Origin of the sequence: Methylobacterium sp. (assembly GCF_019745455.1) — a bacterium.
Lineage (GTDB): Bacteria > Pseudomonadota > Alphaproteobacteria > Rhizobiales > Beijerinckiaceae > Methylobacterium.
Window position 1 is genome coordinate 1 of record NZ_JAIETD010000102.1, and the last position, 86,357, is coordinate 86,357.

Annotated in this window: 81 protein-coding genes and 3 pseudogenes; 31 read left to right on the plus strand and 53 right to left on the minus strand. The window is 66.4% G+C overall.

What is annotated here, in order from left to right:
- Positions 1-259 precede the first annotated feature (259 nt).
- A complete protein-coding gene (locus tag K2Y56_RS18745) occupies positions 260-1,363 on the plus strand; it encodes a tyrosine-type recombinase/integrase (protein WP_292510982.1) in 1,104 nt (367 codons plus the stop codon).
- A 138-nt stretch (positions 1,364-1,501) separates the two neighbouring features.
- Entirely contained in the window at positions 1,502-2,224 is a 723-nt protein-coding gene (locus K2Y56_RS18750) for a recombinase family protein (RefSeq protein WP_292510985.1), read from the plus strand.
- 185 nt (positions 2,225-2,409) lie between these two features.
- Here K2Y56_RS18750 and K2Y56_RS18755 read toward each other — a convergent pair whose 3' ends face one another.
- The 3 genes from K2Y56_RS18755 to K2Y56_RS18765 form a co-directional block, all read right to left on the minus strand.
- The gene (locus K2Y56_RS18755) at positions 2,410-2,976 is read right to left on the minus strand and encodes a type II toxin-antitoxin system VapC family toxin (protein WP_292510987.1); all 567 of its coding nucleotides are present in this window, start codon (positions 2,974-2,976) and stop codon (positions 2,410-2,412) included.
- Complete coding sequence (locus K2Y56_RS18760) at positions 2,966-3,223, minus strand: hypothetical protein (RefSeq protein WP_238240333.1); 258 nt, start codon at positions 3,221-3,223, stop codon at positions 2,966-2,968. The genes K2Y56_RS18755 and K2Y56_RS18760 overlap by 11 nt, the downstream gene beginning before the upstream one ends.
- 513 nt (positions 3,224-3,736) lie before the next feature.
- Positions 3,737-4,045 (minus strand): hypothetical protein, encoded by a 309-nt coding sequence (locus tag K2Y56_RS18765; RefSeq protein ID WP_292510993.1) that lies wholly within the window; start codon positions 4,043-4,045, stop codon positions 3,737-3,739.
- A gap of 12 nt (positions 4,046-4,057) precedes the next feature.
- On the opposite strand from K2Y56_RS18765, the gene K2Y56_RS18770 reads away from it, so the two are divergent.
- From K2Y56_RS18770 to K2Y56_RS18795, 6 genes are all read left to right on the plus strand, one after another.
- The gene (locus K2Y56_RS18770) at positions 4,058-4,357 is read left to right on the plus strand and encodes a DUF736 domain-containing protein (protein WP_238240334.1); all 300 of its coding nucleotides are present in this window, start codon (positions 4,058-4,060) and stop codon (positions 4,355-4,357) included.
- Between the two features lie 588 nt (positions 4,358-4,945).
- Positions 4,946-6,172 carry a plasmid partitioning protein RepA gene (gene repA, locus K2Y56_RS18775; protein ID WP_238240335.1) on the plus strand — a complete coding sequence of 409 codons (1,227 nt, stop codon included), beginning with the start codon at positions 4,946-4,948 and terminating at the stop codon, positions 6,170-6,172.
- Between the two features lie 23 nt (positions 6,173-6,195).
- A complete protein-coding gene (gene repB, locus K2Y56_RS18780; RefSeq protein WP_292510998.1) occupies positions 6,196-7,155 on the plus strand; it encodes a plasmid partitioning protein RepB in 960 nt (319 codons plus the stop codon).
- A 357-nt stretch (positions 7,156-7,512) separates the two neighbouring features.
- Positions 7,513-8,718 (plus strand): plasmid replication protein RepC, encoded by a 1,206-nt coding sequence (repC, locus tag K2Y56_RS18785; RefSeq protein WP_238240337.1) that lies wholly within the window; start codon positions 7,513-7,515, stop codon positions 8,716-8,718.
- Positions 8,719-8,788: 70 nt separating this feature from the next.
- On the plus strand, positions 8,789-9,019 hold the full coding sequence (locus K2Y56_RS18790; RefSeq protein ID WP_238240339.1) for a hypothetical protein: 231 nt from the start codon (positions 8,789-8,791) through the stop codon (positions 9,017-9,019).
- A 55-nt stretch (positions 9,020-9,074) separates the two neighbouring features.
- On the plus strand, positions 9,075-9,320 hold the full coding sequence (locus tag K2Y56_RS18795) for a type II toxin-antitoxin system prevent-host-death family antitoxin (protein WP_283206067.1): 246 nt from the start codon (positions 9,075-9,077) through the stop codon (positions 9,318-9,320).
- 212 nt (positions 9,321-9,532) lie between these two features.
- On the opposite strand, the gene K2Y56_RS18800 is transcribed toward K2Y56_RS18795, so the two are convergent.
- The 4 genes and pseudogenes from K2Y56_RS18800 to K2Y56_RS18815 form a co-directional block, all read right to left on the minus strand.
- Positions 9,533-9,952 carry a type II toxin-antitoxin system VapC family toxin gene (locus K2Y56_RS18800; protein WP_238241903.1) on the minus strand — a complete coding sequence of 140 codons (420 nt, stop codon included), beginning with the start codon at positions 9,950-9,952 and terminating at the stop codon, positions 9,533-9,535.
- Positions 9,949-10,200 (minus strand): hypothetical protein, encoded by a 252-nt coding sequence (locus K2Y56_RS18805; RefSeq protein WP_238241901.1) that lies wholly within the window; start codon positions 10,198-10,200, stop codon positions 9,949-9,951. Before K2Y56_RS18805 ends, K2Y56_RS18800 begins: the two co-directional genes overlap by 4 nt.
- Positions 10,201-10,528: 328 nt before the next feature.
- Positions 10,529-10,960 (minus strand): annotated as a pseudogene (locus K2Y56_RS18810) (GNAT family N-acetyltransferase); the annotation flags it as partial.
- Between the two features lie 346 nt (positions 10,961-11,306).
- Positions 11,307-11,741: a hypothetical protein gene (locus K2Y56_RS18815; RefSeq protein ID WP_238241899.1), complete on the minus strand. Its 435-nt coding sequence runs from the start codon at positions 11,739-11,741 to the stop codon at positions 11,307-11,309.
- Positions 11,742-11,963: 222 nt separating this feature from the next.
- Here K2Y56_RS18815 and K2Y56_RS18820 point away from each other — a divergent pair.
- Together K2Y56_RS18820 and K2Y56_RS18825 are read left to right on the plus strand one after the other, a co-directional pair.
- Positions 11,964-12,512: pseudogene (locus K2Y56_RS18820) on the plus strand (RES domain-containing protein).
- 441 nt (positions 12,513-12,953) lie between these two features.
- Positions 12,954-13,262: a hypothetical protein gene (locus tag K2Y56_RS18825; protein ID WP_292511012.1), complete on the plus strand. Its 309-nt coding sequence runs from the start codon at positions 12,954-12,956 to the stop codon at positions 13,260-13,262.
- Between the two features lie 57 nt (positions 13,263-13,319).
- On the opposite strand, the gene K2Y56_RS18830 is transcribed toward K2Y56_RS18825, so the two are convergent.
- From K2Y56_RS18830 to K2Y56_RS18840, 3 genes are read right to left on the minus strand one after another with little or no spacing between them, the layout of a single operon-like run.
- Entirely contained in the window at positions 13,320-15,284 is a 1,965-nt protein-coding gene (locus K2Y56_RS18830) for a type IV secretory system conjugative DNA transfer family protein (RefSeq protein WP_292511015.1), read from the minus strand.
- On the minus strand, positions 15,253-15,456 hold the full coding sequence (locus tag K2Y56_RS18835) for a conjugal transfer protein TraD (protein ID WP_238241895.1): 204 nt from the start codon (positions 15,454-15,456) through the stop codon (positions 15,253-15,255). The genes K2Y56_RS18830 and K2Y56_RS18835 overlap by 32 nt, the downstream gene beginning before the upstream one ends.
- On the minus strand, positions 15,437-15,730 hold the full coding sequence (locus tag K2Y56_RS18840) for a TraC family protein (RefSeq protein WP_292511019.1): 294 nt from the start codon (positions 15,728-15,730) through the stop codon (positions 15,437-15,439). The genes K2Y56_RS18835 and K2Y56_RS18840 overlap by 20 nt, the downstream gene beginning before the upstream one ends.
- Before the next feature lie 260 nt (positions 15,731-15,990).
- On the opposite strand from K2Y56_RS18840, the gene traA reads away from it, so the two are divergent.
- From traA to traF, 4 genes are all read left to right on the plus strand, one after another.
- Positions 15,991-20,109, plus strand: coding sequence for a Ti-type conjugative transfer relaxase TraA (gene traA, locus K2Y56_RS18845; protein WP_292511021.1), 4,119 nt, complete (start codon positions 15,991-15,993; stop codon positions 20,107-20,109).
- A gap of 193 nt (positions 20,110-20,302) precedes the next feature.
- On the plus strand, positions 20,303-20,584 hold the full coding sequence (locus K2Y56_RS18850) for a hypothetical protein (protein WP_292511025.1): 282 nt from the start codon (positions 20,303-20,305) through the stop codon (positions 20,582-20,584).
- Entirely contained in the window at positions 20,581-22,134 is a 1,554-nt protein-coding gene (locus tag K2Y56_RS18855) for a Fic family protein (RefSeq protein WP_292511028.1), read from the plus strand. The genes K2Y56_RS18850 and K2Y56_RS18855 overlap by 4 nt, the downstream gene beginning before the upstream one ends.
- 20 nt (positions 22,135-22,154) lie before the next feature.
- Positions 22,155-22,670 carry a conjugative transfer signal peptidase TraF gene (traF, locus tag K2Y56_RS18860; protein WP_292511190.1) on the plus strand — a complete coding sequence of 172 codons (516 nt, stop codon included), beginning with the start codon at positions 22,155-22,157 and terminating at the stop codon, positions 22,668-22,670.
- Positions 22,671-22,763: 93 nt separating this feature from the next.
- Here traF and K2Y56_RS18865 read toward each other — a convergent pair whose 3' ends face one another.
- From K2Y56_RS18865 to K2Y56_RS18930, 14 genes and pseudogenes are all read right to left on the minus strand, one after another.
- Positions 22,764-23,450, minus strand: coding sequence for a hypothetical protein (locus tag K2Y56_RS18865; RefSeq protein ID WP_292511031.1), 687 nt, complete (start codon positions 23,448-23,450; stop codon positions 22,764-22,766).
- A 73-nt stretch (positions 23,451-23,523) separates the two neighbouring features.
- Positions 23,524-25,122: a TrbI/VirB10 family protein gene (locus K2Y56_RS18870; protein ID WP_292511035.1), complete on the minus strand. Its 1,599-nt coding sequence runs from the start codon at positions 25,120-25,122 to the stop codon at positions 23,524-23,526.
- Positions 25,123-25,192: 70 nt separating this feature from the next.
- Entirely contained in the window at positions 25,193-26,086 is an 894-nt protein-coding gene (gene trbG / locus K2Y56_RS18875) for a P-type conjugative transfer protein TrbG (RefSeq protein WP_292511037.1), read from the minus strand.
- Positions 26,087-26,138: 52 nt separating this feature from the next.
- A complete protein-coding gene (locus K2Y56_RS18880) occupies positions 26,139-26,831 on the minus strand; it encodes a VirB8/TrbF family protein (RefSeq protein ID WP_292511040.1) in 693 nt (230 codons plus the stop codon).
- A 26-nt stretch (positions 26,832-26,857) separates the two neighbouring features.
- On the minus strand, positions 26,858-28,723 hold the full coding sequence (gene trbL / locus K2Y56_RS18885) for a P-type conjugative transfer protein TrbL (protein ID WP_292511043.1): 1,866 nt from the start codon (positions 28,721-28,723) through the stop codon (positions 26,858-26,860).
- A gap of 35 nt (positions 28,724-28,758) precedes the next feature.
- Positions 28,759-28,914 carry a hypothetical protein gene (locus tag K2Y56_RS18890; RefSeq protein ID WP_292511046.1) on the minus strand — a complete coding sequence of 52 codons (156 nt, stop codon included), beginning with the start codon at positions 28,912-28,914 and terminating at the stop codon, positions 28,759-28,761.
- Positions 28,914-29,708, minus strand: coding sequence for a P-type conjugative transfer protein TrbJ (gene trbJ / locus K2Y56_RS18895; protein WP_292511049.1), 795 nt, complete (start codon positions 29,706-29,708; stop codon positions 28,914-28,916). The genes K2Y56_RS18890 and trbJ overlap by 1 nt, the downstream gene beginning before the upstream one ends.
- A 28-nt stretch (positions 29,709-29,736) precedes the next feature.
- The gene (locus K2Y56_RS18900; protein WP_292511052.1) at positions 29,737-32,154 is read right to left on the minus strand and encodes a conjugal transfer protein TrbE; all 2,418 of its coding nucleotides are present in this window, start codon (positions 32,152-32,154) and stop codon (positions 29,737-29,739) included.
- Between the two features lie 3 nt (positions 32,155-32,157).
- Positions 32,158-32,445 (minus strand): conjugal transfer protein TrbD, encoded by a 288-nt coding sequence (gene trbD / locus K2Y56_RS18905; RefSeq protein ID WP_292511054.1) that lies wholly within the window; start codon positions 32,443-32,445, stop codon positions 32,158-32,160.
- A complete protein-coding gene (locus tag K2Y56_RS18910; protein ID WP_292511057.1) occupies positions 32,438-32,803 on the minus strand; it encodes a TrbC/VirB2 family protein in 366 nt (121 codons plus the stop codon). Before K2Y56_RS18910 ends, trbD begins: the two co-directional genes overlap by 8 nt.
- Positions 32,793-33,764, minus strand: coding sequence for a P-type conjugative transfer ATPase TrbB (trbB, locus tag K2Y56_RS18915; protein ID WP_292511060.1), 972 nt, complete (start codon positions 33,762-33,764; stop codon positions 32,793-32,795). Before trbB ends, K2Y56_RS18910 begins: the two co-directional genes overlap by 11 nt.
- A gap of 590 nt (positions 33,765-34,354) precedes the next feature.
- Positions 34,355-34,825, minus strand: a complete 471-nt coding sequence (locus K2Y56_RS18920; protein WP_292511063.1) for an Lrp/AsnC family transcriptional regulator — start codon at positions 34,823-34,825, stop codon at positions 34,355-34,357.
- Positions 34,826-36,129: 1,304 nt separating this feature from the next.
- A complete protein-coding gene (locus K2Y56_RS18925; RefSeq protein ID WP_292511066.1) occupies positions 36,130-36,411 on the minus strand; it encodes an XRE family transcriptional regulator in 282 nt (93 codons plus the stop codon).
- A 5-nt stretch (positions 36,412-36,416) separates the two neighbouring features.
- Positions 36,417-36,735, minus strand: a pseudogene (locus K2Y56_RS18930) (type II toxin-antitoxin system RelE/ParE family toxin).
- Between K2Y56_RS18930 and K2Y56_RS18935 the strand changes: the two are divergent.
- Both K2Y56_RS18935 and K2Y56_RS18940 read left to right on the plus strand, forming a co-directional pair.
- Positions 36,707-36,937 (plus strand): hypothetical protein, encoded by a 231-nt coding sequence (locus K2Y56_RS18935; protein WP_292511069.1) that lies wholly within the window; start codon positions 36,707-36,709, stop codon positions 36,935-36,937. The pseudogene K2Y56_RS18930 and the gene K2Y56_RS18935 sit on opposite strands and share 29 nt — an antisense overlap.
- Positions 36,938-36,940: 3 nt before the next feature.
- Positions 36,941-37,312 (plus strand): hypothetical protein, encoded by a 372-nt coding sequence (locus tag K2Y56_RS18940; RefSeq protein ID WP_292511072.1) that lies wholly within the window; start codon positions 36,941-36,943, stop codon positions 37,310-37,312.
- Positions 37,313-37,407: 95 nt separating this feature from the next.
- Here the strand turns inward: K2Y56_RS18940 and K2Y56_RS18945 are convergent, their stop codons facing one another.
- On the minus strand, positions 37,408-38,532 hold the full coding sequence (locus tag K2Y56_RS18945) for a histidine kinase dimerization/phosphoacceptor domain -containing protein (protein WP_292511075.1): 1,125 nt from the start codon (positions 38,530-38,532) through the stop codon (positions 37,408-37,410).
- A 1,363-nt stretch (positions 38,533-39,895) separates the two neighbouring features.
- On the opposite strand from K2Y56_RS18945, the gene K2Y56_RS26565 reads away from it, so the two are divergent.
- The 5 genes from K2Y56_RS26565 (at position 39,896) to K2Y56_RS18965 (ending at position 43,264) form a co-directional block, all read left to right on the plus strand.
- The gene (locus K2Y56_RS26565; RefSeq protein WP_366849119.1) at positions 39,896-40,288 is read left to right on the plus strand and encodes a sigma factor; all 393 of its coding nucleotides are present in this window, start codon (positions 39,896-39,898) and stop codon (positions 40,286-40,288) included.
- Entirely contained in the window at positions 40,206-40,460 is a 255-nt protein-coding gene (locus K2Y56_RS18950) for a sigma factor-like helix-turn-helix DNA-binding protein (protein WP_292511078.1), read from the plus strand. The genes K2Y56_RS26565 and K2Y56_RS18950 overlap by 83 nt, the downstream gene beginning before the upstream one ends.
- A gap of 116 nt (positions 40,461-40,576) precedes the next feature.
- Positions 40,577-41,122: a VTT domain-containing protein gene (locus K2Y56_RS18955; protein WP_292511081.1), complete on the plus strand. Its 546-nt coding sequence runs from the start codon at positions 40,577-40,579 to the stop codon at positions 41,120-41,122.
- 72 nt (positions 41,123-41,194) lie between these two features.
- Positions 41,195-42,439, plus strand: a complete 1,245-nt coding sequence (locus K2Y56_RS18960; protein WP_292511084.1) for a YeeE/YedE family protein — start codon at positions 41,195-41,197, stop codon at positions 42,437-42,439.
- Positions 42,440-42,844: 405 nt separating this feature from the next.
- On the plus strand, positions 42,845-43,264 hold the full coding sequence (locus tag K2Y56_RS18965; RefSeq protein WP_292511087.1) for a cytochrome c: 420 nt from the start codon (positions 42,845-42,847) through the stop codon (positions 43,262-43,264).
- Positions 43,265-43,423: 159 nt separating this feature from the next.
- Here the strand turns inward: K2Y56_RS18965 and K2Y56_RS18970 are convergent, their stop codons facing one another.
- From K2Y56_RS18970 to tkt, 10 genes are all read right to left on the minus strand, one after another.
- Complete coding sequence (locus K2Y56_RS18970) at positions 43,424-44,665, minus strand: multidrug ABC transporter ATPase (RefSeq protein ID WP_292511090.1); 1,242 nt, start codon at positions 44,663-44,665, stop codon at positions 43,424-43,426.
- A gap of 300 nt (positions 44,666-44,965) precedes the next feature.
- Complete coding sequence (locus K2Y56_RS18975; protein ID WP_292511093.1) at positions 44,966-47,389, minus strand: phosphoketolase; 2,424 nt, start codon at positions 47,387-47,389, stop codon at positions 44,966-44,968.
- Between the two features lie 2 nt (positions 47,390-47,391).
- Positions 47,392-48,201 carry a Cof-type HAD-IIB family hydrolase gene (locus tag K2Y56_RS18980; protein ID WP_292511097.1) on the minus strand — a complete coding sequence of 270 codons (810 nt, stop codon included), beginning with the start codon at positions 48,199-48,201 and terminating at the stop codon, positions 47,392-47,394.
- Positions 48,198-48,752 (minus strand): gluconokinase, encoded by a 555-nt coding sequence (locus tag K2Y56_RS18985; protein ID WP_292511193.1) that lies wholly within the window; start codon positions 48,750-48,752, stop codon positions 48,198-48,200. The genes K2Y56_RS18980 and K2Y56_RS18985 overlap by 4 nt, the downstream gene beginning before the upstream one ends.
- A gap of 59 nt (positions 48,753-48,811) precedes the next feature.
- A complete protein-coding gene (pgl, locus tag K2Y56_RS18990) occupies positions 48,812-49,555 on the minus strand; it encodes a 6-phosphogluconolactonase (protein WP_292511197.1) in 744 nt (247 codons plus the stop codon).
- Positions 49,555-50,406, minus strand: coding sequence for a Cof-type HAD-IIB family hydrolase (locus K2Y56_RS18995; protein WP_292511100.1), 852 nt, complete (start codon positions 50,404-50,406; stop codon positions 49,555-49,557). The genes pgl and K2Y56_RS18995 overlap by 1 nt, the downstream gene beginning before the upstream one ends.
- 34 nt (positions 50,407-50,440) lie before the next feature.
- Positions 50,441-51,988, minus strand: a complete 1,548-nt coding sequence (gene zwf, locus K2Y56_RS19000; RefSeq protein WP_292511103.1) for a glucose-6-phosphate dehydrogenase — start codon at positions 51,986-51,988, stop codon at positions 50,441-50,443.
- Positions 51,989-52,018: 30 nt separating this feature from the next.
- Positions 52,019-52,999 (minus strand): phosphogluconate dehydrogenase (NAD(+)-dependent, decarboxylating), encoded by a 981-nt coding sequence (gnd, locus tag K2Y56_RS19005; protein WP_292511106.1) that lies wholly within the window; start codon positions 52,997-52,999, stop codon positions 52,019-52,021.
- Between the two features lie 13 nt (positions 53,000-53,012).
- Entirely contained in the window at positions 53,013-55,865 is a 2,853-nt protein-coding gene (locus K2Y56_RS19010; RefSeq protein ID WP_292511109.1) for a bifunctional transaldolase/phosoglucose isomerase, read from the minus strand.
- Positions 55,865-57,919 (minus strand): transketolase, encoded by a 2,055-nt coding sequence (gene tkt / locus K2Y56_RS19015; protein WP_292511112.1) that lies wholly within the window; start codon positions 57,917-57,919, stop codon positions 55,865-55,867. Before tkt ends, K2Y56_RS19010 begins: the two co-directional genes overlap by 1 nt.
- Positions 57,920-58,407: 488 nt before the next feature.
- Between tkt and K2Y56_RS19020 the strand changes: the two genes are divergently transcribed.
- From K2Y56_RS19020 to K2Y56_RS19035, 4 genes are all read left to right on the plus strand, one after another.
- Positions 58,408-58,632, plus strand: a complete 225-nt coding sequence (locus K2Y56_RS19020; protein ID WP_292511116.1) for a hypothetical protein — start codon at positions 58,408-58,410, stop codon at positions 58,630-58,632.
- 179 nt (positions 58,633-58,811) lie between these two features.
- On the plus strand, positions 58,812-59,384 hold the full coding sequence (locus K2Y56_RS19025) for a DUF2231 domain-containing protein (protein WP_292511118.1): 573 nt from the start codon (positions 58,812-58,814) through the stop codon (positions 59,382-59,384).
- Between the two features lie 379 nt (positions 59,385-59,763).
- On the plus strand, positions 59,764-62,256 hold the full coding sequence (locus K2Y56_RS19030; RefSeq protein ID WP_292511121.1) for a glycoside hydrolase family 15 protein: 2,493 nt from the start codon (positions 59,764-59,766) through the stop codon (positions 62,254-62,256).
- A 135-nt stretch (positions 62,257-62,391) separates the two neighbouring features.
- Positions 62,392-62,844 carry a DUF305 domain-containing protein gene (locus tag K2Y56_RS19035; protein WP_292511124.1) on the plus strand — a complete coding sequence of 151 codons (453 nt, stop codon included), beginning with the start codon at positions 62,392-62,394 and terminating at the stop codon, positions 62,842-62,844.
- A 215-nt stretch (positions 62,845-63,059) separates the two neighbouring features.
- Here K2Y56_RS19035 and K2Y56_RS19040 read toward each other — a convergent pair whose 3' ends face one another.
- From K2Y56_RS19040 to K2Y56_RS19080, 10 genes are all read right to left on the minus strand, one after another.
- Positions 63,060-63,638: an SgcJ/EcaC family oxidoreductase gene (locus K2Y56_RS19040; RefSeq protein WP_292511127.1), complete on the minus strand. Its 579-nt coding sequence runs from the start codon at positions 63,636-63,638 to the stop codon at positions 63,060-63,062.
- A gap of 15 nt (positions 63,639-63,653) precedes the next feature.
- Positions 63,654-65,237 (minus strand): multicopper oxidase domain-containing protein, encoded by a 1,584-nt coding sequence (locus K2Y56_RS19045; RefSeq protein ID WP_292511130.1) that lies wholly within the window; start codon positions 65,235-65,237, stop codon positions 63,654-63,656.
- Positions 65,238-65,576: 339 nt separating this feature from the next.
- A complete protein-coding gene (locus tag K2Y56_RS26570) occupies positions 65,577-65,687 on the minus strand; it encodes a hypothetical protein (RefSeq protein WP_366849125.1) in 111 nt (36 codons plus the stop codon).
- Position 65,688: 1 nt separating this feature from the next.
- Positions 65,689-66,423, minus strand: coding sequence for a copper resistance protein B (locus K2Y56_RS19050; protein WP_292511132.1), 735 nt, complete (start codon positions 66,421-66,423; stop codon positions 65,689-65,691).
- A gap of 11 nt (positions 66,424-66,434) precedes the next feature.
- A complete protein-coding gene (locus tag K2Y56_RS19055) occupies positions 66,435-68,525 on the minus strand; it encodes a multicopper oxidase domain-containing protein (protein ID WP_292511135.1) in 2,091 nt (696 codons plus the stop codon).
- Between the two features lie 406 nt (positions 68,526-68,931).
- The gene (locus K2Y56_RS19060) at positions 68,932-69,348 is read right to left on the minus strand and encodes a DUF1622 domain-containing protein (RefSeq protein ID WP_292511137.1); all 417 of its coding nucleotides are present in this window, start codon (positions 69,346-69,348) and stop codon (positions 68,932-68,934) included.
- A 289-nt stretch (positions 69,349-69,637) separates the two neighbouring features.
- The gene (locus K2Y56_RS19065) at positions 69,638-69,982 is read right to left on the minus strand and encodes a hypothetical protein (protein WP_292511140.1); all 345 of its coding nucleotides are present in this window, start codon (positions 69,980-69,982) and stop codon (positions 69,638-69,640) included.
- A 185-nt stretch (positions 69,983-70,167) separates the two neighbouring features.
- A complete protein-coding gene (gene glgA / locus K2Y56_RS19070; RefSeq protein WP_292511143.1) occupies positions 70,168-71,754 on the minus strand; it encodes a glycogen synthase GlgA in 1,587 nt (528 codons plus the stop codon).
- Positions 71,755-72,141: 387 nt separating this feature from the next.
- A complete protein-coding gene (locus K2Y56_RS19075; protein ID WP_292511146.1) occupies positions 72,142-73,032 on the minus strand; it encodes a Spy/CpxP family protein refolding chaperone in 891 nt (296 codons plus the stop codon).
- A 309-nt stretch (positions 73,033-73,341) separates the two neighbouring features.
- Positions 73,342-73,635, minus strand: coding sequence for a hypothetical protein (locus K2Y56_RS19080; protein ID WP_292511149.1), 294 nt, complete (start codon positions 73,633-73,635; stop codon positions 73,342-73,344).
- Between the two features lie 172 nt (positions 73,636-73,807).
- Here K2Y56_RS19080 and K2Y56_RS19085 point away from each other — a divergent pair, with 172 nt between their 5' ends.
- Entirely contained in the window at positions 73,808-74,389 is a 582-nt protein-coding gene (locus K2Y56_RS19085) for a hypothetical protein (RefSeq protein ID WP_292511152.1), read from the plus strand.
- Positions 74,390-75,453: 1,064 nt separating this feature from the next.
- Entirely contained in the window at positions 75,454-75,639 is a 186-nt protein-coding gene (locus K2Y56_RS19090) for a hypothetical protein (RefSeq protein WP_292511155.1), read from the plus strand.
- 319 nt (positions 75,640-75,958) lie between these two features.
- Here the strand turns inward: K2Y56_RS19090 and K2Y56_RS19095 are convergent, their stop codons facing one another.
- The 6 genes from K2Y56_RS19095 to K2Y56_RS19120 form a co-directional block, all read right to left on the minus strand.
- Positions 75,959-76,462: a MucR family transcriptional regulator gene (locus tag K2Y56_RS19095; RefSeq protein WP_292511158.1), complete on the minus strand. Its 504-nt coding sequence runs from the start codon at positions 76,460-76,462 to the stop codon at positions 75,959-75,961.
- Between the two features lie 255 nt (positions 76,463-76,717).
- Complete coding sequence (locus K2Y56_RS19100; RefSeq protein ID WP_292511161.1) at positions 76,718-77,494, minus strand: cytochrome c3 family protein; 777 nt, start codon at positions 77,492-77,494, stop codon at positions 76,718-76,720.
- On the minus strand, positions 77,491-78,198 hold the full coding sequence (locus K2Y56_RS19105; RefSeq protein WP_292511164.1) for an iron reductase: 708 nt from the start codon (positions 78,196-78,198) through the stop codon (positions 77,491-77,493). The genes K2Y56_RS19100 and K2Y56_RS19105 overlap by 4 nt, the downstream gene beginning before the upstream one ends.
- A gap of 1 nt (position 78,199) precedes the next feature.
- Positions 78,200-80,317 carry a 2Fe-2S iron-sulfur cluster-binding protein gene (locus K2Y56_RS19110; protein WP_292511167.1) on the minus strand — a complete coding sequence of 706 codons (2,118 nt, stop codon included), beginning with the start codon at positions 80,315-80,317 and terminating at the stop codon, positions 78,200-78,202.
- Positions 80,318-80,433: 116 nt separating this feature from the next.
- Positions 80,434-81,219 (minus strand): 3-hydroxybutyrate dehydrogenase, encoded by a 786-nt coding sequence (locus K2Y56_RS19115; protein ID WP_292511169.1) that lies wholly within the window; start codon positions 81,217-81,219, stop codon positions 80,434-80,436.
- Positions 81,216-81,983 carry an acetoacetate decarboxylase gene (locus K2Y56_RS19120; protein ID WP_292511171.1) on the minus strand — a complete coding sequence of 256 codons (768 nt, stop codon included), beginning with the start codon at positions 81,981-81,983 and terminating at the stop codon, positions 81,216-81,218. The genes K2Y56_RS19115 and K2Y56_RS19120 overlap by 4 nt, the downstream gene beginning before the upstream one ends.
- Before the next feature lie 155 nt (positions 81,984-82,138).
- Here K2Y56_RS19120 and K2Y56_RS19125 point away from each other — a divergent pair, with 155 nt between their 5' ends.
- Positions 82,139-83,293: a patatin-like phospholipase family protein gene (locus K2Y56_RS19125; protein WP_292511174.1), complete on the plus strand. Its 1,155-nt coding sequence runs from the start codon at positions 82,139-82,141 to the stop codon at positions 83,291-83,293.
- Between the two features lie 61 nt (positions 83,294-83,354).
- Here K2Y56_RS19125 and K2Y56_RS19130 read toward each other — a convergent pair whose 3' ends face one another.
- Together K2Y56_RS19130 and K2Y56_RS19135 are read right to left on the minus strand one after the other, a co-directional pair.
- Entirely contained in the window at positions 83,355-83,585 is a 231-nt protein-coding gene (locus K2Y56_RS19130) for a hypothetical protein (RefSeq protein ID WP_292511177.1), read from the minus strand.
- Between the two features lie 223 nt (positions 83,586-83,808).
- A complete protein-coding gene (locus K2Y56_RS19135) occupies positions 83,809-84,096 on the minus strand; it encodes a four-helix bundle copper-binding protein (RefSeq protein ID WP_292511180.1) in 288 nt (95 codons plus the stop codon).
- 555 nt (positions 84,097-84,651) lie between these two features.
- On the opposite strand from K2Y56_RS19135, the gene petA reads away from it, so the two are divergent.
- From petA to K2Y56_RS19150, 3 genes are all read left to right on the plus strand, one after another.
- The gene (gene petA, locus K2Y56_RS19140; RefSeq protein WP_292511200.1) at positions 84,652-85,197 is read left to right on the plus strand and encodes a ubiquinol-cytochrome c reductase iron-sulfur subunit; all 546 of its coding nucleotides are present in this window, start codon (positions 84,652-84,654) and stop codon (positions 85,195-85,197) included.
- A 137-nt stretch (positions 85,198-85,334) separates the two neighbouring features.
- Positions 85,335-86,003 carry a sigma-70 family RNA polymerase sigma factor gene (locus K2Y56_RS19145; RefSeq protein ID WP_292511183.1) on the plus strand — a complete coding sequence of 223 codons (669 nt, stop codon included), beginning with the start codon at positions 85,335-85,337 and terminating at the stop codon, positions 86,001-86,003.
- Positions 86,000-86,251: a DUF2933 domain-containing protein gene (locus K2Y56_RS19150; protein ID WP_292511187.1), complete on the plus strand. Its 252-nt coding sequence runs from the start codon at positions 86,000-86,002 to the stop codon at positions 86,249-86,251. The genes K2Y56_RS19145 and K2Y56_RS19150 overlap by 4 nt, the downstream gene beginning before the upstream one ends.
- The last annotated feature ends 106 nt before the right edge of the window (positions 86,252-86,357 follow it).

Sequence of the window (86,357 nt, forward strand, 5' to 3'; positions counted from 1 at the left end):
TCACCCTGAATCCGGGTCCAGCGCGGCAACGGCTGTAAATGCAAGGGCTTACGGGCTATGATCTCGGCTTCAGGCGATCTGCCTTCAGCAGCCCAGTCTCGGTCGAGGGTGCGGGCGGAGGCGGCGCGAATCATGTCGCCAGCATAGCCCATGACGGCGCTTATGACCCCCATGACGGGCTGAAGCGCCGTGCTTGTCGACAGCTTTTGACGTCCGATAACGTTCTCTTATCGGACGCACTCGGCTAGGCTCCGGAACCATGGCCGATTCGGAGCTCCTCCCCAGCAAAACCGCCCCTCCCGCGCCCGCCGAGACGCTGCCGGCCGTGCTGCCAACCTCAGAAAAGGTGTCGGGGTGGCCCGAGTCGCAGGACGGAACGGCCCCCCTCCCCTCCTCGCTGCGGGACCTGGCGCGCGCCGCCCGCGCCTACGCGGCCCGGAAGGACAGCGCCAATACGCGACGGGCTTATGACTCCGACTGGCGGCAGTTCGCGCGCTGGTGCCGGCGCCAAGGCTTCGCCCCCGACGTGCCGGACCCGCAGACGCTCGGGCTCTACCTCACCGCGGCCGCCGACGGACACGGCCTGGCGAAGGCGGCCGTGTCGACGCTCGAGCGCCGGCTCTCGGCCATCACGACCCGCTACCGCTCGGCCGGCACGCCGTTCGACCGCGGCGATCGCCACATCGTCGACGTCATGGCCGGCATCCGCCGCACCCACGGCCGCCCGCCGCGGCAGAAGGAGGCGGTGCTCGGCGACGACGTCCTCGCCATGGTCGCGACCCTCTCGAACGACCTCAGGGGCTGGCGCGACCGGGCCATCCTGTTGCTTGGCTTCGCCGGCGGCCTCCGCCGCTCCGAGATCGTTGGCCTCGACTGCGGGCCAGGCCAGACCGAGGATAGCGGCGGCTGGGCCGAGATCTTGGACGCGGGCGCCTTGCTAACGATCCGCGGCAAGACCGGCTGGCGGACGGTCGAGGTGGCCCGGGGCTCGTCCGAGCGGACCTGCCCCGTTGCCGCGCTCGAAACGTGGCTCAAGCTCGCCCGCATCGCCCACGGCCCGATCTTCCGGCGCATGCACGAGCGGAACGGCGCCGTTGCGGCCGAGCGCCTGTCCGACAAGCACGTGGCACGCCTCGTGAAGCGGACGGCCCTCGCCGCCGGGATACGTGGCGACCTGGCCGAGGGCGAACGCCGCCTCGCCTTCGCGGGGCACTCGTTGCGTGCGGGCCTCGCCACCGCGGCCGACGTGGAGGAGGCGCTCGTGCAGCGCCAGCTCGGCCATGCCTCCGCCGACACCACGCGCGGCTACAAGCGGCGGCGGGAACGGTTCCGGGTCAACCTGACCAAGGCGTCCGGGCTGTGAGGAAAAAGGCGAAGAACGTCAGAAAGTTGGGGCCGGTTGCGTTGAAATCGGCAGGTGAAAGGACGGCTCAGGGCTGGCCTTAAGCACTTCAAATTGAAATCGGGAAGTGAAAGCGACAGACGCGGAGACGTGCTCGTCGTGGCGCGGCTCGATCGCTTGGCGCGGTCGCTCTCTCATCTCCTCGCCGTGATCGAGGACCTGACCGGGCGCGGCGCGGGCTTCCGGTCGCTCGCGGACACGATCGACACCACAAGCCCGCATGGCATGCTCACCCTGCAGATCCTTGGCGCCGTCGCGGAGTTCGAGCGCCAGCTCATCCGGGAACGCACCATGGTCGGGATCGAGGTGGCGCGCGCGAAGGGCAAGAAGCCCGGAAACCCCCAGCTGCGCGCCGGCAACCCGGACGCGAAGCGGAAGATCGCCAAGGCCCGGGAGCAGGCCTACTTCGACAAGCTGAACGCCACCGCGAGCACCTGGCTCCCGATCGTCCGCCAGATGCGGCCGCACCAGCGCTGGGAGGACGTCGTGAGCGTGCTCAACGCTCGAGCCGCGGACGGCGACAGGTGGACCGTGGAGCGGCTTCGTCGTGCCGTCGATCGCTTCATCGCCGACGGGCTCGCCGAGCCGGAGCTGCTCGGCAAGGCCCCTCCCCGGTCGGCGGACGATCGCCTGATGACCCTTGTCGCCGGAATGACCCGGGCCAATCCGGATATGACGCTCGCCGGCATCGGAGCGCAGCTCGAGGCTATGTACGAACGTACGCCCTCTGGCGGCCGCCGGTGGGCTCCGGGTTCAGTGAAGAGCTTGCTCGACCGGGCTCGGAAACATGGGTTGATCCCAGCCTCGCCCGACCGGGCGTGACCTCATTCGGTTCGCGCCACGCTCCTGTGCTTGACCTCGCGCAGCACGGCCGGTCGGAACACCGCAGCAACTGATCGGCTGCGTTCTGCGCGGGCGTCTGCTATCGCCTCGACCTTCCAGTCTGCGCCTTGGTCGCACCAGGCGATGACGGCTCGCTGTCCGCCAATCCCCCGTCGAACGACCTCTCAGGCGTGTCCGTACACGATAACCCGACCAGCCGGGTGCAGCTGGTTCAAGAGGTCGAAATCGCCCGCGTTGCGGGTGAGGACGGGCACGCCCGCCTTCGCGGCGGAGAGATAGATGAGCGCATCGGCCAGCAACTCCTTGCGCTGATGCGACTGATAACCTTGCGTGCGGGTCAGCGATCCTGTGAGTATCCCCGCTCGGATCCAGACCTCGTCGTCCGGCGTCAACACTCGGTTCGCCGGAATGCGCCGCACGAGTTCCACATAGTGGCCTCGCATCGCACGATAGCGGGTCGCCTTCGGATCATGCAGGCTGAGCCCTTGCGCAAGCTCGCTCAGGCACACGACGCTGTGCAGCTGAGTCGCCTCACGGACCAGTTCGAATGCGGCCGAGGGCATCCGACCGGCGGCCATATCGACGTAAACCGTCGTATCGGGCAACAGCACCAATGGGCCTGGCCTCAGTTGCTCCGCGTGCAGCAGCTCCCTTGAGGTGCGATGCCGGAGCGCGCCGATCCGTTTCTCGGGCTTGGTCTGGCGGAGCAGCGCCTCGAGATCAAACGTCAAGCTGGTGGTCCGGTCCGAGCGTGCCGTAGGTCTCGATCATGTAGCGGCTCACCGGGTCCGGAAGGGCAAGCGTTGCCAGCGCAAGCTCGACGAGTTCTGTCGTGGACTCGATGCCGGTGCGTTCCTTGGCGGCCGCGATGAGAGCGCCCGTCGTCCGGATGCTGACATGGGCTGTCTTGTCTCCCGCGAGCAGGCCGGAGCTCTTGGCCTCTTCGAGTAGGCGGGTGTGGGGCAGCTGGGCGGACATGGCTTTCTCCGGATTGTGTGTAGAATAGGCGATCTTGTCACACAGAGCAAGGACGACATGGGCGCCTCCCTGCAGGACCGCGCTCTACTCGCGGCTACAGCCGCTCCCAGAGCCCGCAAGCGGTCTCCGCCCTCTGGGGTGACGATCGCTGGCGGGGTAGCGCGAGGGGCGAATCGCTCCTCCAACCCTTCCACCTCACCTGTGCCGCCTGGGAATGTGCTGACGACCGCTCGGCCTGAGGTCCCAGCACCTCCGTGCCACTCGGGCCCATGGCCGCTGCGCTGTTTCGGCTCTGCCACTGGGGCGTAAGCTTCGGCCGGGACTGGAGCGGACAGGGCTTGAGCTGGCGGGCGGCTCTTCTCGGTTCTGGGCGGCCCTCGTGCCGAGTGGTGGCAGCAATTTGGCCGTGGGGACCGGTGGGCCTCTCGCCGGGGTCATGGAGCCAGTGCGAGGCGGGTTCGGGCCTACCCGAGCGGGGTCCGCTGCGTTTTTTCTCCGGGGTTGCCGCCGGGGTCACTGCGTCTCTCCTGGGAGCGGTTCAGGGGTCGGCACGCCCCTGTCGCGGGCCTTGATTGGTGGGATCTGGCCGAGGTCCGGCTTCGCCTCGACCACCTCCGCAACGGCGTCGTCGACTATTTTCCCCTGCCAGACCACCCCACGCGACAGGTCGCGCGAGGGCCCCGGATCGGGCATTCCCCGCGGAGCAAAATAGCCGCCTTGGCCGTCCTCCGCTCTGCTGCGGCCCTTCGGGTGCGGGTCGCTCGCCCCCGGCCTCTTCGATCCCATCAAGGCCGCGACGGGCGCGGCCGAGATGAACCTCACGGAGAGACAGTCATGGCGATCATCGGCACCTTCACCCAGAACGGCAACGGCCTCACCGGCTCGGTCAAGACCCTCACCCTCAACGCCAAGGTGCGCTTCGTCCCGGTCGAGAAGGACAACGACAAGAGCCCCGACTTCCGCATCATCGCCGGCACCACCAACGTCGAGCTCGGCGCCGCCTGGAAGAAGACCTCGAAGGAGGGCCGACCCTACACCTCGGTCAAGCTGGACGATCCGAGCTTCCCAGCCCCGATCTACGCCTCCCTGGTCGAGGGCGAGGACGGCGCCAGCAACCTGATCTGGTCCCGCTGAACCGGACGGGGGGCGCCAAGCCCCCCTCCCCTCCCCTCTCATGCGCTCGGAGCCGGTCTCCCATCGCGACGTTCGCGGATCACAGCCGCTCGCTGACGGCGGCTCCGCGGCGGGGACCGTCAAAATACCAGCCCGGGGGTAAGCGGCACCAGTCACGCTCCAGCTATCCGAGACTCCTTCGCGAGTCCGATCGTCGCTTACTATGACGGCGCGCGGCTTTGTTTGGCTAAAGACACTCGCGTACTCCGACCACCTCGATGGACGAATCGATTTGCCTTCCCCGAATCCCGTTCCCACCGACCATTGCCGGGTTTCAGCCCCCCAGTCCCTCGCTCACAAATGCTCGGCAGGTCTCCCGGGCCGTTGAGAGCGACTCCGAATGGCTCCCAGGTCAAAAGACGAGACGCACCAATGAGATCCCAAGTTGACAGCTGTCAACTTGGGCCGATGACCACCGGGGTCTCGCGACATGGGAGAACGGCTCGCCACTGCGCAAGGTGCACCGTTTCACAGCCTTCCTTGACTCTCATCCCAAGACTCACGGATACCATTTACGCCGAAGGACGCGAATCGCTGAGGAGACCGTGAATGGGGAGATCGTCCGTCGAGACCGCTCGGCGCTTGGCGGCCGAAGCCCCGGCCGCGATGGACCAGCTCATCGCAAATGATGCTCGTGCCCTCAGTACCCAACTCCAGGCACTCCGCGCAAAGCTTTTTCCACCGGAGGCCCGCAAGCGGCTCCGGCGATTTACAAGTGGCGAGGCTGCTAAACTGATCGGCGTCACAGACAGCTACCTCCGGCACCTGTCGCTTGGTGGGGACGGCCCGGAGCCGGAGAAGACTTCGGCCGGGCGCCGCCTTTATAGCCTAGAACAGATTCATGAGCTTCGTCTGCTCCTTGCGAAGGCGAAGGCATCCTATGTGCCCGCACGGACTGGCACCGAGCATCTGCAAATCATTGCCGTCACGAACTTCAAAGGCGGATCAGGCAAGACGACCACCGCAGCCCACCTTGCCCAGTTTTTCGCCCTGCACGGATATCGCGTTCTCGCAGTCGACCTCGACCCGCAAGCCTCGCTGTCAGCTCTCTTCGGATATCAACCCGAGTTTGACGTTGGCGAGGGCGAGACGCTCTATGGCGCGATCCGATACGATGGCAACCAGCGCCCGCTCGCGGACATTGTCCGGCCAACTTACTTCGCCGGCTTGGATCTCGTGCCAGGTAATCTCGAGCTCCAGGAGTTCGAGCACGACACGCCGAAGATGCTAGCTGACCGGCGGCACGACAGCGAGGGCATGTTCTTCGCACGGGTCGAATCCGCCCTCGCCACAGTTAACGCGAGCTACGACGTCGCGGTGATCGATTGCCCGCCTCAACTCGGCTTCTTGACTATGAGTGCACTCTGCGCGGCGACCTCCGTGCTGATCACCGTTCATCCGCAGATGCTCGATGTCGCCTCAATGAACCAGTTCCTCGCCATGACGGCCGATATGCTCGCGGTCGTCCGAAAAGCAGGCGGAAACTTGCAGTACGACTGGCTCCGTTATCTCGTAACCCGTTACGAGCCAAATGACGGCCCACAGACCCAAATCGTCGCGTTTCTACGCTCGCTCTTCGATGAGCGGGTGCTCACCAACATGATGGTCAAGAGCACCGCGGTGTCAGACGCCGGCCTCTCCAAACAGACGATCTACGAAGCGGGCCGCGAGACGATGAACCGGCAGACCTACGATCGGGCGGTCGAGTCAATGGATGCCGTAAACCGCGAAATTGAAAGTCTAATCAAGAAAGCCTGGGGGAGGGTAACCGCATGAAGGGACGTGACGCTCTTCGGGAGATGGTCGCTGGCGGCAAGCCCCGCCAGGAGGTCGCCTCAGAGCAGACGCCCAATCGGGTGGTCTCCGGTCCCGTGCGGGCGATGAACCTCGGGCTGCAGCGCCTCTCCGAAGATGCCGGGGAGGCGCGTGCATTGCGTGCCCAGCTTGAGAGCGGCGACCGCGTCGTCGAACTCGACCCAAATCTGCTCGATGGTTCCTTCATCGCCGACCGCATCAGCGGTGCCGGGGACCCCGACTTTGAAGCGCTGAAGGAGGGCATAGCAGCTCACGGGCAGCAGGTTCCGATACTGGCGCGTCCGCATCCCGACGCGCCCGGCCGCTATCAGGTCGCCTACGGCCATCGGCGACTGCGGGCCGCATCGGAACTCGGACGGACGGTCAAGGCGATTGTCCGCAATCTTTCCGATGCCGAACTCGTAATTGCGCAAGGAAAGGAAAACAACGAGAGACGCGACCTCAGCTTCATCGAGCGCGCCTTGTTCGCTGCGCACCTCGTCGAGCGGAAGTTCGATCGCCCGACAATCATGGCGGCCCTGGGCGTGGAGAAGGGGGAGCTCTCACGATTGATTACCGTGGCCACAACGATTTCAGCCGAGGTCATCTTGGCCGTCGGTCCCGCGCCGAAGATCGGCCGTCCGCGATGGATGCAACTTGCGGAGCTAATCGGCGAACCGGCCGGTGTGCGCAAGGTCAGAGCAACACTGGCATCCGAAGAGTTCAAGGCGGCGGATACCGATCGCCGGTTCGAGTTCTTGTTCGCCGCACTCCAACCGAAGCGGATCCGATCAGGGAACGTGACGCTTCTCAAGCTCGGAACGGGCCGTACGGTTGCGCGCCTCCAGCACTCTCCCAAGGGGCTGCGCGTGTCTGCAGAAGAGCCCGCCTTCAGTGCCTTCCTCGAGGCCCGCCTACCTCAGCTCATAAGGGAGTTTGAGGACGGGTCCCGGGGCAATCACTAGCATTCAACAAAGGAGGCGCCGCTACAGAACCACAAGAAGCTTAACGTCCACAGCCTTCCCCGGTTGACAGCTGTCAACTCGGCCAGGCTTGGCCAGTCCTGAAACCAGCAGCGAGGCGGCGCGCTCACGCTTTGGGCGCGAACGGTGAGCTGTACCCCGAAGCTGAGGAGCTATGAATGGCAAAGTAAATGAGCCGGTTTCCGACCGGCATCGGCGATAGGGACGAGCCCCAACACGACACCAATAGAAACCGGCTCGATAGGTCTGAACAGCCAAACCCTACTCGCCTCCGAATCACCCGTCAAGAGTTTCGGCGTCAGGTCGGCGAACGGCTCTCCTTTGCCCGAAGGAGAGATCATGGATCACATTGCAACGACGCCCTTTGGGCGGCGGCCGCTGTCGCTTGCCATGGTGGCAAGCCAGGTGGCGGCCAAGGCGCGCCCACCGAACACGACAGTCCACAAGTGGCAGATCTTCCGCGCCATCTGCGAAGGGAAAGCTGCGATCGGCGTCTCCGATCGGAGCCTTGCGGTGCTGAACGCCTTGCTCACCTTCCACCCCGAGACCGCCCTGACGAGCGATGACGACCTCATCGTCTTCCCGTCGAACGCCCAGCTCGCCCTACGGGCTCACGGCATGCCACCAACGACGCTGCGGCGACATCTGGCGGCGCTCGTGGACTGCGGCCTAGTGATCCGCCGCGACAGCCCGAACGGCAAGCGCTACGCCCGGAAAGGGCAGGGGGGCGCCATCGAGACGGCCTTCGGTTTCGATCTCACGCCGCTTGTGGCGCGGGCGGCCGAGTTCGAGCGCCTGGCCGAGGAGGTGCAGGCCGAACGACGAGCGCTCGCCCTCGCTCGGGAGCGGATCACGCTCTACCGCCGCGATGTCGCCAAGATGATCGCGGTCGGGCTCGAGGAGGACGTGCCGGCGGATTGGCGGGGCTATCACGCCGCCTACCTGGGGCTCGTAAGCCGCATTCCGCGCACTGCCACGCGTCTTGAGCTGGAGCCCTTGGCCGAGAAGCTCGGCTGCCTTGTCGACGAAATCCGTAAGGTGCTAGAAAACCACGTGGAAACACAGAATCCGGACGCCAATGAGTCCCAAAGTGGATGCCACATACAAAATTCAAATCCAAACCCCCTAGAATCTGAACCAGGCTTCCCAGGAAGCCAGGGGGCGGCCGTTGAGCCACAACCGGAAACGCCGAGGACGCCGCAACGATCGTTCCCGTTGGGGATGGTTCTCGAGGCCTGCCCGGACATCGTCGATTATGCGCGCCATGGCATCAGCTCGTGGCGGGACTTCATGGCGACAGCGGGGTTAGTCCGCTCGGCACTCGGGATCAGTCCCAGCGCGTGGGACGATGCTCGAAGTGTTCTGGGGGAGGAAGACGCCGCGGTGATGGTCGCCGCGATCCTGCAGCGAGGGGAGGCGATCAAGAGCCCGGGCGGCTACCTGCGAAGCTTAACCGAGAAGGCAAGGGGAGGGGCGTTTTCCCTTGGGCCGGTGCTCATGGCGCTCCTACGGTCGAAACTCGGTTCCGAACGGAAACGAGCGTAGCGGTGGCTGACGGTCATCCTCTGGTCACGCGCCTGGCCCAGACGGTCTGCCGTGAACAGGGACAATGATCATGGTCGAGGGCGAGCCTTCGCTCGACGAGCTCGTTGCGGAGCCGATCGTGCGCATGATGATGGCGAGCGACGGCGTCGACATTGCTGCGTTCAAGCGGTTGCTGGAGGACGTGCGGCGGGTGCTGGAGTCGCGGCGGCGCGCTCTGCTGGATCCGCTAGACGGGGACGCTTCTTGCCAGCACGCCGACCAGGAGCATATTCGTCACGGTGACCAGGGGAGTGGTGCATGACCACGCCGGAATCTCACACCCGCAAAAAGGGCCGGGACCCATCTGAGGGGTGCTTGTGCGCCTTCAAGATGCGAAAGCTTTGTTCAGCGAGGTCGTGAACCGTGCGCGTGATGACGGCCCGCAGCTCGTGGTGCTGCCCGGCGAGGACGCTGTCGTGATCGTGTCGGCCGAAGCTTTCGACCGGGACCGAGAACGCCACACTGGCCGTCGCCTGGTCGAGGCTCTGGCGATCTCGCCATTGCGCGACCTCGAGCTCGAGCGCCCGCTCGTGATCGGCCGGGTCCGGGACGTGGATTTGTAGAGGGTTACTCCTCGACACCCAACGTGCTCTCAGAGCTTCGCAAAAGAGAGCTTTTAAGAGCCCCGGCGGCTACCTCAGCAGCCTGACCGGAGGCGAGGGGAGGGGAGTTTTCGTTCGGGCGGATCGAACCGGACCAAGCTCCGCAATCGAATGCGCGCATGACGGGGTTCAAGCAGGGTGTCGAAACCTCGGGCTCAAGGGTCGTCCGACGCTCACGCCTTCCATGGGTCGACGATCTCGATTCCAAGATCATCGAAATGCCGCAGGTTCCGTGTCGCGATCGTGGCGTGGCGAGCCAAAGCGATGCCACCGATCATACTGTCGCGTAGGTCGCGCGGCTCGCCCCGGCGTTGACGCGCCCCCATCAACACGGCCGTCTCCTGTGCGGCAGCCGCATCGAAAGGTGCAACGCGACGCTCGAGCTTCTCGGCGATGAGGCTATCGAACGCCTCGCGGCGCGCGAGCAGGCGTCGTCCGTCCGGCATGATCTCGAGCCCGAACCTGACCTCGAGCACTGTGATTGCTGTGGTCCATACCGAGGCCCGCGGCTGCTCGTCGAGCCAGCGCAGCACCGCGGTATCGGGCGCATGGTGCATAAGGGCGGAGATGATATTGGTGTCGAGGATGATCATTCCTCGAACGGACTCTTGACGGTATAGCCACGCAGCTCGGGGATCTCCTCCCCTTCCTGTAGGCCAATGCCGCTGAACAGCGCCGCGATCTCAGTTCCGAGCCCGCCGCCGGGACGTTCCTCTTCCTTGACGACGTCGCGAAGGATGTCGCGGACCTCGGCCTCCATACTGCGGCCATGCCGGGCTGCGCGCCGTTGCAGACGCTTCTTAACGTCATCTTCGATGTCGCGAACTAGGATCTGGGCCATCTTCCGTTCCTTTGTGCTATCATGATAGCATGTCTTTCCAGCGAGGGAAAGAGGGCGACCTCCGAGCGGAGGCCGAACCAGACGGCTTGGCGAGGTCGCCAGGGTTGAGCCCTGACGGCCTACTAATCGGCCTTGCTCTCATGCATGGAATATAGAGCACATCTGATGCACGGAGCCGATCGCGCTGAGCGCGCAGCCGGTAAAGCGCCAAAGCCGCCAGGCGGCAACGCCGATATATCGAGGAGGAACCCGATCGGGACGACGGCGAGCGCGGCCGCGATGACGGCGCCGTAGACACGCCCGAACAGGCTATTGGTCGCTCCTCGGATCACGACAGGGCGCCTCCCGGCGTCCGCTCGGCCAGCACCAGCTCGCGCCAGTGACGGTGCTGGGCGGCGGGGTTGGGGTCTGGCACAAACCCGGCGCTCCGGGCGAGCGCGAGGGCTGCGTCATGCGTGGCCTCGACCATGGCGCCGATCGGGCCTGCATAGCCCAACCGCCGCGCCTCTTGGACGAGAAGCGCGATCGTCTCCCGGGCGATGCCGCGGCGGCGGTGGGCCGGGTGGGTGATCACGTTGAGGAAGCAGCCCTGGCCGGTATCGCGGTTAATGACTCCGAAGCCGAGGACTGCCTGGGTGGCGGCGTCACACGCGACGTAGGGATCGTGCCCGGCCCGGGCTTGAGCGTAGCTGGACGTGTCGAGCCGTCGCGCGGTCTCGGGGTCGAGCCGGAACCAGGGCCGCGATGAGCGGGCGGTGGTGGGCGCCGAAGCGCTCGAGAATGAGGGGCGGTGTCGTCATTCGGATCCCTTCGATTGGACCGGTCGGAGTGTGAAGTGGGAGGTCACGACGGGATCGCTCATTCGGCAGCCGCCTGCGCACCGCCGCTGCCCACGTAAAATCGGGACGGGTCAAGGAGCGCGAGAGCGCGGCCGCCTTCCGCTTCCCACTTGGCGACCTAGTCCTTGTCGGCAACGCTCGCCCAAGGACAGCAGCGCCCCCTAGAGCGCCTTCGGTTCGAGCGCGAGAAGCCCGGCTTTTTCGACAGGCAGCCTGCCTCGATCAGGCGGCGGGTTTGGGTCTTGCGTTCCGCCTCGCGAACACGCCTCAGTGGCGAGCAATGTCCTTGATGACCTCCGAGCGGGCTTCCTCCACCTCTCGACCGACCAACCCGACAACGTCGGCGACATGGCGCTCCATGATCGCGATGCGCTCGGCCTGTGGGTGATCGGGCGGGTAGTCGTACAGCTCGAGCTTGATGGAAACGAGGGTATAGCCGAGAAACGCGGCTTCCTGACCGTTGGCGCGAAGCGTGGCTCCGAAATCGGCGAGCATAGCGGCGACGGCGGCTCGCGAAAGGCCACCCGGCGCCTCCGACAGCAGAGCATGCTGCATGCCGAAGCCGCGCTCGAACCCCGCGATGAGCTCGGCCCGCAAAGCTGGATCGTGCGCCGCCCGGCGCACGGCATCTTCGATGCCGTTCAGGAGCGACTCAGTCGTGTCGAGTGGGTCTTCGTCGGCGGGTAGATCCGAGATCTGCACTTGCTTACGTCGCGGTTTTCATTTGCGACCTCGGTATCGCCGAAATGTGCAGGCACTATGGCCGGTGGTGCCGTTTGGCCTGCAGTGGACGGCCACCGGCGGGGCTGGGCTCTGCAACGAGACGAGCCTTAGCAAGGAAATTCGGGATTGGATCGAAGTGGAGATAATCCAGGTCGTGAGCAACTGGCGCAGGGAGGAGCTGGACGCTGGCGCCACTGGCGCATGCTCAGCCCGCGCTGGTCACATCGGCCGCTGAGCGGGGAGAGGGCGGCCAGGCGTGGCGGCCGTTGGAACGCACCTGGGATCTCCGCCCTCTACATGTCGGAAGCGTTCGCGACGGCCGTTGCCCAGTATGAACAGGACCTCGGCATTCGACTAGGCACCTTGTGCGCCTACGATGTCGACGCGGACGGCATCGCGGATTTGAACGACCTCGTGACCGTGCGCGCTATCGGCGTCGAACCGGCCGACTTGGAATGTCCATGGAAGCAGATCGCGCTCGTCGACAAGAAGTGACCGCGGACCTGGTATTTGGCAGATCGCCTCATCGCGGATGGCGCCCCCGGGGTCCGGGTTCCGTCCGCCCGCGGACGCGGGATCAATCTCGTCCTCTGGCAGTGGAAGGTCGGTCCGGCTTCACCGCGAGTCGTGGCCCTTGATCCGCTGGCCGACTTGCCGCGAGACCAAAGTTCCTGGTCGACCTGTCGAGGCCGCAGAGCCGGCCTCGAGGGCCATCCGGCCGCAGCCTATGTAGCGATCGGGCGGACGTGAGACCCGTCGCGCGGGTCGGTGGGCCCGCGCTCCTTTCACTTTCCTAGCAGGGAGGCGACTTTTCCACCCGCCGGGCGGAGCGGGACGCGGAGCAGCCGGAGGCCGAACGCGCTGACCAGAGAGCGCCGTAGAGAGGCCGGAGGGTGTGGTAAAGTCGCTCATGCGGGCATTCGCCCGCACACCGCATCGACCTTTCAACCGGACCGGTTCTCTGCGACCAAACTTGACGCGTTCCTGCCCCGCATAGGATAGCCGGGCCGGCTGGTGGGCGGAGAGGAGAGGCTTGCCGTGACGTGGATACGCTTGGAGTCGGAACGCCGCCCTCCGCCCGCGCTGGCCGAGCACGATCGTCCAATCATCGACGCCGAATACACTGTGGTCATCGAACCGCCGGAGTCCCGGTGCCAGCGCCAGCGCGCGTCAGAGCCAAACCCCGCGTCGATGCTCGAGCCCCTTTGGGCTTTCCGCGTGATCCTGCGCGTCCTGCTCTGGCCGATCCGCTACCTGGTGCGGATGGCGGTCGTGACGCTGGCGTTGGTCATGATCCTTGTGCGCCCGTTCATCCTGTTCTTCTACGCAGCGTCGTTCGTCGCGTTCTGCGGCATGGGCATCAAGCTCTATGCGGGCCAGTTCGAGCTCGCCGGCAAGCTCGCTTTCTGGTCGGTCGCGCTCGGGGCAATCCCGGCGATCTGGGACTACATCCTCGAGATCGTGGCACCCGACATGGAGTGGAAGCGCCTTCAGATGTAACGCGGCGTGCGGCGGCTCTCAGCCTGCCGTGCGCTCCGGTCCTTCCGGATCGTGCCGCTACTCGGCCGGTCCAGGAGCTGGCGCGAGGCCGGCGCCACTCGGGCCTGAGCCGGCCTGAGACAGAGCGGCCTTGCTCTGAAACCGGCTCTCCCCGACGAGCCCTTTCATGTCCTCCCGACGGAAGAAGATGGCGCGCCCGCAGCGAATTGGGGGTGCGTTCTGGATGAACACGATCTGCTCGTCGGCCCGCATGGTCTGGGTGACTTCCTGCGGCAGGATCAGCCGTCGTTCGCCCAAGGTCCGTGTCCGCGACCCGCGCCCATTCGAGGCAACAGTTCGGGCCGTCGTCTCTACGGTGTAGGTGCCGCAATTCGTGGAGATGAATTCGGCCGTGTCGGGATGACCGACCGCGGCGAAGGAGACCCAGGACACGTTGTCGAGCCACTTGGAACGGGCGTGCCTGCCCCAAATCTCATCGAGCTGACCGAGTGACTGATAGACCAGCACCAGGGTGATCTCGTATTTGCGGAACGCGTCGCGGATCACCTCGAGCTGGCTCATCGTGCCGAGCATCCGCGCCTCGTCGATCATGAACAGCACGCGATCGGGGGTCGCGGCATAGCCGTTGGCGGCCGTGTTCAGAAGTGCGCCGATAGTAACGCGGCCGAGCGCCGGATGGGCCTTGAGGGTGGCGAGGTCGATGGAGATGAACACGTCGATCTCGCCCGAGACCAATAGCTTCGGGTCGAAGGTGTTGCCGGACACCAGGGCGGCGTACCGATCATAGGCCAGCCACTCGATCTCCGAACTCGCGCCCTTCAGGACGCCCGAAAAGGTCGCCTCTGTGAGGTTGATGAAGGGCCCGAGCGCGTCCTGGACGAACTTTTTGGGAGACTGCTGATGGATTTGGGCCAGGCGCTCACGGAACGATTTCTCCGGCTGCGCCATGAACTCGTGGAGCGCCTTAAGGGTCCGGCGGCCGCGGTATTCGTCCGAGAAGACGATGTGGGCGAGAACGCCGGTGAGGAGGTGCCGCGCCGAGACCTCGAAGAACCGCGTGTTGCCGGACGAATCCACGCTCTCGGTCATGAGCCAGGTGACGACGGTGGCTACATCCTCTTCGGCCGAGGTTTCGCCCGTTCCGATCCAGTCGAGGACATTGAACCCCACCTTCGGTCTGCGGGGGTCGAGGATACGAACCTTCCGCTTGGAGGTGCTGCGAACACGGTACACCATGTCGCCCACCTCGCCCGTCGGGTCCAAACAAACGATCGGGCCCCTCCACCGCAGGCAGGTCGGAACGACCACTGACGAGGTTTTGTAGCCGCCTGAGCCCGCGAACACCAACCCGTGTGTCGACCCGAACGAGCAGTCGAAGGCCAGCAAAGGAGCCTTGCCGCCTTTGCCCCAGGTGTCAGGATCGCGGGGGTCGAAGCGAAGGTCGGCAACGGCATCCTGGTCCACACGGTAGCGCTCGCCGATCACGATCCCGCCAGTTTCCGGGAGGAGCTCGGCGGCTTCCCTCATCGGCATCCAGTCCGCATTGCCATACAGCGTCGACGACGAACGCCGCGGCGATCGGAGCCGCCTGCGGATCGTCAGGCCGGCTCCAAAACCCATCAACCCGGCGAAGGCGGCGCCGTACCAGACGAACTTGTCGGACTGCCGGAGAGCCTCGCCGATGGCGATGTCGCCGCGCAGACGATCAACCCGTTGATACTCGAGCAAGATGGCCAGCGTCGCGCACGCGAAGGAGGCGAGAGCGACCGCGAGGGCAACCTGCCGCCGCCTATGGAGGGCGATGAAGGGCAGGCAGAGAACGCCCACGAGCGCGGGAACGGCACAGCGCAGCGCGTACCAGGAACGCTCCACGGTGAGCTGATGCTGAGCCGGGAACAGGTCGACCAAAAAGGGCCAAGCGAGATAGAGGACCGATACGCTCGCCGCCATCGCCAGCAGGCAGACCCCGACGAGAATGCTCGTCGGGGTCTCAGCTATCGGCTGACTGGCTGAACTCGGCATCACCCCTCGCCTTCAATTTCTTGTATCGTTCGCTGGCCGGATCGAGCGCGGCGAGCTCCAGCAGCGCCCCGAGGAGCACGGCCTTATCCGCCGTCCTCAAGCCTGCCTTCACCACGAGGCCACCGAGCTGGATCTTCTCGCGGGCATCGACCTTACGCGCGCGCGCCGTCATCGAGCTGCGATCCCTTTGAACCCGCACCAGCCTCTGACGCAGCCGCCGGAGGGTCGACCACGGCCGGCGCTTTGTGGCGGCCCTTGCGAAATCGCGCGGCCAGCTCGGTCAGGGCCTTTGTGAGATCCTCGTCGCTGATTTCGAGATCGAGCAGGCCTGCCTTGTTGGCGATCTTTCCGATTCGTCGCTCCTCTCGCTCCTCGCTCTCGGCCAACTGTTTCTTGAGATCCTCGATCTCGGCGAGGATGTCCGCCCGGTTCCTGCGGCGTGCCATGCCGTCCTCATCAAGAGTTGTTCGTTCTGACGGTGATGGGCCTAAGCGACCCGGATATACGGGTCAAGCTGGAGTTCTTCGACGTTCAGCTTTCCCTTGCGCGGTAGCGCACGAAGAAGGCTCGCGGAGCGAGTCCGTATGAGGTCCCGAAACCGGAGCGGGCCTTGGGGCCCGCGTGTTGAGGGCGCACCATATAGGTTTTCCGGCGAAAACCGATCTGCTACGCTTTGCGGCGGTGCTGCTTCGCTCCGGTCCTGCTCTTGGCGATCTTCAATTTCACGGTCCAGAGGATTTCCCGCGGGGACGGCCGCGGCGCCGTCGCTGCGGCGTCCTATCGCCACCGGGAGCGAATGCGCGAGGAGGAGACGGGGCGAACCTGCCGCTACACCAACCACCGGGACGAGAAGGTCCACGCCGAGCTGGCGCTGCCCGACCAGACCCCGGAGTGGTTGCGCAACCTGGTCGACGGCCGCACCCCGGCCCAGGCAAGCGAAGCCCTCTGGAACCGGGTCGAGCGGGAGGCGACCCGTGCGAACGCCGTCCTCGCCCGGGAGATCAACATGGCGCTCCCCAAAGAGCTGTCGCGTAAGGAGCATATCGCCCTCATGCGCGACTTCGTGCGGGAGGCCTTCACGAGCCGCGGGGTGGTGGCGGACTGGGTGATTCACGAAAAGCCGGGCAACCCGCACGCCCACGTCATGCTCACCGCCCAGCCGCTGTCCGAGACCGGCTTCGGCAAGAGCTACAGCCGCATCCTCGACCCGGCGGGCGATCCCGTGCGGGTGAATGGAAAGGTCCAATACAAGGTTTGGGAGGACGGACGCGACACCATCCGGGACTGGCGCCGGGCGTGGGAGAACGTCACCAACCGGCACCTCGAGCGCGCCGGGATCGAGGCCCGCATCGACGGCCGATCGCTCAACGAGCGTGGATCGTCGCTCACCCCCAATGTTCATCTCGGGCCCGAGAACAGGTCGGATCGGAACGGCAGGATCGAGGGCAGCCTTGAGCGGAGGCAGGCCGCCATCCAGCGCGAGAATGCCGAGCGCATCCGCGCGAACCCGAGCGAGCTGGTCCGGCTCGCGGCATCGCAGGCGGCGGTGTTCACGCGCCGCGACGTCGAGCGCGTGGCGAACCGCTACCTGAAAGAGGCCGAGCCGGACGAAGTCAGAAGGCTTGTCGACCAGGCGCTCGCGTCACCGGACATCGCCGCCACCCCGTCGAGTGCGCTGGACCCCTTCACGGGCCGGATAGTCGAGGCGATGGTGTACGCCACGCGCGACATGATCGCCCTCGAACAGCGCATGATGGAGCAGGCCCGGGCACTGCGCCTCGACCCGTCGCACGGGGTCGACAGCGCCCATGTTGAAGCGGCGCTGAAGGCTCAGGACGACGCGATCAGGACCGCGACCAATGGTCGAGCCGGGCTGTCGGAGGAGCAGCGTGAGGCTGTGCGCTACGTCACCGACGCGCGCGGGATCACCGCGGTGGTGGGGTTCGCCGGATCCGGCAAATCCACCATGCTCCAGGCGGCGAAGGAGGCCTGGATCGCCTCCGGTCGGCGGGTGTTCGGCGCGGCGCTCGCCGGCAAGGCGGCAGAAGGTTTGAAAGACAGCTCCGGGATCGAAAGCCGCACGCTCGCGTCGTGGGAATACGCTTGGTCGCAGGGGCGCGACGCTCTCCAGAAAGGGGACGTGTTCGTGATCGACGAGGCCGGAATGGTCTCCTCCGGCCAGCTCGCGCGGGTGATCGACACGATCCACACTGCCGGTGCCAAGGCCGTTCTGGTCGGCGATGCGACGCAGCTTCAGCCCATCCAGGCGGGGGCGGCTTTCCGCGCGATCTCGGAGCGGATCGGCTTTGTCGAGCTGGAGGGCATCCGCCGCCAGCGCGCGCACGAGTGGCAGCGCGAGGCGTCGCTCGACCTCGCCCGTGGGCGCACGTTCGAGGCGTTGCAGGCTTACCGGTCACACGGCTCGGTGCGCTTCCACGATACGGCGGAGGCTGCGCGAGAGCAGATCGTGGCGGACTGGAGCGAGGCCAACCGGCAGGGGTCGGTGCTGGTCGTCGCGCACGCCAACAAGGACGTGGACGCGCTGAACTGCGGGGTCCGGGACGCCCGCAAGGCCAGCGGCGAACTGTCCGGCACGGAGGTTCAGTTCGAGACCTCGCGCGGTCTGAAGGGCTTCGCCATCGGGGACCGGGTGTTGTTCCTGAAGAATGAAGCGGAGGTGAAGAACGGGATGCTGGGCACGGTCGAGCGCCTGGGCCTCGACACGCTCACCGTCCGCACGGACGGGGGCAACACCGTCACGCTGAAGCCGTCCGAATACGAGCACTTCAGCCACGGCTACGCGGCGACCGTCCACAAGGCGCAAGGCGCCACGGTCGACCGAACGCTGGTCTATGCGTCCGAGACGATGGACCGGCATCTCGCCTATGTGGCGATGACGCGGCACCGCGACGACGCCGTCATATACGCATCGTCGGAGACGTTCGGCAGCCTCGCCGACCTGGCGCAGAAGCTCGGGCGTGACGGTGCGGCCACGACGACCCTGGACCATGACTTCATGCGCCGGCGCGCAAATGTGAGCGACTTGCCGGAGGCCGTTCCCGACCGCGGGCTCACATGGGACGTCAGCGCACAGCCGGCCGAGGCAAGAATCAACGAGCGCGCCCCGGCGGCTGAGAACCCCTCTGCGCTCGCCACCGCCGACCAGGTGTTAGAGCGGACCGGCACGGCGCCAACCGACGAGGTCGACGCCGGCCCGATTGCGAACAAAGCCCCAGCCGCGATCGTCCAGCCGAGAACCGAACCGGCGACCCATTCCGCGCGCGGCGCGAAGGTCATGGTGGCGGCCGTGCGAAGCGCGGCAGGCACCGACAAGGCGGCGATCGAGGCCAGGGTCGCGGCGGCGGCCGCGTGCCATCGAGCCCGCGAGGCTGCACGCTTCGCGGTCGAGGCGGTGTGGAAGAACGCCGATCCGATCGTCGAGCGGATCGACGCCGCCATCTGCGGCGAGGCAGACATGGCCGTGCTTGCCGCGCTCATGCGCGAGCGCCCCGAGCAACTCGGCGAGATGCACGGCCGGGAGGAACGGCGGGGGCTGCTTGCCCGCTTGCTGCCGGAGTCCGAGGCCGCGAGGGCGGGCCGGACGGAGCGGGCGGCGGCGCACGAGGATGCGAGCTTCGCGGCCGACCAGGCGATGCGCGCGGCCTTTATCTGGCGGGACAGGCTGGCGCAGGAAACCGCCGCGGCGGCGGTGCGGGCGGAGCGGATGGGGCACGCGGTCCCGTATCTCTCCGATCGCGCCAGCGGATTGCTGCGGGCGTTCGTGGAGGCCCGGGAGGCCGGGCCGGAGGCCGAGCGGCTCGCGGCCGCCCGAGCCCGCGACCGCGAGGACCTGACGGCCGAACTCGTCGCTTATGACGCGGCGCTGACGCGCCGCTTCGGGGCGGACGCCTTCACGGAGTGGGCAACCGAGCGGTTCGAGGATGCCTTGGGCCGCGATCGCTGGGCGGCGGGGATGCTCAGGACGCTCGGACCCAAGGTGCGCGACTTTGCGGCCGCGCAGCGCGAGGTGGACGCGCGCTTGGCGCGGGCGGCGCAGGATCGGGCGACGCGACCTGAGCCCCTGTTCGCCGCGGTCACGTCGTTCGACCGCACGCCCGAGGAGGTCGCGCGGGACAGCGTGGCGGCCGACGGCTCGATCACGGCCGAGGTGAAGGCGCTCGAGGCGGCGGCGCGCGTCGTCTACCGCGATCCCGACGCGGCCGTGCGGGCGATCGTCGAGGCGCTGCCCAACCGGGAGCGTTACAGTGGCTTCGTGGATCGCCTGTTCGACAGGCCCGAAGAGATCGGGGCGCTGGCCGGAGCCAAGGGCCTGTTCGTGGGGCGTGCCGAGAAGCAGGCGCGCGCCGTGGCCGAGGAGACGGCCAAGGACTTCGCGCTCCGGGCCCGGGAGCTCGGGGACAACTATGCCGGCTCGGTCCGCCTCGCCGCCGAGCAGGAGCGGGAGGGCCGCGCCGCGGCGGCGATCGAAGTGCCGGGCCTCTCGGCGGCGGCCCAGGCCGTCGTCGACCGGCTGCAAGGCCTCGCCTCGGACCAGGCGGGGGAGCAGTATCGCGCCTTGTCGGCAAGCCCTGAGGTGCGCCGCGAGGTTGAGGCATTCGGGGAGGCGGTGCTGCGCAAGTTCGGGCACAGCCTCAAGGTGGAGCGGGTCTCGCCCCGGCCGACCGCCGAGCAGCGTGCCCAGTTCGCGCGCGAGCTGCCGCGCCTGGAGGCGGCGCGCGCGCTCGCGCGGGGGCTGCGGCTCGAGCGCGACCGGCAGAGGGAGCTCGTCCGGGACCTGCAGCAGCGCAACGAGCGCGGCCGTTAGGGGCGGTCGTGGGCCAGGGCGCGAGCAGCCTGATAGGGGGTCCGCCTCTCTGTTGCCGGGCCAAAGCTAGGGTGAGGCCGGAGGATGGCTTGGATGTTATGAAGGGAGAGAGCGTCGACGCGGGTTTCGGGCAGCGCTTACGAAAGAGCGCTCGATCGCGGCGGCCGGGCGAACAGCTCTATGGAGGCAACCCATGACCATGACCACCGCCGATGCCCTCGACGCCCGCGCCCGTGAGACGGAGGCGGGCCCTTCCGTCGCGGAGCAAATCCGCGAGCTCGCCCGCGCGCACGGCGTCGTGTACGAGCGCAGCCCGCTCGACGACTACGCCGAAACGATCTCCCGGCTCTCGGACGCCGAGGTCACGCCCGACGAGACCGAGTGTCTCTTGCGCGCGCTGACCGACGCGGGCGTGATCACCCCCGAGCAGCGGTTTTGTCTGCACGCTGCCTACCTGCGCCAGAGCCGGGCATGACCTTCGATCCGTTCGGCGATTTCGAGAGCCGGGGGTATCTGCGGAACAACGAAGGGATCAAAGATCCGGCCGAGGTGAAGCGCCTTGAGCACGAGGTCTTCCGCGATCATGTGGGAGGAGCCATCGCGGCGCTGCGGACCGGAAAGGCGCTCGGCTACGAGGACGTGCTCGAGACGCACCGGCGGCTGTTCCAGACCATGTATCCGTGGGCAGGCCAGGATCGGACCGAGAACGCCCCCGACATCGCCATCGTCAAGGGCGGCCGGTCCGACCTGTTCGCCTACCCGGACGAGATCCATCGCGCCGCGGCGCACGCTCTCACGCGCGGCCAGAAGGTCGAGATCATGCGCGAGCGGCCGGGCGAGGTCATGGGCCTCCTCGCCTACGCCCACCCGTTTCTGGAGGGGAACGGGCGCACGATCATGGTCCTGCATGGCGAGATGTGCCGACGGGCCGGCCTCCACATCGCCTGGCAGGCCATCCCGAAGAAGGACTACCTCGAGGCCCTCACGAAGGAGCTGGACCAGCCCGGACGCCATCTCGATCGCTTCCTGGCGCCCCACGTTCGCCTGGAGGGGCTCGGCCGTGAGCAAGAGGCCACGATCCTGCGTTCGCTGCCGGGGTTAGGGCCCGCGCGGGAAACGGATCGCCCGCTGCACGAGTCGACCGCCGCTCAATCGACAGCCAAGGTCGAAACCTGCTGCTCGGCGCACTCTGCGCCGCGGCCCCCAGCGTCATCCAGTCTTGAGGCGAACCAGGGGGAGACACGGCCTCGCGAGAAGCAAAGTCTCCTTCTGCCGGCCAACGCCGTTGATCGAACCCTGCCTTTGTCGGAAGTCTCGGCGCGTGTGGAGGCCGACCCACACATAGCGCCCTACGTCGCTGCTCTGAAATCAGCCGCCGAAGTCACGTTCAAGGAGCCGGCGGCGGTCGTGGCCTCGCTCACCACGCAGGCAATCGAAATGCCTGAAGCCGAGCCGGCGATCAGAATGCAGCTTTACGAACGTCCAGAAGTATTTGGCGATTTGAGGGGCGGAACGACTCGCCTCGGCCGGGAGGACGCGGAACGTCAGGGGGCGCGCAGCGCAGGTGGATTGGTGGCCAACGCCTTCAGCGAGTTGGCGGACGTCGCCCGCTCCATCAAAGCCGAAATCCTCTCGGATTGGTCCGAGTACGTTCAGCGGGAGCTGATCGCCATTCCGGCGCCGAGCGAGGAATTGCAAGCGGTGTTGGGGCAAGGCGACATGACGGCGACCTCAATTGCCGAGGTCGCCCGCAACACGGGCCTTGTGAACGAGATCAACGCCTTTCTCGAAGCTGCTCAACAGCGCTTCGGATGGGCTGGCATGGCAGCCATCCGAGGCGACCGAATGGCCGAGCTGCGGGATCGCATGTCAGGCATCAAAGAGCACGATCTCGAACTGGCTGCTCGCCTGACGCAGGACGTGGCGAAGCTGCATGGTCGGGTCCAGGCTCAGCACGAGCGTCAAGAGCGCAAGGCGGAGCACGACCTGAAGCTCACGCATCGGTCAGCGGAGATTGAGCCCTGAACGGATACCGACTCATCGGGATCGGGGCCTTCATGGCGGCCGCAGTGGTCCTTGGGGCCTTCGAGGTGTTCGGGCTGACAGTCAACACGACGCCCTCTTACCCGCGCGGCCTCTGGCGGCGCGTGGAAGCCGTCGAACCACCGTTGACGCGCGGGCGCATGGCGCTGGCCTGCCCCCCGAGCTCGCCAGCTTTCGACGAGGCGCTCGGGCGCGGCTACATGGGCGGGCCGGGTTGGTGCCACAACGGCTACCGGCCGATCATGAAGAAGATCGTGGCCGTCGCCGGCGATATCGTGACCTTCGACGGCACCGGCGGCGCCATGCGGGTCAACGGGCAGGAGATCCCGAATTCGGCCCGCCAGGCCCGCGATGCGGCCGGGCGTCCGATGAGGTCGTGGGCCGGCGGAGCGATCCCGCCGCACCAGGCGCTTCTGGTGTCGGACTACGATCCCTACTCCTTCGATGGCCGCTACTACGGGCCGCTGCCCGAGACCTCGGTCTACGCCTACACGGAGCCGGTCCTGACCGTCCCCTGACGTACCTCAAACGCGAACCCACGAAGCGCCTCGCGGCGCCTGTGGGTTGCAAGAAGACGCGGATCACCTACTGCGACGCTGGGGGGCCTGGTCTCAGCGGGCCTCGCGGAACCGGCTGAGGTCAATGGTCATGGGCGCGGACGTGACCTCGAACATGGTTGGCGGCACAGGCGGGGCGCTCGCCCCCCGAGGGGACTTGGGGGAAACGTCAGCGGTTTCCCGGCCGGAGGACGCATAGGCCTCCGCGACCCGGCGCGGTTCACGATCGCCAGAGCCAGCTATCTCCCTCCGCTCGAACTCGCGCGGCGGGGGCTTGGCGACCACGACCGGAACCGAGGGGGTCAAGCCCGAGATCGGAGCCCCATTGTAGGTGCCCGCCACGTAGGCCCGCACCGTCTCGAGGGGCAGATCGCGCGGATTTCGCACCGACGCGGAGACCATCTCGCGGGCGCGCTGGTAGACGAGCGACCCAATGCGGATGTTCGTACAAGGTTCAATCGCTTGCGCGACCGAGACCTTCAGCTCGGGGAGGAGACGGGCCGGAACGAGCAACAGCCCGAACCGCACGTCGGCTCCGGCGCTGAGGTAGCTCGTGACGGCCTGGACCATCGCTGCATTGGTGGTGGGCTGGCGAACGACCACGGCCTTGCGGCCGTCCTTGGTCACAACCTTCAGCGCCAGCTCGTTGTAGCCCGAGGTCTCGTTGATGAGTTCCTCGATTGCGGCCGGTTCAATGCCCGGAGCCATGCACTGCTTGATGTAGTTGGCATCGAAATCCATGGCATTCATCCGTCAGGGGAGGGGACAGCTCGCACGATCAGGTGTCAGGTTGTCGATCATCGGACTGCGCTCGTCATTGGGCGTAGGGCGGGAACACGATGTCTTTCTCGACGATCACATTGAAGCGATAGCCGGGACGCACTTCGATGGTCGGCTGAATGTTGAGGTTCTTCTGGAACGACTGGCGCACTACGCTGCCGAAAGTCGAGGCGGTGTTCTCGATGCCAGCCTGCCCGAGCGAGATCGAAACACCGCCGGCACCGGGATTGCGCGCGGTCGCGATCGCGTACTCGCTGCCGGCGCCGACAAGGCTCAGGAGAAGCGCGGAGCCGTAGGTCCGCAGCTCGTGATTGTCGACCCGATCGGCGAAGCCGCCGTAACCTGCCCCGTCAGTGCCGGCCATGCTGCCGAGGTGCAGCGTCGAGCCGTCCGGGAAGGTCAGGTCGGTCCAGACCACCAGCACCCGCTCCTGGCCGTACGTGACGCCGGAGTCGTACCGGCCGAACAGGCGCGAGCCTTGCGGGATCAGAAGGTAACGGCCGGTCGCGCTGTCATAGACGTTCTGGTTCACCTGCGCGATCATCCGTCCCGGCAGGTCGGAGTTGACGCCAGTAATCATCGTTGCCGGGATCACAGAGCCCTTCTTCAGCTCGTAGGGCGACAAGGGCTGCTGGACGAGGTGAGCCAGATAACCTTGGGCATCCGTCTGTTGGGTCAGGAAGCCCAGCTTGCCGGACTGGCCGTTCGGGTCCTGCTGGACAAACTGCGCCTGTTGCAGCGCGCCGAGATAGGCGGGCGAGAGACCGCCGCCGATGCTGCCGCCATATCCTCCACCAAAGGCCCCGCCGTATCCTCCACCATAGCCGGCGCCGTAGCGGCCGTAGCCCGTCGAGGCAGTGGAACCGGGGAACTCGCCGCCGCCCGATGCACCGGCAATGCCGGACCCGCCGACCCCCGAGAACCCCTGTCCCGAGATGAGGGCCATGCCGCCGCCGCTTCCACTCGCCCAAGCCGTGCGAACGGTGGGCGGCGGAGGCGCTACGCTGACGCTGGTCGGAGCCGTACGGGGAACCGGAGCCGCCGCGACCACGCCACTCCTCACAACCGAACCGCCGGGCACCATCCCGTTGCGGACACGATCGGCGGTGCGGGCATAGCTGCCGCGCGCCATGTCGATCAGGGTCGGCGAGCCGAGCGCCTCCTCGTGGCCCTGGATCGTCGCCAGCTCGATCCGCTGGCGCTCCTGCTCCAGCCGCTCGGCTCGCTGGAGCGCCATGCGCTTCTTCATCTCCTCCATGGGATCAGTCGCGGTCGAAGCCGTCGCCGCCTGCCTGGTGATCGGGGGCTGAACGGTGCCTTCAGGAGTCACGATCGTCTGCGGTGCTGGAGAAGGTGGGGCCGCAGCCTGACGGGCCCCGATCGTCCCATCTGGCCGCCCGGCAGTGAGGCTACGGCTGATGGCCTCCGTGCTCTGGCCGCCCATGGCCTTGGGAGCCTCGACCGTTCGCCGGTTCGAGCGGTCGATCGCCACGCTGACCGCGGCCGCCGTCACCGCGGTGCCCAGGCCAACCGTGATGAGAAGCGGGATGCGATTAAGACGCCGCACGGGCGCCTTTGCGCGGGCGTGCGAAGCCGCTCCCTGGATGACGGTCGGATTGGCTGTGGCGCTCATGGTTGACCTCGTGTTGGAGACGCCCGCCGCGCTCAAGCCCGGCCCGAAATGGCGTCCAGTGAGACTGGGGTTAGTTGAAGATCCGCGTGAAGAAGGCGGCCACCGGGTCCTGCTCGCCGCGGGTGATCGTCACCCGCTCCTGGCTCCACCCGACGCCTGACACCAGGATCGCCCGGTCAAAGACTTGGTCGACGATGTAGCGATCGTCCTGGAGGCGGTAGTTCACGACCTGCTGCTCGCCCGCGCTGTTGATGACGTGCAGGACCGGAGCCTCGCGGCTGCGCATGTAGAGCGGCATGTCGAGGAAGGTGCGGACGCCATCGTTGTAGATGCGAACCGGCTTAAAGGCGGCGTTGCCGCTGGCGACATAGCGATCGTCATAGACCCCGCCGGCCGCGACGGGGCGTCCGATCGGGCCGGTCCCACGGGCCTGCGTCACGGTCTTGTCCGGAGGGTATTCGAACCCCACCCGATCCATGTAGGGGCCGCGCACGGACTTGAGGCGGATCGAATAGGTACGTCGGTTCGTGGTGACGATCATGGTGGTGTTCAGGCCGGCGCCGTTCGGCTTGACCACGAGGTGGGCAATCTCACCCGGCCCGGCGCCGCCCGAGGTCGCAGGCGCGATCTTCCAGCGCACGGTGTCGCCCAGGTTCACGTCCTTGACGATCTCGCCGGCCTCGAACTCGATGTCGCATACCTGCAAAGGGGCGCACACGACCGTTGGCTGGGAGTGGCCGAAGGCGAACAGGACCTTGCCATCAGGGCCGGTCCGCAGCACCGCCTTCTTGGTCCGCCATTGGTTGGCGCGCGCCACGGCTGCCTGCTCGGACGCGGTGAGTTCAACGGTCGGCGCGACCACGACGCCATCCTGCTCGACGGGTTCGGCAGCATAATCGGCACCCCAGGCCGCGCTGGTCGACGCGACCGCCACGATGGCGAGCGCAGAAACAATAGCCTTCATGGTTGGAGTGCCCCGCACCTATGTTCTTGTTGGTCTTGGCTCTTCGCGCTGCTCAGAGCTGCTGCACCCAGTCGAAGTCCTTGATGTAGAGACCGATTGGGTTGGCCCGGATCACCGCCTCGGATTGAGGGGGGATCATCTGCACCTGCGCTACGCCCTTCATGGCGATCCGGCTCCTCTCGTCGCCGTTCGGCTTGCGGACGATCTCGATCCAGTCGACCTGGTAGCTCGTCTCGGAGAGCGGCACGACCGAACGGACCTGGACGGAAACCGTTTCGGTGAGCGCCCGAACGAAGGGGTCCTGGCCCTCCGTCCGGAAGTAGCTCGTGATCTTGTTGGTCGCCGGATCGCCGGTGATGAGGAAGCCGTAGAGGCGCTCGACGTTGCGCTTGAGGACGGTCCCGTCGGTCGTGACCGAGCGAAAGTTGGTCACGAAGTCGCCGAGGAGGTTCTGAACGACACGGCGATCGGCATACTCGATCCGCTCGGGGAAGCCGGCGAATACCGGCATGCCGATCTTATCGACCGCAATGACGAAGGGCTGGTAGGTGGTGTTCTGCCTGATCCAGAGCGCGTAGCCCGTGCTCATGGTGGCGAGCCCCAGGCAGAGGAAGGCCATGATCTGCCACATCCGGGCCTGCCGGATGTAGGAGCCGTAACGCTCGTTCCACTCGCGCCTCGCCGCCACATAGGGGTTCTCGGCTGTGGCGTTGGAATAAGACTCGGGCAAGGACGTCGGCGACATAGAAGCCCCTTGGGATCAAAATCGCGCTACGAACGCGGCGTTGTGGTCTTGGTGGATGTGAAGGCGAGCGGACGCGACTTCGGCGGCGGCACGCTGCTCACGTAGGTCGCCGACGGCACTCGCTCCGACGGCAGTGCGGTCGTGGTCGTGGGGGCTCCCCCGGCCGGAGCACCTGAACGAAGCGACGGATTGAGGACGGCCTCGCTGCCCGCCTGGACGGGGGGTCGCGCGGGCGCATCCGAAGATAAGGTCTCGGTCATGGCAGGCGGTGCGCCCGTCGAGACGGCCGCTGCGACGTCCCGGAGAGTGTTGCTACCCGCCTCTGCGGCTGCGAGTGATGAGCCGCCGAACGCCTCGCTGGGCGCAGGCGCAGCCCCGCCGCCCGCCTGCGGCAGGCTGAGCGCAGCAGCCAGGGCCTGCCCGGGCGAGAACCCGGGAGGAGCGGTTGGCGCCCTCGGCGCGGCCGGAGCCTGGGAGACGACCACAGGAGCAGTGGCGCCGGCGACGGTGCGGGCAGCCGTGGACGAGGACTGGCCGGGCGGCGCCGCGGAGTTGGCCTCGGCTTTGCCGGTTCCGGCCGGCGCCGCGGCTGGCCCTGCAAAACCGGCCGGGCTGCTCGTCCCACGCGACCCGCCGCCGAAACCGGAGTTGTCACTCGTCCCTCGCCCTGCCCCGCCACCGGTAGGCGACGAGGGCGGACGGCCGCCCCCGCTCCCCGACGTCAGCATCGGCTGCGACGCGCGGGCAGCGCGTGCGCCGGACGAGCCTCCCGGGGCTGCGAGGCGGGCCGCCTGCTGATTGCCCAGACGGAGCTTCGAGGCCGCGTTGCCCATCACGGAGCCCATCCGGGAGCCCGGAACGCTTGCCGCGCGGTCGAAAGCCGCTCCGGCGACCGCGCCGATCGCCCGGCCCGCCATCTGCCCGATGCTCCCGCCGCCCCGAGCGGCGGCAACGCCCACGGCCGCAGGGCCTGCCACCGCGCCCATCGCAGCGCCAGCGGCGCCGGCGGCCACGCCCAGGAGCGTGGTGTTGCTGCCGACGGACGAGCCCACCACGACCGATTGAAGCATCGAGGGCAGGGCTTTCGTGACGGCGAGCAGCACGATGGCTACACCCACGACGGTGTAGATTTCGGTGTTGCTGGTGTTGCTGAAGTTCCTCACCGTCTCCGAGATGATCGACTGACCGATCGAGACGACGAGCCCCATGACCATGAGCTTCAAGCCAACGGATATGGCGTAGGTCAGGTACTTGATCGCATAGTCTTTGGTGAAGCCGCTGCCCCCGAAACCAAGCAGGATGATCCCTGCATAGGTCACGATCCACATCTCCACCGTGGTCACGATGACGATCGCGGCAATGAGCGCGAAGCACACAACGACCACGAGCGCCGCGATCAGCAGGGCGACCGACTTGCCGCTGTCCGTCCAGAACGAAACATTGTCGGCGAGCTTCTGAGCGACCTGCACGCCGGCGTTGAAGATGTCGGACGGCTTGAACCCGACGCCGCCCGCGTTCTGGGCGATCTGCCGGAAGCTCTTGATGACCGCATCGACGACCGCGGGGCCCTGGTCGAGGATGAAGTAGAAGATGCCGACGACCAGGATACGTTTGACGACCTCCGAGGCGAAGTTCTGAATCCCCGACCCGGAGAGCGCGAGGAAAATCGCGCTGACGGCGAACTCGATCGCCGCCAAGATCCAGAAGAGGCTGATGGCCGCCGACTTGATGGCGCTTTCCCACCTGGAGGTCGCCGCCTGGAATCTGTCGACGAGCGAGTCGAGGACCTGGCCCGCCTGCGCCTGCGCATCGGCAGGCATGGCGACGACGAACATGGCCACTGCCAGGAGGCCGAGAACCGCCGGAAGGGCCGGGTTCGCACGCCGTCTCATCGAAGTCCTCGTCTTGCTCGCTGGGTGCGAGGTCGTCAGTATTCTTTCCCGCAATCGAGGCAGGCCGGCCGGTCGTTCCGGAAGTAGGCCGCCTCGGCGCTCGCGGTTTTCGCCTGCATGAAGGCCCAAAAGCCCGCAGCGCCGAGACCTGCTACGACGATCAGCGCGATAACGACGATCTTGAGGTTCATCAGTATTCCTTTCCCCCTTCGATGCTGACCGGAGCCGTGCTCTGGAAATATCGGCGATCGGCCGCCTGCTGCTGCTCCTCGATGGCCTGCCGCCGGCCGAACACCTGGCCGAACATCACCGTCTGCTGCGCGATGAGTGCGCGCAGCTTGAGCATCTGATCGACCTGGAGGCTCGCCAGGGAATGCCCGACCTGGAGCGCCCGCATCTGGCCGTCAGCTGTCTCGGACTGGCCCTGGAGCCTCTTGAGGAGGTCCGCGTCCAGCGTGAGCTGGTCGCCCGTGAGGTTCGCAGTCTTAAGCGTGCTGGCGATCGTGTCGCGCTGCGTGGTCGACCACGAGGAGTAGGCTTGGGAAAACGAACCGCCCGTGAGGTTCTGGCCCAGGAACGTGTCGTAGCTGCTGAAGCGCTGCCGAAACACGCCGTCGATGTTCCCCATGCTGAAGGCGAGCCCCTGCCCCTGCTGGGTCAGTTGAGCCAAGCGGCCAATGTCGCTCTGAGCTTGATCCCAGATGCGCTGCGGCAACGCCGCCGTGTTTTGCAGCATGGTCTGGTACATTCGCAGCTGGTTCTGGATTTGCTGGATCTGGTTCGTGATCTGCTGAGCGAATTGGGCCGATTGCCTGATCTGCTCGCCCCCCATCTGCACCAGTTGCGCGTTGTTCATGATCTGCGTCCATTCGGTCGCAAACTGCGCCTGCTGGACGAGACTCGGGGGCGCGAGACCGAGCGGCGCGACACCGAGGCCCGGCGCAGCAACGGCGAGGGCCGGGGCAAGGGTCGCAGCCGCCAGCATGGCCGCCTTCAGCTGATGGTTCGGCATGTCACAGCCCCCTTTCGTTGAGCCAGCGGGCCGGCCAATCGGACCCGAACCGGGCTTCGAGCTCGCACACGCGGCGGAGGTCGTCCTTGCCGGTCGCGCCGACGAAGCTAAGCCCCACCGGGCCCAGCGCGAGGTCGAACAAGCGCCGGCCGTCGGGCTGGACGAGGTAGTAGTGTTGCTTCGGCGTGGCGCTCGCAACGATCTCGATCTGACGCTCGTTGAGGCCGAAATCTCTGTAGAAATCGACCGTCCCGGCCTCCTTCGCGGCATGGTTCGGAAGGAAAATCTTGGTCGGGCAGCTTTCTTTGATGACGTCGACGATGCCTGAGTTCGCGGCGTCGCTGAGAGACTGCGTCGCCAGAACGACCGCGCAGTTCGCCTTGCGCAGCACCTTCAGCCACTCGCGGACCTTGTCGCGGAAGGTCGGGTGCCCGAGCGCGATCCAGGCCTCGTCGATGATGAAGAGGCTCGGCTGGCCCTCGAGCCGGCTTTCCATGCGATGGAACAGGTAAAGCAGGACCGGAATGACGATCCGGTCGCCCATTGCCATCAGCTCCTCGATCTCGAAGGTCTGGAATGCCTCGAAGTCGAGCGTGTCGGCCTCGCTGTCGAGGAGCGACCCCAACGGACCCTCCATCGTGTAGGGCTCGATCGCCTCCCGGAGCTCCTTGGACTGCAAGGTGGTGTGGAAGTCGGAGAGCGTCTTGGCCGTCCGCGACTGGCGCGTGATGGTGAGGGCGCGCTGGATCTCGTTGCGGAGCTCCGGCGTGAGCGTGACGTTCTGCAACTCCACGAGCGTCGAGACCCACTCGGCCGCCCATGCCTGATCGGCGTCGGTTGCAATGCTGCCGAGCGGGCAGAAGGCGAGCGTCCCGTCCGAGCCGCCGATATCGTAGTGCTTGCCCCCGACGGCCAGCGTCAGCGGCAACATGGAGCGGCCCTTGTCGACCGCGAAGACCTGCGCCTCGGGATAGCGCCGAAACTGCGCCGCGATGAGGCCGAGCAGCGTCGACTTGCCCGAGCCGGTCGGGCCGAAGATCGCCGTGTGGCCCAGGTCGCCCGAGTGCAGGTTGAGGCGCATGGGAGTCGAGCCCGTCGTGGCCACCTGCATGAGCGGGGGAGAGTCCGGCGGATAGAACGGGCACGGATTGACGGCGTGCCCCGCCCAGACGGCGTTGATCGGCAGCATGTCGGCCAGGTTGAGGGTGTGGATCATCGGCCGGCGGATGTTCTGAACACCATGGCCGGGGAGGGAGCCGAGATAGGCTTCGGTCGCGTTGATGGTTTCGATGCGGGCCGAAAAGCCGATGCGCTGAAGCTCCTTGCGAACGGCCTGCGCATCCTGTTCCGCCTGATGCAGGTCCGCGCCGTGAATGACGATGTTGGGCGTGTAGTAGCCGTAGGTGACGAGGTTGGAGGCCGCCTCGGACATCGCCGACTCGACCTCGCCGACCATCGCCACCGCGTCCTGATCGACGACCCCACCGTGCGGATTGAAAACCTGGTTCAGGAAGGAGCGGGTCTTCTGCGCCCACTTTCGGCGGTGCTTGGCGAGGTGTTTCTGGACGTCAATGGCGTCGAGGCCAATGAAGCGGGTCGACCAGCGATAGGGGATCGCCAGCTGGTCGAGCACGTTCAGGATGCCGGAATGCGAGTCGCTCGGGAACCCGTCGATCGCCACCACGACGATATACTTGTCGCCGATCATGGGCGTGATCGCCGACACGAACTCGTCGCCCAAAAGAGCATCGAGATACATGGGGATCGGCGGCAGGGCGATCGGATGATCGTTGCCGGTAACGCAGAAGTTAAGATGCTGCAAAAGGCGGTCGAAGACCCGTGTGTGGCCCTGATCGTCCATCACCTCTACGGCGCCGAGCGGCTCGACGCGGAAGACGTTGTCGAGGGCCTTCTCGATCTCCTCGCAGGTGCGCTTGAACGTGCGGAGCATCACGTCGGCGTAGCTCTCGCGGCGCCCGCCCGTCTCGGTATACATCATGCTCGCCACCTTCGAGGCGCGCATGTCGGGCGGGTTGTAGGTGAGCACGAACACGTGCCGGCTCTCGAAGAATGAACCCGCGGCCTGGAAGCGCGCGCGGCGCTCCTCGTCGATGGCGCGAGACACCCAGTCCGGGAAGGCGGACCGGGAGGGGTCCGGATAGCTGACCGCCGGCGTGCGGATCGCGTCGACATGGAGCATATAGCCCGTGCCGAGGCGAGCCAGGATCGCGTTGAGCTGGGCGCTCAAATGGTCGCGCTCGAGCGCCGTGGCGCTCTCCGTGTCCGGCCCGTCATACTGCCAGGCCGTCATCAGAGAGCCGTCCTTGTTGAGGACGATGCCGTCCTCGACCACGGCCGCGTAGTTCAAGAGGTCCGAGAACCCGCGCTTGTGCGGACGGTATTGCTTGAGCGCCAGCATGGATCAGGTCCTCACGAAAGGCCCGGATTTCGCGTCGTAATGCTGCGAGTACTTGATGTGCCGCAGGTAGAGGTTCCGCATGAGGGGGTCCGCTTTCGCCATCCAGCGTAGGCCCCACATTCCGAAGAACCAGACGACGATCCCGATCACGACCGTGTACCAGGAGGCCAGAAGCACGATCAGGAAGGCGGTCGAGAGGATCGTCACGAGGACGAGTTCCCGATCACCCCCCATCAGCAGGTTCGGCCGGTTCAGGGCGCGGTAGATCGGGATCTGCCGCAGCTCAGCCATGCGCGGCGCCCACCAGCGTCGAGACCGGCGCGCCGATCGATGAGGACGTCGAGCCGTAGAGGGTGGTGAGCAGGTTCGAGCCGCCGAGGAGGAAGCCGCAGGCCAGAACGACGAGGGCGGCCCGACGGGCGAAGTCCGTCATCTCGCCGCCGAACACCAGCATGGCGCCACCGGCGAAGAACGCGATCACGCCCACCGCGAGCGCCACCGGGCCCGAGAGCGAGTCCTTGACCTTGTTGAGCGGGGTTTCCCAGGGCAGGCCGCCGCCCGAGGAAGCGAAGGCCGGGTCGGTGACGAGCGTGACGGCCAGGACGGCCACCAGCGCGAAAAGAACGAGGTTCACGGTCTTAGGCGACATCACGAAGCTCCTGATGGGTAAGGTCCTTGAAGACGTACTCGCCGGCTCGCACGCCCTTGACGGCGACCAGTTCTTCGATCCGGCGCGAGGTGTCGGTGCGCTGAATCGACACCACGATATTGATTGCCTCGGCGAGCAGGTGCGGCATGGGCCGCTCGCTCGCCTCGCCGATCAACTGCTCCATCCGGGTGAGAGCCGCGCGCGCGTCGTTTGCGTGAATGGTCGCGAGGCCGCCCGGATGGCCGGTGTTCCAGGATTTCAGAAGGGTGAGCGCGGCCCCATCGCGGACCTCGCCCACGATGATGCGGTCGGGTCGCAGGCGCATCGACGCCTTCAGGAGCATGTTCATGCTCACCGTGTCGGAGGTGCGCAGAAACTGACGGTTCGCCGCCGCACACTGGATCTCGGCCGTGTCCTCGATGATGACGAGGCGGTGATCGGGCGTCAGCCGCTCGACCTCCCGGAGCAGGGCGTTGGTGAGCGTGGTCTTGCCCGTGCCGGTGCCACCCACAACCAGGATGTTGCGCCGATCGCGCACGGCCGCGCGAAGGACGTCGGCCTGGTGCGGGGTCATGATCCCGCCGGCGACATACGCCTCGAGCGGAAACACGGCCGACGCCTTCTTGCGAATGGCGAAGCTCGGCCGCGCCACCACCGGCGGCAGCATCCCCTGGAAGCGCGCGCCCAGGATCGGCATTTCGCCGGAGAGGATCGGGTTCTCGCGCGTGCAGGTGGTCGCGAGCGACGACGCGATCGTGCCGATGATGGCCTCGGCACGCTTGGCATCGAAGCTGTCCTCGACCTTCGCCATCGGCTCGCCGAGGCGCTCAACGAACAGCGCGCCATCATCGTTCAGGAGGACCTCGACGACCTTGGGATCGTCCAAGGCGTCGCAGATCCGCTCTCCCAGCTCTTCGCGCAGCTTGCGCGTCAGCCGCCGCCGCGTTTCGTCAGTCGACATTTCCCCGTCCGTCTTCGGCCCTTGCAGCGATCCCGTTCAGCGGGCATTGGCCCGACGCCGGCTGTCGTCGGCTTGAGCCGACGCGGATCCTCGCTCATGAGCCGCGCCGCTGCCGCCACATGCGGGCAGGGCTCGAAGGCATCGCTGGCGGCCGATACTCATCGCGGTAGCGAGTGCGATCGCCACAGGCTTGGAAGTTGCCTGAACCCGGAGCGACTCTCCGCGCTGGACGGTGGCTATGCGGAGCGGCTCGTACGCGCTCGCCGGGCGCACAACGGCAGAGGGCTGCACCGGAGCACCCGGTGCGCAGCGCTCGATAAGCGCGTTGAAGCGGCTCATCATCGGACCCGCTCGAAGCATCTGTCGCATAGGAGCCCCCGTGCCTTGGTTGGCCGCCTTCAGGCGTGTGCTGGCACGAGGGGTAGCCGAAGGTTCCCGTCAGGGTCCCTGAATTTTGAGCCCCAAAGGGTCACGAATCCTGACGGCGGGAGTTCTCGGGGTCACCGAAAGTGAAATCTTGCCCTCGCCACCACGAGAGTTTTGGGGCGTTGCTCGAGCGACACGATTCGCTTTGGCGTGATCCGGGTGGGCTAACTTGCCGCCGAGAACGGGATCGCAAGGCCGCGCTTTGACCATCGCAGCACCACGTGGGTTCTGATGTTCTTCAGTTGCGGGAAGTCGGCCTGCAAGCGGCGGAGCGCCGCCTCGTATTCATCCAGAGTGCGGCTCATCACCAGAAGGACGACGTCGACCTCGCCCGTCACCACCCACGCATTGGTGATCTCGGCCCTGGGCAGCACGGATTCCATGAACTGGTCGACTGTGGATGGACCATCCGGGTCGAACGAGCACCAGACCAGCGCACTCACGAAGGGGCCAATAGCCTTCAGATCGAGCACCGCAACGGTGCCTTCGATGAGGCCGCTCCTGTGCAACTTCTTCAACCGCTTCACGACGCCCGTCGGCGACATGTTGACCTCGCGCCCGATTTGCTCCCGCGTGAGCGAGTTATTCTTCTGAATGATAGCGAGGATCTTTTCGTCCTTGTCGTCGAGTTTCATGGAAGTGGCTCATCTCAAAAAGTGCTATGCTGCATCCTTGATGTAGTTTTTCGGTATTCGCGCGGCGGGTCGGACTCTCGTGCCGAGATATAAACATCCAAGTTCACGCCTTCACCTGATGGACAGGCATTACATGGCATGTTCTTTAGCAGCAGAGATTACTGGGCCAGCCGTTTATGGCTGAGGCCCTGTGCCGCCTTTCGCCCGTTGCCCAACGAGGCATCCGGCGCGCGGCCTGGGACGAGAGGAGGTGGCCGGCCCGGAGTCGCTGGTGGGCAACGGGAGGCGGAGCCGCCCGGCGCGATGCGTTTCTAGGCTGCTTTGGGCGGTCGATCGAGGCGGTAGCGCTCGGCTGAAGGGGGCGGGCTCTGTCCCACCCACGCGGGGACGACCCGGTCGGCACGGGCGGTCACGGCAACCGGTCCGACCGGCAGAATTCCTAGGGCGCAACACAGCATGCAGGACGAGACCATCGCTGGATGCGGTTGCAGTGCGCCATTCGGCTCACGCGGTTCCCGATTTAAGATCATGTGCGCTTGATGCTCAACCGTGCGAGCACCTAAAGGCAAGTCAGCCCTTCGGCAGAAGCCCGCGCCGAGCAACTGAGAAAGGACGAAAAAGACCAGTACAAACCGAAGCCCGTGGCTCGGAAATTCTGCCATGCGGTGGGAGACTTTGCTCGGCGAGACAGGGGTCGGCCAGCAGGACCGCGCACGCCATTCGGGAAACAGCGATGCATCGCCTCGAGCCGAGGCACTCCTGCGGAGGCAATCTGCGGCTGTCACGGCGTCGGTGACCTCCCGCGAACATTCTATGACACCTCCGTCAATTCTGCTCCCCAATCAGTGCATAGCTGGCACGCGGCGCAACTGGGATCGGAGATTGAGGGATCGGCGCATCCGGATGACGTGGACGCGCTGAGCGCAGCGCCAATGCGGGCGCGCCGCGTCGGAACATATCTCGCGACGAGCAGACATCGCGAGGAATCCGGCCACACCGCTCCAGCCGTTCCGAGACTGCCGCAGGCCCCGTCCTCTCGGAAGCCTCTTACAAGCCTTCATCTGATACCGCCCCCCGCCAGGATCAAGGCTGCAGCCGTCCGGCCGTTCGGGACCTCGCGCCAGTGCTGCCGGGCCGCTACTGATCGGTTCGGGTGCGACCACGAGCGAGGCCGAGGAGATCGCCAAGGCCCATGTTCCCGCGGAGTAAGATCCCCTCTCAACGCTCCTTGTCGACGACACCCGGTCGCTATCGCTGGCCCGAACACCAGCTTGTCCCGAGCGCTCACGCTGGTGCCTCGCCAACTACGCCGTCTCGGAAACGCGAATCTCGACGGCCAGGCCGGCCTGAGCCGCGACGTTGACCAGGGCATCCAGCGAGAACTTGCTGATCTTTCCCGCGAGGAGATCGCTGATCCGGGGGCGCGTGATCCCGAGCCGCTTGGCGGCAGCTTCTTGCGTCAGCCCCCAACTCCCGATCGCCCGTTGCAAGGCGATCAGTAGATCGGACCGGGCCGTCATATTGGCCGCCTCGGTCGGCGTATCGGTGAGCGCATCCCACACGTTGTCGAAGGATTGAACTTCCATCGCTGCTACTCCTTCATCTCTCGAAGTCGCTTGGCGGCGAGCTCGATATCCCGTTGCGACGTTTGCTGCGTCTTCTTCTGAAAGGCGTGCAACACGGCGATCCGATCCGGGAGCGTGGCCAGGTAGACCACGCGAAACGTCCCCGAGGCCTCCCGCACCCGAAGCTCACGAACTCCTCGACCAACCTCCTTCAGCGGCTTCCAGTCGGCCGGATCCTCGCCCTCCTGAGCCCGTCGCAGCTGAAAACCCACTTCCGATCGGCGCCTCTGCAGGAAACTCCCGAATACGGGCAAGGGTGTCTCCCAAAAAGTCGACCCGCTTCATCCACCTCAATGTATCAAAACCGATACGGCCCGTTCGCAGCCGGCCGCGGCCAGCCTGCCCCGAGGGGCTCGACGCGTTCCACGATCCGATCGCGGCGGGGCGCACGCGCCACCTCGAGCGATGGTATCGGCGCCAGACCTCGGGCAAGAGTGCGACCTACCTCGTCGTGGCGGAATACGGCGTCGGGGTCGTGCACATCTGAGCGGTGCATCTCGGCGAGGGCGCCGTGCCGCTAAACTTTGCCGCGGAGTTCGCGACCGAGGTCTACGGACTCCAGCTGGCGCCGAGCCGCGCGGGAGCACGTTCGTGGTGGAAGCGTCTCTTGGGCCAGGGCGGGCGGTATCGACCCAATCAGGTGCGCTTCTACAGCTACGTTCCTTGGCATCTGCATCCGCTTGGGCACGAGCAGCTCTGGGAGCATCGGCTCCTTTGGCGCCGAGGCGGCTTCGTCGAGGAGGATCGGCGTGCAGGACTCGGACGGCGATTCGAAACCGTGCCGCCCGCGCTGGTCGATCTTGATCCCATCCCGTCCGCAAAGAGCGGCGTATTTCTCAGGTGGATAGGGCAGATGGATTGAACGGTCCTGCTCGGCCGTGCTTGCCCCCTTCGGACCCTGCGGAGGCCCGAGCCGCCCATTCCGGATCAGCATCGAGCTCAAGCTCTTTGAGGCGTTTATCCGGCGTTGACCACCTTGCGCGGGCGGCCGCCTGCAGTGGCCGGAAAGTAGATCGTGCATCTCCGACCGCCATCGTGGGACTGTGCCTCGTAGCCGCCGCCAAGTTGCCGGGCCATCGATTGGATCAGGCGCTGACCAAGACCCGTGCTCCCTGGCGCAGAGGCTGATTGACCCACCCCGTCATCAACGACCGTCAAGCAGAATCCTTGCCCCGAGCGAGTGAAATCGACCGTGATCGTGCCGGGGCGACCGTCGGGAAAGGCGTATTTGACGGCATTCGTCACCAGCTCGTTGACGATCAGGCCGATGGTGATCGCCTGAGCAAACGGGAACTGGCCGGCCTCGACCTCGGCCTGCAGGGCGATTGGCCGTGAGCCGATCATGCCGATCCGAAGGTCTTCGCACAGGTCCGTAAGGAATTCCCGCATATCTACCATGGAGCCTTGCCCAAACCGGGCAAGGCGCTGATGCACCCGGCCCATGACGTGGACCCGTTCGGACGCAGCAATCAGCTCCGTGCGGGCGGACGGATCCGCCACATCGCGCGCCTGAAGACGCAGGATTGCGGTCAAGTTCGCAAGGTCGTTCTTGAAGCGGTGCGTGAGGTCGTGAAGCAGGATCTCCTTCTCGCGCTCTGAGGCGGCGATCCGGTCGTAGGCGGCCGTAAGCTTGGAGTTCGCGTCAGCAAGCTGAAAGAAGGCCTTGTGCAACGCTTCACCGGAAAGCGCGGTGACCAGGCCAGTGCCCAAAAAGAGCACCAGCGTCCAAAAGTCTTCGCCACGGGCGAATTCGAGCGTGAAGACCGGGGCGAGAAGAAAGGCCTTGATGACGGCTGTACTCAGGAGCACCGCCCAGATCCCGCTTCCCTGCGCGAGGAAGAGGCTGGAGAGGATGACCGGGGGAACGAAGAAGATAAAGTGGTACCCTGGCGCGTCGTGCACGACGGTGTAGCGCATCAGAAAAGTGACGATGAGCACAAGGAGCGTCGCAATGGCGTAGCGCGCCCAGGTCGGCAGGTTATGCAGCCTGCGGGCGATCGCAAACCAAGCGGGCATAGGCGACCGCCTGCCGCGGCCTTCTTGGCTTCCCGGTCCATTTGTGGTCGCGTTGGCCGTGAGCATGGCTGTGCTCGTCGACATTTCCCTTCCCCACCCTTCGTCTCGCAGTTTGCCTTGACCTCACCGCAGGCTTGACTCTCGCGGCTTGTTCAAGCTCGGGATCCCCAATCATCATTGTCTACTCAATATGGCCGCCACTTCGCCTTGGCGACAAAGCTCTGCACGGAGCATCCGTTTTGCGTTAGCGGAGCTCGCGCCGTGTGCATGAGAGGCATACAGCACCCTCCTCGCATGACCTACCCGCGGCTAGCGGTGGCAGCCTTCAAGAAATGGCGAGTTCTGCTTAGAAGGCGAAAAGCAAGCGTCAGTTCTCAACAGCTCATGCCCGCTTTTACACAAGGCCAAACGCCGAATGGGAGTAAACCGATGTGGTCTCCGACGTTCGAGGCCGACACAACATCGCGCGTACACCGTATGGCTACCCTGCGCCTGATGCATAACGCAGGTTGACCTAAGTTATTGCACCTAGATGCGCCAGTGAACGAAATGCGGCGTTGGACCCGCACGCTGGCCGAACACTGGCGCGCTTGTGGGCATCGGACTGGGCGGAACAGGAGCGGTCCGATATATCGGAACCGGTCTCATCCGCCGGAACGCGGCAGCCGACCGGCCCGCTTGTCAACCCGCCCGGGAGGAGGCCCAAAAGGCCAGGGGCGAACCCGATCTTCGAGGAAAGATGGTCTCTCGCCGACGAACGTGGGATCTGCCAGTGCGGTGTAGATCGCTCCTCGTCGTACGCTCTCTTGTCCTCCTCGCCCTCCTCAGCCTCGCAGCCATTCTCCTGGGTGACAGCATCGCTGAGGCGCATGGCGCACCACCGGCCGCGAGCGTGGAGGCAGTCGGCTTTATCCATGTCGTGAGCTCCGAAACCGTTTCAGTTGCCGTGGCTTTGCGCAGCGACCGGATCGGCCTCTGTCCGAACGAAGATTCAGACGGAGGCTGTTGCGCGGGGGGCGCCTGCCACGCTGTGGGCAGCCTCGTCGTCTGGGCACCCAACTCAGTCGCAAAGGCGCCCAGCGACGTTCCGGAGCACCGCCCGTTCCCGGAGTGGTCCCTGATCCACGGCATGTTGCGCCCACCAAGACCCTAAGCACGGAGTTGGGGCCGGGTTGCCGGCCCGGGCGCGCTTCGTCGCGCCGTCATGCGTTCGGTCTTCCGAAGCAGGATTCCTGCCACCGCGGCACGCTCGCGCTTCGCTGCTTTGCCTGTCGTCGGGGAGCCATTCAGCCGAGTTCCGTCCGCTCGAACGCCTACGTTCGCGGTTGACGGACATCGACGGCAGTGTCGGACCGCAACGCTCCAACGACAACCCGATGGTCACCGCCCCTTTCCGGGCAGGAGCCTCTCGTCAGCGTGCTTCCCTCCCATGTCCTACCACAGTGTGTCCGTACGAGGGTCTCGCGAGAGCCCTCGCCACGTTCCGCGAGCAACCGCAACCCGCCCCGAATCCAAGCCGGCTGATGATCTCCAGGAGGAGGTCAGGGCAGCCCTGGTCCGGAACCGTGCATCTTTCCTGCGCTACCTGCGCCGGCGCCTTCGGACCGCACAAGCAGCGGAGGACGCTCTCCAGGACTTTTGCGTGAGGGCACTCCAGTCGAGCGATCAGCTGGCGGATTGCGCGCGCGTCGATGCCTGGCTTCGCTGCATCCTGAGGAGCACCCTCATCGACCTCGCATTTGGCCACGCTCAAGCCGGAATTCGCGGACCTGCTGCGGCGCGCCGATCTCCTCGGACAGTCGCACGCTGTGATCGCCTGTGATCTCGGGTTGAGCACCGGCAACGTCGCCGTACGGCTGCATCGCGCGCGCAAGGCGCTGCGTGAGGCGCTTCTCAGCCATGCGGAGATGTGCCCAACCGGCTGCTGTCTTCAACGCGGCCGCCATGCCCGGAGCCGGCGCTCAGCGGCGAACGGCAACGGCGGGTCGCCGTGAGGAGGAGCCGTCGGGTCGCGTCGGCTCGAGCCTTCCCGAGAGGCTGATCCATGCGTCGCACCCTGCGGCTTCCGCAGAGTGGACGACGGGTGGCGGCCTCGCATGAGGACTGCGGGATGATCGTACACGCGGCGGCGCAGCGGGTGTTGGCCTTTGTGATGCGTCAGGGAGCGCGCCCGGTCTTCCCTCTTCTCCTCGGCGGGTTCGCCTTTGTCGCAACGATCACACAGACGGTTCCGGTCGAATGGCTCGTCGTGGTCGGCGCCTTAACGAGCGGGCGGCGCTGGATGAGCGTCGCGTTCTGCGCCGCGACGGGAAGCGCCCTGGCCGCCCTCGGCCTCTACCTCGCTTTCCATCACTTCGGCTGGAGCGTGCTGGCCGAGCGCTATCCCGAGCTCACCACCTCGCGGGCTTGGGTGCAGGGGACAGACTGGCTGTCCCAGTACGGTTCCGTGACGCTGTTCGGGCTCATGGCCCTGCCGCTGCCGATCCCGAAGCTGCCCACCCTCGCGATGGCGGGAATCTATCGTCTGCCGATCCCGGAGGTGGCGCTCGCCATCTGGCTCGGCAAGATCGTGAAGTACTTCGCTTACGCGTACGTCGCGACGCGGTTCCCGAACGCCCTCCGGCGGCCGGTGCCGGCAACCAGGCTGAATTCATGAGACCCGTTCCTGAGGGCTCTGTAAATCGATCATCATCAGGCGCACATGCAAATTGAGAGAAGGAATTTGGGTATGATCGCATCCGCTGGCGTCCTGGCGTCCGGGCCTCAGCCATCCCAGGCTGCGTTGGCGCGAGTCAATCTGGTCCCGACCCTCGTTGCGACGGCCCTCCTCGTCACGGGTGCCGCCGTGCTTGCGGACACGGTGGACCACCGTCAGGCGGCTCTCTACGTGCTCGGGGCAGCCCTTGGCCTCGTTTTGTATCACGCCGCCTTCGGCTTCACGTCGGCTTGGCGGGTGTTTATCGCCGATCGCCGCGGCGCCGGGTTGCGCGCCCAGATGCTGATGCTGGCCATCGCCACCGCGCTCTTCTTTCCGGCCCTCGCCGCCGGCTCTCTGTTCGGTCAGCCGGTTTCCGGCTTCGTGTCGCCGCTTGGTCCATCGGTCGTGGTGGGCGCGTTCCTCTTCGGAATCGGCATGCAACTCGGCGGAGGGTGTGCGTCTGGGACCCTGTATACGGCTGGCGGCGGTTCGACGCGCATGCTGATCACGCTCGCCGCCTTCATCGCAGGCTCCGCGATCGGAGCGGCCCATTTCCACTGGTGGGTTGCCCTCCCGTCCCTGCCGCCCGTCTCACTTGTCAAGCTCTGGGGCCCTTGGACGGCGCTCGCCGCCCATCTTGTTGTGTTCGCGGCCATTGCCGTGCTCACGATCGTGCTCGAGCGACGGCGCCACGGGCGCCTGATCGCCGCGGACGAGCCGCCGCGGCGAGGCCTCGCACGTTTTCTGCGCGGACCCTGGCCATTGGTCGCCGGCGCGACCGCGCTCGCCATCCTCAACTTCATCACGCTGGCGCTGGCCGGGCGCCCTTGGGGGATCACGTCGGCGTTCGCGCTCTGGGGCTCGAAGATCGCGTGGACTCTGGGCTTCGACGTCGCAAGTTGGCCTTACTGGTCATCTCCCGCCAACAAAGCTGCGTTGGAGTCGAACGTACTCGCGGATGTCACCACGGTCACGGATATCGGCATTATAACGGGCGCTCTCCTCGCGGCCGGTCTCGCAGGCCGGTTTGCTCCAGTCTGGCGGGTTCCGCTGCGCTCCGCGCTGGCCGCCGTGGTCGGGGGCCTGCTTCTCGGATACGGCGCGAGGCTGGCCTACGGCTGCAACATCGGCGCGTACTTCAGCGGCATCGCATCCTCGAGCCTGCATGGATGGCTTTGGCTCGTGGCGGCCTTCGCCGGCAATATCCTCGGTACGCGGCTGCGCCCATTGTTCGACCTTGCCGTCGAACGAACGCCGAAGCTCGCCGGCTGCTGAGGACCTCACCAACCTTGGTTGGTGAGGAGGCGACGTTGCCCCCGTGTTGCCAGCGTGGTTGCCCGACCTGACGATCATGGACCTGCAGCTCGGCGGTAAGATAGTCGATGGTCGCGTCTGTCGGGGAAGCTGACGAACCCATCACGAAGCGTTTGCGCGAGCGGCCGACTGTAATCGAATGGGCGTGCCCGCGTCTCTCCATCTTGACGGGCAGCGCACAGCGGTCACCAAGATCCAGAAGGCGAAACTCCCTCGCCCTGGCGGCCGCCGCACGAACCGGTCGCCCCCTCGCCGGTGCGGTGGTCTCCTGGCGGGGCCGCCGCGGGACATCCCCTTCCGCACGGCCCCGCCTTCGGCAATGAGGTGCTGCGCTCCTTTTGTCATGGCGCTGATGGAAGCAGGCTTATGAACCGCTCGTCTTGGCTGGTCCTCTCGGCCGCGCTCCTCGGCGGCCTTGCCGTCATGTGGGCGCTCTCGCCTCGGACGCCGCAAGCACCGGCGCAGGTCAGCCGGCCAGCCACGCTGTCGGCGGATGCTTTGCAAGGCAAGAGGGCGTATGAGACCCATTGTGCCCGTTGTCACGGCGCGATAGGCGCCGGAACCGAGCAGGGGCCTCCGCTGGCCCACCGGATCTACGAGCCGGGGCACCACGCCGATGCCGCCTTTCACGTGGCCGTACGGGCTGGGGTGCGTCAGCACCACTGGAGGTTCGGCAACATGCCGCCGCAGCCCGAGGTGAGCGAGGCCGAGCTTCGTACGATCATCCGTTATGTTCGGGAGGTGCAGCGGGCGAACGGCATTGGGGACGGAGCACACGGGAGTTGAGGGCTCAACCTGTTGCTCTTTGGAGTCACCCAAAGGAAATGTCAAGCATCCCGGTCAATGGTGGCCATGGAAGCTGGGCGACGGAAAAACACGGCCGAATACCTGGCCAGCCTGAGCGGACGAACCTGCCGTCTCATGTCTGCCGATCCCGAACGCGCTTCAGCTCGCGGCGCTCGCCCCCTGGCCTGTCCGACCCTCGGCCGGACTGATCACCCGGACCACCTCGTCATAGCGGGCGCGGGCGTCCGACCAAGCCTGCATGAACTCGAACAGCGCCCGCAGCGACGGGTTGATCTCCCTATAGGCGGCAAGCGCCGCCACCAGCGCTCCGATCGACAGCCGCTCCTGGATGACGAGATATCCCCCGATCGTGAAGAAGAAGAAGGGCGTGAGGTTGGACGTGAAGTTGTAGAGGCTCTTGAGCCTCGCCTTCAGTTCGTTGATCCTCAGACGGATGTGCTCGAGCTCCTTCACCCGCCGCAACCGATCGCGGCTGAGCGAGGCGGACGATGGCGACGACGGCTCTGACGAGTGTGATAGAGCGCTGCTCAGGCTCCTGGTCGCATGAACGCGTTTGCGTACGGCGGCGTTGATGCGAGCCTGCAGGCGGGGCAGGACGGCAATCTGAACCGGCAGCATCACGGCGGCGGCAAGCGCCATCGCGACATCCTGCATGAGGAGAAAAACGAGACTTGTCAAAAGCGTGCCGCCCTGCAGAACAGGCACGCTCAGGATGTTGCCGCCGAAATAGCCGATGGGCTCGCACTCGCTGATTGCAACCGAGATCAGCGCGGCGCTGTCCGCCTTTGCTTGCTGACGCGCCCGCGTCCGCACCACGGCGATGCGAAGGCGCCTGACGATCCGTTCGGTGATCCGGCCTTGAGCGACGTTGGCGTAGTATTTGACGGTGCCATTCAGCGTAATGGCAGCGAGGTAACCGGCGCAGAGCACGAGCAGCAAAGTCATCCGATCCAGTGTGAGCCCGAGAAGGTCCATCTTCGGCCCGCCGGATGCGAGTGCATGATTGACGATATGTTTGGGCAGCTCGAGCGTGAGGTATGTCGTCGGGATGACGAGCAAAGAGATCGCGAGCAGCTTGATCTGGGGCCGCAGCGTCCAGCGTAGTACCGCGCGCTCGAGGGGCGGGTAACGCGAGGCTTCGCGAGCCATGGACCGGGCGCGGCTGCCCGCCTGACGTGAGCGAGATCGGGACCGAAGGAACGAGACGGTCCAGCGCGCCAGGCGAAAGCCGTGCCACGCCATCCAGCTCGGCATAATGACAAAGATCAGAAGAGAGATGACGGTTACCCACCAGTGGCCGTGCGGGTAATCGATCCCGAGCAACCGGTGAACGAGGTCATGGAGGGATTCGAGCAGCGCGCCGGTCCTTAGGTCGCTCACGTCGTATCCCTTGCGGGTAAGACGTTTGAAGCCGGTTGTCCGGTGCCAGTTACCTGTAGCGGTTCAGCTCTACGCAATCTCTTTACAGCACGCGAGGGCAAGCTTCAGGACCCAAGCGGCCCAAGCGCCCGAGGCCGCACGCGATGAACCTGCTCCAGATCTCCTCCGGTTTGCCAACCGGAACAGGTTGGGCTCGGGGCGCCCCGATGATCGCATTCACCTGAAGAGCCTCCAGCTGATCACCGGTCACCAGCTGCTCTCGCGAAGAGTCGATCGGGATCGCCGGAGTCTTCCCAGTCTTTAATCCCCGGCTTCGGCCGACGTCTTGTAGGGCCAACTCCAGTCCTGGATCTCGGGCAGGTCCTCGCCGTGGCGGCGCGTGTAGTCCTTGTGCTCCACGAGCTTGTCGCGGAAGCGCTGCTTGACGTGCGCCGCCCGCGAGCCGAGGCGGGGCACGCGCTCGATCACGCTCATCGCCAAATGGAACCGGTCGAGCTCGTTCAGCACGACCATGTCGAAGGGTGTCGTCGTCGTGCCTTCCTCCTGGAAGCCGCGGACGTGGATGTTGACGTGGTTGGTGCGGCGGTAGGTCAGGCGGTGGATCAGGTAGGGGTAGCCGTGATAGGCGAAGATCACCGGCTTGTCGGTCGTGAACAGCCCGTCGAACTCGCGATCGCTGAGCCCGTGGGGGTGCTCCTCCTTCGGGCGGAGGGTCATGAGGTCGACGACGTTGACGACCCGGATTTTCAAGTCGGGCAGCCCCTCCCGCAGCAGGCCGACGGCTGCGATGGTCTCGAGCGTCGGCACGTCGCCGGCGCAGGCCATCACCACGTCGGGCTCGGCGTCCTGGTCGTTCGAGGCCCAGTCCCAGATGCCGATCCCGGCCGTGCAGTGCGTCACGGCCTGGTCCATTGTCAGCCATTGCGGGGCGGGCTGCTTGCCGGCAACGATCACGTTGATCCGGTCGTAGGTGCGCAGGCAATGGTCCGTGACCCACAACAGGCAGTTGGCGTCGGGCGGGAGGTAGACGCGCACGACGTCGGGCTTTTTGTTCATGACGAGGTCGATGAAGCCCGGGTCCTGGTGGCTGAACCCGTTGTGGTCCTGGCGCCAGACATGGGAGGTGAGCAGGTAGTTCAGCGAGGCGATCGGGCGCCGCCAAGCCAGCTCGCGCGAGACCTTCAGCCACTTGGCGTGCTGATTGAACATCGAGTCGACGATGTGGATGAAGGCCTCGTAGCAAGAGAAGAAGCCGTGCCGGCCGGTGAGCAGGTAGCCTTCAAGCCACCCCTGGCAGAGGTGCTCGCTCAAGACCTCCATGACGCGGCCCTCGGGAGCGAGGTGCACGTCCTCGGGGAGGACGGGTCCGACCCATGCCCGGTCGGTGACCTCGAACACGGCGTCGAGCCGGTTGGAGGAGGTCTCATCCGGCCCCATGAGGCGGAAGTTCCGCGTGGCGGCGTTCAAGCGCAGGACATCGCGCAGATAGGCGCCCATCACGCGCGTCGCCTCGCCGTGCGATCCTCCGGGCTTGGGCACGTCGACCGCGTGGTCGCGGGTGTCCGGCAGCGTGAGCCGGCGCATCAGGATGCCGCCGTTGGCGTGCGGGGTCGCGCCCATGCGGCGCTCGCCCTCGGGCGCGAGGGCGCGGAGCTCGGGGCGGAGCCCGCCGTCCTCGCCGAACAGCTCGTCGGGCCTGTAGCTGCGCATCCACTCTTCCAGGAGGCGCAGGTGGTCCGGGTTGTCGCGCGCCCGGTCGATGGGCACCTGGTGCGAGCGCCAGAAGCCCTCGACCTTCTTGCCGTCCACCTCCTTCGGGCCGGTCCAGCCCTTGGGGCTGCGCAGCACGATCAGCGGCCAGCGGGGAAGCTCCGTGGAGCCGCCCCGGCGCGCCCGGTCCTGAATGGCCTCGATCCGGTCGAGCGCGTCGTCGAGCGCCGCCGCCATGAGCCGGTGCATCGGCTCGGGCTCGGAGCCCTCCACGAACAGGGGCTCGTAGCCGTAGCCGCTGAGGAGGCTGTGCAGCTCGTCCCCACCCATTCGCCCGAGAATGGTCGGATTGGCGATCTTGTAGCCGTTGAGATGGAGGATCGGCAGGACGGCCCCGTCGGAGGCCGGGTTCAGGAATTTATTGGAGTGCCACGAGGCGGCGAGCGGGCCGGTCTCAGCCTCCCCGTCTCCGACGACGCAGGCCACGATCAGGTCCGGATTGTCGAACGCCGCGCCGAACGCGTGCATGAGCGCATAACCGAGTTCGCCGCCCTCGTGGATCGAGCCTGGGGTCTCCGGCGCCGCGTGGCTCGGAATGCCGCCCGGAAAAGAGAACTGCCGGAACAGCCGGCGCATTCCGTCCGCATCCTGCGTGACCTCGGGATAGATCTCGCTATAGGTGCCTTCCAGGTAGGTGCTGGCGACCATGGCGGGCCCGCCGTGACCGGGGCCGCACACGTACATCATCGACAGATCGCGGGCTTTGATGACGCGGTTGAGGTGGGCGTAAATGAAGTTGAGCCCGGGCGTGGTGCCCCAGTGCCCGAGCAGGCGCGGCTTGACGTGCTCGGGCCTGAGGGGCTCGCGCAGGAGCGGGTTGTCAAGCAGATAGATCTGTCCGACCGACAGGTAGTTCGCCGCGCGCCAATAGGCATCGAGGCGCCCGGCTTCCTCCGCGCTCAAGGCGGGTCGCGTATCGGACGGCTGCGCTGGCCGCGTGGCGTTCTCTTTCATCGTCAGGAATCTCTCTGAAGGATGAAGCGTTCGACGGCGGCCGCAAAACCGTCCTCATCATTCGAAAGCGTGACGGCTTGAGCTTGGCGCTTGACCTGTTCGGTCGCATTGCCCATGGCGATGCTGTATCCGCCTCTGCGGAACATCGGGAGGTCGTTCTCCATGTCGCCGACCGTTGCGATGTTCTCTAGGGGGATCTGCAACTGGCGAGATAGACTATCGACGGCCGTGCCCTTATCGACGTCAGGCGGCGTGATGTCGAGGTAGTACAGCTGAGAGCGTGCGATCGAAGCGCTTGCGCCCAGGGCGGCCTGCGCCGCCGCTTCACATTCCTCCAGGCGGTCGTGATCGGAGCTCACCCCCACGATCTTGGCGGCACGGCTGAGGTAAGGCCCAAAGGTCGTGACCACGTCGGGCTCCGCTTGAATCGTCCGGCGCTCTCGTTCGACGTAGTCGCCGACCGGATCGGTCACGAGCCAGCAACCGGCCGGGAACACCCAGATGCCGACGCCGAAGGACGACAGGACCTCAATGGCCTGACGAGCCGCTTCAGGCGGAATGAAGCGCTCCTCGATCGGCTCGAGATCAGGCCTCACGATTGCGGCGCCGTTGAACGCGACCATCGGCAGCTGGAGTCCGAGCGGCGCGACCAGCATGCGCAGGCCGATCGGGGGACGGCTGCTCGTGATCGTGAAGGCAATCCCGTGTTCGGATAGGCGCCGCACCGCCCGCCGGCTCGCCTCGGTGAGGCGCTTGTCGGAGGTCACGAGCGTCCCATCGACATCCGACACCAGGAGTGAAATCTTGCTCATCCCTGATCGCGTCCTGGTCGAGGCGGGCGGGCAGAGCTCTCAGCGGTGTGAGCCACAGCGTCAGAATCCGGGTTGCCGCCCAGCTCCCTCACGATCACGTCGACGATCTCTCGGGGGCGGGCATCGATCGACACGACGATCGGGTTCTCGTCGGGGCCGGGCTCTTCCAGCGTCTCGAACTGGCTGTCCAAGAGCCCCGGCGGCATGAAGTGCCCGCTGCGAGCGGCCATCCGTCTTGCGATCAGCTCCCGCCCGCCTGTCAGGTAGACGATCCTCACGTCGCTGCGGCCGCCGACGAGAATGTCGCGGTAGGAGCGCTTGAGCGCCGAGCAGGCGAGGACGCCGTGCTGCCCGGCCGCGCGCGTCTCGTCGATCCAGGCGGCGATGGCCCGGAGCCACGGCCAGCGGTCCTCGTCGGTGAGCGGGACGCCGCTCTGCATCTTCTCGACATTGGCGGGCGGGTGGAACCAGTCGGCGTCCTCGAACGGCCAATCGAGCCGGTGCGCCAGCATCGAGGCGATGGTGCTCTTCCCGGAGCCGGAGACGCCCATAACGACGATCACCGACGGCAACTCGGCTTGCTGGACCTTGGGCGGGGATGATGCTCCGCTCACCGGCCGTCCTCCGGCGCGGCCGCACGATCGACCAGCCAGCGCAGCCGGCCCAATGGCCGCAGGCGCGCGGCGGGAAGGTCCTCGCCCGCCAGCACGCGGGCGAGCGCCTTGCGCTTGGCCGCTCCGCTCACCAGAAACAGCACCTCGCGTGCCGACTCCAACGCCGGGAACGTCAGGGTCACGCGGGGAACGAACGGCGCCTGGCCGGCTTCCTCGACCGAGGTCACCCAGCGTTCGCGCTCGTCGAGCGCCGGAGAGCCGGGAAAGAGCGAGGCGGTATGCCCGTCCTCGCCAAGGCCGAGCAGCACGAGATCGAACAAGGGGCGGGCGGGATCAAGTTGGCGCGCCCCGTAGAACTCCTTGAGTTCTTCCTCATACAGCTCGGCGCTATGTGCGGCGCTGTTCGAGGTCAGCGGGACGACATGAACGGTCTCGAGCGGCTCGGGCGCATGGGCCAGGAACGCGCCCCAGGCCATGCCGGCGTTGCTGCGCTCATCCCGCATGGGCACAAAGCGCTCGTCGCCCCAGAACCAGTGAACACGATCCCAGGGAATGCGCTTGCCATTGCCCTGCTCGAGGAGAAGCTTGTAGAGCCGCTTCGGGGTCGAGCCGCCGGACAGGCACACGGCGATCCGGTCGCCGGGAGAACTCGCGATGATCTCCCGGAAGGCGGCGGCCGCGGCCTGCGCGACGGCCTCCCCGTTGTCGAAGACGTGGACGTTCGCCGGCAGGGCGGCCATCATGCGCTCCCGCCCGAATTCGAATGCCCGTCATCGTCGAGCAAGTAGCGTTCGACGGCCTTGGCGAAGCCGTCGTCGGTGTAGGAGGCCGTCACCGCGTCCGCCTGCGACTGGACCTCCGCGCTCGCGTTGCCCATGGCAATCGAGAAGCCGCTCTTCCTGAACATCAGGACGTCGTTCGGCATGTCGCCGATCGTGGCGATCTCGTCCGCCGGGATGCCGAGCTCGCGCGAGAGATATTCGACGACAAAACCCTTGTTGGCCTCGGGGTGGGTCACGTCGACGTAATAGGGCTGCGACCGAGCGGCGGAGGCCTGCGCGCCCAGCCTCTCCTGGAGCGCCGCCTCGCAGGCCGCGACGCGGTCGTAGTCGTCGCTGACACCGACGACCTTAGCGGCGCGGTCGAACCCGCGCGCGAGGTCGTCCGTGACGGTCGGCTCGAACTTGACCGTCCAGGCCTCGCGCGCCACGTGGGCGGCGTCCTTCTTTCGGATCAGCCAGTCGTTGCCGGCGTAGACCCAGGCGTCCAGGCCGTGATCGAGGATGGTGCGGACCGCCTCTTCGGCGGCCGTGCGGGACAGGGTCTTCTCGGCGATGATCGAGAGGTCCGGCCGGACGAAGACGCCCCCGTTGAAGCCGGCGATAACGGTGTGGAGCGCAAGCGGCTCGATCAGCATGGCCATGCCGCGGGGCGGCCGGCCGCTGGTGACGGCGAAGCGGGCGCCCTTCCGCCGAAGGGCCCGCACGGCCGCGGCGGCGCGCTCGGTCAGGATCTTGTTCTCGTCGACGAGCGTGCCGTCCACGTCGGCAAGGAGGAGGGACAGACGTTGCGGCTTCGGGCGCGGGGACATGGCAACTCTTTCGTTGGAGCCGGACCAGCGGGGTTCACAGCGGGCGCCAGGCGCGGCCGTCGCGGGCGAGGAGATCGTCCGCCTCCTTCGGGCCTGCGCTGCCGGCCGGGTAGGCCGCCATCGGGGCGCGCCCGTCCGACCAGGCGTCGAGCACGGGCTGCACAGCGCGCCAGCCGGCCTCAATGTTGTCGGCGCGCTGGAAGAGGGTCGCGTCGCCGATCATGGCGTCGTAGATGAGCGTCTCGTAGCCGGTGCTCGGCTGGATCTGGAAATAGTCCTTGTAGAGGAAGTCCATGTTGACGGCGCCGAGCCGCACCTCGGTGCCCGGCACCTTGGCGCCGAACTGCAGCGAGATGCCCTCGTCCGGCTGGATCTGCAGCACGAGCCAGTTCGGGATGCAGGCCTCGACGGCGGTGCCGCGGAACAGCGCCAGCGGCGCCTGCTTGAACTGGATGGCGATCTCCGTGTCGCGCCTGGTCATGGCCTTGCCCGTGCGCAGGTAGAACGGCACGCCGGCCCAGCGCCAGTTGTCGATCGTCAGGCGCAGCGCGACGTAGGTCTCGGTCTGCGAGCCCGGGTCCACGTCCGGCTCGTCGCGGTAGCTGCGCACCGGTTGGCCCCGCACGGTTCCGGCGGCGTATTGCGCGCGCACCGCCTGATGCGCGGCCGCGTCCTCGGAGAGCTGGTGCACGGCCATGAGCACCTCCTCCTTCTTGTCGCGCACGGCATCCGCTTCGAAGGAGATCGGCGGCTCCATGGCCGTCATCGTGAAGAGCTGGAAGAGGTGGTTCGGGACCATGTCGCGCATGGCGCCGGTCGCGTCGTAGAACGAGCCGCGCTTCTCGACCCCGACCGTCTCGGCGACCGTGATCTGGACGTGGTCGATGCGGTCGCGGTTCCACAACGGCTCGAATAGGCCGTTGCCGAACCGGAAGGCCATGATGTTCTGGACGGTCTCCTTGCCGAGGAAGTGGTCGATCCGGAAGACCTGGTCCTCCCTCAGCACCGCGAGGACGTCCCGGTTCAGCGCCCTCGCCGAGGGCAGGTCGTGGCCGAAGGGTTTCTCGATGATCACCCGCCGCCAGGCGCCCTCCCCTTCTCGGGTGAGCCCCGCTTCGCCGAGCCACTTGACCACCGGGCCGAAGAAGCGGGCCGCGACCGCGAGATAGAACAGCACGTTGCCGCCGGCAGCCTGGGCCTCCCGCGAAGCCCCGATGCGCCGCGACAGCTCTTGATACGTCGCCGGGTCCTCGACATCGCCGGCGAGGTAGTCCAGCCGGCCGACGACCCTGGCCCAGGCCTCCCGGTCGAGGCTGTCGGCCGAGAACTCGCCGCCCTTGTCCGTGACGAAGCCCTCCATGGTCCTGGTAAGGTCGTCGCGCAGGTCGTCGGCGCCCATCTCGCTGCGGCCGACGCCGACGATGGCGAAGCGCTCAGGTAGGAGGTTCCAGCGCGCGAGATTGTAGAGCGCCGGCATCAGGAGCCGATGCGTCAGGTCTCCAGTGACGCCGAAGATGACGAGCGTGCAGTCCGGCGCCGGTTTCGCGGCGCTCGCTCTCGGAGGGGTGTCGTGATGGATCATGCGCGGCTCCCGCGTGGCGAACGTCACGCTTCAGATCTTCGTCGGCTCCTGGTGGCCACCGAACCCCTTGCGCATGGCCGAGAGCATCTTGTCGGCGAAGCTGTGCTCCTGGCGCGAGCGGAAGCGCGCATAGAGCGCCGCCGACAGAACCGTCGCAGGCACCGCCTCCTCGATGGCTGCGTTGATGGTCCAGCGGCCCTCGCCCGAATCCTGCACGTAACCTTCGAAGCTTTCGAGCTTGGGATCGCGCGCCAGCGCCATCGCGGTCAGGTCGAGCAGCCAGGACGAGATCACGCTGCCCCGCCGCCAGACCTCGGCCACGTCCGCGAGGTCGAGGTCGAACCGCTGCTCCGGCGGCAGCTCGGCCGCGTTCGCGTGTTTCAGAATCTCGAAGCCCTCGGCGTAAGCCTGCATGAGGCCGTACTCGATGCCGTTGTGGACCATCTTGACGAAGTGGCCGGCGCCGCTCGGGCCGGCATGGATGTACCCCCGTTCGGCCCTCCCATCCCGACCGTCCCGGGCGGGTGTCCGGGGGATGTCGCCGAGGCCCGGCGCCAGAGCCGCGAAGATCGGATCGAGGCGGTCCACGACCGCCTTGTCGCCGCCGATCATCATGCAATAGCCGCGCTCCAGGCCCCACACGCCGCCGCTGGTACCGATGTCGACATAGTGAAGCCCCTTGGCCGAAAGCTCGCGCGCGCGGCGGATGTCGTCCTTGTAGAAAGAGTTGCCGCCGTCGATGAGGACGTCATCGGCATCCAGCATTTCGGACAGCTCGCGAAGCGTGGTCTCCGTGACTTGGCCGGCGGGCAGCATCACCCAGATGTGTCGCGGCCGCTCCATTGCCGCCACCACGTCCCGAAGCTCGGCTGCGGCGAACGCCCCCTCTGCAGCAAGCTGCCGGCCCGGTTCCGGATCACGGTCGTAGACTACACAGGCGTGCCCACTCCGGAGGAGGCGGCGCACGATGTTCGCGCCCATGCGCCCGAGGCCGACCATTCCAAGCTGCATCACTGCTCCCCTCCTATGCCAGGGCCCGCCGGATCGCCGCATCGAGGGACGCGAGCCCGGCCGCGACATCGCCGCCCTTGAGATGAACGCGCAGGGCCCGCCGGCCGCGCTCCGCCAACACCTCGAAGTCGCCCCTGGCCTGCGCGGCCTTGACGGTGCCGAACCCGAAGGCGTGGCCTGGGATGGCGAGGTCCTCCGCGTCGTCCGCCGTGACCTGGAGGAACACGCCCGAGTTCGGCCCGCCCTTGTAGGCCTGGCCGGTGGAGTGCAGGAAGCGCGGTCCGAACCCGAGGCAGGTCGCGACCCGCCTGGCATCGCGTACGGCGAGGCGCGCGCTCTGCAGCGCCGCCGTGTGCTCCGGATTGCGGGCGATGTAAGCAAGGAGCGCGAAGTAGTCGCGCGGCTTGAGGCGCCTCAGGTGCGCCCGGAGCCAGCCTTCGAGGTGGTCGTCCCGGACAAGCTCGCGCAGCGCGTCGGCGTTGCGCGGGTCGGCGTAGATTTCGACCCCTTCGCCCGAGAACAGCGGCATCTCGAGCGGAAGCTCCCCGCTCTTCTCGTAGGCGGCCGTGAGCTCGCGCGTCCTCACCTTGCTGGCCTCGACGTCCGGCTGGTCGAACGGGTTGATGCCGATTACCGCGCCAGCGACCGCGGTGGCGAACTCCCAGCGGAAGAACTCCTGGCCGAGGGTCTCGGGGGCGGCGACCGCGATCCTCACCACCGGGTGCCCGGCCCCCTCGAGCGCGGCGAGCGCCGCGTCCTGATCCGCATCGGCCTCCCGGTCGAGCCGGAGATGGACGAAGAGGCGGTCGCTTCCGTAAGCCTCGGGGGGCCCCAAGGGCTCGGCGGCGACCGGGATCAGGCCCTTGCCGTCCTTGCCGGTCGACTCGGCCAGAAGCTGCTCGGCCCAGGCGCTGAAATCGGCGATTCGGGGCGAGGCCGCGATCGTAACCTTGTCGCGGCCTTGGCGCACCGCGAGGCCCATGGCGAGGCCGAGCAGCACGCCGGGGTTCGACGCCGGCGGCACGTCGGGACCGCAGGAGCGCGCCATGAGGCGGGCGGATTCGAGAAACCGCCCGATGTCGAGCCCGGCGGCCGCCGCCGGGACAAGGCCGAAGGCCGAGAGCACCGAATAGCGCCCGCCGATGCCGGGATCGCCGTGGAAGATGCGCCGGAACCCGGCGCCCTGCGCGGCCCGCTCCATCGAGGAGCCGGGGTCCGTCACGGCGACGAAGCGCTGTCCCGCGCGATCACGCCCGACGACGCCCGCCACGCGTTCGAAGAAGTAGTCCTTGAAGATGTTGGGCTCGAGGGTCGAGCCCGACTTCGACGAGACGATGAAGAGCGTCGTCTGGAGGTCGATCGCCTCTTCCGTCGCGCGCACCTGGGCCGGGTCGGTCGAATCGAGGATGCGAAGGCGCGGAAAGTCTGGCGCCGTGCCGAAGGTCTCGGCCAGGACCTCGGGCCCGAGGCTCGATCCGCCCATGCCGAGGAGGACCGCGTCGGAAAATCCCTCGCGCCGCACCTCCTCGGCGAAGGCGCGATAGGCGTCGACGCGGCCGAGCTCGCGATCGACGATCTCGAGCCAGCCGAGCCAGCGGTCCTCGTCGGCGCCGGTCCACAGGCTCTTGTCCTTGCGCCACAGCCGCCGCCCGGCGCCGCTTGCCCGCCACTCCTCGGCCGTGGCCCCGACCTCGCGATCGAGGTCGGGGCCGAGCGCGAGGGTCTGGCCGTTGAGGCGCGCGCCGAGGATCGCGGCCCGCTTGCCGGCCACGGCACCGAGGAGCTTATCGGCCGCGTCCACGAAGAGTTGCACGCCCTCCTCGACCAGGCCGGCCGTGACCTCGTCGAGCGAGATCCCGGTCTGGGCGAGCGCCACGAGGACGCGCTGCGCCTCTCCGACATCCTCCTCCAGGCTCGGGCGCACCCGCCCGTGGTCGCGAAAGGCGTCCAGGGTGGCGGGCGGCATGGTGTTGACCGTGTCCGGCCCGATCAGTTCCTCGACATAGAGGACGTCGCGGTAGGCCTTGTTCTTGGTGCCGGTCGACGCCCACAAGAGGCGCTGCGGGCGGGCGCCCCTCACGGCCAATCCGTTCCAACGCGGGGTGGCGAAGAGGCGCTTATAGCGCTGATAGGCGAGCTTGGCGTTGGCGATCGCGACCTTGCCCTTGAGCCGTGCGAGCGCCGCCTTCTCGTCCGGATCGTTGGCCTCCCGGATCGTCTGATCGAGCCGCCCGTCGACGGCGCTGTCGATGCGGCTGACGAAGAAGCTCGCGACGCTCGCCACCCGGCTCACGTCGCTCTTGGCGGCAAGCGCCTCGAGCCCCTCGATGTAGGCGTTCGCCACGGCCTCGTAGACGTCCTGCGCGAACAGCAGGGTCACGTTGACGTTGATCCCCTCCGCGATCAGGGCGCGGATGGCCGGCAAGCCGGCTTCAGTGGCCGGCACCTTGATCATCAGGTTCTCGCGGCCGACCTCGCGCCAAAGCCGCCTCGCCTCGTCGAGGGTGTCCTGCGTCTCAAGGGCGAGGTAGGGCGACACCTCGAGGCTGACGAAGCCGTCGGCTCCGTCAGTCGCGTCGTAGACCGGCCGCAGCACGTCGGCCGCGTTGCGGATGTCCTCGATCGCGAGCCGCTCGAACAGAGTCATGACCGGGAGATCGGCCTGACTCTCGGCAGTGCGAAGAGAGCTGTCGTACTCGTCGGTGTGCGCGATCGCCTTCTCGAAGATGGCCGGGTTCGAGGTCACGCCCCTCAGGCCGTCTTGCTCCACGAGCCGCTTGAGGTGCCCATCTGAGATGAAGCCGCGCGCGACGAAGTCGAGCCAGACGGCCTGACCTTGGTCCTGGAGGGCCTTGAGCGGGTTCATCACGCAGCTCCGCTTCCGATCTGGGCTTTGGCGGCCTCGTAGACTTTCTCGGGCGTGAACCCGAACTTGCTCAGGAGATCCTTCAGCGGCGCGGACGAGCCGAAGGTGTGCATGCCGATGACCGCGCCCGTGCTGCCGACGTAGCGGTCCCAGCCGATGACCGAGCCCTGCTCGACGGCGACCCGAGCCGTGACGGCGGGCGGCAGCACGCTGTCGCGATAGCCGCCGTCCTGCTGCTCGAACAGCTCCCAGGAGGGCATGCTGATCACGCGGGCGGCGACGCCCTCGCCGGTGAGGCGCTCGTAAGCCGCGATGCAGAGCCGGACCTCGCTGCCCGTGCCGATGAGGATGACCTCCGGCCGCCCGTTCTCGGCGTCGGCTATCACGTAGGCGCCGCGGGCAAGGCCGGACGCGGGCGCGTAGCGGGCGCGGTCGAAGACCGGCAGCGCCTGGCGGCTCAGGACGAGGCAGGCCGGCTGACGCCTCGACCGCATGACGACCCGGTAGGCCTCCGCGACCTCGTTGGCGTCGGCCGGCCGCAGGACGATCAGCCCGGGGATGGCCCTGAGGCCGACGAGCTGCTCGACCGGCTGGTGGGTCGGCCCGTCCTCGCCGACGCCGATCGAGTCGTGGGTCAGCACGTGGAACACCGGCAATTCCATCAGCGCCGCAAGGCGGATCGGGGGCCGCATGTAGTCGCTGAAGATGAGGAAGGTGGAGCCGAACGGGCGCAGGCCCGACAGAGCGAGGCCGTTGACGATGGAGCCCATGGCGTGCTCGCGCACCCCGAAGTGGAGGTTGCGTCCGCCCGGCTGTTCCGGCCCCAGGTCGCCGGCGCCGTCGAAGGTAAGCTTCGTCTTGGTCGAGGGCGCGAGGTCGGCGGAGCCGCCGATGAGCCAGGGCACCCTTGCCGCAACGGCGTTCAGAACCTTGCCGGACGCATCCCGCGTTGCGGTCCCTTTCTCGCCGGCGGGGAAGCTCGGAAGCTCCCCGTCCCAGCCGTCCGGGAGCTCGCGGCCGAGCAGGCGCTCGACCTCGTCGGCGAGATCGGGATGGCGCTCGCGGCAGGTGCGCAGCGCCGCGTCCCACGCCTCGTGCAGCTCCCGGCCGCGCCGCCCGACGCCCTCCCGGAAGCGCTCGTAAACGCCGTCCGGCACCAGGAACTGGGCGTCCTCGGGCCAGCCGTAGAACCGTTTGGCGAGGCGCACCTCCTCCTCACCGAGCGGGTCGCTGTGCGCGGCCGCCGTGTTCTGCTTGTGCGGGGCGCCGTAGCCGATGACGCTGTTGACGACGATCAGCGTCGGAGCGTTGTCAGTCTGGCGGAAGGACCGCAGCGCGTTCTCGATTTGCGCGGTGTCGTTGGCATCCGCGACCTTGAGCACGTTCCAGCCGTAGCCAAGGAAACGCACGGCCACGTTCTCGCTGAAGGCGAGCGGCGTGTGGCCTTCGATGGTGACCGTGTTGTTGTCGTAGATCCAGCAGAGGTTCGCGAGCTTGAGGTGGCCAGCGAGCGAGGCGGCCTCGCTGGCCACCCCCTCCATCAGGTCGCCGTCGCTGCACAGGACATAGACGTCGAAGTCGAACAGCGTGAGCCCGGGCCGGTTGTAGCGCTCGCCGAGCCAGCGTCCGGCCATCGCCATGCCGACGCTGTTGCCGCAGCCCTGGCCGAGGGGGCCGGTGGTCGTCTCGACGCCGGGGGTGAACCCGAACTCCGGATGCCCGGGCGTGCGGCTGTCGAGCTGGCGGAAGCGCTTGAGGTCGTCGAGCGTCAGGCTCGGCCGGTCCGAGCCGGGCCCCGACTGCACTTGAGCAAGATGCAGGACCGCGTAGAGCAGCATCGAAGCATGCCCGGCCGAGAGCACGAACCGGTCCCGGTTGGGCCAGGTCGGATCGGCCGGGTCGTAGCGCAGGAACCGCTGCCAGAGCGTGTAGGCGACCGGCGCCATCGCCATCGGCGCGCCGGCATGGCCGGACCTGGCCCTCTGCACCGCGTCGATGGCGAGCGTGCGGATCGTGTTGATGCAGAGCTCGTCGTTTGCCGCACCGGCTGTCATCGCCTCGCCCCTCACTCGACCCGCGGACGCTGTCCGGGCGCACGGCCGCGCAGGACAGGGTTCTCGAGGATAGACGCGGTCGGTTCCGCTAGATTACTGGGAGCGGCGCCCTTATTGCGGGACTGAGGCATGCAGAAGCCGCAATGCTGACGGAAACGTCGAAGGACGGTCGTTCCGCGCCGTCGACCCGCGCGCCGGCAAGAGCATCTGGATGCCGGCAATGCGAAAGGGTCTTCCATGCCGCTCGGAGGTGCTGACGGGCATGAGAGCCGGCGACGCGTCCGCCTCGAGGCGGCGCGGCGGAAAGGCGTGACGGTGCCTGGATCACCCGGATGGGTAGGTGATCGGCAACCTCATTCAGCCGCCGCTTCGACCTGTAATGAGACCGGGAGTCGCTCGTCCATAAGTGACGAGGCGCCTGAACCGATCGCGCCCGCTCGCATTGACCATGTCCACCGAGGGACAGTCCTCACCAGAAGGAGACTCGAATGCGGAAGGCAACACTCCTGGCAACCGCCCTGATCTTCGCCGGCGCTCAGTTTGCCGTCGCGATGCCGGCGTCCCTTGGCGCAGGCCAGAGCCTGACCCAAAGCTCGGACGGCATGGTGACGCTTGTCGCCAGCGACAAGAAAAAGGGCAAGAAGGCGAAGAAAAGCTCGAAGTCCAGCGGCGGCATGAACATGCAAAACATGCCTCCTGGGCACAAGATGTAGCCCGTCAATTTTCATCGGGAGCGGGGCGCGCGCATGCGGGCCCCGCTTCCTGCCTGCAAGGCATCTCACCTCTCCGCGGTCGGAAACGACGGGGGGCCTCGCTTCAGCGCTGGCCCTTGGGTTGCGAGTCGTGCCGAGGTTCGCAGATCTGGTGGAAGACACGGGAGAGAGGCGAAGCGATGCCGCCCATCCATCCGGCCATCGTGCATTTCCCGATCGCCCTCGTGGTCTTCTCGGTGGCAGCCGACCTGATCGGCTCATGGCTGCATAGCGCATCTTTACGCGCGGCGGGCTTCTGGGCGCTGATGGCGGCCGCGCTCGCCGGGACCGCGGCCGTGGCCGCAGGCTATTACGACATGAACCGGGCCACGCTCGGCCCCGAACTCGACGGCTATATCCATCTGCATCTGCGGCTTGGATGGACGGTCCTCGTCGCGATCATCCTTCTGGCGCTCTGGCGCTGGCGCATCGGCCTCTGGGCTACGCGCTGGCAGCACATTCTCTATGGAACCGCGGCTCTTGTCGTGGTTGGGCTCACTGCTTTCCAGGGCTGGTACGGGGGCGAGATGGTCTACGGACACGGCGCTTCCGTCGCCGTTACCGGCCAGGGCGTCGAGCCGGCCGAAACGGCGAAACAGCGCCTGCAGGCGGTCTACGAAGCATTCGGCGCCCCGGGCGGCCAGGGACATGGGTCGGCTGGGGAAAGCCCCGATAGGGCGCATCCGCCTGACCGGCCCGCTCACGCGAACTAACGCGTCAGCGGATCCGCTGCATGAACGCGCAACGCAGCGCCCGAGGGAGTGGATCGTATTTGCGGAATGCCTGTCACGGAGGTTCAAGTGATGCAGCCCATTAGCGTTCTCCCGCGTGATCTTGGGCGTTTCCGTCCTTACGGGACCAATGCCGCTTTCGGGTCGATGAGCGGAGTCGAGACCAGCCCCATGATGCCCGGTCGTCGGGGGCCACAATGAGCATTGCGCTTGAGGCTGTAAGCTTTGGAACCAACGCGCGTCCAATGTTGAAAAGTCAGACCTAAGTACGGTGCTTTCGCACAAGATCGATTGAGGGGGCCGTCCACCCGGCGCTGGTGCAACGCTCCGACGCCGCCCGAAGCGAGAGACAGGCAGACGCATGGAACAACGTAGTTCGGGCCGAGGACTGAGCTTGCCGCCGGCGGATGCTGAGACCGCCGTCCAGGTCATGAGAGCGCGTCCGCGTCTGGCCGATCACCTGGAGCCGGATGCAAGGTCCGATGCACCGGGCGCGCCCGGAATCCCGCCTACCTGGACGAGCAGCGCCAAGGATGTGGTCGGATGCTCGCTGGGGACGGCGCGCCTCTGGTTCACGCTCGGCTACGGCATCGTCAACGAGGTCTATTGGCCGCGGGTCGACCTCCCCCAGATCCGGGACCTCGGCTTCATCGTCGCCGACGGCAAGGGCTTTTGGGCCGAGGTCAAGCGCGGCAGCGACTACAGCTTGCGCTCGCTCGGCCCCGGCGTCCCGGCCTACGAGATCGTTCATGGCCATGCGCGCTACACGTTGCGCCTGAGGGTCTCGCCCGATCCGCGCCGGGACGTCCTGGCGCTTGAGTGCTCCCTCGAGAGCGGCGAGCCGGATCTGCGCCTTTACGTCCTGCTGGCGCCTCACCTCGGTGCGACGGGATACGGCAATCGCGCCACGGTCGCGCAGCATCGCGGCCGGCGTGTTCTGTGGGCAGAGCGCTCGCCCTTCGCTCTGGCGCTGGCCGCCGTCGACGACCATCAGCAGGACGCGATCGGACGGGCGAGCGCCGGCTACGTCGGCGCGAGCGACGGCTGGCAGGATTTCGCGCGCAACGGGGCGATGACCTGGGAGCACCTCGCCGCGGGTCCGGGGAACATCGCCCTCATGGCGGAACTGCCGAACCGCTGTGTGCTCGCCCTCGGCTTCGGGAGCAGCCGCGAGGCCGCCACCACCCTCGCGGTCTCGTCGCTGATGCAGCCCTTCGACAATCTCCTCCAGGCCCAACTGTCCGACTGGGAAGCCTGGCACCGGCGCTGCGGCGAATGCTGCGCGTCTCCTGTGGACGTCCCCGATGAGTTGCGGGAGCAGTTCGTCACCTCCACGACGGTGCTACGCACCCACCTCGACAAAACCTATCCCGGCGCCATGGTGGCGAGCCTCAGCGTGCCGTGGGGCGACAGCGGCAACGAGCGGGGCGGGTACCACCTCGTCTGGCCGCGCGACCTCGTCGAATGCGCCGGCGCGCTGCTCGCCTTCGGCGGCGAGGCCGAAGCCCGCGACACGCTGCGCTACCTGATCGCGACCCAGAGCACGGAAGGGCACTGGCACCAGAACCAGTGGCTCGGCGGCGAGCCCTACTGGCGCGGCATCCAGCTCGACGAGACCGCATTTCCGGTCCTGCTCGCGGCGGCGCTCGCCGAGCGCGGTGCGCTCGGAGGCATCGAGCCCGCCGACATGGTCCGGCGAGCGCTCGGCTGCATCGCCCGCCGGGGTCCCTCGACCGACCAGGACCGCTGGGAAGAAAACGCCGGGCTCAACGCGTTCACGCTCGCGACCTGCATCGCGGCCTTCGTGACGGGAAGCGCCTTTCTGGATAGGGCCGCCGGCCGCTGGGCGCTCGCTCTCGCCGATTTCTGGAACGCCAACATCGAGAACTGGACCGTCGCGAAGGGCACGGATCTGGCCCGCGAGGCGGGCGTGAGCGGCTACTATGTCCGCACCGCTCCTCCATCGGTCCTGGAGAACGGACCCGGTGCGCTCGACGAGTTCATCCCCATCCGCAACCGCGCCGACGGCGCGATCCTCAAGGCGAGCGACCAGGTCAGCACGGATTTCCTGCAACTGGTCCGCTTCGGCCTGCGCAGCCCGAGCGACCCGCTCGTCCGCGACAGCCTCCAGGTGGTCGACTGCCTGCTCAAGGTCGACACGCCGTCCGGGCCGGTCTGGCGCCGCTACAACGGCGACGGCTACGGCGAGCATGAGGACGGCCGGCCCTATGACGGCACGGGCATCGGCCGGCCCTGGCCGCTGCTCGCGGGCGAGCGCGGCCACTACGACGTCGTTGCGGGCCAGGACCCCTTGCCGATCCTGCAAACCATGGCGGCGACCGCTAGCCCGGGCGGCATGATCCCCGAGCAGGTGTGGGACGCAGGCCCGATTCCACAAAGGCGGCTCCAGCCGGGGCGGCCGACCGGGTCGGCGATGCCGCTCGTCTGGGCCCATGCCGAGTTCGTCAAGCTCGTCGTGTCGCGCGGCTTGGGTCATCCGCTTGACCGGCCCCGAGCCGTCTGGGAGCGCTACAAGGGCCAGCCGCGAAAGGCCGACTGCGCGTTCTGGTGCCCGCACGCGCAGATACGGTCCGCTCCGGCCGGGAGCCGCATCGTGGTCGCCCTGCCCCGGCCGGGCGTGGTCCGCTGGGGCCGGGACGGCTGGCAGGCGGTGACGGAGACCGCCGCGGAAGACACCGGCCTCGGCTTTTATGCTGTGCCCCTGGACACGGCCGGGCTGCGCGGCGGCCAATACGTCGAGTTCGCGATCCGCTGGGAGCAGGGCGATTGGATCGGGGTCGACTACCGGATCGAGGTGATGGGCGATGTGAATGCGGGGAGCAGGTCCGGATAGGCCGCGAGCTTAGGTCCAAGAGGCCGGCGAACCGCTGTTTTCCTGGCTGTTCCGTGGTCCCGCGTGAGCAGTCGTCCTGAACCTTCAGCCCGCAAAAAGGGTTAGGGGTGTGCTGTCCTACCAAAGGAGATGATTATGACACGAGCTTTTACCCTCACGTCGGTCGCGCTGGCCGCCGCCCTTGCTGCTGTCCTCCCGGCCGCGGCCCAGCAGATGCAGGGCGGCGAGCGTGGCGGCGGCATGCAAGGCATGCAGCACAACATGCAAGGCGGCTCCATGCAAGGTGGTAGCTCAATGGGAGGAATGCAGAGCATGAACATGGCCAACATGAACGCGGCTCAGAAAGAATATCAACAGGCCATGGAGAAGATGAACAAGGACATGATGCAGGGTATGATGGACCCCGATCCAGGCAAGTCGTGGATGAAGCAGATGATCGCCCACCATCAGGGCGCGGTGGACATGTCCGAGGTCGCGCTCAAGCACAGCAAAGACGATGACGTTCGAAAGGAGGCGCGCAAGACCAAGGAGCAGAACGAGAAAGACATGAAGGAGCTCCAAGCCGAACTCCGTAAAAAGGAACGCTGAGGCGTTCCTCGGCAATCAGAGCGAAGGGATTGGGGCGATCGGATGGTCGCCCCTGCCCGACCAACCTGCTCGGGCGAAAGGAGCGGGTCCGCGGTAAATGAGCGCTTTCCTGGCCTCACCCGAGCGTCACATCATGGGTCGAACGGTCTTCGCTCTTCTTGAGACAGAATGGAGCGCGATCCATCCCCTAGTCGGCTCCGAGCCTTCGATCGGTCTCAGCGCACGGTCTCGGGCATCACGGACGAGTGGTGGTGGACGATGACCCATTGTCCGTGCCGGTACTCGTAGACGAAGCTGTAGCGCGCCGGGACCTGCTCGGTCGTGCCCGGTTCCTTGCCCTTCAGCGTGAAGGTGTAGGTGCCGACATCGAAGGCCGTGTTGCAGCCGATCCGAACCGTCCGGCTGTCGATGCGGCCTTGCGGGTCCTTCTGCAGGAACTCGACGAAGTACGCGCGGATCTCCGCGCTGTTCGAGCGTGGCCTGTTGGATACCGTCGGCAGGAGGACGGCGTCCGGGGCGTAGATCCGGGTCACCGCATCGGGATCCTTTGTCTTGAGCGCCGCGTTCCAGCGCTCGAACAGTTGCGCGACCTCGGGCTCCCCGATCGTCGCGCAAGCCATTGTCGCCGGCGCTTGGGCCTCGGCGGTCCCGGAGCCCACTCCCAGCAAGACGCTGGCGAGCGTGGCCAGCACGCCGATGCGCAGGTCAGAGCCCATGGGCAGGCGGGCCCATCGAACCTGCCGAAGGCCTGGCAATTCCGGGAGCGGCATGGAACGCTTGAAGATGCGATGCATGGTCCGCTCCTCTCTTCAGACGGTCTTGTACTGACCCATCTGGCCGCCTTCCTCGTGTTCGAGGATGTGGCAATGGTAGACGAACGGAGCATTCACGGCCGGCCAGTCGAACCTGACGAGGAGCTCGACACGCTCCTGCACCAGAACCGTGTCTTTCATGCCTTGATCGGCAATCGTGGGCGGAGATCCCGCCCGGCTCAGCACCTCGAAGTGCACGCCGTGGATATGAAAGGGATGGGGCATCGCATCGCCCGACACTTCCCAGATTTCCGTGTCGCCAAAGCGAACCGTCAGGTCGATCCGTTCCAGCTCGAACGGCCGGCCGTTGATGCCGAACATGCCGCGCATCCCCATCCCGCGGCCCATCATGCCGCCGCCCGGTGGACCCATGCCGCGCCCCATCATTCCCGGTTCCATTCCACCACGCGCCATCCCGTGCTCCATGCCGCCGCCCTCCATGCCGCAGCAGCCCATGGTAAGACGGAGTTGGCGCCGCCGCACGGCCTTCGCCGGGTTGACGCGCTCGAGCTCGACGAGACGGTCGGGGACCCGTACCGGCGGGGCGTTGCGATATCGAGGCCGCGGCTCAAGGGCCAGAATGGAGGCGGCGGCGTCGAGCGGCTCGGCCCTGCCGCCCATCCCCATCATTCCCATCTCGCCCATCATCCCCCGTGCGAGGGTCGGGTCCGGTCCCGTGCGCAGCGCGGTGGCACGCCCGTCGGAGAAATCGACCAGCAGCTCGGCGCGCTCGCCGGGCGCGAGCCACAGCGAGCGCCGCTCGACCGGTCGCTCCAGAAGACCGGCATCGCTCGCGATCCAGTGGAAGGTGCGACCGTCCGAGAATGAGAGATCGAACACGCGCGCGTTGGCCCCGTTGAGGAGGCGCAGGCGAACGAGACCGGCCGGGACGCGCGCGACGGGGTTCGCGGCGCCGTTGACAAGGACCGTGGCGCCCCGCACCCCTTGCATCATGAACAGCGGATGCACGGGATAGACGAGGCGACCGTCCTCGAACAGCTTGTCCTGCAAGACGAGGGGAATATCGTCGACGCCGTATTCGGACGGCAGGCCCAGATCCCGCTCCTTCGCCTCGTCGGCGAGGAGGAGCATTCCGGCCAGTCCTTCATACACTTGCCGCGCGGTGTCGCCATGGACGTGGGCATGGTACCACAATGTCGCGCCCGGCTGGTCCACCCTGATACGAGGCCGCCATGTCGACCCTGGCTCCACCGGCTGATGCGGACCGCCGTCGCTCTCCGCCGGCACCAGGAGCCCGTGCCAGTGCACGGCGGTCGCATCGGGCATGGCGTTCGTCACGGCCAGCTCGACCTCGTCGCCCTGATGGATGCGGAGCGTCGGTCCGAGATAGCTTCCGTTGAAGCCGCGCGTCGCGGATGCACGCCCTGGGAAGAACGCGGTCCGGCCGGTTTCGGCCCTGAGCGCAAGGGCGTTGCCTTGCCGGCGCGCGTCGATGAGTTCGGGAATGGGGAGCGGCCGCGGCTCGACAGCCTGCGCCCAAAGTCGCGACGGGCAAACGCCCGCCGCGACCGCGGTGGCGAGCGTGCCCTTCAGGAGCGAGCGGCGCGTGATTGCAGTCATCGTGAACTTCCTGGCAGGGCGTCAGGTCATGGATGCCCGGCAAATGCCTCATCCAGCGTAGTGAAACCTGGGTGCCGGCGAAGATGCGCACGCCTCGACCAGCATCGGCCTCTGGATCAAATGACGCTGGAGCCTTCCTCTTCTTACGCCGAGCAGAGGCTTCGAGGTGAGATCGCTCTGGCGGGGGCGTGGCGCGAGGCGAACGACGGTTCATTCGCTCCGGCGCTTCGCGGAACGTTCCTGGGAGTGCGAGTGGGTGACATCGCCATGCCGACGTTTCCACTTGACGCGACGGCTACCTGCCCTTCAGCTGTTCTGATCGTCCAGCGGCTTTGCACCTCACCACTGAAGGCGGAGGCCGGCGAGGAAGAACACCCTCGAAACCGGCTCGTCCTCTCGCTTGGCAATGGCCGCGGTTCCGCCGAGCTTGCGCTCCCAGGAGACGCCGATATTAGGGCGCGAACTCGCGCGAGAACTCGTAGCGCAGGCGCGCGCTCAGCTCCATCTCCGAGAACCCGGCCCCAACCGACAGCTCCGGGATGTCCTGGGCATACGCGTTGATGTCGAAGCGCGGCTGAAGGATGAGGCGGTTCGTGATCAGGAGGTCGTAGAACGCGTTGATGCGGCCGGAGACCTCGCCCTTGTTGCTGAGGAAGGCCTGCGCGTCCACTTCGAAGAAGCCCGGTGCAAATCCCTCCACGCCGAAGACCGCATAGGTCCGCGAAGGCTTGGGCCAGGCGCTATGCCGCACGCCGACCTGGAGGTCCCAAAAATAGCTGATCATCCGCGAGTACAGCACCTGGAACTCGGCGTTCTCCCAGCGGTTGATCTTACCGTTTTCTCCGCGCGGCGCCGCGCCTCCATTGTTGAAGCCCTCGGACTTGAAGAAGAGCTTGTTGTAATCGTCGCCGGCCCAGGCCTCCATGTCCCACTCGTAGCCGATGCGGCCGCCTCGCGGCTTCAGCTCCAGCTTGTCGAAGCGGACGTTGTAATAGATCTGCTGGTCCGGGAATTCCGCCTCCTCGGATGGCTGAGCGCCGCCGGAAGGCCGCAGGCCCCCGGAAGGCTGAAGGGTCGAAAAGTACGGCGCTCGAGGGGTCGGGGCTTCCTGGGCCGCGGCAGAGTGCAGGGCCAGAGGCGAGACAAGCGCAAGAGCGGCGATGAAGGGCCGGGTCACGGAATACATCGGTTCTCTCCTCACCGCCGGGCGGTCTCTCGGACCACGATGATCTTCCGCATCATCCCGGTCTCCATGTGGTAAAGCTGGTGGCAGTGGAACGCCCACGGCCCTTCCGCATCCGCCGGCACATCGACGTCGAACGTCACGCCGGGGTTGATGTTGACCGTGTGCTTGAGCGGGTTGCGGGCGCCGTTGCCCACCTCCGGGAGGAACCAGGTGCCGTGGATGTGCATCGGATGGGGCATCATGGTCTCGTTGATGAAGCGGAACCGGACCCGCTCGCCGTAGCGCAGCACGATCGGCTGCGCCTCGCTGAACTTGCGGCCGTTGATCGACCAGATGTAGCGCTGCATGTTGCCGGTGAGGCGCATCTCGATGATGCGGTCATAGCGCTTGTACGGGTAAGGCTTCAGCGCCTTGAGGTCGCGGTAGGACAGCACCTTGGTGCCGGGCGGCGCGCCCGTCCGGTTCACCAGGGGATCGGGCATGGCGTTCTCAAGGGTCGGACCTTCGTTCGGCATGTCCTCGCCACCCTGGAGCACCTTGGCCTGCGGTCCTTGCTGCAGTCCCCCGTTCAGGGCCGCGAACATCCCTTGGTTCTGGCCGCCGGAGGAAGCGCCCGTTCCCATGCCCGGCATGCCGCCGTGGTCCATGCCCTGCATCTGCGCCCCGGCGGTCGTTCGGGCCTGACGCCCCTGGCTCATTCCCGGCATGGCGCCGTGGTCCATTCCCGGCATCGCAGGAGAACCGGCCGGCTTCCTCGCCGTGGCGCTCCTGCCGCCGCCCTGCCCTGAACGGCCCTGGCCCATGCCGGACATGCCGCCCTGAGGCATTGATCCGCCCTGCATGCCCGCCATACCGCCGTGCCCGCCTTGCTGGCCGCCCATACCACCCATGCCGCCCATGTTCATGTCGCCCATCCCGCCGATTGCCATGGCGAGCGGGCTCTCCGGCTGCACATGGCCGGGCATGTCCTGCTCGGGCTGGGGCGTGCCCCGGTCGCCGCCTTTGGGGCCGGGGTTCATCAGCATTTCGGACATCTGCGTGAGCGGACGGACGCGATGGGGCGGCAGTTCGCCCACCATCCCGGGCCGTGTCGCCAAGGTCGCGCGGGCGAACCCGGTGCGATCCAGGGGCTCGGCCACGATGGTGTAGGCCCGATCCTCCGTCGGCTGCACGATCACGTCGTAGGTCTCGGCGTTCCCGAAACGGAACTCGTCGATCGGCACCGGCTGGACGTTGTTGCCGTCCGCCTGAACGACCGTCATCTTCAGCCCCGGGATGCGCACGTCGAAGTAGGTCATCGCGGAAGCGTTGATGAAGCGCAGCCGGACCCGCTCGCCGGGCTTGAAGAGTGCTGTGAAGTTGCGCTCCGGTGTAAGGCCGTTCACCAGGTAGTGGAGACCACCGACATCGGCGATGTCGGTCGGGTCCATGCGCATCACCCTCCAGGCGACGTGGCTCCTGATGACGGCTTCCCGCGCCTCGGCGTTCGGAGCTTTGCTGAGCTCCTGGATCAGGCTCACGAGGGTGCGCTGGTTCCGGTTGTACCAGCCGCTTTCGCTTTTCAGGTTCTTGATGATCCGCTTCGGGTCCTCGTCGGTCCAATCCGAGAGCATGATCACGTAATCGCGGTCGTACCTGAACGGCTCCCGTTCGCGGGGCTCGATGACGAGGGGCCCGTAAATTCCGAGCTGCTCCTGCTCACCGGAGGAGTGGCTATGGTACCAATACGTTCCTGCCTGCCGGATTTTATAACGGTACGTGAACGTCTCGCCCGGCTTGATGCCGTTGCCGAATCCTGGCGAGACGCCGGGAACGCCGTCCATTTCGGCCGGCACGATCAGCCCGTGCCAATGGATCGACGCATTCTCTTCGAGACGATTGGTCACATTGATCACCACGTCCTCGCCTTCCTTGAACCGGAGCGTGGGCCCGGGGAGCTGGCCGTTGATGAGCATGCCGACGCGCTCGCGTCCCGTGACGTTCACCGTGCGGCGCTCGAGCACGAGGTCGTAGGTGCCGGCACGGGCGGAAACAGGCACAAGAACCAGCGCGAGCGCGGCCCCGAGAAGGCAGGCGGAAAGGCGGGACAATAAGTTCGTCATGATCTGGTCCTCTGACTGGGACGCTCGGCCGATGATGAATTCGCCCTGACGCTATGGACGCGGTCGCTAGCGGTAAAGGCTGAGACCCGCTCCAATCCTTGACTCACGTCAATTCGATGAGCGAATGCCGTCCCGTGTGTCTTGGCCGCAACTCTTTCTGTTCTCAAGCGTTTTTGCGTGCGGCCCGGTCCCACGAGGACTTAGAAAAGATATAGACGGGGACCGGCGAGAGTTCTTACGGCGTGCAGAACTGAATTCTCCGACTGATGCTTTCCGAGCACCGGCCACGCTGCAGCTCGGCCCCGATCGCTCGTCTTTCCAGCGGCGGCGCGCGACGATCCTTGCTCAGATGCGCAGGCCCCAAATTCGCAGGGCGGGAACGGCGAGCGGTTGTCGAGAAGACACCTCAGTTCAAAGCCGGCCCACCAGCCGAATTGCGATCCGCCTCGCGCCGTCGCCACGGCAGTTGGCCTTCGATTTCGACCTGAAGTGAGAAGCTCAGGAAGGTGCGGATGGCGATGATCAGGGCGAGGACCCCGAGGCTCTGAAAGGTAGGTGTCACGGCGACCGTGCCGATAATGTCGGCCGCGACCAGAAACTCGAGCCCAAGCAGGATGCCGCGGCCAAGATTGGCCCTGTAACTCCGAAACGACGCCTCCCACCCGCGGCCAACGCCTTGCCAAAGGAATAGAGCGGTCGAGGCAATCGCACCCAGCACAATGGCGGCGACCCCGATCACCTCGATCGTCGTGGCGATCCAGTGCAGGACGTGAATGATCGGCGCCCGCATCTCGACATTGGAGAAGATTTCTGCTGGCTCCATACTCACTTCCTCGATGCCGCGCTCGGGAGAAACATTCACTGCGTCACAGCATATGGCCGGTTCACGACGGGCCTGATGCGCTGCTCAGGTTGTCCGAATTACCCGTAACCCGTGCGTTGACCGTCGGCGTGGGCTCATCGAAGCTCAAATATAACCCGGAGCCCCTGCCAAGGCGGCGGCTGGGCGGCCGTGATCTGTCGGCGGCATCGAGACCGAGGCGACGTGGAGCAGCAACAGTTCGGTGTGAGCTGCGCCGGGCTTTACGCGCCAGGCTCGCAACCTCGCAACGTCAACGCAAACCGCCCGGTGCTTGAAAATCGACCGGTCCGAAGGGATTGCGAGCCCCGACGAACAGGCCTGTGATCGGATCGGGCAGAACGCCCTCTCCGAAGCGGTCCCGCTGGTTGTGCCAGGGCGGCAGATTGAGGTAGGACCGCGTTTGCGCATACCCGCCGGTGACGCGGTCGAGCGAGCCTGCCGGCACGACATTGCCGGCGTCCAGGTAGCTGCGGGGCCGGACATTCAGGATGAGCACTTCCTCACTGCCACGGCGACGGGGTTTCGCCTCGGCATCGGGCAGGAGAGCGAGCGAGGCTGCAAGGGACAGCGCGGCACAGGCGATAAGACGCTTCATGGATTCCTTCTCCTAGTTAGGCCCGAATCTCACTGATCTCCTGCCAAGCTTCCTTGATCTAACGCAACTGACCAGTCAGCCCGTCTGCGGTTCGCGCATCCGTTCAGCCTGCCAGCTCGGGCAGCTGCCATCCCATGCACGTCGACAGCTTCGCGTCGGGTCGCCATGCAAATGGCCGGGTCCCGTCATTGAACGCCGACGTTTCGGACGGCGCGGTCGTAGACCGCGGTGTAATCAGAGGCTGATTGCTGCCACGCGAAGCTGCGGGCCATGGCGGCTCGGCGCATCGCCTTGAGCTGCCGTCGCGAGCCAAAGGCATCGAGAGAGCGGTAGACCGCGTTCAGGAAACTTCCGAGCGACAGGCCTTTGAAGAGGAAGCCTGTAACGCCATCCTCGATCGTATCGGCCAGACCGCCTGTCTGGTGAGCGACAGGCAGCGATCCGAACCTTTGGGCGTACATCTGGCTCAACCCGCATGGCTCGAAGCGCGAGGGCATCAGCAGAAAGTCGCTGCCAGCGAACATGCGCCGAGCAGTCCCTTCGTCGAACCCGACTTTGACCCCGACCTTCCCTGGATAGCGGGCCGCGAGGTTCTCCAGTTCAGCCTCGAGCCGGCCCTCTCCCCGGCCCGTGACCACGATCTGGCCGCCCTGGCGGACGATCGTTTCGGTTGCTTGGATCGTCAGGTCGACGCCTTTCTGGTGTACAAGGCGCGACACGACCGCGAAGATCGGCCCGCGCGAGACCGCGAGCCCGAAGGCGTTCCTGACCTCCTCGGCGTTGACCCTCTTGCCTTTCCAATCCTCGGCGTCGAACGGGCTTGCGAGATGAGGGTCGGTCCGGGGGTCCCAGCTCTCATCAATCCCGTTGAGGATGCCTGTAAGCCGTCCCTCGCGGGCCCTTGTGCGCAGGAGCCCGTCGAGGCCGCAGCCGAACTCCGGGGTGGTGATCTCCTCGGCGTAGGTCGAGCTGACAGTGGTGACGTGCGAGGCATAGAAGATGCCGGCCTTGAGGAAAGAGAGGTCCCCGCAGAACTCGACACCATGCATCTGAAAGGCGGCGTCAGGGATCCCCAACGCTCCGAGACGCTCGCGACCAAATACGCCTTGATAGGCGAGATTGTGAATGGTCATGATGCTCGGCGTCGGCCGTCCGCGCCAGGCGAGGTAGGCTGGAGCGAGAGCGGTCGGCCAGTCATTGAGATGGATGAGGTCGGGCGCCCACGTCGGGTCGCCAAGACCGCAGGCTATGTCGGCCGCAGCTAGCCCGAGCCTTCCGAAGCGGATGTCGTTGTCGGCCCAGTCGGCCCCGTTCACGTCCACGTAAGGCGAGCCCTCGCGGTCGTAGAGCTCGGGACAGAGCAGGACGTAGAGGGTCAGACCGTCTGGGGTCTCGATCCGGCCGAGGTCGCAGGCGGGCAAGCTTGAAAGGCCGCCGAGCCGCCCCACGACCGGGATGGTCCCGAAGCTTGCGAGCACCTCGCGGTAGCCCGGGATGAGGACGCGCACGTCGTGCTGCTGGCGAAGCGCGCGCGGCAGGGCGGCTGAGACATCGCCAAGCCCGCCGACCTTGAGGTAATCGGCGATCTCTGACGTAACGAACAGAATACGCTGGCGGTGCTCGCCGGCATGAGCCAGTATGGCCGCCCTCGACGCTGGCGCACGGAAGCGCAATGATGCGTTGCGGCGGGAAGCGTGACGGTTGATGTATGCCTCCTCACAGCCCCGAGAGCCACCACGGGGCCTTGGTTTCGCACCTTGGGAACGGTTCATGTTCGGAGGAGGCGTGACCATCTGCTGACCGACACACGTTTCGGTGAGCGCACCGGCTTCGGTGCGCAACGGGGTTCAGCTACAAAGACGTTGAGTTAACCTTCCTCTTACAGGCGATTTCTGTTGGGCCGCGCGCGGCGACTTCAGCAGAGCGGTCCCTAGGACCACTGAGAGAACCACAAGTCGGCCGTTCGCAGAGTTCACACGAGTGCGCTAGCCACATTTGGCCGAAGATCGCCCCGGCTCTTTGCACCGGCGACGGGTTCTCGCGCAGTCTTGCGAGAGAAGAGCCGCCGCGCGGACGAGTGGGGGCAACACACCCTCGCGGCGGCGTCCAGAAGGGGTCTCGATCGCCTCCTGGATCTCGTGGCAGCTCTCAACCCTTGGTTAGAAGGTTGCGATAAACGGCGCCACCAGCTCGTCCGCAGTGCGCTTCTGCGTCTCATCGAGAGATCCGTGCAGCTTCGCGAAGGCCGTACGGGCCGATTTCAGGGCTTCGAGCCTGGCGGAGAGGTGCTGCTCGTATCTCTCCAGACGGTCGCTCGCCGACGAATACGCCTGGCCCATCTGCTGACGGGCTTCGAGCAGGTGCTTGCGGCTCGTGCGGAGCGCGTCGGCGAACGCGTTCCAGAGAGGGGCCTGGGTATCGGTGATGCGGAGCTCAGCCCTGAGGAACGCGAGACGCCCCTCGAGCCGCTCCGTCATGTCGACCATGGCCGGACCCATCGCCATGCCGGGCGTGCCGCCGCCCATTCCGCCGCCCATCATGCGCATGTGGTCGTTCATCATGCGCATCATGTTGTCGTTCATCATCCCGCCCATCTGGCCAGACATGCCGCCCTGCCCCATCGCGCCGCCCTGGCCCATGCCGCCTTGGGACTGCATGCCGGCGCCCATCTGCCCGGAGCCCTGCTGCATGCGCATGTTGTCGTCCATCCGCATGCCACCCATGGAGCCGCCCTGGCCTTGCTGGGACATGCCGCCCATCTGACCGGACGAGCCGCCCTGGCCCATGCCGCCCTGCGACTGCATCCCGCCCATCCCGCTCATCTGGCCGGGCTGGTTGGGCTGCTGCATGCGCATCATGTTGTCGCCCATCATGCCGCCACCCATGGATCCGCCGGATCCACCTTGGGACTGCATCGGCATCATGTCGTGCATCGCGTAGCGGAGCGGACCGTCCGCTCGCGCAGGATCTGGTCCGGCGGCAGCGGCCAGCATTGCGGCGGCTGTGGTTGCCAGGACGAGCATGGGGGCTCTGGCGGTCTTGACTGACATGGCTGGTTCTCCTGGTGGTAGAGTTGAAAATCCTGTGCCGCGATCGACCATTGGGCCCGTTCTGCAAAGGTCCCGGGCATTATTCTTTGAGCCTGCTCAAATCCGCCAACCCAATTCCCCGAGCCTTAACGGCGCAGGTAGTAGGTAGAGGTAGCAGGTAGCAGAGATAGCTCCCTTCATGTTGAAGTCGGCTGTGCTTTTTCGACGGCTGGTTGGATCCTGATCTCTTGTTCGTCGTGCTCAACACGCTACGATCTTCCCACTCCCCGCCACGGCCTCGGCAGGCTTGTGCCCCATTGGCCGCTTGCATCACCTCCGGAGGTGCCCTCCCTCGCAGCCACGCGCTCCCTGGCAGATGCTCTTCAGGGTGTGGTCCTTCAACTCCTTGTCGTGGTGCTCCAGAAGCGGTGTCGTCCCTCCCCGGTCATCCAGAGCCTGTCCCGGCGGCTTGCGCTCTCCTGTCGGGGCCACGTATTGGGGGTGGTGAGTGGGCGGCACAGCATCCGGTCCCGAGCCCGGACGGGCGCCCGAACTGGACTGAGCCAGGGCAGCCGATGCTGCCAGCACAGTCCCGAGGAGCGCGAAACTGATCCGTTTGTGCATGGCACCGTCCTCTAACAAGATCTGTCGCTCACGACCCATCCCCCGGAATGACGTTTTTGGCCGCGGGTCATTACAGCGCCCAAAGCGTGGCTGCTACGCGCCGCGTTCATGGAAACGCTCGCTCGCCGGCAGCGTTGACGGGGAAGCCGGCATGACGCCAAGGGAGTTGAGTATGAACAAGACCTTGATCTTGCTTTCGGCGACGCTCGCGGCTGGAATTTCGCTCACGTCTGAAAGAGCCCTCGCCCAGCGCGGCGGACATGGGGGCGGTGGCCACGGGGGCGGCGGGTTCCACGGCGGGGGCGGTGGCTTCCACGGCGGAGGTGGAGGCTTCCATGGCGGCGGCTTTCGCGGGGGCGGATTCGGCGGCTTCCGCGCCGGCATCTCTCATCGGGGCTTCGGTGGAGGGTATGCCCATCCAGGGATTTATCGCGGCGGCTATGGGCGCGGCTATTACGGACGTGGCTATGGGGGCTATTACGGCGGAGGCTACGGCTATGGCGGCTACTACGGCGGCTGGGGGGCGCCCTGGTTGCTGACGGGCCTCGGTCTCGGTTACGGCCTTGGCTATTACGGCGGTTACGGGGGCTACTATTCGCCAGCTTATTACGGCGGCTACGGCTACGGTGGCTATCCTGCGTACTATGGCGGCGGCTACGGTGCAGGCTATGGAGGCCCTTGCGTCCTCGAACGACGGTGGGTGCGAACGCGCTACGGCGGTTCCCGACGGGCCTGGGTCAGGAGCTGTTACTGAGCATGTGACCCCTCTGAGCGTTGCTTGAGCGGGCTCGTTCGCAGCGGAAGACGCTTCGCTGCAGAGCAGAGGACCTTGCGAATGGCCGGGCGCCATCCATGATCGGGCGAATGCATGAACCGGACGACCGCGCCGTCTCGCACCAATCGTCTCCTTCGCGGTTTAGCCAAGATCACGTTGTGGGTCGCACCCGCGATGATCCCCACCACCTCCTTTTCGCAGGGTCGTGTCTCGACCGAAACCATGACCTGCAGGGCCGCCGCAGGCTTGGTCAGCTCGCGCGGCGCCGTTGTCCTTGGAACGGGGCCGTATACCTACGACCGCTTCGTGCGCGACGGCAGCTACTGCGATGTTCGTCAGACCACGCGACCCGCTTACGAGAGAACTGCGGATTCGGCACAGTGCTTCATTGGCTATCAATGCAGGGCCAGGGATGGTGGAGGAAACGGCGGCGGGCCGTGATTGTCCGTCGAAGTTTCCGATTGCGAGATCGTTTTGGGGCGTAAGCCGCGACAAGCTCTGTGGAAATGCGGTCTGACCCGTGCCGGCTCGCAACGGGTCTGGCGCGACATGCTGTTGAGCTGAGCGGAGGGGCCAGAAGCACTTTGGCCCGGCGACGCTGAAGGGCGTACCGAACTCAGCGAGATGCCTCCGACGGATTCGAAGCACTGAACTTCGGAGTGGCATCACTCACCTGAGCGAGCCAATCATGGGCGAACATGACGCGAAGAGGACAGGCGGAGCCCTCGACGGCGGACTGGTTAAGGAGGGGAGGACCTCGTCTGCGGCGGACACAGAATGTTCTCGCTCCCTCCGCGGCGGCCAGCTGTTCTCTCCGGTCAACGGCAGATTACCTGGGCGTTACCACACAGCTCAGCTTCGATCACGTCTGGAGCAGAGGAACTCTATGCGCCCCACGTTTCCCCGCGTGATCACGACGAGCCGCATCACAGCCGCGACCCCCAATCCAACCCATTCATGCCGCTGCCCATCTCGGGCGCGCCTGCGGCCTGCGGTTCGCGGGCTCAGGCAACATCGTCCGCAAGCCCTGACGAGAGCATTCGATGGCGACCTCGTCGATCAAGGGCTCGTACGTCTTGTTCGCCTGCCAGTTCGCGCGTGACACCTACTGCGCCGTCCCCGACAAGTTACCCGATCCCGGATTTTTTGGTGGGGCCGGGCTGGCGCTTCGTCGCTGTCCTGAACAGGAAGAGGTCACGACAGCCTGGCTTCAGGGAGAAGGCGGCTGAAGCGGCCATCCGCCGCGACGGCTATTACCTGTTCACGGCGCCACCCGCCCGGAATGCGTCTGCACCGGCAAGCGAAGCTCACCCGCTAGACCCCGCGTCGTGTCCACGGCGGGATGATCCAGGCACGGAACTCGCTGAAGGATCGGACCCAAACACCCCTGCAGGTCCGCGGTCCTGCGATACCTCAGAGGCGCGCGAATCCAAGGACAAGCTCGATCAGCCGAAATCGCGAAAGCCGCGCTCATGAGCGTCAGGGGGATGGCGCTTCTGAGCGGCTCGATGAGCATCTACCTGCGCAACGACCGATGCTGGTGCTTGCTCACCTGACATGAGAAGACGCTGTGCTTTTCCCGCGCCCGGATGAACGGTTTCGGGACCCCTTTGACGTTTTCGGGGTCACGGGCGCCTTCTTGCGCCGGATTTGGCCCAGCCCCATCTTGCGAGCAAGCTCGGAGCGCGCCGCGGCATAGTTCGGCGCCACCATCGGGTAATCCTTTGGCAGACTCCACTTGGCGCGATACTGATCCGGGGTCATGCCGTACTTGCTGCTGAGATGCCGTCGGAGCGATTTGAAGCGCCGGCCGTCCTCCAGGCAAACGAGGAAATCGGGGGTGATCGATTTATTGATCGGCACTGCCGGCCGTAGCTCCTGCGAGGCCGGCTCGGCAGGCTGCTGGCCGAGCATCTTCAATGCGCCATGCACCACGGCGATGAGGTCCGGCAGCTGGGCGGTCGGCACGGAATTCTGAGTCACGTAAGCCGAAACGACTTCCGCCGTGAGCTCGATGAGATCGGGGCTCACCGATGTCGCCGTCTGGGCCATCGCATCACTCCGTCCCTCGCCCGTCTTGATAGTCGAGCGGGTCATTCTCCTGTGCATGTAACCCGACGAGCTCTGCTCCTCGCGCGCCATGGCTCCGTGCCGCTTGCGATGAGTGTCGCTCCACCCAAGTCGTGTTGGAGACCCCGCGAACCGCGGCTGCCTGTTCGGAACCGGACGGCGAGAATTGGGGCGCTCTGAGCCCACCTTCCGCGCCGCGCGACCTCGGCTTCACGAAACTGCTGCACGTCGATCGTGTCAGTGGTGCTTGTACCAACCGACCCCTTTGATGTCGTTCCACGAATTCGTCTTGTGGCACAGATAACACTGGTTGACCTGGGCGTGCATCTGACCGGCGACAGTCATCGACACCATCCGGAAATGCTCCATGTAGTGGCTCGGCGGCGCCTGGTGGCATTGCGCGCAGTCCTTGGACGTCGGCGAGGGGTGCAGGAACGAGGCGATGGTCCAGGTAGCCGTCTCATGGCACCCGGCGCATTCGCGCCCGAAGAGCTGCTTGTGGGGGTCCTGGTTGCTGTGGCAGCTGGCACAGCTCAGGGCATCCTTCTCGGCCGACCGGGAGACCGGGATCCCCAGGAAACCGGCAAGGTCGTCGAACATCTGCCGCGACACGCCCGGATGCCCTGAGGCCCCGACGGCGAGGTGCGATCCGATCCGCAGGAGCGCCGCATGATCCATCCTCGTCGGGCGGGCGGCCCCCTCATGCTCCACGTGACAGCCGCGGCAATCCTGGATGTTGGCGTGGAACGCCGTGGATTGCTTCGCAAGGTCCGCAGCCGCCGTGGCGTGGCAGGTGATGCAGGCCGTCGCCTCGACGCCCCGGGTCGGGGTGTGGCAAGTCTCGCACCTGTCACCGAGAAAGGCGTGCTTCTCCGAGAGGGGGCCGGGCTGGAAGGAGCTGCGCCAGCCCGGAACCGACGCCGATCCCGAGCGGTACAAGGCGACGATCGCCGTCATGCCGCCCACGACCGCGACGGTGATCAGCACCGTATAGACAAAGCTGAGCTTCTTCACGAGAGCCACCGCAGGCCGTAGTAGATCTCGCCGGCAATGTGAAGCGTCAGCAGCAGATACATGAGGATCGCCGCGACCACGTGCGCCACGATCCAGCGCATGAAGGTCTTCTTGATCGCCTCTCGGGACCCGACCGCGTATTCGAGGTCGGCGATGCCCTCGACGAGCTGACGGATCGACACATCCCGCAGGGCCGGCGCGCTGATGCCGGCGGCCGCTGCATCCTCAAGGGCCTGCCGCTCGGCGAACGCCGCGGCTGTGCGGTCGTAGGCGGACCGCAGGGTCGCGAGCCGCGACTGCTGCTCCCGCAGCTCGGCCGATGTCTCGGGAAGGTAGTAGCGCCCGACGACTCCCGTCGCGACGACGACGAGCATGGTGATCACGAGAGCGACGCCGAGCGGGCTCTGATACTTGTGCCCGGTGTGCAGGATCGCCAGGAAGGCGCCGAACACCCCCGCGTAGACGTGAAACGCGAGCAGCGCGCGCATCGAGGCGACCCGCGTGATCCACGGCTTGAGGCGGGTGCTGTACTTGGCGAGGGGGTAGATCAAGAGGGCCACCATCAGGGTGGCGGCGGCCACCCCGAGCACGAAGCCCGCGAGGCTCCCGGCGAACCGCGGCGACGTATGCAGGAGGAAGGCCGGCCCCAGGAACAGGAGGAGGGTGAGGACGGCCTCGACGATCAGCCGCTCGGTCCGGCTCATGTCAGGCCTCGACGACCAGGTTGCCGACCGATTTGGCCTGGCAGGCCAGGATGATGTTGCGCGCCTTGTCCTCCGGGGTCAGCGCGTCCTCGACCTCCATGGTCACCTTGCCCTCGAGAAGCTGGGTCTTGCACACGCCGCAGATGCCGACGCGGCACGAGTAGTCGATGTTCACGCCGATGTCCTCGGAGACCTCCAGCACGCTCCTGTCCGGAGGAAGAGGGGCGGTCTTGTCCGATCGCGCGAAGCGGATCGTCGCCGTCGCCGGCCCGATTGCGGCCGGGGGCGGCGGCGCCCCGACGGGAGGGGCGGACGGCGCTCCGATTGGGGCGATGACCGTGGCGCCCGGCGGGGGCACGGCCCCCAGCGCCGGCCCGAAGGCTTCGGTTTTCACCTGCTCCGGCGGCACGCCGAGCTCCGCCAGGAGCTTCTTCATCGCCTCCATCATGCCGGGCGGACCGCAGAGATGGACACGCCGCTTTGCGACCTCCGGCACGGATTGGGCGAGAAATTCCCTGGTGATGTGTCCTTCCGCGCCCATCCAGTGCGTGCCCGCCGCGCGGGCCATCGTGGCGGCCACATGCAGGTTGCGCATGCGGCGTTGCAGGAACTCGAGCTCGTCCCGGAAGATGAAGTGCGCCGTCGTCTGAGCCCCATAGACGAGGAAGATCTCGCCGGGCCAGGCTATGTCGAAGAGGTAGCGGATAGCGGCCATGAGCGGCGTGATGCCGACCCCGCCCCCGATCAGGACGACGCTGTCGGCTTCCGCCCCCGTGAAGGTAAAAACCCCCGACGGCCCCATGACGTCGACCAGGTCGCCCTCGACCACGTGGTCGTGCATGTGGTCGGAGAAGATGCCCGGCTCCTCGCGCTTGATGGTGGTCTCCACATAGGCCGTCTGCGCGGCCGAGGACGCGATTGTGTAGGAGCGCCGGACCAGCTTGCCGTCGATCTCCGCCGAGTAGGTCAGGAACTGGCCGGGCACGAAGGTGAAGGGGATCGGCCCGCCTCCCGGGTCCCTGAGCCGGAAGGTCTTCACCCCCGTCGCTTCGGGGAAGATGGCGGCCACCCGAAGCTTGCCTTTCCATAGTTTGCCCGGGGTTGGTTTCGGAGCCGGTGCAGGCCCCGTTGGCGCGCCTCCGGGACCCGGGGCAACTGCGGCAGGGGCAGCGCTCGGAGCCGCGGCGGCCGGGGCAGCTGCCACCCTCGCGGAAGGCGATACCGGCGGCACGGGTGAGGCCGCGGCCGGGGGTGCAGGGACGGCGGATGCCGGGACAGGGGTGGCGCTCGTCAGACGGTTCACGAGGGCGTTCGCACGCCGCATGCGGACCAGATAGATGGCGAGCATGGCCGCCGCGAGCGCGGCCACGAGCGACATCGTGATCACGTGGAACCACGACAGGCCAAGGGGTCCGCTGATCCCATGTGTTGGAACGCCGGTAGGGATGTTCAGCTGGGTCTTGAACCAGTCCTGCGCGATCTGCTGTGGCGGCTTTCCCTCCGTGAGCGACCGGAGCGTCGTGGCGCCGCTTTTCACCTGATTGAGAGCGTCACGGAGACGTGAAGTGGCTTGCTCAGCCGCGGCCGCGTCTCCGGCGGCGTTGGCATGCCGGAGCGCGTTCTCGGCGCTCGCGATCCCGTCCGTCCCGGCGCTGATCTGGGCGCGCGCCTGAGCCTCGAGGCTTTGGCGCTGCTCGGCCGACAAGGCCGGGATATCCATCAGAGAGGGATAGAACTCCTTGCGCGGGCGGCCCATCATCTCGCCCATCCCACCCATGCCGCCCATCATCCCGCCCATGGCGCCGCCGGCGCCCATGCCGCCCCCCATGCCGGCGCCGCCCGAACCCATTCCGGACATCGGCGGCTGGGTGCTCGAGGCCCCCGCAGGCGGCGGATTGCTGGGCGGGGCGGCCGGGCTGGCCGGTGCCGAGGCAGCGGGCGCCTCGGGGGTGCCGGCCGCGGTGCCGGGATGGTGCTCGGCATGGCCGCCGCCGGACATTTGCGCGAGCGCTTGAAGAGCGGAGACTCCGACCAGGATGGCGGCGATGAAACACCGGCTGGTAAGCAGCATCCCGAGAGAACGCTTGCCCATGCGACGGCTGGCATGGCCTTGCCTCATCAAGCGACTCCGAACCAAAGGGCCCTGTGCCATAGCACTTGCTGCAGCCTTCAGCCGAGGTGCGACCCAGGCCATCGATCCCGTCAACGCAGCGCCGCAGCCCATCATCCTGCCCCCTAATGCGCCACCCAGCCGCCGTCGATGGGCAAGGACGCACCTGTGATCGTCCGTGCTCCCTCCGAGCACAGGAACACCGTGAGGGCGCCGATCTCCTCGGGGGTCGAGAACTCGGCCATGGGTTGCTTCTCGGTCAGAAAGGCGCGCTTCTCGTGCTCGATATCCGTGCCTTCCTGTCGCGCGCGGTCGTCGAGCTGCTTCTGCACCAGCGGCGTCAGCACCCAGCCGGGGCAGATCGCGTTCACCGTGACGCCGGCATTGGCGAGCTCGATTGCGGCTACCTTCGTCATCCCGACGACCCCGTGCTTGGCTGCGACATACGCGACCTTCTGCGGGCTCGCCACGAGACCGTGCACGGAGGCAATGTTGATGATGCGACCCCAGCCCTTCTGCTTCATGCCGGGGATCGCGGCCTTCATCCCGTGGAAGACGCCGGAGAGGTTGGTCGCGATGATCGCGTTCCATTTCTCGTCAGGGAAATCCTCGACGTTCGCCGTGAACTGGATTCCGGCGTTGTTCACCAGGATGTCGAGCGAGCCCAGATCCCGCTGTGCTTGGGCGACCATGCCCGCGATCTCATCCGGCTTGCCGATATCTGCGCCGCAGTAGACCACGCGGACCCCGAATTCCTTCGCAAGCCCGGCGCGGAGCTGCTCGATTTGCGCGGCATCACCGAAGCCGTTGATCATCACGTCAGCCCCCTGTCCTGCCAGGGCACGGGCGATGCCAAGACCAATGCCGCTGGTCGATCCGGTGACCAAGGCGACCCTTCCATCCAGGCTCATGCGGCGCTCCGCGACTGCTGGGGTTCATCGAGGTAGTCCTCGAGAACCTTCCCGTACGGAAGCGTCAAATCGGCGATGAGATGCCGGCCGAACAGGATTTTCCGCACCGGAAGATCCGCCACCCGGCAGTTCACATGCGGCACGAGATGCAAGCGCGCCGGGCCGGCCCAGGCTCCTTTGAGCTGGATGTTCTCGAGATGGTATCCGACGAGCTGCACGACCTTGGGCGAGCCGTCCACATCCGGGATGAATTTGAGATTGATGTTCAGCCGCTGCATGGCTGCGAGCGTCTCACCGTGGTCCTCGGCCAAGGACTGGTATTTGTACCCCATCGTCCCGAGGGCGACTTCGCGCTCGTCATAGTTCAGCGTGCCCGTCAGGGTGTCATGGATGACCCGCAGGTTCGGTTGGCCGATCTTCTTCGGAAAACCCCAGATCTCCCGCCCGCCCGTGGTGGGCGGCTCGTCGTCGAGGTACATCTGGGCGCTGTAGCTGCAGGGCGTGCCACGCCAGAGCGCGTTGATGCCGATCCCGGCCTCCTGGTAGCTGCCGAAGCCGCTGCTGTCGGGCATCTTCATCCACTCGAAAAAGACATGGTTGCCGTCGGGCTCGAGCGGCTCCGGCAGCATGGCGCGGATGGCGTCAGGGTCGGACTCGTAATGGATGATGAGGTATTCCCGGTCAATGAAGCGGTAGGGACCCTTCGGATAGCTCGGGCTGCTGAGAGGCATCGAGGAGGCTGACAAAATCTCGTCACGGGTCATGGGCAGCCTTTCGCGTGAGGGTCGGACACGGCCGAGGAGGCGGAGACTTCCGAACAGCCGCTCCTGCGTCCCTTCGACTTGTCCTGGATCAAGCGGGTCAATGATGCGTTGCAGTAAGAGACGCGCGGACCGATGCATTATTACGGGGAGCAATCATGGACGCTGGCCCTCTCAAGACGCGCCGTCCTCCGGACGCCTGGCGGCCCGAAGGCTGCGAACGGATCGCCCTGGTGCTGCAGGGCGGGGGCGCTCTCGGGGCCTACCAGGCCGGAGCCTACCAAGCCCTTCATGAGGCCGGGCTCGAGCCGGACTGGGTCGCGGGCGTTTCGATCGGCGGGATCAACGGCGCCCTGATCGCCGGCAACCCGCCGGAGCGGCGCTTGGACCGCCTGCGCGAATTCTGGGAGACGATCACGGCGCGTCCGACCTGGCTCTTCACGCCTGACGGAGACGAAGCGCGCCGGGCTCGCAACAACTGGTCGTCGCTTCAGGCCATGGTCCTCGGACAGCCGGGCTTCTTTTCTCCGCACATCCCAAACCCCTGGATGAGCCCTCGCGGCGCTCTCACCGCCACCAGTTTCTACGACAGCTCGCCATTACGCGAGACGCTGCTACGCCTCGTCGACTTCGATCTCCTCAACCAGGGATCGACCCACTACGCGGCCGGGGCGGTCAATGTTCTCAACGGCAATTTCTACTACTTCGACAACGCCGAGACCGAGATCGTCCCCGAGCATGTCATGGCGAGCGGGGCGTTGCCCCCTGCCCTGCCCATGGTGCAGATCGGGTCCGGCTGGTACTGGGACGGTGGCCTCGTCTCCAACACGCCGCTGCAGCACCTCCTCGACCACGCCGGCTGCCGCAGCATGCTGGTGTTCCAGGTCGATCTGTTCAGCGCTCGCGGGGTGCTCCCGCGCGACATGTTCGACGTGCTCGCCCGGGAGAAGGACATCCGGTATTCGAGCCGCACACGGCTGATCACGGACACCTATACGGAGCGTCACCGGCAGAACCTGATCCTGAAGCGCCTGCTCGACAAGGTCGCGGATGGGGATCTCGATGACGAGGAACGCGCGTTGAAGGAGAAGCTGTGCGATCTGCCGCGGATCACGATCCTTCACCTGATCTACCAGCAAATGGCCTATGAGGGTCAGGCCAAGGATTACGATTTCAGCGCGGAATCCATGCGCGAGCACTGGGACAGCGGCTACCGAGACACGCAGCGGACGCTCCGGCATTCGGACTGGCTGGCCATGCCGGCCGAGGATAGCGGCATCCTGGTCCACGATGTCCACCGCACGGACGACTGACGTTCAGCCGGCAGCAGCTCCGGTTGGGGTGTGTGGCACGGTCGGCCGTCGCACCACGATCTTAAGGATCTCCGCTCACGACGTGTGAGGGCTGGTTCTTGGTGTTGCCGCCGAGGGGAGGCGCCCGCGATGGACCCGGTACGCCGCATTCGGCGCGGCTGACCTGACGAGGGCGCCTCTTCGGTTCGGGCAGGCTACCGCATCGTCCGCCGACGAGCTCGAGCTGCGCGAGGAGGCCGTCTGCGATCTTGAGGTCGGGGTCGGCGTAGGCGTAGCGGAACCACGTCAGCACCTTCGCCTTCCAACGTTCCCGATCCTGTAGCCGTCATTGGGCTCTCGAAATGGCCGAGCATCTCTGAACGCCGCCAGCCGCAGACTGCAGACCTCACGCGCGAACTGATCCTACCGCGAAACTCGCCGGGATTCGGAAGTGCTCGATTCCGCTCTTTACCGCGGGCGCAATGCCGCCGAGCACCTTCTCGAGGGTGCAACTCGCTTTCTCGCCGCCACCGCGATCAGAGCGGCATGTTGACCATGTCGCGACAGTCTCGCGCGCAGTCGCGGCAGGTGGCGGCGCACCGCATCATCTGCTCGTCGCCGGCAATAGCGTCGCAATCTCGCGCACAAGCCTCGCACAGCTGAGCGCAGGCGCCACAGATCACGCCGTGCTGTGGCGAACTGCGAAGCAAGGAGTTGGCAGTCGTTTGGCACATCTCGGCGCAATCGAGCAGCAGCGCCAGATGGGCGGGCGCGACGTGAACTCCGCCCTTCTCCGTGCAGTAGCGCGCCGTCTCCAGACACATGCGGTGTGACTTGAGACAGCTATCGATGCACTCCTCCCGAGTCATCATACCCTGCATCATCCCTGGCATGGCAGGTGCCGCACCACCCGACCCCTGAGCCCGAACGGCACCCGCGATGGTGCCGGCAGCGGCCACGGCTACATACGATCCGAGAAGCTGACGACGGTCCCACATGCTCTGACCCCCAATTGGATCCGGGCCCAGGCGAGCCATGGTCTCGGTAAGCGGTGCCAGGGATGACAATGCATTCGGTCGGCTCAGCCTGCAGGTCGGTTGATACCACAGTCCCCTTATCAATCCAGTACCGGCGAGCCGTGACCGCTGCGGTCCAAGCTAGGCCGCATCGAACCCCGGATGTCGTCACAGGTGCAGGTTGAAGGAGAAGCTGGCCCCACAACAAGCTCTTCCGGATGCATGTTACGGACCACCTCGCGATCGATCTGGCTGTTTCGACTACGTCACGGGGTATGCTCTGCTGGAATGCGAGGGTTGCGCTCTCGCGTTCATGTGCCGCTGCTTCTTGCCTACAAGCCTCGGCAACGCGATTTCAAGGCTATGTCTGATGCACTTGCTGTTCCGGCCGCCGAGCCGACCCGACGCGACTTCCTCTTCATTGCAACCGGCGCTGCTGCGGCAGTCGGTGCGGGTGCGGCGGCCTGGCCGTTCATCGCTTCGCTTGCGCCCGATGCTGAAACCATCGCGTCCGGCGCACCGGTCGAGCTCGATCTCGCGCCGATCGCGCAGGGCCAGATCGTCAAGGTGTTCTGGCGCGGCAAGCTGATCTTCGTCCGCCACCGAACGGAGAAGGAAATCGCCGAAGCACGCGCGGCGCCGCTCGAGGCCTTGATCGACCCGCAGCCGGATCAGGCGCGCGTCAAGGAAGGCCGCGACCAATGGCTCGTCGTCTACGGTAACTGCACGCATCTGGGCTGCGTGCCGCTCGGCCACCAAGGCCAGCACGAGGGCTGGTTCTGCCCCTGCCACGGTTCGCTGTTCGACACCTCGGGCCGCGTGCGCCGCGGGCCGGCGCCGATCAACCTGCCGATCCCGCCCTACACCTTCGTCTCCGACGCGAAGATCCGGATCGGCGAGACCGGGTGAGGTCTCTCGCGACGGGGTGCTTAGTCCCGATCTGACCAGATCAAGGGAGCCGCGTAACGTCTCTGCGCGAGCGGCGGCCTGACCATGGCTGTAAGATCAGGGGTGCAGCGCGTCTATAAGAGCATCGGCGATAAACGATGAACGAAGACGGCAAAGACGAGAAGAGGTCGGACAGTCCGGCGGGCGAGGCGGCTCAGGCCGCCGACGCGGCCGTGCGCCGGGTTCTGGTTGAAAGCTATCGCGACCTCCTCGGCTTCCTGCAGCGGCGCTTAGGCAGCGAGAGCGAGGCGGAGGAGGTCCTTCAGGCTTTCATGCTGCGCGCGATCGAACGCGCAGGGGATCTGCGCGACATCCGCTCGGTGCGCGGCTGGCTTAGCCGGCTCCTCGCCACCGCCATCGTCGACCATCAGCGCCGGGCGATCACGCGGCGGCGGCGGGAGGTGACGATGCCGACGGATGAGATGGATGTCTTCGCGGTCGAGCCGGACGCGGAGATCGACAAGGCGGTGTGCGACTGCCTCTACAAGCTGCTGCCGACCCTCAAGCCGGAACACTCGGAGGTGATCTGGCGCATCGACCTGCTCGGGGAGCCCCGCGATCGGGTTGCGGTCAGCCTCGGGACGAGCGTCAACACCATCACGGTGCGGCTGCACCGCGGGCGCCAGGCCCTCAAGAAGCGCCTTGAGGAAATGTGCGTCGTCTGCGTGGAGCAGGGCTTCCTCAACTGCGGCTGCGACGAGGCGCCGGCACCGTCCGGCGCGCACCCGCAAGGCGCCGCCGCGTCAGGGAGCAAGGAGGTTCCATGACCCAATCCCATGAACGCTCGGTCAAGCCGAACGCGTCGGCTCGCGTGGTGAAGCTCGCCTTGATCGGCTTTCTCCTGATCGGCGCGTTCTATCTCCTGACCGAGCACCAGGCCCACCTGTTCGGAGTCCTGCCCTGGCTCCTGCTCCTGGCCTGCCCGCTCCTCCATCTCTTCATGCATGGCGGGCACGGGCACAGCAGAGATGACAGCTCCGCGAGCGACGGCCCGCCGTCTAGCCACCGCCCCTAGGGTGCCGTCCGGAAAGTGGTTGGAATTCGGTGCGGCGCGATCTCCGATAACACGAGGGTATCGTTTCAGGCTGCGAGGTCAATCGGCTGATCGATGGGCTTGGTGT

Excerpts from the sequence above, each read along its gene's own strand:
- K2Y56_RS18745 (WP_292510982.1), top strand. The coding sequence starts at position 260 with ATGGCCGATTCGGAGCTCCTCCCCAGCAAAACCGCCCCTCCCGCGCCC.
- K2Y56_RS18760 (WP_238240333.1), bottom strand. The coding sequence starts at position 3,223 with ATGTCCGCCCAGCTGCCCCACACCCGCCTACTCGAAGAGGCCAAGAGC.
- K2Y56_RS18770 (WP_238240334.1), top strand. The coding sequence starts at position 4,058 with ATGGCGATCATCGGCACCTTCACCCAGAACGGCAACGGCCTCACCGGC.
- repA (WP_238240335.1), top strand. The coding sequence starts at position 4,946 with ATGGGGAGATCGTCCGTCGAGACCGCTCGGCGCTTGGCGGCCGAAGCC.
- repB (WP_292510998.1), top strand. The coding sequence starts at position 6,196 with ATGGTCGCTGGCGGCAAGCCCCGCCAGGAGGTCGCCTCAGAGCAGACG.
- repC (WP_238240337.1), top strand. The coding sequence starts at position 7,513 with ATGGATCACATTGCAACGACGCCCTTTGGGCGGCGGCCGCTGTCGCTT.
- K2Y56_RS18790 (WP_238240339.1), top strand. The coding sequence starts at position 8,789 with ATGGTCGAGGGCGAGCCTTCGCTCGACGAGCTCGTTGCGGAGCCGATC.
- K2Y56_RS18800 (WP_238241903.1), bottom strand. The coding sequence starts at position 9,952 with ATGATCATCCTCGACACCAATATCATCTCCGCCCTTATGCACCATGCG.
- K2Y56_RS18805 (WP_238241901.1), bottom strand. The coding sequence starts at position 10,200 with ATGGCCCAGATCCTAGTTCGCGACATCGAAGATGACGTTAAGAAGCGT.
- K2Y56_RS18825 (WP_292511012.1), top strand. The coding sequence starts at position 12,954 with ATGCTCGAGCCCCTTTGGGCTTTCCGCGTGATCCTGCGCGTCCTGCTC.
- K2Y56_RS18830 (WP_292511015.1), bottom strand. The coding sequence starts at position 15,284 with ATGCCGAGTTCAGCCAGTCAGCCGATAGCTGAGACCCCGACGAGCATT.
- K2Y56_RS18835 (WP_238241895.1), bottom strand. The coding sequence starts at position 15,456 with ATGACGGCGCGCGCGCGTAAGGTCGATGCCCGCGAGAAGATCCAGCTC.
- K2Y56_RS18840 (WP_292511019.1), bottom strand. The coding sequence starts at position 15,730 with ATGGCACGCCGCAGGAACCGGGCGGACATCCTCGCCGAGATCGAGGAT.
- K2Y56_RS18850 (WP_292511025.1), top strand. The coding sequence starts at position 20,303 with ATGACCATGACCACCGCCGATGCCCTCGACGCCCGCGCCCGTGAGACG.
- K2Y56_RS18855 (WP_292511028.1), top strand. The coding sequence starts at position 20,581 with ATGACCTTCGATCCGTTCGGCGATTTCGAGAGCCGGGGGTATCTGCGG.
- K2Y56_RS18865 (WP_292511031.1), bottom strand. The coding sequence starts at position 23,450 with ATGGATTTCGATGCCAACTACATCAAGCAGTGCATGGCTCCGGGCATT.
- K2Y56_RS18870 (WP_292511035.1), bottom strand. The coding sequence starts at position 25,122 with ATGAGCGCCACAGCCAATCCGACCGTCATCCAGGGAGCGGCTTCGCAC.
- trbG (WP_292511037.1), bottom strand. The coding sequence starts at position 26,086 with ATGAAGGCTATTGTTTCTGCGCTCGCCATCGTGGCGGTCGCGTCGACC.
- K2Y56_RS18880 (WP_292511040.1), bottom strand. The coding sequence starts at position 26,831 with ATGTCGCCGACGTCCTTGCCCGAGTCTTATTCCAACGCCACAGCCGAG.
- trbL (WP_292511043.1), bottom strand. The coding sequence starts at position 28,723 with ATGAGACGGCGTGCGAACCCGGCCCTTCCGGCGGTTCTCGGCCTCCTG.
- K2Y56_RS18890 (WP_292511046.1), bottom strand. The coding sequence starts at position 28,914 with ATGAACCTCAAGATCGTCGTTATCGCGCTGATCGTCGTAGCAGGTCTC.
- trbJ (WP_292511049.1), bottom strand. The coding sequence starts at position 29,708 with ATGCTGGCGGCTGCGACCCTTGCCCCGGCCCTCGCCGTTGCTGCGCCG.
- K2Y56_RS18900 (WP_292511052.1), bottom strand. The coding sequence starts at position 32,154 with ATGCTGGCGCTCAAGCAATACCGTCCGCACAAGCGCGGGTTCTCGGAC.
- trbD (WP_292511054.1), bottom strand. The coding sequence starts at position 32,445 with ATGGCTGAGCTGCGGCAGATCCCGATCTACCGCGCCCTGAACCGGCCG.
- K2Y56_RS18910 (WP_292511057.1), bottom strand. The coding sequence starts at position 32,803 with ATGTCGCCTAAGACCGTGAACCTCGTTCTTTTCGCGCTGGTGGCCGTC.
- trbB (WP_292511060.1), bottom strand. The coding sequence starts at position 33,764 with ATGTCGACTGACGAAACGCGGCGGCGGCTGACGCGCAAGCTGCGCGAA.
- K2Y56_RS18920 (WP_292511063.1), bottom strand. The coding sequence starts at position 34,825 with ATGAAACTCGACGACAAGGACGAAAAGATCCTCGCTATCATTCAGAAG.
- K2Y56_RS18925 (WP_292511066.1), bottom strand. The coding sequence starts at position 36,411 with ATGGAAGTTCAATCCTTCGACAACGTGTGGGATGCGCTCACCGATACG.
- K2Y56_RS18945 (WP_292511075.1), bottom strand. The coding sequence starts at position 38,532 with ATGCTCACGGCCAACGCGACCACAAATGGACCGGGAAGCCAAGAAGGC.
- K2Y56_RS26565 (WP_366849119.1), top strand. The coding sequence starts at position 39,896 with ATGTCCTACCACAGTGTGTCCGTACGAGGGTCTCGCGAGAGCCCTCGC.
- K2Y56_RS18955 (WP_292511081.1), top strand. The coding sequence starts at position 40,577 with ATGATCGTACACGCGGCGGCGCAGCGGGTGTTGGCCTTTGTGATGCGT.
- K2Y56_RS18960 (WP_292511084.1), top strand. The coding sequence starts at position 41,195 with ATGATCGCATCCGCTGGCGTCCTGGCGTCCGGGCCTCAGCCATCCCAG.
- K2Y56_RS18965 (WP_292511087.1), top strand. The coding sequence starts at position 42,845 with ATGAACCGCTCGTCTTGGCTGGTCCTCTCGGCCGCGCTCCTCGGCGGC.
- K2Y56_RS18975 (WP_292511093.1), bottom strand. The coding sequence starts at position 47,389 with ATGAAAGAGAACGCCACGCGGCCAGCGCAGCCGTCCGATACGCGACCC.
- K2Y56_RS18980 (WP_292511097.1), bottom strand. The coding sequence starts at position 48,201 with ATGAGCAAGATTTCACTCCTGGTGTCGGATGTCGATGGGACGCTCGTG.
- K2Y56_RS18985 (WP_292511193.1), bottom strand. The coding sequence starts at position 48,752 with ATGGGCGTCTCCGGCTCCGGGAAGAGCACCATCGCCTCGATGCTGGCG.
- pgl (WP_292511197.1), bottom strand. The coding sequence starts at position 49,555 with ATGGCCGCCCTGCCGGCGAACGTCCACGTCTTCGACAACGGGGAGGCC.
- K2Y56_RS18995 (WP_292511100.1), bottom strand. The coding sequence starts at position 50,406 with ATGTCCCCGCGCCCGAAGCCGCAACGTCTGTCCCTCCTCCTTGCCGAC.
- zwf (WP_292511103.1), bottom strand. The coding sequence starts at position 51,988 with ATGATCCATCACGACACCCCTCCGAGAGCGAGCGCCGCGAAACCGGCG.
- gnd (WP_292511106.1), bottom strand. The coding sequence starts at position 52,999 with ATGCAGCTTGGAATGGTCGGCCTCGGGCGCATGGGCGCGAACATCGTG.
- K2Y56_RS19010 (WP_292511109.1), bottom strand. The coding sequence starts at position 55,865 with ATGAACCCGCTCAAGGCCCTCCAGGACCAAGGTCAGGCCGTCTGGCTC.
- tkt (WP_292511112.1), bottom strand. The coding sequence starts at position 57,919 with ATGACAGCCGGTGCGGCAAACGACGAGCTCTGCATCAACACGATCCGC.
- K2Y56_RS19020 (WP_292511116.1), top strand. The coding sequence starts at position 58,408 with ATGCGGAAGGCAACACTCCTGGCAACCGCCCTGATCTTCGCCGGCGCT.
- K2Y56_RS19025 (WP_292511118.1), top strand. The coding sequence starts at position 58,812 with ATGCCGCCCATCCATCCGGCCATCGTGCATTTCCCGATCGCCCTCGTG.
- K2Y56_RS19030 (WP_292511121.1), top strand. The coding sequence starts at position 59,764 with ATGGAACAACGTAGTTCGGGCCGAGGACTGAGCTTGCCGCCGGCGGAT.
- K2Y56_RS19035 (WP_292511124.1), top strand. The coding sequence starts at position 62,392 with ATGACACGAGCTTTTACCCTCACGTCGGTCGCGCTGGCCGCCGCCCTT.
- K2Y56_RS19040 (WP_292511127.1), bottom strand. The coding sequence starts at position 63,638 with ATGCATCGCATCTTCAAGCGTTCCATGCCGCTCCCGGAATTGCCAGGC.
- K2Y56_RS19045 (WP_292511130.1), bottom strand. The coding sequence starts at position 65,237 with ATGACTGCAATCACGCGCCGCTCGCTCCTGAAGGGCACGCTCGCCACC.
- K2Y56_RS19050 (WP_292511132.1), bottom strand. The coding sequence starts at position 66,423 with ATGTATTCCGTGACCCGGCCCTTCATCGCCGCTCTTGCGCTTGTCTCG.
- K2Y56_RS19055 (WP_292511135.1), bottom strand. The coding sequence starts at position 68,525 with ATGACGAACTTATTGTCCCGCCTTTCCGCCTGCCTTCTCGGGGCCGCG.
- K2Y56_RS19060 (WP_292511137.1), bottom strand. The coding sequence starts at position 69,348 with ATGGAGCCAGCAGAAATCTTCTCCAATGTCGAGATGCGGGCGCCGATC.
- K2Y56_RS19065 (WP_292511140.1), bottom strand. The coding sequence starts at position 69,982 with ATGAAGCGTCTTATCGCCTGTGCCGCGCTGTCCCTTGCAGCCTCGCTC.
- glgA (WP_292511143.1), bottom strand. The coding sequence starts at position 71,754 with ATGAACCGTTCCCAAGGTGCGAAACCAAGGCCCCGTGGTGGCTCTCGG.
- K2Y56_RS19075 (WP_292511146.1), bottom strand. The coding sequence starts at position 73,032 with ATGTCAGTCAAGACCGCCAGAGCCCCCATGCTCGTCCTGGCAACCACA.
- K2Y56_RS19080 (WP_292511149.1), bottom strand. The coding sequence starts at position 73,635 with ATGCACAAACGGATCAGTTTCGCGCTCCTCGGGACTGTGCTGGCAGCA.
- K2Y56_RS19085 (WP_292511152.1), top strand. The coding sequence starts at position 73,808 with ATGAACAAGACCTTGATCTTGCTTTCGGCGACGCTCGCGGCTGGAATT.
- K2Y56_RS19090 (WP_292511155.1), top strand. The coding sequence starts at position 75,454 with ATGGCGACCTCGTCGATCAAGGGCTCGTACGTCTTGTTCGCCTGCCAG.
- K2Y56_RS19095 (WP_292511158.1), bottom strand. The coding sequence starts at position 76,462 with ATGGCCCAGACGGCGACATCGGTGAGCCCCGATCTCATCGAGCTCACG.
- K2Y56_RS19105 (WP_292511164.1), bottom strand. The coding sequence starts at position 78,198 with ATGAGCCGGACCGAGCGGCTGATCGTCGAGGCCGTCCTCACCCTCCTC.
- K2Y56_RS19110 (WP_292511167.1), bottom strand. The coding sequence starts at position 80,317 with ATGAGGCAAGGCCATGCCAGCCGTCGCATGGGCAAGCGTTCTCTCGGG.
- K2Y56_RS19115 (WP_292511169.1), bottom strand. The coding sequence starts at position 81,219 with ATGAGCCTGGATGGAAGGGTCGCCTTGGTCACCGGATCGACCAGCGGC.
- K2Y56_RS19120 (WP_292511171.1), bottom strand. The coding sequence starts at position 81,983 with ATGACCCGTGACGAGATTTTGTCAGCCTCCTCGATGCCTCTCAGCAGC.
- K2Y56_RS19125 (WP_292511174.1), top strand. The coding sequence starts at position 82,139 with ATGGACGCTGGCCCTCTCAAGACGCGCCGTCCTCCGGACGCCTGGCGG.
- K2Y56_RS19135 (WP_292511180.1), bottom strand. The coding sequence starts at position 84,096 with ATGTGTCTGGAGACGGCGCGCTACTGCACGGAGAAGGGCGGAGTTCAC.
- petA (WP_292511200.1), top strand. The coding sequence starts at position 84,652 with ATGTCTGATGCACTTGCTGTTCCGGCCGCCGAGCCGACCCGACGCGAC.
- K2Y56_RS19145 (WP_292511183.1), top strand. The coding sequence starts at position 85,335 with ATGAACGAAGACGGCAAAGACGAGAAGAGGTCGGACAGTCCGGCGGGC.
- K2Y56_RS19150 (WP_292511187.1), top strand. The coding sequence starts at position 86,000 with ATGACCCAATCCCATGAACGCTCGGTCAAGCCGAACGCGTCGGCTCGC.